Source organism: Paenibacillus sp. NPDC057967, assembly GCF_042887015.1.
Classification (GTDB): domain Bacteria; phylum Bacillota; class Bacilli; order Paenibacillales; family Paenibacillaceae; genus Pristimantibacillus.
On record NZ_JBHVQB010000002.1, the window covers coordinates 1 to 115,343 of the forward strand.

The 115,343-nt window shown below is 50.7% G+C and carries 84 protein-coding genes, 12 tRNA genes, 1 rRNA gene and 1 pseudogene (1 of these 98 running past the window's edge); 72 read left to right on the forward strand and 26 right to left on the reverse strand.

Features of this window, described 5'->3' with window-relative positions:
- The 10 genes from ACFVSO_RS04490 to ACFVSO_RS04535 all read left to right on the forward strand — a co-directional run.
- Positions 1-95, forward strand: a 23S ribosomal RNA gene (locus tag ACFVSO_RS04490); the annotation flags it as partial.
- 191 nt (positions 96-286) lie between these two features.
- Positions 287-362: transfer RNA gene (locus ACFVSO_RS04495), tRNA-Asn, on the forward strand.
- A gap of 5 nt (positions 363-367) precedes the next feature.
- Positions 368-443: transfer RNA gene (locus tag ACFVSO_RS04500), tRNA-Thr, on the forward strand.
- Positions 444-509: 66 nt separating this feature from the next.
- Positions 510-584: transfer RNA gene (locus ACFVSO_RS04505), tRNA-Glu, on the forward strand.
- 4 nt (positions 585-588) lie between these two features.
- Positions 589-664: transfer RNA gene (locus tag ACFVSO_RS04510), tRNA-Val, on the forward strand.
- Between the two features lie 11 nt (positions 665-675).
- Positions 676-750, forward strand: a tRNA-Gln gene (locus ACFVSO_RS04515).
- A 9-nt stretch (positions 751-759) separates the two neighbouring features.
- Positions 760-835 (forward strand) — tRNA-Lys (locus ACFVSO_RS04520).
- Positions 836-859: 24 nt separating this feature from the next.
- Positions 860-942: transfer RNA gene (locus ACFVSO_RS04525), tRNA-Leu, on the forward strand.
- A 313-nt stretch (positions 943-1,255) separates the two neighbouring features.
- Complete coding sequence (locus ACFVSO_RS04530) at positions 1,256-2,593, forward strand: hemolysin family protein (RefSeq protein ID WP_387470573.1); 1,338 nt, start codon at positions 1,256-1,258, stop codon at positions 2,591-2,593.
- A 132-nt stretch (positions 2,594-2,725) separates the two neighbouring features.
- Positions 2,726-2,808, forward strand: a tRNA-Leu gene (locus ACFVSO_RS04535).
- Between the two features lie 54 nt (positions 2,809-2,862).
- Here ACFVSO_RS04535 and ACFVSO_RS04540 read toward each other — a convergent pair.
- Entirely contained in the window at positions 2,863-3,258 is a 396-nt protein-coding gene (locus ACFVSO_RS04540) for a DUF2203 domain-containing protein (protein ID WP_387470575.1), read from the reverse strand.
- A 226-nt stretch (positions 3,259-3,484) separates the two neighbouring features.
- On the opposite strand from ACFVSO_RS04540, the gene ACFVSO_RS04545 reads away from it, so the two are divergent.
- The 12 genes from ACFVSO_RS04545 to glmM all read left to right on the forward strand — a co-directional run bounded on the left by ACFVSO_RS04545 (position 3,485) and on the right by glmM (position 14,805).
- Positions 3,485-4,342, forward strand: a complete 858-nt coding sequence (locus tag ACFVSO_RS04545; RefSeq protein WP_387470577.1) for an ABC transporter ATP-binding protein — start codon at positions 3,485-3,487, stop codon at positions 4,340-4,342.
- Positions 4,343-4,529: 187 nt separating this feature from the next.
- Positions 4,530-4,604: transfer RNA gene (locus tag ACFVSO_RS04550), tRNA-Gly, on the forward strand.
- Between the two features lie 8 nt (positions 4,605-4,612).
- Positions 4,613-4,689 (forward strand) — tRNA-Arg (locus tag ACFVSO_RS04555).
- 26 nt (positions 4,690-4,715) lie between these two features.
- Positions 4,716-4,792 (forward strand) — tRNA-Pro (locus ACFVSO_RS04560).
- Between the two features lie 11 nt (positions 4,793-4,803).
- Positions 4,804-4,877 (forward strand) — tRNA-Gly (locus tag ACFVSO_RS04565).
- A gap of 263 nt (positions 4,878-5,140) precedes the next feature.
- Positions 5,141-7,945, forward strand: a complete 2,805-nt coding sequence (ppc, locus tag ACFVSO_RS04570; protein WP_387470579.1) for a phosphoenolpyruvate carboxylase — start codon at positions 5,141-5,143, stop codon at positions 7,943-7,945.
- A gap of 169 nt (positions 7,946-8,114) precedes the next feature.
- Complete coding sequence (locus tag ACFVSO_RS04575; protein WP_387470581.1) at positions 8,115-9,173, forward strand: S1C family serine protease; 1,059 nt, start codon at positions 8,115-8,117, stop codon at positions 9,171-9,173.
- A 343-nt stretch (positions 9,174-9,516) separates the two neighbouring features.
- Complete coding sequence (gene sigW, locus ACFVSO_RS04580) at positions 9,517-10,083, forward strand: RNA polymerase sigma factor SigW (RefSeq protein WP_119802405.1); 567 nt, start codon at positions 9,517-9,519, stop codon at positions 10,081-10,083.
- Between the two features lie 185 nt (positions 10,084-10,268).
- Positions 10,269-10,910 (forward strand): zf-HC2 domain-containing protein, encoded by a 642-nt coding sequence (locus tag ACFVSO_RS04585; RefSeq protein ID WP_387470584.1) that lies wholly within the window; start codon positions 10,269-10,271, stop codon positions 10,908-10,910.
- Between the two features lie 173 nt (positions 10,911-11,083).
- Positions 11,084-11,917 carry a diadenylate cyclase CdaA gene (gene cdaA / locus ACFVSO_RS04590; protein WP_387470586.1) on the forward strand — a complete coding sequence of 278 codons (834 nt, stop codon included), beginning with the start codon at positions 11,084-11,086 and terminating at the stop codon, positions 11,915-11,917.
- A gap of 1 nt (position 11,918) precedes the next feature.
- On the forward strand, positions 11,919-13,400 hold the full coding sequence (locus tag ACFVSO_RS04595) for a CdaR family protein (RefSeq protein WP_387470588.1): 1,482 nt from the start codon (positions 11,919-11,921) through the stop codon (positions 13,398-13,400).
- 64 nt (positions 13,401-13,464) lie between these two features.
- Positions 13,465-14,805: a phosphoglucosamine mutase gene (gene glmM / locus ACFVSO_RS04600; protein WP_387470590.1), complete on the forward strand. Its 1,341-nt coding sequence runs from the start codon at positions 13,465-13,467 to the stop codon at positions 14,803-14,805.
- A 136-nt stretch (positions 14,806-14,941) separates the two neighbouring features.
- Here the strand turns inward: glmM and ACFVSO_RS04605 are convergent, their stop codons facing one another.
- Positions 14,942-16,114 carry an NAD(P)/FAD-dependent oxidoreductase gene (locus ACFVSO_RS04605; RefSeq protein WP_387470592.1) on the reverse strand — a complete coding sequence of 391 codons (1,173 nt, stop codon included), beginning with the start codon at positions 16,112-16,114 and terminating at the stop codon, positions 14,942-14,944.
- Between the two features lie 389 nt (positions 16,115-16,503).
- Between ACFVSO_RS04605 and ACFVSO_RS04610 the strand changes: the two genes are divergently transcribed.
- From ACFVSO_RS04610 to ACFVSO_RS04640, 7 genes are all read left to right on the forward strand, one after another.
- Positions 16,504-16,839: a hypothetical protein gene (locus ACFVSO_RS04610; RefSeq protein ID WP_387470594.1), complete on the forward strand. Its 336-nt coding sequence runs from the start codon at positions 16,504-16,506 to the stop codon at positions 16,837-16,839.
- Between the two features lie 112 nt (positions 16,840-16,951).
- Positions 16,952-18,784, forward strand: coding sequence for a glutamine--fructose-6-phosphate transaminase (isomerizing) (gene glmS / locus ACFVSO_RS04615; RefSeq protein ID WP_387470596.1), 1,833 nt, complete (start codon positions 16,952-16,954; stop codon positions 18,782-18,784).
- Positions 18,785-19,665: 881 nt separating this feature from the next.
- Entirely contained in the window at positions 19,666-20,208 is a 543-nt protein-coding gene (locus tag ACFVSO_RS04620) for a dihydrofolate reductase family protein (RefSeq protein ID WP_387470598.1), read from the forward strand.
- Positions 20,209-20,425: 217 nt separating this feature from the next.
- Positions 20,426-20,641 carry a DUF4304 domain-containing protein gene (locus ACFVSO_RS04625; protein WP_387471624.1) on the forward strand — a complete coding sequence of 72 codons (216 nt, stop codon included), beginning with the start codon at positions 20,426-20,428 and terminating at the stop codon, positions 20,639-20,641.
- Positions 20,642-20,869: 228 nt separating this feature from the next.
- On the forward strand, positions 20,870-21,784 hold the full coding sequence (locus tag ACFVSO_RS04630; RefSeq protein ID WP_387470600.1) for a tetratricopeptide repeat protein: 915 nt from the start codon (positions 20,870-20,872) through the stop codon (positions 21,782-21,784).
- 343 nt (positions 21,785-22,127) lie between these two features.
- Positions 22,128-22,715, forward strand: coding sequence for a sigma-70 family RNA polymerase sigma factor (locus ACFVSO_RS04635; RefSeq protein WP_387470602.1), 588 nt, complete (start codon positions 22,128-22,130; stop codon positions 22,713-22,715).
- Positions 22,705-24,078 carry a hypothetical protein gene (locus tag ACFVSO_RS04640; RefSeq protein WP_387470604.1) on the forward strand — a complete coding sequence of 458 codons (1,374 nt, stop codon included), beginning with the start codon at positions 22,705-22,707 and terminating at the stop codon, positions 24,076-24,078. Before ACFVSO_RS04635 ends, ACFVSO_RS04640 begins: the two co-directional genes overlap by 11 nt.
- 86 nt (positions 24,079-24,164) lie before the next feature.
- Here ACFVSO_RS04640 and ACFVSO_RS04645 read toward each other — a convergent pair whose 3' ends face one another.
- The 3 genes from ACFVSO_RS04645 to ACFVSO_RS04655 form a co-directional block, all read right to left on the reverse strand.
- The gene (locus ACFVSO_RS04645) at positions 24,165-25,211 is read right to left on the reverse strand and encodes an NAD(P)/FAD-dependent oxidoreductase (RefSeq protein WP_387470606.1); all 1,047 of its coding nucleotides are present in this window, start codon (positions 25,209-25,211) and stop codon (positions 24,165-24,167) included.
- On the reverse strand, positions 25,212-26,189 hold the full coding sequence (locus ACFVSO_RS04650; RefSeq protein WP_387470608.1) for an ABC transporter substrate-binding protein: 978 nt from the start codon (positions 26,187-26,189) through the stop codon (positions 25,212-25,214). It abuts the gene before it with no gap.
- Between the two features lie 98 nt (positions 26,190-26,287).
- Positions 26,288-27,892, reverse strand: coding sequence for an AraC family transcriptional regulator (locus tag ACFVSO_RS04655; RefSeq protein ID WP_387470610.1), 1,605 nt, complete (start codon positions 27,890-27,892; stop codon positions 26,288-26,290).
- A 382-nt stretch (positions 27,893-28,274) separates the two neighbouring features.
- On the opposite strand from ACFVSO_RS04655, the gene ACFVSO_RS04660 reads away from it, so the two are divergent.
- The 3 genes from ACFVSO_RS04660 to ACFVSO_RS04670 all read left to right on the forward strand — a co-directional run bounded on the left by ACFVSO_RS04660 (position 28,275) and on the right by ACFVSO_RS04670 (position 31,567).
- Positions 28,275-28,988 carry an ABC transporter ATP-binding protein gene (locus ACFVSO_RS04660; RefSeq protein WP_387470612.1) on the forward strand — a complete coding sequence of 238 codons (714 nt, stop codon included), beginning with the start codon at positions 28,275-28,277 and terminating at the stop codon, positions 28,986-28,988.
- Complete coding sequence (locus ACFVSO_RS04665; protein WP_387470614.1) at positions 28,985-30,346, forward strand: ABC transporter permease; 1,362 nt, start codon at positions 28,985-28,987, stop codon at positions 30,344-30,346. Before ACFVSO_RS04660 ends, ACFVSO_RS04665 begins: the two co-directional genes overlap by 4 nt.
- A gap of 138 nt (positions 30,347-30,484) precedes the next feature.
- Entirely contained in the window at positions 30,485-31,567 is a 1,083-nt protein-coding gene (locus tag ACFVSO_RS04670; protein ID WP_387470616.1) for an efflux RND transporter periplasmic adaptor subunit, read from the forward strand.
- A gap of 75 nt (positions 31,568-31,642) precedes the next feature.
- Here the strand turns inward: ACFVSO_RS04670 and ACFVSO_RS04675 are convergent, their stop codons facing one another.
- Both ACFVSO_RS04675 and ACFVSO_RS04680 read right to left on the reverse strand, forming a co-directional pair.
- The gene (locus ACFVSO_RS04675; RefSeq protein WP_387470618.1) at positions 31,643-31,957 is read right to left on the reverse strand and encodes a substrate-binding domain-containing protein; all 315 of its coding nucleotides are present in this window, start codon (positions 31,955-31,957) and stop codon (positions 31,643-31,645) included.
- Complete coding sequence (locus tag ACFVSO_RS04680; RefSeq protein ID WP_387470620.1) at positions 31,894-33,219, reverse strand: helix-turn-helix domain-containing protein; 1,326 nt, start codon at positions 33,217-33,219, stop codon at positions 31,894-31,896. Before ACFVSO_RS04680 ends, ACFVSO_RS04675 begins: the two co-directional genes overlap by 64 nt.
- Positions 33,220-33,469: 250 nt before the next feature.
- On the opposite strand from ACFVSO_RS04680, the gene ACFVSO_RS04685 reads away from it, so the two are divergent.
- The 4 genes from ACFVSO_RS04685 (at position 33,470) to ACFVSO_RS04700 (ending at position 44,239) form a co-directional block, all read left to right on the forward strand.
- Positions 33,470-34,288 (forward strand): MerR family transcriptional regulator, encoded by an 819-nt coding sequence (locus tag ACFVSO_RS04685; protein WP_387470622.1) that lies wholly within the window; start codon positions 33,470-33,472, stop codon positions 34,286-34,288.
- A gap of 21 nt (positions 34,289-34,309) precedes the next feature.
- Positions 34,310-35,485, forward strand: a complete 1,176-nt coding sequence (locus tag ACFVSO_RS04690; RefSeq protein ID WP_387470624.1) for an MFS transporter — start codon at positions 34,310-34,312, stop codon at positions 35,483-35,485.
- A 298-nt stretch (positions 35,486-35,783) separates the two neighbouring features.
- Positions 35,784-40,076 carry an S-layer homology domain-containing protein gene (locus tag ACFVSO_RS04695; protein WP_387470626.1) on the forward strand — a complete coding sequence of 1,431 codons (4,293 nt, stop codon included), beginning with the start codon at positions 35,784-35,786 and terminating at the stop codon, positions 40,074-40,076.
- A 29-nt stretch (positions 40,077-40,105) separates the two neighbouring features.
- Complete coding sequence (locus tag ACFVSO_RS04700; RefSeq protein WP_387470628.1) at positions 40,106-44,239, forward strand: DUF4855 domain-containing protein; 4,134 nt, start codon at positions 40,106-40,108, stop codon at positions 44,237-44,239.
- Between the two features lie 65 nt (positions 44,240-44,304).
- Here ACFVSO_RS04700 and pdxR read toward each other — a convergent pair whose 3' ends face one another.
- Complete coding sequence (gene pdxR, locus ACFVSO_RS04705; RefSeq protein WP_387470630.1) at positions 44,305-45,714, reverse strand: MocR-like pyridoxine biosynthesis transcription factor PdxR; 1,410 nt, start codon at positions 45,712-45,714, stop codon at positions 44,305-44,307.
- 113 nt (positions 45,715-45,827) lie between these two features.
- Here pdxR and ACFVSO_RS04710 point away from each other — a divergent pair, with 113 nt between their 5' ends.
- Positions 45,828-46,841, forward strand: coding sequence for an aldo/keto reductase (locus ACFVSO_RS04710; RefSeq protein WP_387470632.1), 1,014 nt, complete (start codon positions 45,828-45,830; stop codon positions 46,839-46,841).
- Positions 46,842-46,930: 89 nt separating this feature from the next.
- Here ACFVSO_RS04710 and ACFVSO_RS04715 read toward each other — a convergent pair whose 3' ends face one another.
- The gene (locus ACFVSO_RS04715; RefSeq protein WP_387471626.1) at positions 46,931-47,794 is read right to left on the reverse strand and encodes a stalk domain-containing protein; all 864 of its coding nucleotides are present in this window, start codon (positions 47,792-47,794) and stop codon (positions 46,931-46,933) included.
- An 885-nt stretch (positions 47,795-48,679) separates the two neighbouring features.
- A complete protein-coding gene (locus ACFVSO_RS04720; protein ID WP_387470634.1) occupies positions 48,680-49,615 on the reverse strand; it encodes a ketopantoate reductase family protein in 936 nt (311 codons plus the stop codon).
- A gap of 156 nt (positions 49,616-49,771) precedes the next feature.
- Here ACFVSO_RS04720 and ACFVSO_RS04725 point away from each other — a divergent pair, with 156 nt between their 5' ends.
- The 9 genes from ACFVSO_RS04725 (at position 49,772) to ACFVSO_RS04765 (ending at position 62,372) form a co-directional block, all read left to right on the forward strand.
- Entirely contained in the window at positions 49,772-50,341 is a 570-nt protein-coding gene (locus ACFVSO_RS04725) for a TetR/AcrR family transcriptional regulator (RefSeq protein WP_387470636.1), read from the forward strand.
- A gap of 203 nt (positions 50,342-50,544) precedes the next feature.
- Positions 50,545-51,417, forward strand: coding sequence for an AraC family transcriptional regulator (locus tag ACFVSO_RS04730; protein WP_387470638.1), 873 nt, complete (start codon positions 50,545-50,547; stop codon positions 51,415-51,417).
- Positions 51,418-51,487: 70 nt separating this feature from the next.
- Positions 51,488-53,281, forward strand: a complete 1,794-nt coding sequence (locus ACFVSO_RS04735; RefSeq protein WP_387470640.1) for a sensor histidine kinase — start codon at positions 51,488-51,490, stop codon at positions 53,279-53,281.
- Positions 53,282-53,284: 3 nt separating this feature from the next.
- Positions 53,285-54,928 (forward strand): response regulator, encoded by a 1,644-nt coding sequence (locus ACFVSO_RS04740; protein WP_387470643.1) that lies wholly within the window; start codon positions 53,285-53,287, stop codon positions 54,926-54,928.
- A gap of 124 nt (positions 54,929-55,052) precedes the next feature.
- The gene (locus ACFVSO_RS04745; RefSeq protein WP_387470645.1) at positions 55,053-56,639 is read left to right on the forward strand and encodes an extracellular solute-binding protein; all 1,587 of its coding nucleotides are present in this window, start codon (positions 55,053-55,055) and stop codon (positions 56,637-56,639) included.
- A gap of 33 nt (positions 56,640-56,672) precedes the next feature.
- Entirely contained in the window at positions 56,673-57,629 is a 957-nt protein-coding gene (locus ACFVSO_RS04750) for an ABC transporter permease (RefSeq protein ID WP_387470647.1), read from the forward strand.
- Between the two features lie 15 nt (positions 57,630-57,644).
- On the forward strand, positions 57,645-58,541 hold the full coding sequence (locus ACFVSO_RS04755) for a carbohydrate ABC transporter permease (RefSeq protein ID WP_387470650.1): 897 nt from the start codon (positions 57,645-57,647) through the stop codon (positions 58,539-58,541).
- A gap of 38 nt (positions 58,542-58,579) precedes the next feature.
- Positions 58,580-60,601 (forward strand): alpha-L-arabinofuranosidase C-terminal domain-containing protein, encoded by a 2,022-nt coding sequence (locus ACFVSO_RS04760; RefSeq protein WP_387470652.1) that lies wholly within the window; start codon positions 58,580-58,582, stop codon positions 60,599-60,601.
- Positions 60,602-60,611: 10 nt separating this feature from the next.
- Positions 60,612-62,372, forward strand: coding sequence for a glycoside hydrolase family 2 protein (locus ACFVSO_RS04765; RefSeq protein WP_387470654.1), 1,761 nt, complete (start codon positions 60,612-60,614; stop codon positions 62,370-62,372).
- Positions 62,373-62,429: 57 nt separating this feature from the next.
- Here ACFVSO_RS04765 and ACFVSO_RS04770 read toward each other — a convergent pair whose 3' ends face one another.
- Together ACFVSO_RS04770 and ACFVSO_RS04775 are read right to left on the reverse strand one after the other, a co-directional pair.
- Positions 62,430-63,275 carry a helix-turn-helix transcriptional regulator gene (locus ACFVSO_RS04770; RefSeq protein WP_387470656.1) on the reverse strand — a complete coding sequence of 282 codons (846 nt, stop codon included), beginning with the start codon at positions 63,273-63,275 and terminating at the stop codon, positions 62,430-62,432.
- A 107-nt stretch (positions 63,276-63,382) separates the two neighbouring features.
- Complete coding sequence (locus ACFVSO_RS04775; protein ID WP_387470658.1) at positions 63,383-64,918, reverse strand: sulfatase family protein; 1,536 nt, start codon at positions 64,916-64,918, stop codon at positions 63,383-63,385.
- A gap of 261 nt (positions 64,919-65,179) precedes the next feature.
- Here ACFVSO_RS04775 and ACFVSO_RS04780 point away from each other — a divergent pair, with 261 nt between their 5' ends.
- From ACFVSO_RS04780 to ilvB, 3 genes and pseudogenes are all read left to right on the forward strand, one after another.
- Entirely contained in the window at positions 65,180-65,764 is a 585-nt protein-coding gene (locus ACFVSO_RS04780; RefSeq protein WP_387470660.1) for a TetR/AcrR family transcriptional regulator, read from the forward strand.
- 179 nt (positions 65,765-65,943) lie between these two features.
- Positions 65,944-66,770 (forward strand): annotated as a pseudogene (gene speE, locus ACFVSO_RS04785) (polyamine aminopropyltransferase).
- 1,120 nt (positions 66,771-67,890) lie between these two features.
- Positions 67,891-69,615 (forward strand): biosynthetic-type acetolactate synthase large subunit, encoded by a 1,725-nt coding sequence (gene ilvB / locus ACFVSO_RS04790; RefSeq protein WP_387470662.1) that lies wholly within the window; start codon positions 67,891-67,893, stop codon positions 69,613-69,615.
- Between the two features lie 82 nt (positions 69,616-69,697).
- Here the strand turns inward: ilvB and ACFVSO_RS04795 are convergent, their stop codons facing one another.
- Both ACFVSO_RS04795 and ACFVSO_RS04800 read right to left on the reverse strand, forming a co-directional pair.
- Complete coding sequence (locus ACFVSO_RS04795; RefSeq protein ID WP_387470664.1) at positions 69,698-70,255, reverse strand: ArsR/SmtB family transcription factor; 558 nt, start codon at positions 70,253-70,255, stop codon at positions 69,698-69,700.
- A gap of 39 nt (positions 70,256-70,294) precedes the next feature.
- Entirely contained in the window at positions 70,295-71,575 is a 1,281-nt protein-coding gene (locus ACFVSO_RS04800; RefSeq protein ID WP_387470666.1) for an MFS transporter, read from the reverse strand.
- Between the two features lie 259 nt (positions 71,576-71,834).
- Here ACFVSO_RS04800 and ACFVSO_RS04805 point away from each other — a divergent pair, with 259 nt between their 5' ends.
- From ACFVSO_RS04805 to ACFVSO_RS04815, 3 genes are all read left to right on the forward strand, one after another.
- Positions 71,835-72,866 (forward strand): helix-turn-helix transcriptional regulator, encoded by a 1,032-nt coding sequence (locus tag ACFVSO_RS04805; protein ID WP_387470668.1) that lies wholly within the window; start codon positions 71,835-71,837, stop codon positions 72,864-72,866.
- A gap of 173 nt (positions 72,867-73,039) precedes the next feature.
- Complete coding sequence (locus ACFVSO_RS04810; protein ID WP_387470670.1) at positions 73,040-73,834, forward strand: SDR family NAD(P)-dependent oxidoreductase; 795 nt, start codon at positions 73,040-73,042, stop codon at positions 73,832-73,834.
- Positions 73,835-73,929: 95 nt separating this feature from the next.
- Positions 73,930-75,456, forward strand: coding sequence for a hypothetical protein (locus ACFVSO_RS04815; protein ID WP_387470672.1), 1,527 nt, complete (start codon positions 73,930-73,932; stop codon positions 75,454-75,456).
- A gap of 69 nt (positions 75,457-75,525) precedes the next feature.
- Here ACFVSO_RS04815 and ACFVSO_RS04820 read toward each other — a convergent pair whose 3' ends face one another.
- The 3 genes from ACFVSO_RS04820 to ACFVSO_RS04830 form a co-directional block, all read right to left on the reverse strand.
- Positions 75,526-75,930 carry a VOC family protein gene (locus ACFVSO_RS04820; protein WP_387470675.1) on the reverse strand — a complete coding sequence of 135 codons (405 nt, stop codon included), beginning with the start codon at positions 75,928-75,930 and terminating at the stop codon, positions 75,526-75,528.
- Between the two features lie 209 nt (positions 75,931-76,139).
- Entirely contained in the window at positions 76,140-77,057 is a 918-nt protein-coding gene (locus ACFVSO_RS04825) for an NAD(P)-dependent oxidoreductase (protein ID WP_387470677.1), read from the reverse strand.
- Between the two features lie 7 nt (positions 77,058-77,064).
- The gene (locus ACFVSO_RS04830) at positions 77,065-77,394 is read right to left on the reverse strand and encodes a hypothetical protein (protein ID WP_387470679.1); all 330 of its coding nucleotides are present in this window, start codon (positions 77,392-77,394) and stop codon (positions 77,065-77,067) included.
- 183 nt (positions 77,395-77,577) lie between these two features.
- On the opposite strand from ACFVSO_RS04830, the gene ACFVSO_RS04835 reads away from it, so the two are divergent.
- Both ACFVSO_RS04835 and ACFVSO_RS04840 read left to right on the forward strand, forming a co-directional pair.
- Entirely contained in the window at positions 77,578-77,919 is a 342-nt protein-coding gene (locus tag ACFVSO_RS04835; protein ID WP_387470681.1) for a PadR family transcriptional regulator, read from the forward strand.
- Positions 77,916-78,473: a DUF2812 domain-containing protein gene (locus tag ACFVSO_RS04840; RefSeq protein WP_387470684.1), complete on the forward strand. Its 558-nt coding sequence runs from the start codon at positions 77,916-77,918 to the stop codon at positions 78,471-78,473. Before ACFVSO_RS04835 ends, ACFVSO_RS04840 begins: the two co-directional genes overlap by 4 nt.
- Before the next feature lie 88 nt (positions 78,474-78,561).
- Here the strand turns inward: ACFVSO_RS04840 and ACFVSO_RS04845 are convergent, their stop codons facing one another.
- Positions 78,562-79,548 carry a zf-HC2 domain-containing protein gene (locus ACFVSO_RS04845; RefSeq protein ID WP_387470686.1) on the reverse strand — a complete coding sequence of 329 codons (987 nt, stop codon included), beginning with the start codon at positions 79,546-79,548 and terminating at the stop codon, positions 78,562-78,564.
- Positions 79,545-80,051: an RNA polymerase sigma factor gene (locus ACFVSO_RS04850; protein WP_387470688.1), complete on the reverse strand. Its 507-nt coding sequence runs from the start codon at positions 80,049-80,051 to the stop codon at positions 79,545-79,547. The genes ACFVSO_RS04845 and ACFVSO_RS04850 overlap by 4 nt, the downstream gene beginning before the upstream one ends.
- A gap of 422 nt (positions 80,052-80,473) precedes the next feature.
- On the opposite strand from ACFVSO_RS04850, the gene ACFVSO_RS04855 reads away from it, so the two are divergent.
- From ACFVSO_RS04855 to ACFVSO_RS04890, 8 genes are all read left to right on the forward strand, one after another.
- Positions 80,474-81,109: a TetR/AcrR family transcriptional regulator gene (locus ACFVSO_RS04855; protein ID WP_387470691.1), complete on the forward strand. Its 636-nt coding sequence runs from the start codon at positions 80,474-80,476 to the stop codon at positions 81,107-81,109.
- 8 nt (positions 81,110-81,117) lie between these two features.
- Positions 81,118-81,594 (forward strand): DUF4188 domain-containing protein, encoded by a 477-nt coding sequence (locus ACFVSO_RS04860; RefSeq protein WP_387470693.1) that lies wholly within the window; start codon positions 81,118-81,120, stop codon positions 81,592-81,594.
- Positions 81,595-81,859: 265 nt separating this feature from the next.
- A complete protein-coding gene (locus tag ACFVSO_RS04865) occupies positions 81,860-82,807 on the forward strand; it encodes an NAD-dependent epimerase/dehydratase family protein (protein ID WP_387470696.1) in 948 nt (315 codons plus the stop codon).
- Between the two features lie 20 nt (positions 82,808-82,827).
- A complete protein-coding gene (locus ACFVSO_RS04870) occupies positions 82,828-88,386 on the forward strand; it encodes a type I polyketide synthase (RefSeq protein WP_387470699.1) in 5,559 nt (1,852 codons plus the stop codon).
- Entirely contained in the window at positions 88,383-95,003 is a 6,621-nt protein-coding gene (locus ACFVSO_RS04875; RefSeq protein ID WP_387470702.1) for an amino acid adenylation domain-containing protein, read from the forward strand. Before ACFVSO_RS04870 ends, ACFVSO_RS04875 begins: the two co-directional genes overlap by 4 nt.
- 17 nt (positions 95,004-95,020) lie before the next feature.
- The gene (locus ACFVSO_RS04880; protein WP_387470705.1) at positions 95,021-95,800 is read left to right on the forward strand and encodes a thioesterase II family protein; all 780 of its coding nucleotides are present in this window, start codon (positions 95,021-95,023) and stop codon (positions 95,798-95,800) included.
- Between the two features lie 303 nt (positions 95,801-96,103).
- On the forward strand, positions 96,104-97,264 hold the full coding sequence (locus tag ACFVSO_RS04885; protein WP_387470707.1) for a copper amine oxidase N-terminal domain-containing protein: 1,161 nt from the start codon (positions 96,104-96,106) through the stop codon (positions 97,262-97,264).
- 127 nt (positions 97,265-97,391) lie between these two features.
- Complete coding sequence (locus ACFVSO_RS04890) at positions 97,392-98,228, forward strand: hypothetical protein (protein WP_387470709.1); 837 nt, start codon at positions 97,392-97,394, stop codon at positions 98,226-98,228.
- A gap of 151 nt (positions 98,229-98,379) precedes the next feature.
- Here ACFVSO_RS04890 and ACFVSO_RS04895 read toward each other — a convergent pair whose 3' ends face one another.
- Entirely contained in the window at positions 98,380-99,240 is an 861-nt protein-coding gene (locus ACFVSO_RS04895; protein WP_387470711.1) for a pentapeptide repeat-containing protein, read from the reverse strand.
- An 86-nt stretch (positions 99,241-99,326) separates the two neighbouring features.
- On the opposite strand from ACFVSO_RS04895, the gene ACFVSO_RS04900 reads away from it, so the two are divergent.
- The 5 genes from ACFVSO_RS04900 to ACFVSO_RS04920 all read left to right on the forward strand — a co-directional run bounded on the left by ACFVSO_RS04900 (position 99,327) and on the right by ACFVSO_RS04920 (position 105,568).
- On the forward strand, positions 99,327-100,196 hold the full coding sequence (locus ACFVSO_RS04900) for an aminoglycoside 6-adenylyltransferase (protein WP_387470713.1): 870 nt from the start codon (positions 99,327-99,329) through the stop codon (positions 100,194-100,196).
- A 330-nt stretch (positions 100,197-100,526) separates the two neighbouring features.
- Positions 100,527-101,522 (forward strand): cell wall hydrolase, encoded by a 996-nt coding sequence (locus ACFVSO_RS04905; RefSeq protein ID WP_387470715.1) that lies wholly within the window; start codon positions 100,527-100,529, stop codon positions 101,520-101,522.
- 193 nt (positions 101,523-101,715) lie between these two features.
- On the forward strand, positions 101,716-102,264 hold the full coding sequence (locus tag ACFVSO_RS04910) for an STM3941 family protein (protein WP_387470717.1): 549 nt from the start codon (positions 101,716-101,718) through the stop codon (positions 102,262-102,264).
- Positions 102,265-102,268: 4 nt separating this feature from the next.
- Positions 102,269-104,659, forward strand: a complete 2,391-nt coding sequence (locus ACFVSO_RS04915; protein ID WP_387470719.1) for a transglutaminase domain-containing protein — start codon at positions 102,269-102,271, stop codon at positions 104,657-104,659.
- Between the two features lie 117 nt (positions 104,660-104,776).
- Positions 104,777-105,568, forward strand: a complete 792-nt coding sequence (locus ACFVSO_RS04920; RefSeq protein ID WP_387470721.1) for a TetR/AcrR family transcriptional regulator — start codon at positions 104,777-104,779, stop codon at positions 105,566-105,568.
- Positions 105,569-105,635: 67 nt separating this feature from the next.
- On the opposite strand, the gene ACFVSO_RS04925 is transcribed toward ACFVSO_RS04920, so the two are convergent.
- A complete protein-coding gene (locus tag ACFVSO_RS04925) occupies positions 105,636-106,388 on the reverse strand; it encodes a haloacid dehalogenase-like hydrolase (protein WP_387470723.1) in 753 nt (250 codons plus the stop codon).
- A gap of 136 nt (positions 106,389-106,524) precedes the next feature.
- On the opposite strand from ACFVSO_RS04925, the gene ACFVSO_RS04930 reads away from it, so the two are divergent.
- On the forward strand, positions 106,525-106,722 hold the full coding sequence (locus ACFVSO_RS04930) for a hypothetical protein (protein ID WP_387470725.1): 198 nt from the start codon (positions 106,525-106,527) through the stop codon (positions 106,720-106,722).
- Positions 106,723-106,889: 167 nt separating this feature from the next.
- Here ACFVSO_RS04930 and ACFVSO_RS04935 read toward each other — a convergent pair whose 3' ends face one another.
- The 4 genes from ACFVSO_RS04935 to ACFVSO_RS04950 form a co-directional block, all read right to left on the reverse strand.
- Positions 106,890-107,678, reverse strand: a complete 789-nt coding sequence (locus ACFVSO_RS04935; RefSeq protein WP_387470727.1) for an ABC transporter permease — start codon at positions 107,676-107,678, stop codon at positions 106,890-106,892.
- Positions 107,675-108,571 (reverse strand): ATP-binding cassette domain-containing protein, encoded by an 897-nt coding sequence (locus tag ACFVSO_RS04940; protein WP_387470729.1) that lies wholly within the window; start codon positions 108,569-108,571, stop codon positions 107,675-107,677. Before ACFVSO_RS04940 ends, ACFVSO_RS04935 begins: the two co-directional genes overlap by 4 nt.
- Before the next feature lie 191 nt (positions 108,572-108,762).
- Positions 108,763-109,482 carry an NAD-dependent protein deacylase gene (locus ACFVSO_RS04945; protein WP_387470731.1) on the reverse strand — a complete coding sequence of 240 codons (720 nt, stop codon included), beginning with the start codon at positions 109,480-109,482 and terminating at the stop codon, positions 108,763-108,765.
- A gap of 86 nt (positions 109,483-109,568) precedes the next feature.
- Positions 109,569-110,123 carry a CGNR zinc finger domain-containing protein gene (locus ACFVSO_RS04950; RefSeq protein ID WP_387470733.1) on the reverse strand — a complete coding sequence of 185 codons (555 nt, stop codon included), beginning with the start codon at positions 110,121-110,123 and terminating at the stop codon, positions 109,569-109,571.
- 147 nt (positions 110,124-110,270) lie between these two features.
- On the opposite strand from ACFVSO_RS04950, the gene ACFVSO_RS04955 reads away from it, so the two are divergent.
- From ACFVSO_RS04955 to ACFVSO_RS04970, 4 genes are all read left to right on the forward strand, one after another.
- Positions 110,271-110,750: a DinB family protein gene (locus ACFVSO_RS04955; protein ID WP_387470735.1), complete on the forward strand. Its 480-nt coding sequence runs from the start codon at positions 110,271-110,273 to the stop codon at positions 110,748-110,750.
- Between the two features lie 245 nt (positions 110,751-110,995).
- Positions 110,996-112,690, forward strand: coding sequence for a dihydroxy-acid dehydratase (ilvD, locus tag ACFVSO_RS04960; RefSeq protein WP_387470737.1), 1,695 nt, complete (start codon positions 110,996-110,998; stop codon positions 112,688-112,690).
- Between the two features lie 116 nt (positions 112,691-112,806).
- The gene (locus ACFVSO_RS04965; RefSeq protein ID WP_387470739.1) at positions 112,807-113,772 is read left to right on the forward strand and encodes a helix-turn-helix transcriptional regulator; all 966 of its coding nucleotides are present in this window, start codon (positions 112,807-112,809) and stop codon (positions 113,770-113,772) included.
- Between the two features lie 96 nt (positions 113,773-113,868).
- The gene (locus ACFVSO_RS04970) at positions 113,869-114,492 is read left to right on the forward strand and encodes a GyrI-like domain-containing protein (protein ID WP_387470741.1); all 624 of its coding nucleotides are present in this window, start codon (positions 113,869-113,871) and stop codon (positions 114,490-114,492) included.
- 322 nt (positions 114,493-114,814) lie between these two features.
- Here ACFVSO_RS04970 and ACFVSO_RS04975 read toward each other — a convergent pair whose 3' ends face one another.
- Positions 114,815-115,343 carry the end of an alpha/beta hydrolase-fold protein gene (locus tag ACFVSO_RS04975; protein ID WP_387470743.1) on the reverse strand. 1,943 nt of this gene lie beyond the right edge of the window, so the window shows 529 of its 2,472 coding nt (coding positions 1,944-2,472); its start codon lies beyond the right edge, outside the window; the stop codon is at positions 114,815-114,817.

Genomic DNA, 115,343 nt, shown 5'->3' on the forward strand with positions numbered 1-115,343 from the left:
AAGACCCCTTGAAGACGACGAGGTTGATAGGTTCGGGGTGGAAGCACAGCAATGTGTGGAGCTGACGAATACTAATCGGTCGAGGGCTTATCCTAAACGCTTTCCGAAGGAAAGGCGGACATCGTAAGCATAGGCTTAGGGTGCGAGTCTGGAGATCGAGGAGCATGCTAAAGTACAATCAGCAATTACTTTCGTATCCAGTTTTCAAGGTGCAAAAACACTTTGAATTGTCTTGTCTTAAAGCAATTGAAGCTCTTGGACACATTTTTATGCGAATGTGCAATGTTCCCTGATAGCTCAGTTGGTAGAGCACTCGACTGTTAATCGAGTTGTCACAGGTTCGAGTCCTGTTCGGGGAGCCATACTTGCTCTCATAGCTCAGTAGGTAGAGTGCATCCATGGTAAGGATGAGGTCACCGGTTCGATCCCGGTTGAGAGCTCCAGATCTTCTTTGAGGATATCTGATATCATGCAGCGGACAAGCAATACTTAACGGTAATTATTATTTAGGCCCGTTGGTCAAGGGGTTAAGACACCTCCCTTTCACGGAGGTAACAGGGGTTCGAATCCCCTACGGGTCACCATCATGGAGGATTAGCTCAGCTGGGAGAGCATCTGCCTTACAAGCAGAGGGTCGGCGGTTCGATCCCGTCATCCTCCACCATACCGTAACGCTGGGGATTAGCCAAGCGGTAAGGCAACGGACTTTGACTCCGTCATTCTCAGGTTCGATCCCTGAATCCCCAGCCATTTTATTAAGAGCCATTAGCTCAGTTGGTAGAGCACCTGACTTTTAATCAGGGTGTCGTAGGTTCGAGTCCTACATGGCTCACCAGTTTATTTACCCGGAAAGACCCACGCGCGTATGGCGGAATTGGCAGACGCACTAGACTTAGGATCTAGCGGGCGACCGTGGGGGTTCAAGTCCCTCTACGCGCACCATCCATGAGAAAACCCTTCGAACAGAAGGGTTTTTTGCTGTTTGATACGTTTGAACGGGAAGTAGACAGGGTATAAAGCTGTATAGACGTGGAGGTGAGCGTCGTTTCGGAATGATGTAGTTCCCAGGAATTACATGAACAGGGCGATCTATAAGAGGTGGCAAGACAGCGAGAATTAACCGCTCTGAATATTAGCATAATAAAGCAGTGGAGAAGTCTGAAAATTATTGAAACGTGAAGTTCAGATCAACGTATAGCTATAGGGAAAGTATTTTAAATTACACGGAGGTGAATCCCTCAGCTGAGGGAACTAGTTGGACGTAGCCATAGTCATCAATTTGTTACTGGTATTATTATTAATTGTGTTTACTGCATTTTTTGTCGGATCGGAATTTGCCGTCGTTAAGGTCAGAATGTCACGTATTGATCAGTTGATTGCGGAAGGCAACAAGACAGCGCTCGCAGCGAAGAAGCTGGTATCGAACCTGGATTACTACTTGTCTGCCTGTCAGCTCGGTATTACCGTCACAGCACTGGGACTTGGTGCGCTAGGTGAACCGACGATTGAGAAGCTGCTACACCCGCTATTCCATGATTGGGGCGTTTCGGACGCTTGGGCAACACCGATCTCTTATGCATTAGCCTTGTCGTTAATGACATTCCTGCACGTTGTTTTTGGCGAACTTGCGCCTAAGACATTGGCAATCCAGTATGCAGAACGGATGACACTATTACTTGCCAGACCGCTCGTCTTGTTCGGTAAGATCCTGTTTCCATTGATTTGGTTGCTTAATGGATCTGCGCGTGTGTTTCTCCGCATCTTCGGCGTACAGCCTGCCGGTCACGAACAGGCCCACTCCGAGGAAGAGCTGAAGATCATTATGACGCAAAGTTTCCAAAGCGGCGAGATTAATCAGACAGAGCTTTCGTATATGCAAAACATCTTCGCTTTCGACCAACGCGTGGCGAAAGATGTAATGGTACCGCGACTTCAGGTCGTTGCCATTGACGAGAAGATGAGTAATGATGAGATATTGAGCATTATTGACGAGAATCGATATACGCGCTACCCTGTCACCCAGGATGGCGATAAGGATAAAATTATCGGATTTCTGAATGCGAAGGAATTGGTTACGAATCTGGTGTTGAATCGTCCAACGCCTCTGAAAGACTTGATTCACGATATGGAAGCGATCCATGAGACCGCGCCGCTGCAGGATGTTCTTCTGAAGATGCAGAAGCAAGGCGTTCATATCTCCCTCATCATCGATGAATACGGCGGTACAGCCGGTATTATCACGATGGAGGATATATTGGAGGAGATCGTTGGCGAGATCCGTGATGAGTTCGATGCGGATGAGAAGCCCGATATTATGAAAGTTTCCGACAATGAGTATGTGTTCAGCGGCAGGGTGCTGCTAAGTGACATTGAGGAACAATTCGGAATCAAGTTCGACAATGATTATAATGTTGACACCATTGGCGGCTGGCTACAAGTCCAGTTGATATCCTTCGATGAGGAACCGGTGCCGATCTATCACGGCAAGCACCAATGGAGTATTATCGAGATGGACAACCATCAGATTCTGCATGCTTCCCTTGTTTTGAATGCAAGATCGGAAGCAGAGGAAGAAGCGTCTAAAAGCGATTAAGCGCGATAACCAAGCCTATTCAAACTGATAATGGACTAGCCCGGCTTTCGATAGGAAGGCCGGGCTTTTTTGATCCAAACAGGTTGCAATTTGTTCGGAAATGGTGTATGATCTAATTCTAGAGTTACCCACGCGCGTATGGCGGAATTGGCAGACGCACTAGACTTAGGATCTAGCGGGCGACCGTGGGGGTTCAAGTCCCTCTACGCGCACCATACATGAGAAGACCCTTCGAGCAGAAGGGTCTTTTGTTTGTTATAGGGTTGCTTTTAAGCCTCAGGATGAGGTTTTCTTCCCATAAACCCCTCCGTCCAGCCGTGGTAATGCGTAATATGCGGCTCGCCCTCCTGCCAACAGAGCAGAATTTCCTCGCCGTCCAGAATAGCCGGGAAGTCGACCAGTCCGGGATGGATCATTTTGAGAAGCACACCCTTGCGGGAGAAGTTCTCCATATATAAGTTCAACTCTACTTGCATGAAATCCAGTCTGCTTTCCATTTCAAATAAATCATCGATCTGGCCATTCTGATCTATTGCTTTGACTTTGCGATAAGCGATGTAGTGATCCTCCAGCTCTTCTGCCATGCGTTGAAGCTGACGTAGCTCTTGCTTGATGGTAGGAAGCAGTGCGTTGGCTTCCTCGAGCGTATATCTTTTGTTCATCATGGTTCATCCACTCCCTTGCTCACAGTGTACTAAATCCGATGACCTCAGATCAAATCTATCAACCTTCCATTCCTAACGGATTCACTATATTTTCCTCCAGCGTGAAGGATGGATGAAGAATGTCATTGACATTTTGTCTGAGAACGATTATCATCAATAGTAATGATAATCGTTATCACTGAAAGATGCATGAGAGCTCAGTGATGGCGGAAGGAGCGTGCATGGCATGATTCGGTTAACGACTTCAGGACTTGATATTTCTTATGAGGAACGCAAGATCGTTCAAAATTTAAATATTTCTATTCCCCAAGGGAAGATTACAGCGCTTGTTGGCGCAAATGGCTCGGGGAAATCAACTATACTTAAGACAATGGCACGTATTATGAATCCTTCCAAGGGCAGCGTGCTATTGGACGGCAAATCTATCCATAAGCAATCGACCAAGGAAGTAGCGAAGCAGCTTGCTATTTTGCCTCAGAATCCTACAGCTCCAGACGGTCTCACGGTGTCTGAGCTGGTTGCTTACGGGCGTTTCCCGTACCAGAAGGGGTTTGGTTCGCTAAGCAAGGAAGACCGCGCAATCGTGAAGTGGGCGGTTGAAGCTACCGGCATGGCTGACTTTGCAGATCGTCCGGTTGACCAATTGTCCGGCGGTCAGCGCCAGCGTGCTTGGATTGCGATGGCTTTGGCGCAGGAGACCGATATTCTGTTCCTGGATGAGCCTACGACATTCTTGGATATGGCGCATCAGCTGGAGGTACTCCATCTGCTTCAGAAGCTTAATGAGATGAATAACCGGACCATTGTTATGGTTGTCCATGATTTGAATCATGCGGCTCGTTATGCCCATCATATGATTGCGATTAAGTCCGGGGAGGTCAAAGGCGAGGGATCTCCTGTCGAGGTTATTACACCCGAAATTATGCGCGAGGTATTCAATATTGAGGCCGATATCGTGCCGGACCCGCGCACAGGACTTCCGCTATGTCTTCCGTTCGCTCTGGCCGCACCGCCAGTGGCAGATCGTGTCATCAAGCAGGAGATCCGTGAAGAGCGGGAAGAGCTCACGGCAGCAGGCGCTTAGGCGAACCCGAATGGATTGTTTTTACATGCAATAATTGGATGATAAAGCCGTATTCCTTTGAGGAATGCGGCTTTTCTTGTACCAGCATATTTTTTTTGAAAAAGGAGTTGCAATTCATTTCGGAAGATGATATATTATTACTTGTCGCCGCGACGGTAATTGATGAAAGCGACGATACAACTAATGTGCGGAAGTGGCTCAGCGGTAGAGCATCGCCTTGCCAAGGCGAGGGTCGCGGGTTCGATTCCCGTCTTCCGCTCCATATTTTTTGCGGCCTTAGCTCAGCTGGATAGAGCGTTTGACTACGAATCAAAAGGTCAGGAGTTCGAATCTCTTAGGCCGCGCCATCTTTACTTAGAATGAATTAACATTTCGGGACGTAGCTCAGCTTGGTAGAGCACCTGGTTTGGGACCAGGGGGTCGCATGTTCAAATCGTGTCGTCCCGACCATCATTCTTTTTGCGGGTGTAGTTCAATGGTAGAACTTTAGCCTTCCAAGCTAATAGCGTGGGTTCGATTCCCATCACCCGCTCCAGTAATCACAACCGACTCCCTCTGCGATGCAGGGGGATTTTTTTATACTATTGCGCTTTTCTGTGGTAAATCATGAAAGTCGTCAGAATAAGGCGACAGATTACGCTGCGGGACTTCAACGGCGTGTCGTTTTGTAGTATGATAGTAGAAGTGATTACGCCATTAAAGTGAGAGTAACCTTCGAAGTTGAAATAGGCATGTGCGTATGGATTGAGCGGATGCTTTCAAAGTGGGTTTGCTGCACAGATTTGTAGGAGGAACGGTATGTCGGAACAATCTGTATCATCAACAGCGACTAGTCGAACACAAACGAATAATTTGCTCAGACGAGATGTACGTTTCCTGGGCAACATTCTTGGAGAGGTTCTCGTTCACCAAGGCGGACGCGAACTGCTTGAGATTGTTGAGCAAATTCGGGAACAAAGTAAAGCGCTTCGCGCGGAATTTATACCTGAACTGTTCGAGCAATTCAAGTCCACGGTATCTTCCCTAAGTCCGGAGATTCGGCATCAGGTCATTCGCGCTTTCGCGATTTACTTCCAGCTAGTTAACATTGCCGAACAGAACCACCGTATCAGAAGAAAGCGTGACTATGAAGTATCTGCGGGCGAGAGCGTGCAGCGCGGTTCCATCGAGAGCGCGATTCAGGATCTGAAGGAGCGCCAGATTGGCGTAGAGGATGTAAGCGACATTCTGAGCGGCATCTCTCTGGAGCTGGTCATGACGGCGCATCCGACGGAAGCAACACGCCGTGTGGTGCTTGATATTCACAAGCGCATTGCGGAGGACGTCATGCAATTGGACAATCCAACGCTGACCTTCCGCGAGCGCGAGAAGCTGAAGGAGAAGCTGCTTAATGAGGTTCTGACCTTGTGGCAGACGGATGAACTGCGCGACCGCAAGCCTACCGTTATCGATGAAGTGCGCAACGGCTTGTACTACTTTGACGAGACGCTATTCGAGGTGCTTCCAAGCGTGTACGAAGAGCTGGAGCGCTGCCTTAGCAAGTACTATCCGGAGAACCGCTGGCATGTGCCTGACTTCTTGCGGTTCGGCTCCTGGATCGGCGGAGACCGCGACGGGAATCCGTCCGTTACCGCCAAGGTGACATGGGAGACGCTTCAGCTGCACCGTCAGCTGGCGCTCAACAAGTATGAAGAAAAGCTGAATGATCTGACGGATCTGCTGAGCTTCAGCACGAACCTGGTGACGATTACGGACGAATTGCAGCAATCGATTCAGTCCGACCGCGAGCGTGTCGAGCTGAAGTGCGTAGACCCTTGGCGCATTGCTACAGAGCCGTACCGCATCAAGCTGGCCTACATGCTCGAGAAGCTGGCCAATACGCGCGATGAGTCGCTCAAGGGCACAGCAAACCGCTACAATCATCAGAGGGAGCTTCGTGAAGATCTGCTCGTGATTGACCGCAGCTTGCGTCATCACTATGCCGATTATGTGGCCGATACGGATCTGGCGAAGCTTGTCCGCCAGGTGGAGCTGTTCGGCTTCCATCTGATGGCGCTAGATGTTCGCCAGCATAGTCAAGAGCATGAGAACGCCATGGCTGAGATTCTGGCGAAGATGCATATCGTGGAGGATTACGCTTCCCTCTCGGAAGAGGAGAAGACGAAGCTGCTTCACCAGCTGCTGAATGATCCGCGTCCGCTGACATCAGGCTATCTGGATTATTCCGAATCCACTCGCGAGTGTCTGGATGTGTATCAGACGATCTTCCGGGCGCAACAGGAGTTCGGTGAGAACTGTATTACAAGCTATCTGATCAGTATGACGCAAGCCGCCAGCGATATGCTGGAGGTTATGGTATTCGCGAAGGAAGTTGGCTTGTTCCGTAAGGAAGCCGACGGTACGATCCGCTGCACGCTGCAATCCGTACCGCTCTTCGAGACGATCGACGATCTGCATGCCGCTCCTGGCATCATGAAGGAGCTGTTCGAGATTCCGGTCTACCGTAAAGCAGTCGAAGCAAGAGGCAACATGCATGAGATCATGCTCGGCTACTCCGACAGCAACAAGGACGGCGGCGTGGTTACAGCGAACTGGGAGCTGCGAGTAGCTCTCAAGGAAATTACGGCTGCGGGCAAAGAATACGACGTGAAGCTGAAGTTCTTCCATGGACGCGGCGGAGCGCTGGGTCGCGGCGGCATGCCGCTGAACCGCAGTATTCTGGCACAACCGCCTCATACAGTAGGCGGCGGCATTAAAATTACGGAGCAGGGTGAAGTATTGTCCTCCCGTTACTCGATGCAGGGCATCGCGTATCGAAGCCTGGAGCAGGCGACTTGGGCGCTGATTACTTCCGCGAGACTCGCGAAGTATCCGCAACAGGAGCCAGCAGCAGAAGCGGAGTGGGATGCGATTTCCCGTTCGATCTCGGAGACAGCGCTGAATAAGTATCAGGATCTGATCTTCCGTGACCCGGACTTCCTGACCTTCTTCAAGGAGTCTACACCGCTGCCTGAGGTTGGCGAGCTGAACATTGGCTCCCGTCCTTCGAAGCGCAAGAATAGTGACCGCTTTGAGGATCTGCGCGCGATTCCATGGGTATTCGCCTGGACGCAAAGCCGCTACTTGTTGCCGGCATGGTATGCAGCTGGTACGGCGCTGCAGCAATACGTCGGCGACGACGCAGAGAAGCTGACTACGCTGAAGACCATGTACGAGCAATTCCCGTTCTTCCGCTCGCTCATCGACAACTTGCAGATGGCGCTGGCGAAGGCTGATCTGGTTATCGCGAAGGAATATGCGAATATGATCAAGGAGCAAAGCATCCGCGATCGCATCTTCACGCAGATCGAAGCGGAATACGAGCTGACCTCCAACCTGATTCTGAGCATTACGGGCCAAGACGAGATTTTGGACAACGTACCGGTTATCCAAGAGTCGATCCGTCTCCGCAATCCGTATGTCGATCCGCTCAGCTACATGCAAGTGCAGCTGCTGACGGAGCTTCGCGACCTGCGCGCGAACGATGAAGACGATCAAGAGCTGCTGCGTGAAGTGCTGCTCACCATCAACGGCATTGCAGCCGGCCTTCGCAATACGGGCTAATGTCTATATAGCTAGTTCCAACCTCCTCTCCGGTTCGGTACCGGGGGGGAGGTTTTTTTGGTGCACGGATATATTTATGTAGCTTTTAGTCCCTCTTAAGATTGGTTTAAGGTGCATCCCTCATGATAGTCCTATGAAGCTCAACAGTTCATGAGAGAGGATGACGAATATGAACGAAGAGAACAATTACAACAAGCAGGCAAGCGGTTATGATGCGGATACGGATACGGGAAGACAATTGGCTGCCCCTCAATTCGAAGCTTACTATAGGGAAGTGAATCAAGGCCGGCCTAGCCGAAAAAAGAAGAAGAATGCGGCGCTTCCGCTATTTGCGGCGTTTCTGACAGGCGCACTGGTTATTGGCGGCTTTACGTACACAGCGGATAAGAACAACTTGTTTACGGGCGGCTTGCTGGGCGGGAGCGGCACAGCCGGTATGCAGGTGAGTGGAGGAAATGGACAAGATGCGGGGCTCACTACCGCGTCTATGAATACGAAAGACGATATGGCAGCCATCTATGAGCAGGCTAGTCCGGCCGTGGTGAAGATCGAGAACTACGGCAAGGGACAGCAGCAAGGCGGCATGGCGATGGACCCGTGGCTGGAGCAGTTTTTTCGCGGACAAGGCTCTCCTGATCGAAATGGCAATTCAGCAGCTCCACAGAATGAGCAAGGGTCTCTGGTGCTGAGCGGCTCCGGTACCGGCTTTTTCTTCGATAAGGAAGGGCTGATCTTAACCAATGAGCATGTTGTCTCCGGCGCATCTGAAGTGAAGGTGCAGGTACAGGGATATGACGAACCGCTCACGGCGGAAGTGCTGGGGACCAGCTATGACCTGGACTTGGCGGTGCTGAAGGTGAAGCATCCCACTGGCGAGACATTCCCGGCCCTGAAGCTGGGAGACTCCAATGAGACGCGAATCGGCGACTGGGTGCTGGCAATCGGCAATCCATACGGATTCGACCATACGCTGACAATGGGCGTGCTAAGCGCAAAGGAACGTCCGATCACGATACAGGACGAGCAGGGAGAGCATACGTATGAGCATCTGCTTCAGACGGACGCATCGATTAACCCCGGCAACTCTGGCGGCCCGCTGCTGAATGCGAAGGGCGAGGTAATCGGCATGAACACAGCGGTGAACGCTGAGGCGCAAGGCATCGGCTTTGCGATTCCAACAACGACGATTCTGGATGTGCTGGAGAAGCTGAAGACGAATACCTTGTAAGGCAATGAGAGAGGGCGCTGCAGCGGCGAGCTGATTAGTGCCCTCTTTTTCTTATGATCGACTTCCTGTATAGTTAGATATTACCACCCTGAAAAGAAGAGGGTGACCGTGTTCCCTTGTCAAACTCGATAATCCGGTCTAATCGGACTATTCGCTTACGTATTGGTCTTGCATTTTGGGTTCATGTCGATTACCATTTTTCTAGAAGGATTCTTATTGCATGTCCCTTGTAAGTGGTTACCGATTGAAATAGATGATACATGGGTGGTAGAGGTATCGTTTCAGGCGTCCGCTCTTATGGCGGTCGGAATGGACGATCGTAACGTTTGGAGGAAATGACAAGGTGAACGTGTTGGAGAATAGGCTTGCGAGGCTCGCGCTGAAGGGCGACCAGCAAGCGTTCGCTGAGCTTGTGGACCTATATCAGGACAAGCTCTATCATATGGCTTACCGTATGCTGAACAACAGGCAAGAAGCCGAGGATGTCGTTCAGGATACCTTTTTGCGCGTTTATAAAAACCTGGAGAGGTTTGATGAGACGCTGAAGTTTTCAACCTGGATTTATCGGATCGCTACGAATTTATGCATTGACCGTCTTCGCAAGCGGAAGCCTACTTACTCGCTGGATGCTGAATCGCAGGAGTATGACGGCCTCGATGGTTATTCCATGATTCCAAGCGATAACCGGACGCCGGAGTCGGAGCTGATCCTGTCCGATACGCAGCGGATTATCCATCAGGCGATGGAATCGCTGCCGCCGAAGTACAAATCCGTTATGATGCTGAGATATATACAGGATCTATCGCTGCAGGAAGTGGGCGATATTCTCGATATGCCGGTTACAACGATCAAAACCCGCGTTCATAGAGGCCGAGAATTTCTTCGCAAAAAGCTGGAGCATCGATTATAAGCTGAAGCATTTTTATTTTTTTGAAACATCCCTCTCTCTGATACGTATCCTATAACGAGATCATGCTTAGCCTCAGGGAAACTGGGGGGAGCAGTATCATTAGGGCGTAAGCAGGTAATTAAACTTCCCGACCGAAGCGGGATGACATTCGCATAATCGAGCAATTGAAGAAAGGAATGGCTGCTATGGAATGCAAAGTCGCCATCGTCAAAATCCACGACTATTTGGACGGCGAGCTGCCACGTGATGAAATAACTGAATTAAAAACGCATTTGAAGTCGTGTTCCGCTTGCAGCGAGCGGCTCGAACAGCTGGAGAAGGCCGATGCAGCGGCATTCGCTGCCTGGGAATCGGTCAAGCCGGCTTCGCAGCTCGACAGTTCCGCATCAGCTGATCTGAAGAATCGCATTATGGCGCAGTTGCCGAAGCCGAAGAGCAACGAGCGCAATCGCTTCATGCGCATCCTGTACCGTTATCCGGGACTGACCGCTGCGGCTGTATTTTTGCTGGTCATGCTGGGCAGCTTCTTCTCCTCCTGGGATCAGGACGCCAAGATGGTCGTATCTGGCGAAGACTTGCAGCATGTCGTCATTAACGGCAATACGGTGATTGTACCGGAGGGTGTGAAGGTGACGGGCAATCTGACTGTTGAGAATGGCAGGGTGGAAGTGCAGGGCTCTGTTGACGGCAATGTGACCGTGATCGACGGCTCCATGGTACTCGCTTCGACCGGACATATCGCGGGACAAAGCCGCACAATTGACCAGGCGTTAGACTGGTTTTGGTATAAGGTTACGTCCGCTTTCGGCGGTGTAATTCCTCATTGACAAGCATAGCGGCTTCCCTTTTGTACAAGGGAAGCTTTTTTTCTACAACGTTTTTGAAAAGATTTCTGAAAATAATTTTAAAATAAAGGATTTCCAATCCCCGATATAGAAAACAATAAAGTTGAAACGCGATTATAGACATACTGATGTGGTCTGCAGTTGGGGGTTGGCGTATGAGCTACTTGACAGATTCGACATGGCAGGATTGGCTGAAGGATATTATCGATGTCGGCATCGTTAGCTATATTATTTATAAATTGATATTGCTCGTTCGCGGTACGCGGGCGGTGCAGCTTCTGAAGGGCATATTCGTCCTTGTTGCGACATGGGCGATCAGTACGTGGTTCAATCTGTACACGCTGAAGTGGCTGATGAACCAGATGTTCACATGGGGGATTATTACCGTCGTTATCATCTTCCAGCCGGAGCTGAGGCGGGCGCTGGAGCAGCTTGGACGGGGTAATCTGTTCTCCCGGACCTCTTCGCTGGAGCGAAATGCGCTTAGCGAGCAATTGGAAGAGGTTATCCGGGCTGTGCAGCATATGTCGAAGCGGAAGATCGGCGCGCTGATCGTCTTCGAACGGAAGACGGGGGTGACGGAGCTGATCGAGTCGGGCATCCCGATGGAATCACGCATTACGTCGGAGCTCCTCATGAATATCTTTACACCGAATTCTCCGCTGCATGACGGAGCCGTCATCATTCGGGGCAATCAGATTATGGCGGCGGGCTGTTATTTGCCGCTGTCGGAGAATCCTTTTATCAGCAAAGAGCTTGGCACGAGGCATCGCGCCGCCATCGGAGTCAGCGAGGTGAGCGATGCGCTGTCCGTTACCGTATCAGAGGAAACGGGACAAGTCTCACTTTCGATTAACGGTATGATCGTCCGGGATATCAACGAAGAATCGCTTATCTCCAAGCTGTTCGAAGAATTGACGACGAATACGAACGGCAAGGACAAGGAGAAGCGCGGCTTCGCCGCGTTATGGAAGCGGAAGGGAGAATGACATGGATAAATGGCTAAGTCATCCTACTGCGCTGAAAATCATCTCTGTATTGTTAGGGATACTGTTGTTCGCAGTTGTACATATAGACCCGGAGACATCGCCTCAGTCGATAACCTCCAGCATCGATACGAAGATTATCGAAGCGGCTACGATCGTTCCCATTGGTCTGGATGAGGAGAAGTACGTGCTCACGGCTATGGAACCGACTGTAGCCAGACTCGTAGTAGAGGGGAAGATATCGAACCTGCGCGCAGCGACGAACGCGGATTATGTCGTCAATATTGACTTGTCCGGCGTGACGAAGCCGGGACTTCAGGAGCTGCCGCTGACGATCAAGCTGCCACGGGGGATCAAGGAAGTGGAGCTGTCGCCTAGACGGGTCATGGTGCAGATTGAGGAGATCGTGACCAAAACCTTTGATGCTCAGGTGATGATAGAAGGGGATCACGCAGCAGGGTTTGTGCTGGGCGAACCGGAGATCATGTCGGAGGGCGGTCGCGCCGTCCAGGTGACGCTGCCAAGGGATGATATGGATAAGGTAGGCCTTGTGGCGGCATCGCTGGATGTGTCTGGCTCGGATAAAACCGTCGTGAACAAAAAAGCGAAGCTTGTCGTCTATGACAAGGAAGGCCAAGAAATCCCGAACGCTATCGTACAGCCTTCTACCCTTCATGTGGAGGTAAAGGTGACGCTGCCATTCAAGCAGGTTCCGTTGCAGCTGCGGTATTCAGGAGAGCTGACAGAAGGGATGAGTCTGGTATCGGTGAAGCCGAGTGTGGATTTCGTAACGGTCTATGCGCCTCAAGAGGAGCTGGATGCGATCTCGATCTATGACGGTGCAGTGCTGGATCTGACGAAAGTGAAGCAATCGGGAACGATTAAGGTGAAGGCGCCGCCAGTCGATCATATTCAGGCGGTCAATCCGGGAGAGATTGATCTGGATATCGTCGTCGAAGTAGCCACGACCCGGAAGCTGTCCAATGTGCCGATTACGATAACAGGAACGGAACCGGGCCTGACAACCCAGATCATAACGCCTGCGAGCGGTACGCTGGATCTGGAGATTAGCGGGGCGGAAGCCGTGCTTGCGGATGTTGCTTTGGATGATGTCGCTATAGTCGCGAAGGTCGCCGGTCTGGAACCGGGGACGCATACGGTCGCACTGGAGCTTGAGCTTCCTCCATATGTACAGCCTGTTCTGGCGGACGGGCAATCGCTTAGCGCTACGATCGAGATAATCGATACGACGGCGTCGAATGGCGGCGAGGAACCGGAGGATATCGAGGTTGGCGGTACGCCGACCAATCCGCCAGAAGAGGGCCAGGAAGGCGGTAGTCCGGGCAATAACGGAAGTGGGGCTGGCAATGCCAATGCTCGTTCAGGAGGCGCGGACACAGACATTCAGTACGCGCTGGTGGACGCAAAGCGTCGATCTCCGTCGAATACTTTGATATTATGGGAAAAAGAGGGCGCAACCATATAGCTGGTTCATACGTTATTCGTAAGAAGGTTCGCAACAATATTGGGGATAGAGGGGAAACATTCAAATGGGGAAATATTTCGGAACGGACGGCGTGCGTGGCGTTGCCAACGTAGAGCTTACGCCTGAGCTGGCTTATAAGATCGGACGCTGCGGTGGCTACGTCCTGACAAGAGACGCGAATCAGCCGAAAGTTGTCATCGGTCTGGATACCCGCATCTCGGGTCCAATGCTGGAAGCGGCGCTTATCGCCGGACTGCTGTCGATTGGTGCTAGTGTCGTGCGGCTGGGCGTTGTATCTACGCCTGCTGTTGCTTATTTGACAAAGGAACTGGGTGCGGATGCCGGCGTCATGATTTCCGCTTCGCATAACCCTGTAGAAGATAACGGCATTAAATTTATCGCGGGCGACGGCTTCAAGCTATCCGATGAGACAGAGCTGGAGATTGAGGCATTGCTCGACGCGGAGAAGGACGAGCTTCCTCGACCTGTCGGCGGAGACATCGGCACGGTGACTATCGATGAGGATGCAAAGCAGCGTTATCTGGAATTCCTGAAGACGACCGTGAAGGGCGACTTCTCTGGTCTCAAAATCGTGCTGGACTGTGCGAACGGATCTGCTTATGAGCTTGCTCCGGCAATCTTCCGCGAGCTTGGCGCAGACGTGACGACGGTAGGCGCAGAGCCGGACGGCCGCAATATTAATGCAGGCGTCGGTTCGACGCATCCGGAATATTTGCGCGAGAAGGTATTGGAGCACGGGGCTGATCTCGGACTTAGCTTCGACGGCGATGCCGATCGCCTCATCGCCATTGACGGGAAGGGCGAGGAAGTCGACGGCGACTACATCCTCTGTATCGTTGGCGACCGCTTGAAGCGGGAAGGCAAGCTGGCTCAGGATACGATCGTTACGACCGTTATGGCGAACATCGGCTTCTTCAAAGGTACAGAGAGTATTGGTCTGAAGACAGCGAAGACGGCTGTCGGCGACCGTTATGTCATGGAAGAGATGCGCCGCGGCGGCTACAACCTGGGCGGCGAGCAATCTGGACATGTTATCTTCCTGGACTACATTACGACAGGCGATGGCATTCTGACGGCTCTGCAGCTGGTAGAGACGGTTGCTGCCTCCGGCAAGAAGCTTGGCGAGCTTAAGGGCCTGATGCGCAAGTTCCCGCAGCAGCTGGTGAACGTGCGTGTAGCCGACAAGAGCTTGTACAACGGCAACACCGCGATTGAAGAAGCGGTGAAGCAAGTGGAAGCAGAGCTGGGCGACAATGGCCGCGTGCTTGTGCGTCCATCCGGTACAGAATCGCTGATTCGTGTCATGGCTGAAGGACCGGACAAGGATCAGGTCGAAGCCTATGTGGATCAGATCGCTAATGTGGTGAAACGTGAACTAGGTTAAGGATATAGTCATACGAAAAGGACAGCAGAGTGAAGCGTAAGGCTTCGCTCTGCTGTCCTTTGTTGCGTTTCTTTTGGAATAGAGAGAGGGGGAGCTGTAGGAAGGTATTATCCTGCTGCTGCATGACGAACGATGCTTAATGCAAATAAGCCTGTAGACCGCGGATATGGGTCAAGTACTTGGCTTTGCTGGCTTCCTTCATCAGGGAAGCGGGAAGGCCTTTGAGCGGCCTGTCGTTTTTACCTAGAGCGGCCACAGCGTCCTTCCGGCCCAGACTGGCCAGCTTGCCGTAGATGACTGGCTTGAAGGGCTGAAGCGGCATGCCGTTCATGATGGCGTACAGGTTATAACCGACCGCCTCTCCCATCTGCCAGGCGAGCTGGGCGGATGGCGGCAGCGGTAACCCGTTATCCTGGTAGCAGATGGCGCTGTCACCCGCAACGAAGACATCCTTGTGCGATTCGGATTGCAAGCAGGCATTGACGATGGCGCGACCGCGCAGCGTCTCTAGATTGGAGGCCGCTACAATGGGATTGCCCTGCACGCCGCCGGTCCAGATCAAGGTATGAGTCGGAATGGACTGACCATCCTTCAGCAGGACGACAGGATAGTCATAAGCCGCAATAGGCACGCCGACGATGAACTGGACACCGCGCCGCTCTAAGCTGGACTTGGCTCTGGACGCCAATTCGGCAGGGAAGCCCGGCAGAATGGAAGGGGAGGCTTCGATGCCATACAACTCAACCTCCTCACGCTGTAACTGATAGTCCGCGCACCACTTGGGCAGCATGTCGGCAAGCTCGCCGATCATCTCAATGCCGCTCAGACCGCCCCCTCCTACGACGATGGTTGCATCAGCCTGATGGCGGGACTTCTTGAAGCGCATCAAGGATTCTCTAACATGTGCGTTAATCCGGTTAGCCTCATGAATCGACTTCAGCGGCAGGCTGTGCTTCTCAAGCCCCGGGATGTCGTAATATGCCGTCTGGCTTCCCATCGCGATCACGAGATAATCATAGCTGTAGTCTCCGCCGCTCGTTCGAACTTCGCGTTGCTCGTTGTCGATGCCGGTGACTTCTTCGGTCACAAGCTGAACCCGCTTGCCCTTCAGGAGCTTGGTAAGCGACAGAGCAACCGCTTGCTCCGGCAGATTGCCCGCTGCGAGCCGATGAAGCTCCGTAATAAGTTGATGGGTAGACGTGCGGTTGATCAGTGTGACGACAGCTTCATTGTCGTAGACAAACTTTCGTACCGTGAGCGCACACAGCAATCCTGCGTATCCTCCGCCTAAAATGACAATTTGCTTCAAGCGATCATCTCCTTCATCGAATGGGGAATCGAGGCTTTTATGGTTGTTTTGAGAAAAAAATCACAAACTCTAAGTTGTGAAAGAAAACAAATGGATTGCAGGTTGTACTCGGATAATAATGGTTAATCGGATTAATTGAGAAAATATTCACAAAGTAGATGGCGTGTTAGCTTCAGAGTAAGAATGCGTGACTTTATATAATGTGATTATTTTCACAACCTATTTTAATCAAATAGTAGCACAGAAAAGACGGAATTGACAATACCTGTTATTAAAAATGGATACTGCGTCGATGGAACGATGTTTTCAGAAAATGGTTGCGCGAGTTCCGTAAAATGAATATGATAGGTAGTATGATTCAAGAAGGAAAGCGAGGATAGTGGTTGTACGTGATTCACAAGCGCCAGAGCTTTGGTGATGGATGGGGATGCGGCCCTGAGATGGAGCTGCGGAGTACCATTCATACGGAAGCTGACGAGGTGAGGGTGTTCGAAGTATTCGGCGGGGACCTTCCGGTATATAGCAAGCCAACCGTAAGCCGTAACGCAAAGCGATCGGGCGACCGATCGTACAAACGTGCGGCAGGCTGCTGCAAATTTTGCTCCCATATGTCTGCGATGCCGCCTGTGGGGCTGGCTCGGGCAGGAGAGTTACACGTTTTTTCGATAGACTATATTGGACGTTCAGGGAAGACAGGCGCTTTAGTGATGGTGGCCTCTCTTTGAGCACGGACTTATAAGAATGAATATGTGACAACTTCATAGATGCCTTTGGCTGCACATAGGCAGGCAATCGTTGGACGGGGGAAATATACCGATAACGGAGGTCTATTAAATTATGTGTGGTATCGTAGGATATATTGGTAAACGCGGCTCTCAGGATATTTTGCTGGAAGGTTTGAAGAAGCTGGAGTATCGGGGGTACGACTCTGCCGGGATTGCCGTCTTCACGTCGAATGGGCTCGAGATCAAGAAGTCGAAGGGGCGTCTGGCTGTACTTGAAGATAAGCTGAAGGGTGAGCCGCTGGAAGGCTCTGTCGGCATCGGGCATACGCGCTGGGCGACACATGGCAAGCCATCGGACGTCAATTCCCATCCGCATACGGATAATTCCGCCAAGTTTTCGGTCGTGCATAACGGCATTGTCGAAAACTATCTGGACCTGAAGGATGAGCTGATCGCGAAAGGCCACGTATTCGTGTCGGAGACGGATACGGAGGTCATCTCGCACCTTGTCGCTGATGAATACGACGGCAATATTGTCGAAGCGGTACAGCGCGCGGTAGCACGGATGCGCGGCGCTTTCGCACTTGGCGTATTGACGGAATATGAGCCGGAGAGGCTTGTTGCGGTACGCTTCGCAAGCCCGCTCGTCATTGGTGTTGGCGAAGGCGAGAACTTTATCGGCTCGGATATTCCCGCAATATTGGAGCATACGCGGAATGTGTATATATTGAACGACGGCGAAATGGCCGTACTGACACGGAGTGGTGTCGAACTGATGACGACCGGCGGCGAAACTATTTCCAAGGAAATATTTCATGTCGACTGGGATATTGTTACAGCGGAGAAAGCCGGATTCGATCATTTCATGTTGAAGGAAATCCACGAACAACCGAAAGCATACCGCGACACGATGCGCGGCAGAATCTCGGATGATGGAAAGTCTGTCCAGTTAAAAGAGCTAACAATGTCGGAAGACTACATTCGCTCGATTCGCAAGGTGCATATTGTCGCTTGCGGCACAGCGTATCATGCCGGACTTGTCGGCAAGTCGGTTATCGAGTCGCTCGTGCGCATTCCGGTGGAGACGGATGTCGCTTCTGAATACCGCTATCGCTCGCCAATCATTACGCCAGATACGCTTGTCATTGTCGTCAGCCAATCGGGTGAGACAGCAGATACGCTTGCTGCGCTGCGTGAAGCCAGAAGTAATGGCGCCAGAGTGCTGGCGATTACGAACGTTGTCGGCAGCTCCGTCGCCCGCGAGGCGGATGATGTCATCATCACCTGGGCTGGCCCAGAGATTGCGGTCGCCTCGACTAAAGCGTATACGTCGCAATTGATCGCATTCTACCTGTTCGGCCTGCATCTGGCAGGAGTATTGGGCTCGCAGGAGCGGGCAACGGTGGAAGAGCTAATCGCTGGGCTTCATGCGCTGCCAGAGCAAGTGGAGCAGATCCTGGAGCAGACACCGGTGCTGAAGCAGGTAGCGGAGTCAATCTCCCATCACAGAAGCCTGTTCTTCATCGGCCGCGGGGTCGACTACGCAGTCGCACAGGAGGGTTCGCTGAAGCTGAAGGAGATCTCGTATATTCACTCTGAGGCGTACGCAGCCGGCGAGCTGAAGCATGGCACGCTTGCTCTTGTCGAAGAAGGCGTACCGGTCATCGCGCTTGTCACGCAAGAAGCGCTATACGAGAAAACGCTTAGCAACATTAAGGAAGTGAAGGCGCGCGGCGCGCATGTGCTGGCCGTGGCAAATAGCGGCTCCGAGCACGAGATCGCGAAGTCCGTCGACGAGACCTTCGTCATCCCGCGGACGCTTCCTCTGCTTACGCCAGCGCTTGCTGTCGTACCTCTGCAATTGCTGTCCTATTACGCCTCCCTGGCGCTAGGCCATGACGTAGATAAGCCAAGGAATTTGGCGAAGAGCGTGACGGTGGAGTAGGGGAAAGAGTAACATCTGCCGTTTTGTTTGGTGAAATAAAAGTGTGGAGCCAGTAAAGAAAGTCTGGAACCAGTTAAAAAGCACTGGAACCAGTAAAAAATGTAGGGAACCAGTAAGTTCAAGGTTGTTCTAGAGCTGAGGCTCAGAGCAACCTTGTTTTTTTATTTAGGATATCTTCCCTCTTAACTTTAACCACAAAAACAGGCAAGCTATCTGGTGCTGATTACAGTGAGATACCTTTCTGATGCGATAAACATAGAAACTAAGGTCGGACCATAGTATTAGTTTAATGAATGCTTCGAGGCTTATAAAGGGCGTCAAATCGATATATCACCCTAAAGTAGACTCCGCTGATTCTTTAAGCTAACAGGAAGAGGAGTTCCAATATGTATTAAAATAGTTGCTGTAATGTCAATAAATTCACATGGGCTAACCTCAGGTGATTTTAGTGAATCTAACCCACAATTTTTTTCTTATTTATAGCGATTTTGATTTGAATGATAGATATGAATTATTTGATGAAGCGTCTGACACAATAAGGTTTAGAGGGAAAACAGTTTGGAAAGAAGAGAAGGATGGAGAAAGTTACTGGGAGCAACAGAGAATTTGGATGAAGCATGAAACACTGAGAAATGAGTTGGGAAGATTGATTAACTTAGTTGTAAAAGCAAAGACAATAACCAGATACTTATTCACTTCGGAATCTAAATACAACCGATTGCGAATTTGTTAGATGAAAATATAGTATTAGACTGAAAAATAAAGTGTTAGACTAGGAAAATAAATTATTAGACTGGCTCCGTTGGTTCAGTGTCAGAAAAAAAATTAAAGTGCTATATAAGATGACTGTCCAGATACTAAGAGATAAAGGAGATATAATAATGGCAAAAGTTATTATTCACGCAACAACAACACTAGATGGATACATGGCCGACAAAGACGGTGGTATCGATTGGATGTTCGGTTTTGAAGCTACGGACCAAGATTATGCAGTTGTCAATAAAGTCATGGAGGAAATAGGCGCCGTAGTTGGTGGCGCCAACAAAACGAACACGATTGAAGAAGGGGAGATACCGTACGGTGGTATGTTGAAAATTCCAATATACCTCATGACCCACGAAGCCCATGAACTGGTTGAAAAAGATGGTATTACCTATAGTTTCGTCGTTAACGATATTAGGCAAGCCGTTGAGGCTGCCAAAGCAAGCGCTGGCGATAAAAGTGTCGCACTTTTGGGTGGCAGCATCTCCCGGCAATGCCTCAAACTTGGACTAGTGGATGAAATCGTATTAGATGTAGTACCCCTGCTGCTGGGTGACGGTATTTCATTATTTGGCGGGCTCGGAGAGCGTATTAAGTTGGAGCGGATAGAAACATCGGCCTTTGCGAGTGAGACCCACCTACGGTACCGGGTTGTAAAGTAACGTATCATTGCTAGGTTTTATCTTCATAAACATCAAGATGTTAGAAGAAAATAAAGTGTGTGGCAATCTAATACTTTATTTTCTTTGAACAGAATTAACCTTACGGGGAACGATAGTTTTATAAGAAGTTCAGAAGACTACTGGTATAATCGGAGATCCCAGTATACTAACCCAGTTTTTGTTGGAGATGGTTTCGTTGTTCGAGGAAAGAGATAGAATGCTAAGCGCCCTGAAAAGTATTGTTATTCCCAGCTTACGCGAGCGTGGCTTCAAAGGAACATTTCCACATTTTCGAAGAGTAAACGAAAAGAAAATTGACCTTTTAACATTTCAATTCGATAAGTATGGTGGAGGTTTTATTATCGAAATAGCCGTTTGTTCACCAGCGGGTCATACACATCATTGGGGGAACAAGTTCCTCCGAACAAAGTGACCGCACATGATATACATCCCGATAATAGACTAAGGATTGGGGATAAGAATGAGTGGTTTAGATACGATAAGCGAATATTATATGGCAATATTTATGATGAGGTAGCAAACAAGGTGTTAAAGAATCTAGGTGAAGCAGATCATTATTGGTCCGTCACCAACTATCGCTAAGTTAACGGGGAACGTTAGTTGAATAAGAATCTGAATTTGGAGAAACAGGAGGAACCAATTGAATATAAACCAGAAAGCTATTGAACTTCTCGAACGTAATGAATATGATCAAGCTTTGGCTCTTTTCAAAGAAGCTGTGAACGAATCGAGAAATGTTCAGTCTTTAACGAATCTTGCTTGGATTTATTATCACGAAGAAAGTGACACAGAAACTGCGATAGAATTAGCTAAAGAAGCAATTAGTCTTAATCCAGCTTCGTATTTCCCCTACAACCTTTTAGGTGAAATATATGTTGTATTGGAAAGATGGAAAGGTGCCTCGAAAGTATTATTGAACTCTATCGCGATCGAGCCTTCCAAAGAAGCAATTACTAATTTAGCCATAGCTAAATACCATCTTGGGGAATTGGAAGAAGCATCAGATTTATTCCTAAAAAGTGCAAGGCCTTCTGATTACACAATGTATTGTCACATAAAATGTTTGATTGAAATCGGTAATATGACCGAAGCAAAAAGTAAGTTGGATGCATTTTTGGAAAGTGATGATGAATTCGTCGGAGAAGTTGAAGTTGCTGAACTGTACTTTGAGCTGCAATGTTTTTCTGAGTCAGTCCGTTGGTTTGAAAAATCATGGGACACATACTATAAGACTCCTGATTGGGTTTGCAGGTATATATATTCATTAATAAAAACAAATGCATTGAATCGTGCGGTTGAAATAGCGAACGAATGTATTCAATTAAAAATAAACGATATACAGGAAGAATATGCCGTTCAATGCAATGAGGATTGGACAGAGGGCGAGAAGGCCGCATACATTAAGCAATTAGAAGATGATAAACAGGAGTATGAAAGTATTATAGGTATGATTTCTAAAGGTTTTGTTCCACCTTTGAAATTTTCTACATCTTTGAGTTCAAGTTGTTATTTATTCGGATGTGCAAGACATAACCATCTTGAATATAATGGTTGAATCTTTTTAACGAAAGCAACGGAAGGCAAAATCAAATGCTACATTAACGATACCACACTTTTTATCACCTGACAGTTTGATATGAAACGCAATAAAAAGTCGTTTCGTGCACATTAAACCCGTATTGAGCAATGAATAGTCGTATTAAAGTCGAGCGATTGCAGGATGTTTTCCTGACTTTTGCTCGGCTTTTCTTTTTGGGATAGGGGAAAGGAATTAGAGCTAAGCAAGTTCTATATGTCGATGGCTATTTCAGCAATTTCAAAAAAATATCTGCGCCCCGTGAGTGATCGACATCAATCACACCGTAGTAATCAGTAGAACAACGTCGGAGGTTCCTATCATGTTTAAAAAAGAGACCCATATGTGGGCTAAAAGATTTAAAAGCCGCGACAAGCATGCCTTAGAGGAAGCAATCGATGCTTTTGGTCCGAGCATACAGGCGCTCGTGACACGCGTGTTATCCGGGGCTGGTCGCGAGGAGGACGTGGAAGAATGCGTGAGCGATGTTTTTTTGGCGGCATGGCACAACATCGAAAGCTACGATGAAGATCGCGCCTCATTTCGGACATGGCTGCTCGTGCTAGCCAAGTACAAGGCACTCGACCTGCGACGTAAACTGCTGCGTCCTGGTAGCGAACGAATGATGCTTCGGGACGTAGAAGCGATACAAAGTCAACTTTCCACCGAGCAACATGCACTTTCTCGCGAATCGACTCAAGAGGTAATTGATTTTGTTCGAAGGATGAGCGAGCCGGACCGCAGTTTGTTTTGGCGAAGGTATTTCTATTATGAAAGCTTAGATGAACTGGCGGCGATGTTCGGCCTTACTAAGAAAGCGATTGAAAGCCGACTCTATCGGTGCCGTACAGCGCTCAAGAAGCAGTTAGGGCTGACGGATGCTGAGAAAGGGGATAATCATGAAGGATGAGGAAAAGATCATTTTTGAGTTGATCGACCAGCTCGACGCGGAAAGAGCAGATTTGGAACGGATAGAATCGTTGGAGGGCAAATTCCGACCTCTAACCGAAGGGGATGCCGCCTCTATTAAGCGCATTAAGGCTCGCACGATCTCTAAGCTGCATGTAGAAGAGGCCTATACGTCTCTTGCGCCTACTGTCCGCTCGCCTCGACGCCGACGCATTGCCGTAGCGGCAGCCGTAGTCATTGCTCTGCTTGTTGCGGTACAGGTAGGCTCCACACCTTCCGTGCAGGCCGAACTGAAAAGGTTGCTTCAATTCCTCCCCGGCTTTGGCATCGTTCAGGAAGGAGATCCTGCACAACGGACCTATGTGTTGGAGAAGCCTTACGTGCAGGAGATTGGCGTCGGAAAGCTGACTGTCGATGGCATCGTCTTGCAGCCGAATACCGCGACGATTTCGCTGCAGGGCTTGCAGACACCAGAGGTAAAGGAATTTAAAGCAGAAATTAACGGCCGCACATACACATTCACGTCTTCTATGCGAGCCTCTTCTGGAGACTGGTACGGCCATTATATCCCTGTAAAAGGGATAAATGTACCGGTGGCCAACACGATCACATTGTACATCAACGGTACGACGATTGGTCCAATAATGCTAGTACCGCCGAAAACGGCCGACGATCTTGAACATCTCGGTTCGAGCGCCGTGCAACAGGAGGTAAAGATTACAGCATTCCCGACTAAACTCGATGAGGGGATCGTCCGCGTTCAACTTATCTCTTCGCTTCCACAACAAAGCCTTACCGTGCACTCCTACGGGGTATCCCCGCTTGTGAAGGATACTGGCTTGTACGTCGAGGACACGAATGGCATAAGAACAGATATAGTCGAGTCCGACACGCTTACAAATCCGTCTGATTTTCAATTTAGAGAAACGCCAGAAGGCGGGGTACAGCCCTATACGGTTGTCATACCTTTCATCGAGGTGTCCGATCGGGAAGCTATCTCCAAAGAAGTTTCGCTACCGCTCCCGGATATTGGCATTGAACGAATCATCGACGTTCCGGCTGAGGTCGGTGGCTTCCCTGTCCGCTTCACCGGCATTAAGCGTACTAGCGACACGACCGTCGATCTAGACGTCGACGTACAGTTCGATCTCTCGAAGCCGAGAATGCTGCAATACTTTTTGATTCGATATCCAGGCTCGAAATTCAATGATTCGTTCAGTTGGGAGAACGTCGATAAGACCTTCGCTGTGATGAAGACGCTCAAGCTGGAAACGAAGCCTGGTCAATCGACGCTTCGATTCTCAATGGTGGAGCCGCATTACTTGATCAAAGGGCCGTGGAAACTGCCTCTAAACTTTGAATAAATGCCGTCGAGGAAAATCAGATTCCCCTGATTTCCCTCGGTTTTTCTTTCATTCTTTTCCCCAGTTACAGGGAAGACATTAGCCTATCACCTATGTGCAGTTAGACCTTTATTCTTTTGCTGTAACGCGTCATTTTTTTCAGCGAAGCGGTCATTGTGCGAAGAAACGCCCGCCATTTTTGATGCAGTAGGATCAAGGTATAATTTGGCGCTATTTACAGCGAGGACAGCATCGTTATAGGCGCCTGCAATCAGTCTTATTTTCCCCTCATTCGTTACACAATCTCCTGCGCCAAAGATGCCTGGCATGTTTGTGCCCATTTTGGGTGTAACGGAAATGCCCCATTCCTCAGAGGCTAAGCCCCAATCCATAATGGCGCCGCCAAAGTGTCGGTCAAACCCGTGATTGACCAGCACTTCGTCTACTTCCATTTTGGTCGTATCCTTTGAATCAACATGCTGTAAGGTGACATGTTCGATTTTATTGCCATTGCCATGTAAACGCGAAATCGTATAAGGAACAAAAGTGGTTGCGATAGACTTCATGCGCGTGACAGACGATTCAAAGGCACTAAAGTCATCCCGTCTATGAACGACGTACACTTCTTTGGCGATAGGAGCCATCTCAATAGCCCAATCTACAGCTGAGTCGCCCCCGCCAGAAATAAGTACACGTTTATCTTTAAACCTATTAATGTTCGTTACCGTATAGTGAAGGTTGTTGAGTTCATAACGGTCAGCGCCTTCAACCGTTAGTTTCTGAATGCGTGTAATGCCGCGTCCTGTAGCTATAATAATCGTTTTCGTATAATGTTTTTCGCCTGTTCTAGCGGTTAAGACGAAAATGCCGTCATCGCGTTTTTCCATGCCAACAACTTCTTGACCAAATACGATGGTTGGATTGAATGTCATTGCTTGCTTGATTGAGGAGTGAATAATATCTTCACAGCGAACAGGCTCAATGCCGCCGACATCCCATACTAATTTCTCAGGATAGGTGCGCATAAACCCGCCTAATTCATGTTTGACTTCGATTATTTTTGTTTTCATTTCACGCATACCGCTGTAAAAGGCAGCATACATGCCAGCTGGGCCGCCACCGATAATAGTGACATCAAAAATTTCTTGTTCCATTTAGGGCACCAACTTTTCAACTAAATAATCAAGGAATAGCGGAGAGCCAACTAAACCTTCACCTACAACGTAATCTGCTGTTTTTAATGGGTAAACATTGCCTGCTTTCACAGCATCCATGGCTTGCCACATCGGACTATTCTCTAAATCTTTCATGGATTGTTCACTGCTATAATTTTGCATTTGACGTTGTTCGACAAAAATATGGTCGGCGTCAAGCTCAGGTAAAACTTCTAAAGAAATGGGCGTAAACCAATCATTATGATCTTTCAATTTAGTTGGAATATTTAATCCAAGTTGTGTGTATAGCATGTCACTGCCAGGGCTGCCCTTTTCGGTGCCTAGCACACGATATTGCTTTTGTTCTACACGTAAGACGAGAATTTTTTCGTCACCTATAGCATTGTGCAGTTTCTCTTTGGTGTCTTCTATTTTTTCTCTAAACTTCTCGAGAGCAAGTTCAGCTTCTTTCTCTTTATCGAACAGTTTACCAAGCACTGGAACGAAATCCTGTATGGCAACGCCGGCATCAACAGCAACAGTAGGGGCAATTTTACTTAAACCCTCGTAGGCTACTGCATCGATAGCTGGGCCTTCAGCAATAATGAGATCTGGCGCTGCTTCAAGAATAACTTCAAAATTCTCCTCATATTGCTTTGTAGGAATGATCTTAACATGGTTGTCATTAAATAATTTGAAGCGATACTCAGGTTCAATTTCTTCAATGATTGTCACCATTTGAGGAATTACGCCGATTTTAATTAAGTTTTCAGCATAGTTAGAACGAAGGACTAGCATATTTTTAGGTTCGGCAGGGATCGTGACCTCACCATAGACATCTTTTACAACACGAGTTGCAAGTTCGCTTTTTTCTTCTTTTTCCTTTGCCTCGTTTCCGCTTTCTTTGTTAGTGCTTGAGCAAGCAACTAATGTTAAAGCCACGAACATAATCAGTATATATTGCATTGTTTTTTGCATGAATGACAGCTCCTTATTATTTGATAATGATTATCACTATCAGATAATAACAGGTAATACGGGTGCCTGCTATAGCGTAAAGTGCCTTAAAAATTGGATTATTGTGCTTTGGGGACAACACGATCTAAAATCGACTGTTCAATCTGTTGCATCATTTTCCTTTTGCCAAACACACTGCAATTGTTAATCCATAAACCCGTATCCACATAAAAAACACGCTTATTTTTCACAGCATCTAAATTTGCCCACTGCTCACTTTTTTGTAAAACAGCTAAGCTAAGGTCGGCAGAATAATAATCCATTATGCGTTTTTCAATAAACAAATAAGCAGGATTGGCTTCCGCTAATTGTTGCAGGGAACATATGTTGAAACTATTTTCATTTCCGCGCAATATTTCAGGCATTTGCAAGCCGAGTTCCTGATATAACAGGATAGCCGAGTCGCTAGAAGATTCCCCAATATAACGGTAACCGAGCTCCTCCACACGTAAGTAAAGTACAGTAGCATCCTGTGCAATATGATGCTGTATTTTATTTTTTAGAACATGTGCAAGAGTCTTAAGTTCGTGAATGATCAGTGCAGCTTCATTCTCTTTATTAAACAATTGACCAAAATAACGAATGAGTGAATTTAAATCATAAGTCAGCCCAGTGATAACAGGTGCGATCGTTTGGAAGTGTTGTTTTGTCTCTTCCGTTAAGTCGACGCCGATAATTAAATCGGGCTGTTGTTGTACAATGATGTCTTGTTGAATCACATATTGAGGCATTTCTAAAAGGATTGTGCCAACTTCATGAAAAAGAATCTTCTGATACTTGGGAGTCAGGGAACTAGTCACCGTAACACAATGAGGTACAACACCTAATGCAATCGCTATTTCTGCGTGTGCAGGTGAGAGAAAGCAAATACGATATCCACCAACGGCCTTTTTGAATTGCTTAGGCGGGCGGCCAACAATGTGTTTGAACTGCCGACTAAAGTATTGCACATCATCAAAACCAACTTTTTTGGCGATATTTTGTGATAAATCATCTGTTGTTAATAGCATTTCTTGTGCGCGGAAAATACGATAATGAATTAAATAAGCTATCGGCGTTTTATCATATAACTCAATGAACTTTCTCGAATAGTACCATGGGCTATATCCAGCGATTGCTGCCAGTTCATCTCTTGTCATCATTTGATTATATTTCTGTTGCATATAAATAACAGTTTGTTCAATTCTTTGTTCAAGTGTGTATTCATCTGTTGGTCGCTCTTGCTGTAATTCTTTCAACAAGCTGTATAAAATAAACTGTTTAATGGTGATGTGGGGATGGTCTGTGTTTGTAGCGAGCGATAGGCGAATATTTGCGATGAACGTTTCAGGCACTCGTTGAATGTAGTAACCATTCGTTGTACCGATAGACCAATCACAGGTTGATTTCATTTCTGTATCATACAGCTCAAAGCTAATTAAATAGCCTGAACAATCAAGACGGTTTGTATGTGTAAGCTGGATAACCGCACCGCTTTCAAGGGCAATTAAATGCCCAAATACAATATGCTCATTGTGCCCATTAATGGATAGAGTGGTCTGGCCATCCGTAATCAATAAGAGAGCCGCACGATCAAGATGAATCGTTAACTTTTGAAATAATGATTTGGCTAAATCTTTTATTTCTGTGCAATGCGCCAGCCAATTAGGATTAGAATCAAGCATTTATTACTCCTTTAGTTTGTTGTGATAAAAGTATACTACGGAAAGTCACAGCAAACGGCATAAATCGACAAGTTCAAAATGAATAACAAAAGGAAATAAAGCCTCCCTGTTAACCGATGAAACTATAGGGGGGCTTTTTGTCGGTTCGTGGAATGCTTTTCTGGTAAAATAGACGACGGAGCAACTGGACTGGCATATTGCGGAAATTTTTTCGTATAAACGCAGGGGCTGACACCGGATGCATCGTCTATTAATTGAAATATAAGCCTTGTATAAGCTTCACCCTTATACAAGGCTTATATTTCTACGCGAAACGTAGTTGCCGTTCAAAGGCGGCGTTAGCCGATTACGCTAGAGAGATTCATATAAAGGAGTGGAGAACTTGCTTCGTGTAGAGGGCTTGTCCCATGCTTTCAAGAATGGCAGCGAGACCACGCTTGTTCTGCAGAACATCAGTTTTCACGTCCGCAAGGGCGAGATGATTGCGCTGCTGGGCAGCTCGGGCTCAGGAAAGTCGACCCTGCTCAATCTGATGGCGGGGCTGATGAAGCCGACCGAAGGCGAAATTTATATCGCCGATCATAACATTGTCAAGATGAATGAAAACAAGCTGGCCGAGTTCCGCCGCGGGCATATCGGCTTTATATTTCAAGCTTATGAGCTGCTGCCGAACTTGACGGTGCGTGAAAATATCGAGATGCCGCTTGTTTTTCATTCTACCCGCCCCTCCGTCCGCAAGCAAAAGGCGCTGCAGTTGCTCGAGCAGGTCGGTATCCCGGACAAGGCCGAAATGTTCCCGTCTCAGCTGTCGGGCGGACAGCAGCAGCGGGTCAGCATCGCCCGGTCGCTGATTACAGAGCCTTCGGTTATCTTCGCCGACGAGCCGACCGGGAACCTGGATACGAAAACCGAGGAAGAAATTTTGACGATCCTCAAGCGGCTTAACCAGACGATGAACACCACCTTCATTATTGTCACGCATGAGCGCGAGGTGGCGCAGCAAACGCAGAAGATCATAACGCTGCGGGACGGACAGCTCGAGACGTCAATGCCGGCTGGCGAGCCGCAAGCGGAAGCAGAGGAGGTACAAGCTTGAGAATCAGCGATCTGACAAGGCTGTCTTGGGATCAGGTGCGGCGGCGCAAGGTCGTGACCATGCTGTGCGCAGCTGGCTTGTCCATCGGCTGTGCCGCCATTATATTGGCGATGAGCATCGGCGAATCGACGCAGCAGATTGTCGAATCCGAGCTGAACAGCTTCCTGAAAATGGATGAGATCACGGTCATGCCCAATTCCGGCGCCTTGCCGGGCCAGAGCGACCCCGATCAGGTCAGCGATGAGGCGAAAAACCGCGGGCTGCTGACGGATCAGAAGCTCGAGGTTATGCGCAATATGAAGCATGTGACGGCTGTTGCGCCCTATCAGACATTTGATTATTTGGAAATGACGACAGCGGACGGCAAGAAGGGCTACGCCGAGGTGGTCGCTACTGATCTGACCCGGCTGGAGAACTTCGGCGAGACCTTCACGCAGGGCAAGGCCGACGGCGTCGATACAAATTCAGTAGTGCTCAGTTATGGGGCCACGATGGGCTTGATGGACGAGGAGACCAGAGGCAAGCTGTATGAAGCGATGGAACGATCAGCCAATGATCGAAGCGCACAGGAGCAATACCGCAATATGATGGTCATACCGACGGCCGTGTACCAGACTCAGATTCAGCTGTTGAAGTATGATGAAAATGGAAAGCTGCTTACGAGCGCTCCCTTACAGGTAGTAGGCGTGCTGAAGAAGCCCAAGAGCCAAAATGATATGTCCATCGCCCAGGACCGCAAAATTTACATCTCGATTGAAACGGCCGAGCAGCTGCGCAAGGAGCTGATACCTGCCTCGGTCCAGAACAGCACAACTACATATAACTCGGTTAAGGTGAAGGTGGACGCAGAGCAAAACGTAAAGAAGGTCGAGGAGCAGCTTCAGCGGCTTACCGTGTCGACGCAGTCGAATCTGCTGCAGAAGGAGCAGCTGGAGGAGCAATTCGCCGTGTTCAAGGCGATTGCGATCGGTGCGGGCGTCTTTATTTTGATCATCGCCTCGATCTCTATTATTGTCGCGATGACGATGTCAACTTACCAGCGCCGCCGGCAGATCGGCATTATGAAGGTGCTGGGAGCCAATCTGTCCCAGATCCGCAATATGTTCATTGTGGAAGCAGCCCTGCTAGGTTTGCTGGGAGGGCTGCTAGGCATTATGTTTTCCTACTGGATTGTATGGGGAATCAACGCGCTCATTCTGTCATTGAACAACGGGGAGACGGACATCTCGATTTTTATTCCCTATACCGCCATTCCGGTCGGACTGGCCTTTGCGATCATGACAGGCATTATATCGGGCATCTATCCGGCGATCAGCGCATCGCGGACCGATGCTTTAACCGCCATTAAGCGAGATTAGAGGCTCGATATCCGTTCGGCACGGCATAAGATGCCCTGCCGGGACGGTGGATACAGAGGGGATACGGGCTGCGCTCATAGGCTTACCGGCCTCGCAGCTGCCAATTCTAAGCGGGATGAGAGAAGGAGAGCAGGGAAAGTGAAGAAAAAAATAAAATGGATCATTATCGCCATCATTCTTGCCGGAATCAGCTTCATGTTGTATTTCATGTCGAAGCCTGCCCAGATCGTCGATCCGGGAATGGAGTCCGAGGCCATCACATTTCAGGTAACGAAAGAGACGCTTGCCCACACCATACGGGTCAAGGGGAAATCGCTGTATGAGCAGGAGACGCCGGTCTATGCTCCGTTCAGCTCCAAGGTAACGGAATGGAAGATCGAGGACGGCCAGCAGTTGGACAAAGGTGATGTGCTGTTCAGACTGGACCAAACCGAGCTTCAGAACCAGATTACACGTGAAGAGGCGGAGCTTCGCAAATCCGAGCTGGAAGCTCAGCTGCAGTCTTATATAGCGGAGCTCGATACCGAGGCGGCTGGAGTTGAAGTGACGATCGAGGACCGCAAGAAATTACTCGCCAATCGGGAGATTGTGCGGCTGACGAAGGAATTGGAGGGCGTGCGCAGCTCGATACAGCGTCAGGAGCTACAGCAGAAAAAGCTGAAGCTGAAGGATTCCGAATTCCGCGCTTCGGCTGCGGGCATCTTCTTGTTCGATTCGGCAGCGAACAAGCCGCAAGCGCTTAGCGACAATCAATATATTGGCAAGATTGTCGATCTGAACAAGCTGCAATTTACCGCCCTCGTCGGAGAGCAGGATGTATTCCGGATCAAGCCGGACATGAATGTGAAAGTGACAATGAGCGCGATGAAGGATGTGCCGCTGACCGGGACCGTGAAGCATGTCTCCAAATTTGCCAAGACGGGAACCGATCAGGACAGCCTGAATAAAGCAGCGCAGTTTGAGGTTATCATTTCCCTTGAGCCAAGCGAGTATCTGATTGCCGGGCTTTCGCTCACTGGCGATATTGAGACCAGCCGCAAGGAAAATGTATTGGCGCTGCCGTCGATAGCCATCATGCGCGATCAGTCCTCTGCCTATGTCATGCTGGATAACGGATCGGGCCAATACGAGCGCAGAGATATCAAGACAGGCCTGGAGACGACGGATAAAACCGAGGTGATTGAAGGCTTGAAGGATGGCGATACGGTCTCCCTGCAATAAGTGCCGATTATCCCATTGATTTCAGAAGAACCTGACAGATAGCTGTCAGGTTCTTCCCTGTATACCGTCAACCGGTCATTCTGCCGAGATGGCTTGCACGATGTCGGCCAATCCCAGCTCGTTGCAGATTAAGCCGGAATATTGCCAGATACCGGATTCGACCTCGTACGTTCGACCTTCCCGGACAGCAGGGAGGCTCGTCCACAGCGAGCTTCTTTCGAGCTCCGAGGTCTGATAGCGTTCCGTCTTTATGATGAAAATGTAGTCGGCATTCAGCTCGTGCAGCTTCTCTAGCGACAAGGTATTCCACTCTTCTTGCGAAGGCGTCAGACGATGAGGCTGAACGCCAACCTCGTCGAACAACAGCCTGCCGCCCTGTACATGTCCCATCGTATAAATTCTTTCTCCGATAGCACGACAATCGCCGCCGTCTTGTTCTCGACCTTCTGCCGGATTTTCTCCTTCGCCTGTTCCACTTGTTGATCGTAGGCCTCGAGCTTCTTCGTCGCAGTCTGCTTTTTATCGAGCAGATCGGCTAGATCAAGCAACGTTTCCCGCCAGTCCATGCTCCCGATCGGAATAGGCAGCGTAGGGGAGATCTCGCGAAGCAACTCCAACTGCTCCGCATCATACTGCTTATCGTGGCACAAGATGACGTCTGGGCGCGGTTCTTCTTTCAAACGGCGAATGTCACATGTATCCCAGTAAATCGGCTTGAACGTCCCGGGACGAAGCACAGTGCCATAGCGCTGACTGATCCAGGGAGTCAAGCTTCCAATCGGAGGGATATATCCGACGACAAGCAGCCCGGCCGTGTAGTTGCACGCGAGCGAGAAAATGCTTTTTGGTTTCCTCAGATATATCGTAGGCGCGGTTCCGACTTTCTGCTTGAATTTGCGGCTGAAATAAAATTCATCCTTATATCCGACTTTCCGCGCGATCTCCATCAAGCTTTCTTTCGTAGCCAGCAGCCGTTCTTTCGCCCTGGAAATACGAATATCTGCGACAAATTCGACATAACTTCTGCCCGTTGTTTTTCGGAACAATCTGGAGAAATGATCGGGATGGACTCCGGCCATGGAAGCAAGCTTGTTCCGCGGCAGATCGTCGGCATAATGCGCGCGCACATAGGCAACAACATCTTCCATCCTCGCATTCGGGATGCCTTCGTCTGAATGACAGCTAGCGATCATGTCCAACAATTCGTAAAACAAGGACTGCACCTTGAAAGAACTTCCCTTTGCCTCTGAAGCTCCATTGCAGATGAGGCTATGCATACCGTGAGCGATCCGGAATGATTTGCCGGGATCGGAGAGCGTCAATTCGCGTTTTTCCCACGAGAAAACAGGGTTGTCGCCTTGTTCGGCTATTCCTGCCTTGCCCATGGGCAATCGGATAATATCAAATAAAAAGCTATACAGACATACGGATTGCCGCGATGCCGGCTGGATTGTGATTTCTTCACCGGGGCTGCACCAGTAAAGCTTCCGCGGACCGAAGGCTGCGGTATCGTGACCAATCGTGATTTGTCCCTTGCCGCTTAATATCAGAATCAGCGAATACCGCTCGGAGCAGAATGGAATAGGCAGTTCGTGTTCATTCGCCAGTCGGTCTATTCCCGTCAAATGATAACAATACGAGTTTATTTGCATAATAGGGCTCCTGATGATTTTTTCTTCTTCATATTATTAATAATGATAATCATTATTAATATGAGTGTCCACCAGTTCCTGTTTGTGTCTTCAGCTCTGATTATCCTTTTTGGCCGCTAAAAGACAGCTTGGCCATAGCTAGTGCTACAATCGGCATGAGAGAACTTTTTTGAATAAATCGCACATCCTTGACTTTCCCCTGCAGGGGAAACTATATACTGGCCTTATGTTATAGATTGGAGTTGATATTTTGTTTAAAATCAGTGAGTTTTCCAGGCTAAGCAGGATTTCTTTAAAAACACTGCGCTATTATGACCAAATTGGCATATTAAAACCGAGAAAGGTGGATTACGATACTGGCTACCGTTACTATTCGGCAGATCAGCTTCTGGAGCTCAACCGAATCTTAATGTATAAGGAATTGGGCTTCACATTGCCGCAAATTACACAGCTGCTCCAGGAAGAAATCACTTTGGAGAATATTCAAGGGATGTTTAAGCTGAAAAGAAGCGAAATCCAGCAAACCATCGATACGGAACAAGCCAAGCTCGCCAGGATTGAGGAGCGTATGCAGCTTATAGAGAAAGAAGGGCAAGTCGAAACAGGGCAGGAAGTCAGATTCAAATCAGAAGGCGCCAAGCCCTTTCTTTTTCAGAAGGCATGCGGGAGAGAAGAGGACATTCCAAATTTGTTCTATAAGTTTAACCAGTTACTAACAAAGGAGCTTCGCCAATTGACTGAAGGTCCGCAGGTTGTTTTGTGGAAAGAAATAGACGGAAAAGAAGATGAGTTTGAGTTTGAAGTCGGATATTTTTTAACCTGTGAGCCGCTATTATTACCTGACTTTTATCAACTGCGGACGCTTCCTCCAGAGCCGATGATGGCTACATTGGCTTTTCATTCAAACTCTCACTTTGCTGGTACGGCCTGTGTTTATTTAGCTACATGGATAGAAAAAAACAACTATCAGATCAAGGAAAACGAATATAGCAGGGAAATCTATTTGCCATTATCTCCAGAGCAAGATGCGCAATTCATGGAAATACAAATTCCAATTATAAATAGATAACCGGAGAAGGAGTCGGGGGAATTGAAAAATAAATGGATCATCTATGTTCTGGCGCTGGCTGTTTTTCTGATCGGAACCATTGAATACATTATTACGGGAGTCATTGAAATGATCGCTTTGGACCTAGGAGTTTCGACTTCCGAAGCGGGGTTAATGGTGACGGTATTCGCTCTCTCAGCGGCTATTATCGCTCCAATATTAATCGCATTAACGATTAATGCAGATCGCAAGAAGCTGCTGATGACCACCCTTAGTGTGTTTATTGCGAGCAACGGACTTATGCTTGCAGATCTTGCTTATGAAACCGTACTATGGGTACGGATTATTCAAGGGGCTAGCGGAGGAATGACTACCGTAGTAGCCATGGCAGTAGCGACACGACTTGTTGAAAAAGAAAAAAGGGGCAATGCCATCGGTATGATATTGATGGGGCTTAGCAGCTCGCTAGTGCTTGGTGTTCCCATTGGCACGTTTTTTAGTGAGCTGTTTGGATGGAGAGTCCTATTTATTTTAATTGGTATATTAAGCGTTCTTCCTTTACTTATCATCTATAAAAAGGTTCCGGCAATCAAAGAAGAAGAAAAGGTTACCCTTAGAATGCAACTCTCTATGTTAAGGAATTCAACCATTCTGATCGCCTTGGCCATTACTTTATTTTATGTCGGCGGCTATTCTACACTGTTCACTTATATTACGCCTTACTTGCAAGCGACCTCCTCTCTTTCGATAACCGAAATTAGCGGTGTTCTATTCCTGGCGGGAATTTGCAGCTTTGTCGGATCAAGAGTCGGCGGACAATTGGCAGATGCAAAGGGATCGAAATTCACCATTTGTCTCGGGCTCCTGTTGCAAGGGGCGACTCTTCTTTTATTCGCTCTAGCGGGTGTGAATCTCTTTGTATTAATCTTGGTTATCATGATTTTTATGTTAGCAACGTGGAGCATTTCCCCTGCCCAGCAACTCTATCTGGTTACTCTGGCGCCTCGGAATCCGGACATTGCCCTTAGCGTAAATACCTCATTCATCCAATTTGGATTTGCACTGGGATCTGGATTAGGCGGGCTTGTCATCACTCGTTCGTCTGTCCTGTATTTGAATTGGCTGGGTTTTGCTGCTGTAAGCATAGCTTTACTTCTTGCCATCTTGCTGTTTAAAAAAAGCAGCAGCAGGGCCGGAGCTCTTATTGTCACTAAATAAATTCACAACCAGTCCCGATGAACGATTCGTTCATTGGGATTTTCATTTTTAAGAAACCATCGGCTCCAGCAATAGATTGCGGCTTTGCCCAGTTACATTTTAAGGATGGCCTTCCGATTTCAAGATGCGAAAGCGGAGTGAAGAAGACAAATGTCCACATTTGTATATCGAATGTAAACATAAGTATATCGATGCTGGAATACTCCCCTACTTATAATGAAGTTGCTGCAGCTAATAAGCATGGAGGTATACGATCATTTTGATTAATTCGTGGAAGTACAACGGGGGAGGTAGTACATTGCGTATACGGCATGGAATTATTTTTTTAGCCCTTTTTGTTACCGCTTTCATATTGGTTTCCGCCACTTCGGAGAGGTCCAATGCGGCAACAGGAAATTTGGCTATAGGGAAGATGACTTATTCGTCGTCGAACGAAGTGGATTTTTTCGGGCCTGAGAAAGCAGTGGACGGAGGCGTCCAGAATGCAAGCCGCTGGTCATCGGAAAGAACGGACGACCAGTGGTTCTACGTTGATCTGGGCGAGCCTGTAGAAATCGGAAGAGTAATCATCAACTGGCAGACTCCGGCGGAACAATATCAAGTTCTCGTGTCTGACGATGCGGTAACCTGGAGGAACGTATTCGCGGACAACCGCGTGCTCGTCGCCCGCGGACCAGCCCTTGATACGATCGATTTCGAGCCGACACTGGCGCAATACGTCAAGTTTCAAGGAGTAACGCGACGTCCTATTGAGGGTATCTATTACGGATACTCCTTCTGGGAATTCGAGGTATACAAAGGCAGACCGCAGCTATCACCCATGATGGAAGAGGTCAAAAAGAGCGTTGTTGTCTCTGAAGGCGAGGCCCAACTGAACCTGCCTCCGGTACCGGCCGGTTTTACATTGTCGCTAGTGAACACGGATAGCTTACCGGTGATCGACGCGCAGGGCAATATTCATGCGCCGCTTGTCGATACTCAGGTTCAGCTGCTGCTTCAAATCCAGAGTGACAGCGATCCGGCATATCTCCTAACGGATAATGCGCTTGTCACTGTGCCAGGTCTCTATAAGCAGACGAGCGACCGGAATCCGGAGCCGCGCGTCATTCCATCTTTGCGAGAGTGGCTGGGCGCCACCGGCGAGTTCCGCTTGACGGACAAATCCCAAATCATCATTCGCGCGGAGGATGAGGCGGTTCTGCGGGGGACGGCTGATATTTTGCAGCAGGATTTGTTAGATTTAACAAAGCTGCCGCTAACAGTAACAGTTGGCTCTCCCGGGGCAGGAGATATCTACTTGGCGCTGGATGACGCGCAAGCGGGACTCGGGACTGAGGGGTATGAGCTGAATATCGGCGAGTATGCTACTGTCGCTGCTTCCGATCAGACAGGAGTCATGTTCGGCACGAGAACGATCTTGCAGCTGCTTGGCCACGCTGCCGATCATAAATCGATGCCCAAGGGACAATCGCGCGACTATCCGAAATACCCGGACCGAGGCTTCATGCTCGATGTAGCTCGCAAGTTCTATACGATCGAGTTCCTGCAGGACTATGTCAAGCTGATGTCCTACTATAAGATGAACCGGTTTCAGATTCACTTAAACGATGATGTCGGCGATGTCGGCTACTTCCGTCTGGAGAGCGAGAAATTCCCTGGCATTACGAGCAAGGACGGCTTCTACACGAAGCAGCAATTCAGAGAGCTGCAGCTGCTTGGGATGGAATACGGCGTAAACGTCGTACCGGAGATCGATACGCCGGGCCATTCCGGCGCGTTCATTGCCTACGATTCCCGGCTGGGCAGCAACAATCAGCTGGATATCAATCGTCCAGAGACGATCGACTTCATCAGGGAGCTCTTTGACGAATATTTGGATGGCAGCAATCCGACCTTCGTCGGCCCGGACGTACACGTAGGCACGGATGAATATTTCGGTGATGACAAGGAGGCGTTCCGCAGGTACGCGGACATGCTCCTTAACCACATTAACAGCAAAGGCAAACGCGCCCGTCTGTGGGGCAGCCTGTCTGCATACGACGGTACGACGCCGGTCAGCAGCAATGCGACAATGGACATCTGGTATGAGCCTTACGGAAGCGCTCAGCAGGCCGTTGAGCTCGGCTACGACATTATCAACACTAACACGAATTTGCTCTATATCGTTCCGCAGCTGTACCGCAACTATCTAAATTACGATTTCATCTACAACGAATGGGAGCCTAACGATTGGCTGGAGACAAAGCTTCCATATGCGCACCCGCAGGTGAAAGGCGGCATGTTCGCGCTCTGGAACGATGTGTCCGTAGAGAAAGGCGTCTCCATGGCGGACTCGCATCAGCGCATCTTGCCTTCCATGCAAGCGTTGGCGGAGAAGCTGTGGAGAGGCAATCGAATTGACCGAAACTTCGAAAGCTTCCAGGCGGATGCCGCCGGATACGCGGACCCGCCGGGTGTTCATCTGTCGCACAAGCTTCAAGTCGGCAATGATCGCCATATTGTGCTGGATTATACCTTCGACGAAGGCTTCGCAGATCGTTCGGGCAACGGCTTTGACGGCAACGCGGTGAATGCAAGCACGGAGAAGGGAATCTTCGGGCAAGCAGTGAGGCTGAAAGGCGGGGCCAGCTATGTGGAAACGCCGCTTCGCACGCTCGGGTTCGGATGGACGATGTCCATGTGGATCAAGCCAGACGCCGATAACTCGCAGGGAGCCGTGCTGCTGGAATCCCCGGATGGAGAGCTGAAATACAACATCGGGGGCAGCGGCAAAATAGCCATCACAAAAGAAAATTACGTCAGTGAATTTAATTACAAGCTGCCGACCGACCGCTGGACGCATGTGATTATGACCGGCGACGACACGGGGACGTCCATCTTCATTAACGGCAGCGAGTATACGGCTACGCTAAAAGACGGCTCCAAGCTGGAAACGTTCGTTTTTCCGGTCGCCAAAATCGGCAGTTCAACGAACGCCTTCAAAGGCTTGATTGACGAATTTGTCGTAAGAAACACCTACATCGACTTGCATGGGAATCTGGCCTTGCATAAGCAAGCCGAATCCTCGCAGCCAGAATCCTCTTCCTACACGGCGGACAAAGCGGTGGACGGCAGAGGGGATACCAGATGGTCCAGCGATTGGGTGGACGATACCTGGTTCATGGTGGATCTGGGTGAGGTGAAGAGCATCGATGCCGTATCGCTTTTGTGGCAAACGGCTTACGGTTCGAAATACCGCATTCTTGTGTCCGAGGACAAAGAGAGATGGACGAACGTTGTGAAGGACAACAACGGCGAGATTAACGGTAAGCCGGGACGCGTCGTGACCACCTTCCAGAGTACGCCGGCTAGATACGTGAAGTTCGAAGGCGTGTCCAGGGCCACCATATTCGGCTACTCCTTTGAGGAATTTGAAGTGTACGGCGAGGGATATAAGCTCGGCAATATACGGCCGATTATCGACCTGTTGACGGCTATCGAGGGCGATAAGCTCGTAGAGGGCAATTACTCACCAGAGGGCTGGGCACAGCTTCAGCAAGCGATGGGCCAAGCGATTGCGGCTATTCAGACCACACAGCTATCGCGTCCTGAAGCCGAGAAGGCATATGCCGGGCTGAGCGTTGCACGCGATCGTCTAACGATCGAAGACGTGATGGGCCTGATTGAGCTTAATGTGAACGGAAGCGTAGCCTCCAATCTCTATCTTCCGCAGAAAGGACAGCTGGGCACACGCATCGTCTGGAGCAGCTCGAAGCCCGATTATCTGAATGCCAACGGACAATTGTTGAAACGTCCGTCGAGCAGCGATATGGAGGTCGTGCTGACTGCGACGATTAGCAAGGGAGAAGCTTCGGCGGAGAAAACGTTCAAGATCAAAATCAAAGCACTGCCTAGCTCTGGCGGCGGAGGATGGGTTCCGACTCCAGTAACTCCAGATCCGGAAGAAGGCCAAAACGGCGGATCGAATCCGGGAGGCGGGGATTCAGGGAACGGAAACGGCAATGGCGGGGAGTCCGGCGGATCGACGGCGGTCCAGCTAAACGATATTGACAGCCACTGGGCAGAAGCGTCCATCAAACGGGCGGTCGAGCTCGGATTCGTAGCGGGCTATACCGACGAGACGTTCAAGCCGAATAAGACGGTCAGCAGGGACGAATTCGTCGTCATGCTGGTCAAAGCGTTGAAGCTGCAAGGTGCGAACAGTTCGCTTGACTTTGCTGACGCAGGCTCGATTCAAGCCTGGTCTCAGCCTTATATTGCGCAAGCCTTGGAATCTGGCCTGATCAGCGGCTATGCGGATGGGACCTTCCGTCCGAAGGCTTCAATCAGCCGAGCAGAACTGGCAGCGATGATTGTTCGCGGCTTGGGCCTCACGCCTGCGGAAGGTTCTGAGCTTTCATACGCAGACGCCAATCAAATTCCGGCTTGGGCGAAGCCGTATGTGGCAGCAGCCCAGGAGGCGGGAGTAATGAACGGCCGCGGGGACAACCGGTTTGCCCCGGCAGCCTCGGCGACGCGTGCTGAAGCTGTGGTCGTCATTCTGAAGATGCTCGATGTGCTTGCAGAAATGCAAGCGCAGGAGCAAAACTAATTCTGCATAGAAAGGGAGCGTGAGCTAAGGTGAAAACAAGACGAGTATTGACTGCTTTGCTGCTTGTCCACGTCATGCTGTTATCGTTGATCTCATCCGTGTATGCGGAGGAGCCGGGCGGAGAAGGCACCGAGTTCTATAATCTGGCTCAAGGGAAAACGTACACATGGTCGGATCAGCCGGAGGACGCTTTCCCGGATGACGGGACGAAGCTGACGGACGGCAATGCTGCTGACCCGTCGCGTAACAGCGGCAACTGGGTGGGCCACCGATACAAGAAATCCCGTTCGGTTGTGTTTGATCTAGGCGAGCAAAAGACGATCCAGGAAGTGAACGCGCGTTTCCTGCAGGATTGGCCGAACAACGAAACGCTCGTGCCGCTCACGGTTTCTTTCTACGTGTCGGACGATGGGGTGGACTGGGGTGTATTGTCTCATAATGCGACTCAGATGCTATGGGGCGATCAGACCGACATTGAGACGTATACATGGGATGGCAGCGCGGAGACCGGAGTTGTGAAGCGCGGCGATTATACCGAAGGCCTTGTGTACGCCCGGTATGTGAAAGTGGTATTTTCCATGCATTCGAGGGCATGGAGCATGATCGACGAGGTGACGATTACCGGCGCGGACGGCTTGGTTGCCGGAGCTCAGACGGTACAGCCCGAGCCTTACGGCCTCTTGCAGCCTGGGGATGCTACCGGTGGGATTGAGAACCTGGGCTTGCTGTACAACGGGCATTATGCGGATGGCACAGGAACTTGGACAAAGGAGCGGGTTGTCCCTAATATCAGCTATGTGAACAAGCAGGGGGAGCCTGTCGATTGGCTGTTCGATGGTGTGCTGTATCTGGGTTTGACTTCGGAGAACGGCAGAGGCTTTGGAGCGACGGACGCAGCCGGCAAAGCCAGGAAAGAGGAATGGGAATGGTATTTGAACAAAACGTTTAACGCCGGCGGCGATATGAGCGCGCTGAACGAGGCGACGGTCGAGGTAGGCGCGAAGCTTGGCGAGCCCGACCGTAAGACGAAGGTTGTTATGATGATTCCCGATCCGGGCGAATATCAGTCCGATTTTGGCAGCATTAACGGCGAAAATCTGAACTTCGATGTTAGCGCGGTCGGTAATGCCGCATCACTGGATAACCGGGCCAAAGCGATTCAGTGGTGGATGGATGAAGTAGAGGCCAGATGGACGGCTGCGGGCTACTCGAACCTGGAGCTCGTCGGCATGTATTGGCTGGAGGAACAAATCAGCACGCATGCGACTGGACCAGAGATAGTTAAGCGAGCGAGCGACATTGTTCATAACGCTGACCTGAAGATGTTCTGGATTCCTCATTTTTTGGCCTATAAGGCATTTATGTGGAAGGATGTCGGCATTGATGCTATATCTCTGCAGCCGAACTATTTCTTTGAGAAACTGGACCCTTCGCGTCTGGAAGATACAGCAGATATGGCCAAACGGTACGGCATGTCGCTGGAGCTGGAGTTCGATGACCGGATGATTAACGACGCTGTCTTCCGCGAGCGGTTCATCGAGTACTTGAACAGCGGCGTGGATACAGGGCTGATGCAGCAAGGGTATAAAGCATACTATCAAGGCAACAACGCCGTATACAACGCGGCGAAAAGCGAGGACCCCGCTACCCGCGTCCTCTACGATTGGCTATATCAATTCGTGAAAGGCACTTATGAGAAGCAAGACGCTGCTCCGCCTGATGTTGTAGCGCTCATGAACGGGCAGCCGATCTCGGAGCATACGATCGTGCCCGATACGACCCAAGCGGCCTTCACCTGGACCATTCCGGGAGATGACGACAGCGGGATCGTCAAAGTAACGGCCAAGTATGACGGTAAACCCTATATCGAAGGAACTGTGATGGATCTGACGGGCAAGCCGGGCAAGCATGTGCTGGAGTTGACGGTGGCGGCTGCCACATCCAAGACAGTTAAATATGTAATAGAGGCTCGCTTGGGCGCAGACGGCCTGTTAGCCCTTGTTGACAAGTACGCGGAAAACAATCAGCTGAGTGATGCCGACACGAACCGCGCTATGCGCAACGCCTTGATCATGATGGAGCGTACGCAAGAGAGCGATCCTGAGCAAGCCAAGCGCTATTTGCAGGCATTCAATGCGAAGCTGGAAGAGGCCAAAAGCCTTGAATTTGTGTCGGAAGGCGCTTATACGGCGCTGAAGGAAGGCGTGTATTACGAGATTGGAAGCATCGCACAAGATAAACAAGCAGAGGCGTCCTCGACGGAAGCGGCTGGTCTGGAGCCTGCGAAGGCGCTGGATGGCGCACCGGCCACGCGTTGGGCGAGTGAAGTGCGCGATACGTCTTGGTTCCAGGTCGATCTGGAGGGCCAGCAAACCTTTGATACGATCCGCATCGATTGGGAATATGCGCGTGCGGACCAATACCGTATGAGCGTCTCAGATGATAATCAGACGTGGCGTCCCTTGAACGTCGGCGACAATGGCGTGGTTAAAGCTTCCGACGGCAAGAACACGCTGGTATTCCCGGCAACGACGGCAAGATATATCAAGTTTGAGGGACTGAATCGGGCAACGTTCTACGGTTATTCCTTCTACGAATTCGGCGTGTACGATCTTGCCCTGCAGCAAGAGATCAAGACGTTGGACGGTATTCGAGCTGCCGTAGATGCCACTTCGAAAAATGTCACAATCGACGGCCTAGTCATGAACGGCAAGAAGGAGCATGTGTATGTCAAAGTGCTCGACCCGAGCGGCAAGATCCAATATACCGGCCAGACGGACACCGAGGATGACGGAAGCTTCCAGATCGCCTTCAAGCTGACCGGAGAAGCGCAAGGAATGTATAAGGTTGAGCTCGAAACGGATGATATGACGACTCCTGAGCTGGCCACTTTCGAATATCGTAAGCCACCTTCCAATGGCGGAGGCACGGGAGGTAGCGGTGAAGGCGATCCAATGCCGATTTCGTTTACCTTGCAAGCGGACGGTTCAGTCAAAGCCGTGCTCGTCCCGATGCTTAACGGCAAAAAGGCCAAGGCTACGGTCGGAGCGTCGGATCTGAGTGCCGCCATTCAGAGGGCAGCGGCAGACAGCAACGGCGACAAGCATGTTCATCTTGAATTGAAGTCGTCGAATGCGGCTGGCAGCTATGCGCTGGAGCTTCCTGCGGCTAATCTGACGGACCAGCCTAATCTGATTCTGCATATCGCCACACCGTACGCCCAGTTTGTTTTGACCGGAGATATGCTAGCTGGAGTCAAGGCGAATGCCGGGAAGTTGCTCGTTACAATAAGCGATCATGCGGGCGAGTATCGCGGCAACGAAGCGGAGGGACGGATTGGAAATAGGCCGATTGTGCAAGTTGCTCTGCAACTGGACGGGGAGGCTCTCTCTTGGAGCAATTCGGAGGCGCCAATCCCGATTGCGATTCCGTATTCGCTCAAGGCGGGAGAGCAAGCGTCTGAGCTGCAAGTTTACGAGTTGACGGACGACCGCGCGACTGCAATCAAAGGCGTGTCGTATGATAAAGACAAAGGTGTGGTGCGGTTCTCCATCGATCATGTCGGCGTCTATGCCATCGGCGGCGCGAAGCCAGTTGCGTTCACTGATCTTGGCAAGCATGAATGGGCGCGTGAGGCGATTGAGAAGCTGGCCGAGAGAGGAATCGTCCAAGGCACCTCGATCGAAAATGGCACCTTCAGCCCCGCAAGCCCGGTAACACGAGCAGACTTTATTCTCATGCTGGTGAACATGCTCGGCCTGCGCGCCGAGATTGACTCGACATTCGCTGATGTGCAGCCGAAGGATTATTACTACGATGCGGTTTCCATCGCCAAGCAGCTGGGCATCGTTACGGGAGTGAACGGGGCCAATTTCGCCCCTCGCGAACCGATCAGCCGCCAGGACGCTATGGTTATGCTGACCCGAGCGCTGCAAAAGACTGGGGCAATCCAAGCATCCGCATCCGGCGCAACGCTTGAGGGCTACCGTGATGCGAGCCAAATCGCGCCATATGCTGTGGACAGCGTGGCAACGATGCTCGAGCATGGGCTCGTTACGGGCTCCAACGCCTATATGAAGCCGAAGAGCATGACTACCAGAGCGGAAGCGGCAACGTTCCTGTACCGCGCTCTTCAGTTGATTGAGGGGCAGCAGGAGGGATAGACGCAGGAGCATTTATTTTAAATAGCTATTCATAGCAGAGAGCAGGCTGCCAACGCAGCCTGCTCTTAATTTTCACCCACAAACTTCTGTATCCGACGCATGCCTTCCTCGATCTTCTGGGCGCTCAGATTGCCGTAGCCAAGCACAATTCCCGTTTCATCTGGTCGGTCAGACCAACAATAATCAACGGAGCACTCAATCAGAAATCCATAAGGGGCTGTATCTCCCCAAGGAAGAAGCGAAAGTCGCTTGGAATGAAATTGAACCATAACATGCATGCCGGCCTCGTCGCCCAGAATCGATATTTCATCCCCTAAAACATCATGGAGACGGTCCTTCAACAACGCTCTCCGTTTTCGGTATACCTTCTTCATTGCATGAATATGGCGGTCCAATTGGCCGTCTTGAATGAACTGGCCCAATGCTTTTTGAATGAGAAGCGGGGTGAACATATTGAGTTTGGCTTTCCTATCGGCAAACCTGTCCATCAGGGCGGGAGGTACAATTAGAAAGCCGATGCGCAGACTTGGCGACAAGGTCTTGCTGAACGTACCGACATAGATGACACGGGATGGAGACAACGTCTGCAGAGGCGGAACAGGAATGCCTCTTAGCCGGAATTCGCTGTCATAATCGTCTTCGATCAGATAGGAATCGGCATCTTCCGCCAGCCGGATCGCCCTCTGCCTGCGCTGAATCGATAACAAGCTTCCGGTAGGAAACTGATGCGAGGGCGTTAGCAGAGCCAAGTGACCGGGCGCAAACCGATTGAGAGATTCCATCTTCATGCCGTTCCCATCTACCTCTACAGGGACAAGCTTGTAGCGGGACTGCTCGAAGATATCCCTTGTAAATTCAATGGTCGGATTCTCCATATAGATAGAATGAAAGTCTGAAGATAGAGTTAAGGCTGTCAGTATAAGCCCCTCCGAGGCGTCCGAGCAAATAAATATCTGCTCAGGCAAGCACTGTATGCCCTTGGCCCGGAATACATAGTCTCGGATCGCACAACGTAAATTCCAGTCTCCCCGAATATCCCCGTAGCCTGGCTCTGCATCCGCAATCGATTCGGCTGCGTGTCTCACATATTTCGCCCATGCCGTTCTCGGAAACAATTCCAAATCCGGAATACCGGTCGCAAAATCGATGATATCCGAGCGTCCAGCGTGTGCCGTGCTCGAGACTGGGACTTCAGAAGTCACGATACTTGCCCTATCTCTAGGAGCCAGCATGATTCCTTCAGCTACATAAGTGCCCGAACCGACGCGGCATTCCAAATGACCTTCAGCTGTCAGCTGTTCGTATACTTCAATGACGACATTGCGGGCAATTCCCCATTCTTTCGCCAGCGTACGGGTGGGCAACAAGCGCGTGCCCTCTGTCAGCTGACCAGTTTCAATCAAGGCCCGTAATTGCATGCATAGCTGTCTTGTTGCGGATAACGCGGAGCTTTTGTCGATCATTATGCCATACATACACCGATTCTCCCATCATTGGTTCCTCAAATTCCGATTCAATTGGACCTCATCGAGAGCCATTTCCCTCATTATAATGAAGTCAAGCCAATCCGAATAGGGAGGAAATGACAATGAACAAAACATTAGGGAAAACAAATATTGAGGTAAGTCCGCTTGGTCTGGGTTGCTGGGCGATTGGAGGTCAATTTACGTTAGATGGAATCCCCGATGGCTGGGGAGAGGTGAATGATAAGGAATCGATTGAGGCGATCCAGGCCGCCATAGCGATGGGTATCAACTTTTTCGATACGGCTGACGCATACGGGGTGGGACATAGCGAGCAGGTACTTGGCCAAGCGGTGAAAGAGAGACGGAACGAGGTTGTCATTGCGACGAAATTCGGTTATACGAATAACGAGGCAACGAAGGAAGTATTTGGACGCCACGATGTGTCGCCCGCTTATATCAGACAGGCTTGCGAGCGGTCGCTGCGGCGTCTCGAAACGGATTATATCGATCTCTATCAAATTCATGTCGGCGGATTAAGCCAAGAGGAGATGAATTCTGCGATTGAGACGCTGAACCGGCTGCGCGAGGAGGGAATGATCCGTTCCTACGGCTGGAGTACGTGGGATGCGGCGAGAGCGGAACAATTCGCTTTGCAATCGGAGGGGGCGGCTATCCAGCATCCATTAAACGTCCTACGCGGCGATGCCGAGATGGTCTCAGTCTGCGAGCGTTACGGCTTAACGAGCATTAACAATTCGCCGCTGGCTATGGGGCTTCTAAGCGGCAAGTTCAATCCGGATTCAAAGCTGCCGGATACCGATGTAAGGGGCAGCCGCCATGAATGGGTCACTTATTTCAAAGAAGGAAAGCCGGTACCTGCGTTTTTGAACAAGCTTGAGGCTGTTAGAGAAATTCTGACCAGCGATAATCGTACGCTGGTACAAGGCGCGCTCGCATGGCTATGGGGAAGAAGCAGCGCTGCTATTCCGATTCCAGGCTTCAAGACAAGAAAACAAGTGGAGGAATTAGCGGGTGCCGTTGCCCGCGGACCGTTGTCCCAAGAGCAAATGGTGGAAATAGAGGAGATACTGAAGCCGGATATTGTGTTGGAACATGATAGATCGAGACCCCAATAGAATTCGAGTATGAGCTATAGAAACGTTGGTTTGCTGAGTTATAAGAAAAAAAGGAACTGCGGCGAGCAGTTCCTTTTGATTTGATTCAATTAACTAATGCGGACGCTCTCCAGGAGGAATACATCGCTATCGTATTTTTCTGCTGCGAAGTTGAAGTAAACATAGACGCTGCTGAACGAATCCCAACCTTCTGGATAATACTTGAATGAGAATTCCTGGGAGAATTCACTCTTTTTAGAAATGAAACTTGTCTCAATTTCCGAAAGCTTTACATTCTCAATGGTATTTGCAAATTTAAGAAGTGTGTCGGAATCATTCGCTTTGATAGTCCCAGACAACTTCTTTTCAAAATCTTTTTTATAGTACGATCTTCCCATAGAAATTGGAGACATGTCGCGTTTTTCGGCTGTATAATTGTCAATGTAAGAATCGAATTCTTTGGTGCTTCCCGATTTAAGAGCTTTCGCGTAGATTTGAATAATCTTTTGAGCTTCTGCACGCATCTTCTCTTCTGTTGCGCTTTGTGTGGTTAACTTCATAATCCCGCTGGAGCTGGATGTGTTACCCGAATTTTCGTTGCCTGTGTTGCCTGTGTTCGAGGAACCGCCAGTGCTTGGCAGATCGCTTCCAAAGTCTCCATCGCTATTTCCGGTACCGCCAGATGTATTAATCGTAATTGTGCTAGTTTGACCATTCCACAAGATCTCCGCCCCTGTTGCTTCAGCCAGAGCGCGAGCAGGAAGGTATGTAGAACCTTGATATGAGATTGGCGGGAGCTTCTTGCCGGCAGTATCCTTTGGAACCCAGGTCTTACCGTCTAATATAAAGGAGATGCCGTGATTCAAATTTGCCGTAATCTTCTGCAGATTAGTGCCGGCCGTGACTCCCACTGCGCTAAACACTAGCGAGCATGCTAGAATCACAAGTATAAATGTTGACTTGCTAATGACCACTTTCTTCAAAAGTAATCCCTCCAAAGATGATGTATATTCCAGAACAACCATAAGTAGGCGTTCGAAGAATCATGCCTTTTTTCTGAATATTTGTTATAGGTTTGTACGCGTGCCTACTTTCATACAATTATGGCAATATCAATGAGACATAACTCCTATATATTAACAAACTAATATTATATTGTCGAGCGAAAATATGTCGAAAATAGGATTATACGCCTAAATAGTGAAAGGGGTTCTGTAGGATGAATACAGCGAGTATAGAATCTAAATAGGTCTTTCGTCCTTTTGAGAGGAGGTTTATAGTTCATGTAGTCACATTCAAACAAGATACTGCTTAGGTCGATGAATAGAATAGAGGCGTAGCCGCCCGAGCTGCATGATCTGGATATACAAAAAGCAGAACTGAAAAAGTGGGAGCTGCCTAAAGCCATTATTGTGTATTTGGAATTGTCTCCTTTAACCGTTGCGACTGAGAGATCCGAATGTACGGAATATATCGATTTCAACTCTATTACGGAAATGAAATCAACAGCTTTACCTATAAAGAGGATGTTATTATTGACCGAAGAGAAGTTTGAGGAAGATTAAAGCTTGAGGTTTTAACTGTGAACGATTAATTCAATGCATTCTCGCCAATGTCGCGGCCAATCCGAACCAAAATTTGCGCGACGAAATTATTGGATCTAGCTTCATAAGAGGCTAGAACGGCTGAAATGGCTGCAATGCACCGCGCGTCCCTGACGGCGTGCGGTGCATTTCTTCTACCCCTGTATGGATGCACATGGGTATACTCTCCCATCAGTTGCTTTGTCGATTGGAGCGATGCTTCTAGTTGTTTTGTTCATCTTTGTTCAGTTTTGTGTTGACAATCCATTAACTCTATTAATGACCAACAAACTTGGACATCGTTCGCTTCTCCATTGCGTCCCAATGGGGAGTAGCGATATTGGTTTGGTTTTTCAGCTTTCGGAATGAATCGAACAAAGCGGCGATTTCGCTGAAAGAACCATCTACCAACTTCATAAACGGCAATTTGTGAATGATCATTAGACCATAGTAGAAGAAACGTCTATGCTTTCGAACAAGGTCAACTTGGCTGGCGGGTGTAATCGTATAATTCAACTTTTCCAACAATCGGAACCCGTCGTCGATCACATCTATGGCTTGTTTTAAAAGTTTTTTGTCCTTTGATGCTTGATTTAAATCGCCGTCGTAAAGAAAACTAATCGAGTTTAAAGCGACGATCATCACGAAATGGCTTTTAAGCCAGGCATCGATATCCTCATGATAAGCTAATTTATATTTAACTCTTCTAAACGCGTCCTCAAGGATAGGCTTAATGGAGATTTCGCCGTCCAGGCTGCCTAATACCATTTGACCTCCTCCACGGATACAGATGATGCGTCCGCTCTCCTCTCGAAGACCAGCGCTAATCTGAAAGCCGAAGATGACATTTTTCTTCACTTTACTCTTTTCCTTAATGACATTCTGCATCCCCAAGGCATCTGCATTATTACCCACCAGAACGATATTGGAAGAATGATTGTCAGCGAGAATAGACAGAACAGATGGGAAATCGTTGTATTTCATCACGACAAAAATAAGGTCATAGAGATCATCGGATGCAAGCTCGCGAATAACGTTTACTTTATCGATGGTGTTGCGACGCTGAAAGTAGTGGCGAATGACAAGTCCGTCAGTCTCTAGTTGCTCTGCTCTCTTGCCTCTCGCCAGCACAGTAACCTCATTGCCACCGCGCACCAGTACATGAGCAAGATAACTGCCTAGAACACCCGCGCCGTAAACCAATATTCTCATCGTCAATCTCCTTTTTCAACATATGTTGTTTTTTGATCATTCATTGAATAAAATAAGAATAGCAGTCCCCTTAGGCAAGCAGCAATCGCTAGATACACCAGTTTTGTTGGTTTTTCAACAGACTGAAATGGATTGTTTAATAAAGGAGAGCACTCTGTGGACAGAAGAGTTAAAAAGAACCAAACCGCCATCATGAATGCCTTCATGCATTTGATAACCGAGAAAGAATTCGGGAAAATAACGATTAACGAAATTGCGGAGCGTGCTGATGTCAATCGAGGCACTGTGTATTCGCATTATTCGGACAAATATGATCTATTGGACAAATGCATAGAGAATCAACTGATTCATTTGATGGAAAGCTGCTATTCTCCGGATGCGACTGGACCGTTCCCATCGAAGATGCCTTTGCTCCGTACGATTAAAGAAATCGAAAAAAATGCTCGGGTGTATAAGACTTTGTTAAGCATTAAAGACGTTCCTTCCTTCCGGGTTCATCTGAGCAGAATGATTAACCAACAGATCATGGAACATATGAACGAAAATCATTTGAACTTGGATGAACTGGACAAATCAATATTCGTACAATTCATGAGTTCGGCGATCGTTGGAGTGATCGAATGGTGGTTCAGCCAATCGATGCCTTGTTCTGCGGAAGAATTGACAGAACGGTTATGGTCTCTTCTAGAGATGAATCGGAGTATCCTCGTGGATGCGAAATCATGATATGGATTATTCATAAATACGACCTGCTGGCAAGCCAGCAGGTCGTATTTATTTTTAGGCCAAAATATTAGCATTATGTTAGGTTCACTAGACAGGACACACTTGATCGATTTATGATAAAACTTATAAGAAAGCGCTTTATATTGGATGAATAGAGGATTCATAATTATCATTTTGTTAGCATTAGCGGGAGGGAACAAGAGATGGGAGTGGGCTCTATGATGCAGGAATATGATTACGAGTTTGCTAATTTCATTTACTATACGCCAGGGGATCTGGATAAGGAAGGACGGATATGGCCGGTACGGGCGGGCTGCAGCATGGCCAAGCCGAACTACAAAGTGGGACCCAAAAGGATCGAGTGCTACAGTCTTCACTTCGTGCAGGAGGGGAGGGTTCGGCTGGAGTACGAAGGCAATCAGGTTGAATTGCAGAAGGATGACCTATTTTGTTTGTTCCCGGGACGAACCTATAGTTACGACATGCTCCCTTCAGGAAAGCCGCTTCAAATGAGCTGGTTGGCGGTGGATGGCGAGAGAGCACTGACGCTGCTGGAGCTCGCGGGGTTAACGCATGAGAAGCCTTTTCGGAAAAAAGCGGTCAATTCAGGCATCCGAATATCGGCGGATCGAGTCATCCATACGCTGGCAAGTGCTAAGCGGTGGTCTCCGGCAGGGGCATTGGAGCTGCAAAGCCTTGTTTACGCACTATTCGCTGAGTTGATAACGGAGACGGCACCTGCACCTGAGGCTGAGCTTGCCGGTTGGATTCATGAATGCATGAACTATATGGAGCTGCACGCCTCGGAGGGAATATCCGTCCAGCAGGTAGCGGATTTCGCCGGTGTGCACCGTTCCTACTTTACCCATGTGTTCACGAGCCAGGCGGGCATGCCCCCGATGAAGTACATACAGAAGATCCGTATGGAGAAGGCAAGGCAACTGCTGATCGACACGAACGCGACGGTTACAGAAATCGCCTTGTCACTTGGCTATCCGAACCTGTACACGTTCACCAGAGCCTTCAAGATGTATTTTAAGGATTCCCCTCTAACTCTGCGGAAGATGATCAATTAAGCGAGAATGGCACTGTATAGTTAAGTCGATTGCAAGCCAGCATGTATGAACATAAAGGAGACTTCTCGATATGAAGCTGTCCACTCTTAGGCGATGGATTTCGCCCAGACTTAGCATCCAGGGAAAAATATTCATCGCATTCAGTTTGGTCGCCCTGCTGTCCATTTTCTCCACGATTGGCATTGTCTACGTGAACATGCGCGAGACCATAAAGGATAACGCGGTTACCTCGGTGTCGGATAGTATTCGCCAAGCGGATGAATCCCTCAATATGATGCTGGAAGAGATCGACCGGCTGAACACCGTAGTGGTGACCAACAAAAATACGGTGATTGACACAATTCTCAGCCCGTCGGAAGAGATCAGTTATGAATGGTTTTTGGAACAGAAGCGGATCGATGAATTTCTATCGGTGCTCATTGATTATAAGCCCTATATTTCGCGGATTGCCGTTGTTGGTCTGAACGGAAAGGTGTTTTTCACCGGAGGTCCTTGGCTGGACCGGACGATCATCGGGACGCCGATGATGGATTTTATGCTGGAGAACGGATCGCGCCATGCCTATTTGAAGCAGACGGGCGTATCGGATGCCATTACGGTAGGTCGTGAGATCCGTTATAACCGGGAAACTATAGGCGTTGTCATGGTGGATTTGAACTATGATTTTATCAAAAAAACCTACGGTGTGAAGCCTACCGCCGACAGCATGCTGTATGTGCTCGATAAGGAAGGCGGTTTTGTCTATCAATCCGAATCAGCGCCGTCTTTCGCTCCTTCTATCGAGAAGATTGTAAGCATTAAACAGGAGTTCTCGGGGAACGGCGATGCAGCGGAGATGAGTATTGACGGAAAATCCTATACTGTCGTTAGCCGTTCGTCTGAGTATACGGGCTGGACGACGCTGGCACTTATACCGATGGATTCGCTGCTTAGCGAATCCGCGAAGCTCCGCAAGCTGATGGCAGAAGTGTCAGTCATTGTACTGATCGTCGTGTTAATTGGCTCACTGAAAGTGTCATCACGCATCACTATTAATATCCGTCGTCTGAAGTCTATGATGATGCTGGTCAAGGATGGTAATTTGACTTTCCCCATGAAGGAGATCAAAACGAAGGACGAGATAGGACAACTGTACCAAGTCTTTATCAGCATGGTGGAGGAACTGAATCGACTGATGAAGGGGATCCGAATCAGTGAGAAGGAGAAGCGGGAGGCTGAGTTGACCGCACTTCAGGCACAGATACGTCCGCATTTTCTATACAACTCCCTTAATACCATCAAGTACTTGGCCAAGATGAACGGGGTGCCTAATATCGAGGAGGTATCCGGCTCGTTAATCGAGCTGATGCGTGGTGTTCTAGGCCATTCCAACGAATATGTTACGGTTCGTGAGGAGCTAGACTATGTGCGCAGCTATATCTCCATCGTGAAATATAAATACATGCAGCCGATTCCAGTGCATGAGGAGATTGAGGAAGACCTGCTGGAATGCCAGGTGCCTAAGCTTATGCTGCAGCCTATTGTGGAGAATGCCATCATTCATGGAATCGGCCCTCTGGAGGAAGGGGGGCTGGTCATGATTCGCGTCTATACAGAGAATCACGATCTTAAGATCGAAGTGACGGATAACGGCAAAGGCATGACTCGGGAGCAAATGGACTTGCTGCTGGGCGGCCCCTTCAAAGGAGAGACGCCTTCACGCTTCAGCGGCATGGGAGTGCGCAATGTACATGAACGAATCGTCCGTCAGTATGGAGAGCCGTACGGGGTGAGCCTGTACAGTGAGCTGACGTTGTATACAAAGGTCGTTATTACTTTTCCCGATCTGCGGGAGGAGGGAAAATTTGCTCAAGAGGTGATATAAGTCATGTATCAAGTGCTATTGGTAGACGATGAGCCGTTGGCCCGCAGCGATGTATGGACGTTAGTGGATTTCCGAAAGCACGGCTTTGAAATATGCGGCGAAGCCCATAACGGACTTATGGCTCTGGCGATGATCGAGCAGTCTCCGCCGCATATCGCCATTATTGATGTGAATATGCCCGAGATGAACGGTGTGGAGCTTAATCGGACGATTAAGGAACGATATCCAGCCATCAAGACAATCATGCTTAGCAGCTTCGACGACTATGATTATGTGCGCGATTGCCTGAATAACGGCTCCATCGATTATTTGTTGAAGCATCGGCTTGACGGCGCAACGCTTATTGGCCTGTTGAACAAAGCGGCATTGGAGCTACGCCAGGATGATCAAATCCTTGAGGATTTGAGCGCCCAGAAGGCTATAGCAGAACGAATGAATCCCGTGCTCATCCGTGGGTATATAGCCGATCTGGTGAAAGGGAGGCCAGGATCTGTTCAGGAGCTCGAAGCTTACGCAAGCAAGAATGGCTTATATCCTGGGGCGATCCGCTATGCGGCAGCGTCTCTTCAGATTGTCCCTTTCCTGCTGTTGACGCAATCTTACAGCGACATGCAGACGAATCGGCTCGTCCAGCAGGCCATCGAGATCATCCAGCAGAGCTTAGGCGATATGCAAGAACGCACCGTCGCTTACCTGGAGAATGGACGTTTGGTTGTTGTATTTGCATTCAAGGAACGCAGCGAGCATGTTGCTGTAAGTGAGGCTGGCCGCATGATGAGCAAGCTCAGCCATGCGCTGGAGCTGTTTCTGAATTTGAAGTGCGTCTATGCCGTTGGGCATATATGCCACAGCCTGTCTCAGCTTGAAGCGAGCTACGTCTCCGCTGAGCGGAAGCTGGACTCTTATCCTGCTGCTGAGTCGACGGGACAAGCAACAGAATGGGGGAGCAGCGCACATGCTCAGCGCGTTTCCTTAACGATCGAGGAGCAGAAGCAGCTGCTGCTCTCTATCGAGATACTTGATCAGGAAGGCATGCATCGGCTGATTGCAGCTGTATTCGATTCCATTCGAGAGCAACCGGTTCATTCCCATGCGGTGCAGATGATCATTAGCGAGCTGCTGCATATCGGCGATAAAGCTTGGAAGAAAGGGATGTCCCAGGCTGACTCTGCTGCGATGGATAGTCTGCCTGCTCGCAATGAGCTGGGCAGGTTAGGCAGCGTCGCAGAGATGGAGCAGTGGCTGCAAGACTATTATGCCGGGCTGCTGAAGCTGCTTAAGGAGAAGCATGCGGCCGGATCGTACTCCAGGCATGTGTCGCAAGCGATCGTATTTATTTTGGAAAGGTATTCGGGCCTCGTTACGCTGGAGCTGGCGGCAGGAGCAATCGGTCTGAATCCATCGTACTTAAGCAGGATATTCAAAGAAGAGACGCAGTCGACATTCTCAGAATATGTGAATCGGGTTCGAATCGATGCGGCTCGCAAGCTGCTGGGCAGCGGTCAATACACGATTAAGCAAATTAGCAATCTGGCGGGCTTTGCTACCTATAACTATTTCTTCAAAGTGTTCAAGGAAATAACCGGCTTGACGCCTCAGGCCTACTTGAACGGATTGGGAGGCGGGAGAGCGTCAGCGAAGTCGTAAAATATGTGGAGTAAATAGTCATATATTTATAACTTTGCTGCGAAACGCGTGAACTATAATGAGTGGACACCGGAAGTAAACGTTTTCAGATCACGGTGAATCGTACATTGGAGGTCACAGATATATGCGTAGACATTGGGGAAGAAGCGCGCTAACCACGCTGATCATTTCCGGTCTGATACTGGCCGGCTGCAGCAACGGCGGAGACTCAAAGAAAGAGACCAATAATCCGTCGTCTTCAACTGAAAGCGCTGTTAAAGCGGAAGGTTTCCCGATCGTAGATCAACCGATCAAGCTTAAGATGTTCACAAGAATTGCGCCTGCTAACGGACCGTTCAAAGATATGCCAGTGTTCCAAGACTATGAGAAATTAAGCAATATTCAAGTTGAATTCACCGAAGCACCTACAGACGGCTTCGCGGAGAAAAAGAATCTATTGTTCGCGTCCAATGAGCTTCCGGATGCTTTGTTCCGTTCGGAACTTAATCCGCTTGAGACGATTCGCTACGGGACAGCCGGCCAGCTGATTCCTCTGGAGGATTTGATTGAGGAGTATGCGCCTAATTTGAAAGCTTTGATGGAGCAATATCCAGAGATCCGCTCGGCCATTACGACTCCGGAAGGACACATTTACTCGATCCCCGGCATCGTAACGACAGGCTCGGCACGTACGGACAAACGCTGGATCAACAAAGCGTGGCTGGAGAAGCTGAACCTGGAAGAGCCCAAAACGACAGAAGAGCTCTATAATGTGCTCGTCGCTTTCCGGGATGGGGATCCGAACGGCAACGGCAAAGCGGACGAAATTCCGATGACCGCACGTAATGCTGCTGCTGGGATCATTATCGTCAATATGATGGCCGGATCGTTTGGCCTGGATTTGCAGCTCGGCTATAACATCAACATCGAAGATGACAAGGTTAATATTTGGAGTGGCGACGAGAAGCATAAAGAGCTGTTGATGTACTTGAACAGGCTGTATAAGGAAAAGCTGCTGGACCCGGAAATTTTCTCGCATACGGAAGCTCAATATTTGGCGAAGCAAGGATCGGGCAATACGGGTCTATTCTTCGACCAGACGAACAACAATTTCCTGCCAATCATGGATCAATATGTGGGCATCGCTCCTCAAGCCGGCCCGAATGGCGACCAGATGCAAAGCGCGGTAGCACCGGTGCCACGCGACTTCGGAGCCTTCGCCATTACATCCGTGAACAAACATCCGGAAGCGACGATGCGCTGGATCGACTATTTCTACAGTGACGAGGGCTCTACGCTGCTGCGTTTCGGCAGAGAGGGCGAGCATTACGAGATGAAGGACGGCGTTCCGTATTACTTTGATGATTTTGTGGCCATTACAGGCGCACAAGGCAAGATGACCCCGTATGCTGGAGGCGGCGCGCCTCACTTGATCAGCGACCAGGTAGCGTCTTTCATCAATCCGCCGCAAGTTCAAGAGGCGTTCAAGAAGCTGGAGCCGTACATGCCGGAGATCCGCTACGCGAATCCGATGTTCGATGAAGAGACCGCTCAGAAGGTTAACATTCTGCGCAACGACATCGACAAGTATGTCAACGAGCAAAGCACGAAGTTTATCGTCGGCGCACTCGGCTTCGATAAGTGGGAGGAATTCCAGTCTACTTTGAACAAAATGAGGCTCGATGAACTGGAAGGGATCTATCAAACAGCTTATGACAAGATGGCGAAATAATATCGACACCGCATTAGTAAGGAGTGAGTGCCCATGAAGAGCGTACAAGATGATGCAGCCGCTCTATCCCCTATCCAGCCGAGGCGGGGATCCGGCCTATTCCGAAATATAGCCAAACGGTATGACCTGTACCTCATGCTGCTTCTGCCGATAGCCTGGTACTTAATCTTTCACTACGGTCCACTGTACGGGCTGCAAATCGCATTCAAAAATTTCAATCCGGCCAAGGGCATCATGGGAAGCCCTTGGGAAGGGTTCGGGCATTTCGTACGGTTCTTCGATTCGTATTATTTCTGGAGGCTGTTATGGAACACGGTGTCCATCAACTTGTTCTCGCTGCTTATCGCATTCCCCATTCCGATTATGCTGGCTCTGCTTGTTAACGAAATCAGAAGCAAAACCTATAGCAAGTGGCTGCAAAATATTACGTATATTCCGCATTTCATTTCGGTTGTCGTAATCGTAGGCATATTGAACGTGTTCCTGTCGCCGACAGGACCGATCAATATGCTGATCGAGGCATTCGGCGGTTCATCCGTCCGATTCCTGGAGTCAGCCGGCTGGTTCAAGACGATCTTCATCGGCTCGAACATATGGCAAAACATGGGGTGGCAATCGATTATCTACATTGCAGCGCTCAGCGGGGTGAATCCGCAGCTATACGAAGCGGCCAAGATGGACGGAGCGTCGAGGCTGAGACGCATATGGCATGTCTCGCTTCCGGGCATAGCTCCGGTCATCGTCATCCTGCTCATTCTGGATATCGGCCATTTCATGAATGTCGGCTTTGAGAAAATTTTGCTCATGCAAAATAACTTGAACCTGGAATCAAGTGACGTCATCTCCACGTTTGTCTATACGACAGGCATCTTGAAGGGTGAATACAGTTACACCGCAGCTATTGGACTGTTCAACTCGGTCATTAATCTCATCTTGCTGCTGATGGTGAACCGGTTCGCGCGCAAGACGTCGGAGACGAGCTTATGGTAAAGGAGGATTACAGTCATGTCGAAGCAACAGGCCATAAGCAAACCGTCGGATGAGAGGGTATTCGACTTCATCGTGTATGTGATTGCTGCAGTCATCATGATTATTGTGCTGTATCCGTTGATCTTTATTGTCAGCGCTTCGTTCAGCGATCCGGCCAAGGTGCTGAGCGGAGAGGTATGGCTTCTGCCAAAGGGAGTGACTTTGGAAGCGTATAAGAGCATTTTGCACAACGATAAAATTTGGACGGGATACCGTAATACGATCATTTACACCGTGGTTGGCACGGTCATCAACATCATCATGACCATACTGGCGGCCTATCCGTTGTCCAGGCCAGATCTTCCCGGTCGTAATGCCATTATGATTCTGATTACGCTCACGATGTTTCTAGGCGGCGGATTGATTCCAACCTATTTGCTGGTTAAGGACCTGGGAATGGTGAATACCATGTGGGCGTTGATCGTTCCCGGGGCAATCGCCACGTACAATCTGATCGTCATGCGGACGTACTTCCAGTCAAGCATTCCATGGGAGCTGCAGGAGGCGGCTCACATGGACGGTTGCTCCAACTGGAGACTTCTGTTTAGCATTATATTGCCTCTATCCAAACCGATATTGGCGGTTATGGTTCTGTTTTATGCGGTTGGCCATTGGAATTCATTCTTCCCTGCGCTGATCTATCTCCGCGACGAGGCTCTGCATCCGCTTCAGCTTGTGCTGCGTGAAATTCTCTTGATCAGCAACTCGTCAGCCGTTGAGGGTGGCAGTGTCGGACTGGAGAAGCAGATTCTGCTTGCCGAGAGTATTAAGTTCGCGGTCATTATCGTGTCTACTTTGCCGGTATTGATCATGTATCCATTCGTGCAGCGGCATTTCGTCAAGGGCGTTATGATCGGATCGATTAAAGGTTAAATCCGCAACCATTACGACAAATCAGCTGGAGGTTTATTTTGAATACAAACGCAAAGATCAGGATCGACTGCAGTCAGGCAAGCGAGCATACGGTTAACCCTTACTTGTTCGGACATTTTGTAGAGGACATTCGGGATCATATGGAAGCGATGCTTGCGTTCCCGCTTAAGGATATGGATTTCGAAAGCGAAGCCGAGACGAAGAGGGAGATATCCGGAAGCTGGTATGCCTATACGAACGGACGGAATACGAAGTACGCACTGGAGGCTGCTGCCCCGAGGCATTCGGGGCGCGCCCAGCGCATCCGTCTTCTGAGCGATGACGAGGCCTATGCCGGCATCGCTCAGAAGGCAGCGCTCAAGGGACCTGCGGATTACGCGGTCAAGCTTGTTGCACGTGCCTCCATCGAGCTGAAGACGATCCTCGTTGAAGCGGTGGACAGGCGCTCAGAGGAGCTTCTGGGAAGAGTCCAGTTCGAGCTGGGGGGCCACAATTGGCGCGAGTATGAAGCGCGGCTATCAATTGCCCGCGAATGCGTCGACGCCGAAATCCGCGTCTACGTTCCGGCTGATCAGCCGAGGTGGGCCGATCATGTGTCGACCGGCATGCTGTGGCTCGACCATGTGTCTCTATTGCCAACAGACAGCGTTGCTATGGTGAAGCGCGAAGTCATCGACATGACGAGGGGTCTGAACGCAGGGATGATGAGGCTTGCTGGTAACTATATTAGCGCCTATCACTGGGAGCATGGCGTAGGTCCAGTACTTGAGAGACCGGTCATGTACAACGAAGCCTGGGGCGGCTGGACGAACAAATACTTCGGTACGGACGAATTTATTCAGTTTTGCCGCGAGCTTCAAGTGGAGCCCCTTATCTGTGTTAATGACGGATCGGGAACACCCGAGGAAGCTGCCGATTGGATCGAATACTGCAACGGCGGCATCGATACTCCTATGGGAGCGCTGCGTGCGGCGAACGGGAATCCTGAGCCGTACAATGTCCGCTATTGGGAGATTGGCAACGAGGTGTGGGGACAGTGGCAGGTAGGCACTTGCACCGCGGATCAATTCGCTAGGCGCGCGGTTTCCTTCGCTGAAGCCATGAAGGCGGCCGATCCCTCTATCGTGCTCTTGGCCTGCGGCCATTTCGAGCAGGAGTGGAATAAGACCGTCCTCGATATAGCCGGTGAGCATTTCGATTATCTTACCTTGCACTTGTATCACGGTTATGGCCTCTTCGGCATGAACCGAAATACGCCGGAAGAGGATCGTTATAAGGCGATTGCTTCTTTTCCCGAATTTACCCGTCATCATATCCAGCAGACGGCCGAGCATATTTTGGCGGACGCGAAGCATAGCCATGTGAAGCTGGCCATTACCGAATACAACACGATGTATTATCCGAATACGACCCGGAAAGGGCTGCCGAACGAACACTCACTGGGCGCTGCTGTCGCTAATGCTGCCAACTTGAACGAGATGATACGCAGCAGCGATCTGGTTCACATCGGCAGCTTCTCCGATCTGGTGAATGGCTGGCTTGGCGGATGCATCCGCGTAGGTGATTATTATGCCGACCAATATTGCGGCAAGGAGCCCGGCTGGAGCGGGTTGCCGCTTACCGTATACGGAACGCCAACGTATGAAGTCATGAAGCTTTACGCGAATCGGGATGTTCGGCATATTCTGCCCGTCGCAGCTGAGTGCGGTAAGTTTGCCGTCCCGTCGCTCAAGGAGACGCCTATGAAGCTGGACGCGCTGCCTGATCTTGATATTGTGGCTGGCACGAACGACGACCGAAGCTCCGTCACCGTATTTATCGTGAACCGCAGCTTGAACGAGGTGAAGGCGGCGCTTGATCTGGAAGCGTTCGAAGCTTCGGAAGAGACGATTCTATATGAAATTACGGGAGAATCCTACGACGATATTAATTCCGTGTTCGAGCCAGAACGGGTTTTATGTGAGGAAAAAGTCGTCCCTGCTAAGCAATGGAAGCTCGGCTACCCACTGCGTCCTGCTTCCGTGTATGTACTGGAAATAAAGGCAAAGCATCATAAATAGGAGGTACAGCATGACAACTAAGGCATATATCAAAGACTATCCGAGACCTCAATTCGTACGCGATCATTGGCTCTCCTTGAACGGCGAATGGAGCTTCCGCTTCGATGACCAACGCGTAGGAGAGAAAGAAAAGTGGCAGGAGAAATTCGAAGAGACACATAAAATCAACGTGCCCTTTACGTATGAGACCAAAGCAAGCGGAATCGGAATTGAAGAGTTCCACTCGCAAGTCTGGTACAACAAAGCCGTTCATATCCCGAAGGAAGTTGAAGGGAAGCGGGTGATCCTTCATTTTCAAGCGGTGGATTATGATGCCAAGGTATGGGTGAACGGAGCATTGGCAGGCGGGCACCAAGGCGGCTATGCGGCCTTCTCCATTGATATCACCCCGTATCTCGTAGTCGGGGCGGAGAATCAAATCACGGTAAAGGTCAAAGACAGCAATAGCTGTTATCAGCCGCGCGGCAAGCAGCGCTGGACCGAGAACAATTTCGAATGCTTCTATATCCAGACGACTGGAATCTGGCAGACGGTATGGATGGAATATGTAGAGGAACAACGGCTGGATGCGGTCAAGATCACACCGGATTTCGACCGTTCCATCGTCCGATTCGATTACGAGGTGAATGGGTTAGAGGCAGCCGGTGACTTAAGGCTGGAAGCGATCGTTACGTTCAAAGATAAGCCCGTAAAGCGAGTTAGCCTGGCGATTGACCGCCCTTGTCTGACCGTTGAGGTTGATCTGCTGCATGAGGCGAACGGGCCGTGGAAGAGAAGCTTCTGGTCTCCCAATCAACCGAACCTCTATGACGTGGAATTTGTGCTGTATGCGAATGACCAAGTCGTGGACCGGGTGTTCTCTTACTTCGGCATGCGGAAGATTTCCATCAAGAATGGAGAAGTGCTGCTGAACAATGTGCCGATCTACCAGCGATTGATTCTGGATCAAGGTTATTGGACGGACAGTCACCTGACTCCGCCAAGCGAGGAAGCTCTGATCGAAGATATCGATCATATTCTGGCGATGGGGTACAACGGTGTGCGCAAGCATATGAAAATCGAAGACGCACGTTTTCTCTATTGGTGCGATGTGAAAGGTCTGCTCGTATGGTCTGAGATGGCGGCTACCTTCGAGTTTCATGACAGGGCGGTTGAGGCGTTCACGAAGGAATGGCTGGAGATCGTGAAGCAGCAATATAATCATCCAAGCATTATTACTTGGGTTCCCTTTAACGAATCATGGGGCGTTCCTCTCATTCTGCAAGATGTGCGGCAGCAGAAGCTGACCGAGGGCATCTATCATTTGACCAAATCGATCGATCCTTACCGTCCGGTTATCACGAACGACGGCTGGGAGCATACGGTGTCCGACATTCTAACGCTGCATGACTATGTCGCGTTGGGAGATGATTTTCTAAAGCGTTATGCGAGCAAGGAAGCGATTGTAACTAATGAAACGACTTGCAATCAATGGAAGTATGCGTTTGCCGAAGGATACGAATACCGGGGACAGCCGATCATCATCAGTGAATTCGGCGGAATCGCGTTCAAGTCGGACAAGGGCTGGGGCTATGGTGACCAGGTTGCATCAGAAGAGGATTTCATTAATCGATTCCACGGTATTACCCAAGCGATTAAGGACGTTGCCTATATTAGCGGGTATTGCTATACGCAGCTTGCCGACGTCCAGCAGGAAATCAACGGGCTTCTGACGGAAGATCGCAAGCCGAAAATTCCGTTAGATACGATTAAGGCCATTAATTTAGCCTAAATATAACGTAAGAAACGGACTGTGCGAGATGCACAGTCCGTTTCTTATGCAGTTAACTTATGACTTTCGATAAAAGCTTGGCGGCTGTCCATAATAGCTTTTAAAGGCATGAGTGAAGGAGTACACGTCTGAATATCCGAGAGAAAGGGCGATATGAGAAATCGGAATTGCTGTTGTATTCAATATTTTCATAGCATCCTCCATGATCAGATTCGTCAGATACCGATGCGGGCGCATGCCGACCTTCTGGTGAAAGACGTTGGAGAAATGCGAGCGGTGGATCCCGACATGATCGGCCATATCGGTTACGGTTATGCCTTCCTTATAATACAGATGAATGTAGTCTATGCTTGTCGCTACCCAATCATCGGCTCCCGAAGCTGTCTTTATCGGCTTAGACAATTGGACGATCTGATTCAGCAAAGCGTAAAACCGTTGCGTTAAGGAGAAATCATCCTGCTTCACAAGATGCTTCCACTCTAAGGCAAACTGAAAAAACGACTGCTCCAGCTCCTCATCGAAAAAGTTTTTGATGTAGGGGTTTTTGAGCGTAAGTCCAAGTCGGCTGGTGATTAGCGGCATTTGCTTGCCCTCGGCAGCTACCCAGAACATTTTCAGAACAGGTTCTTCACGAGGTGAAATGTAATATTCATGGATGCTATTCGGAAATAGCACGAACAGATCGCCTCGCGTAAGGATAATCTCTTCTTGGTTCACACGCAATGTAACCTGGCCTGCATGAACGAAGTGCATGCTGTAATAGGCGATAAAGCGCGGTCCGATATGATAATTCGGCTTGGCCTCATTATAGCCTATACGTATGGGGATCACGCCGTTATGCTTCTCGAGTGCATTAGGCGTGTGATATAAATGCTCCGCATATTCATGGGTAAACTCTATCATGCACACGACCTCTTCCAATGTTAAAGGTTGATGGATGTCCCTATCAGTTTAACATCAGGACGGATGAATAGAATAGCAACGGGCTTTTCTACTCCAGATCGGACGGCTTAAGCGTGACAAATTCTAGGCATCGGCATCGATTCTTTCCCAAGCTCAGCCCATACGTATTTGAGTAGAAGCTCTGATTTTAAAGCGGCGAAATCAGGGTTATCCCACAAGTTATGCAGCTCGCTCGGGTCCTCTTGCAGGTCAAAAATCTCACCGTACGTTTGGTTGTAATAAACCGTAATTTTATAGCGTGCATCCACGTACGTCTTCTGATGGATGGTGGTTGCTTCATGCCGGAATTCACAGATCGCATGGTCCCTTGCTTGATCCGATGTCCCGAGCCAAACCTCCTTCTGATCTACTCCTGTCATAGCATGAGGGATAGGCAGATTGGAGAAGGACAGGAAGGTAGGGGCAAGATCGACAAGCGACTGGAAGGCCTCGGAGGTCTTGCCGGCCGTTACATGACCCGGGTATCTCACAATGAATGGAAGCTTGATCAAATCCTCATAGTGGAAGCCACCCTTGGCTTGCAAGCCGTGCTGTCCGAAGAAATGGCCATGGTCGGTCGTGAAGACGATCAAGGTATTGTCGGCCATACCAAGCTCGTCCAGTTTATCGAGAATGGTCCCGATATACTTATCCATCATGCTAACCATGCCGTAATACACGGCGACTAAATTCTTCTTGTCTTCCTCCGTCAGCTTGAACTTGCTGCCGTATTCGTAGTAGTGATGGGAGCGGTAACCATGGATATCGAATCCGCTCTCCCGTAAGCCCGAGAAGTCAGGGGCTTCCTCCTGAGTCATGCGGAAATGCGGCGGATTAAGATCGTGCTCGCCCGGAACCAGAGAGGGAATAGTGAGCTGATCGGGATCATACATCGTATCCCATGGCTCAGGCACCAGGTATTCGGGATGGGGGTCAAAAAAGCTGGACCATAAGAAAAAGCTGTCGTCATTCTCTTTATATTGCTCTAATAAAGCATTGGTTCGTTCGGCGATCCATGTATTATAGTGATACTTCTCAGGGATTGGCCATTTGTAAGTCTGAGTGGGGTCCATGGTGCCTGTCGGCGGCAAGAAATAATCCCTCCAATTGGTACAGCCTTTGTCCTCCAGCCATAATGCATAGTGCTGCCCGACATGCGCTTCATTGGTATGATTTCGTGCTAGCTCCACATGAGAGAAGCCGTAAAAAGAGTCCTGGTTCGTTCTCCAGTAATCCAGGTCCTGAAGGATAGGGTACGATTCGAGCGATGAATATTGTTCGGTTGAACGCAGGGGCTGAAAATGGGCCTTGCCGATCAACGCCGTTTGATAACCGGCTTGCTGGAAGTCTTCACCGATGGTGTGGCGATCCTCAAGCAGCTTCGTTCCAAGCGTCCAGGCTCCATGCTGGCTTGGATGCATGCCAGTAATAATGGATGCGCGGCTCGGCGTGCAGGTAGGATTAGGGCAGTAAGCCCGGTTGAAGGTTGTCCCTTCACGAACCAGCCGGTCCAGATTGGGCGTATGGATTTCATGGTTGAATGCACCTATCGTATTCCAGTGCTGCTGGTCGCTCGTAATGAGTAGAATATTTGGTTTTTTCATGGGCTCATCTCCTTCTTGCTTATCATTATAGTCAATTAGCGTAAGAAGAAGGATAGCATAATGTGTGGTTTTCATTTGTCATTTTGTAAGGCTATTTTCGGTAAATATTTTGTAAACGAGCGGCCTATCGAATCGAAAGCATCATGTAGGAAGGCCATTACCCTTGAACATTGCGGGGTGTGTTTAGTAACATGGTGAATGAGCTAGACAACAGAATGCTAGATTAAAACATTAATCTGGTTTGTAAGTGGAGGTGAAAACATGACGGCCAATAAAATTATGGAAGTCGCACTTCGTCACTTTGCGCGAAATGGATATGACGGTGCTTCTCTTGCGGATATTTCCGCTGAAGTAGGCATTAAGAAACCTTCCATTTATAATCACTTTAATGGTAAAGACGATATGTTCCTCACGGTATTTAAGGCGGCGGGTGATAGGGAGACGATCTTTATTCAGGACTATTTGGAGAAAAGTAGTTCTCATTCGCTGGAAAATAAGCTTTATAGCTTCTTAAGCGCATATAGAAATCGATATGAGCAAGAGGATGATACGAAATTCTTTTTGCGTATAGCGTTTTTTCCGCCTGCTCATTTGGAGAAGGAGGTTGTGGATTATAGCAATCTTCATCTCGATCGAACGAATGCGGTGCTCGAAACCGTATTTAAAGCTGCGGCAGAAAGCGGCCAGTTGCATCCCGAAGTTTCGATTGACCGGGCTTCTACCGCTTTTACAGCGGTATTGGACGGGTTATTTGTCGAGATGATCTATGGTGATTTGGAGCGATTCCAGAAGCGGCTGGATGCATCCTGGTTTATTTTTTGGCGAGGGATACAAAACCATACATAATGGACTGCTGGGAACGGGGCCAGGGGAGACTAAGGTTTTCCCTGGTTTTTTGTTGTGCCGCGACGTGCGTTTCCTGTGAAAAATCAATTGAGTTCCGTTTCTTTCTACGATAAACTAACGATCGTTAGTTAGTTAGTGATGGAAGCTGCTTAGTATTTAGGCATATGGGAGGTAGTTATATGGAGCTTTGGTTTACCGAGCATCAGACGAAATCGTTTGGAATTACAGCTAAAGTCAAGCAATCCCTTCACACCGAGAAAACACCTTTTCAACAGCTCGATATTGTAGAAACCGAAGAGTTCGGCAATATGCTTGTGCTCGACAATATGGTGATGACGACGGAAAAGGATGAATTTGTGTATCATGAGATGATTGTTCATGTCCCTCTGTTCACACATCCAAATCCGCAGAAGGTGCTGGTCGTTGGCGGCGGGGACGGCGGTACGATACGTGAAGTGTTGAAGCATCCGGGCGTGGTTCAAGTGGTGCAGGTAGAGATTGATGGTAAGGTCGTGGAGTATTCGAAGAAGCACCTGCCTAGTATTTCCTCCGCTTACGGGAACCCGAGAACGGAGCTGATTATCGGTGACGGCTTCATGCATATTTTGAATAGTACGGATGAGTATGATGTAATATTGGTAGACTCGACCGAGCCAGTCGGCCCTGCTTCTAATCTATTTACGAAAGGCTTTTACGCAGGCATTGCCAAGGCTTTGAAGGAAGATGGCATCTTCGTGGCGCAGACTGACAATCCTTGGTTTAAAGCGGAGCTGATTCGCAAGGCAATTCAGGATACAAGGGAGATATTCCCTGTCACTCGTCTGTATACATGCAACATCCCAACCTACCCTAGCGGAATGTGGACCTTCACCATGGGGTCGAAGACATATGATCCATTACAGTAGAAGCCGAGCGTTTCTTCAATATAGATACCAAATACTACACGCCTGAATTGCATAGAGCCTCTTTTGTTCTGCCTAAGTTTGTGGGGGATTTGTGTAAGTAGGGTATTGATATCGTTAAGGGAGTTAACCTCATTAAGCAGCGGTAGTCTGGGATTTTCGTTTCCTGGGGTGCTGCTGTTTTTATTTGTGAGTAAAATTTGAAAATCTGAATATTCTGTGCTACCATGAAAAACAATAAATGTTGCGATGAAGAGAAGAAAGTGCGAAGGCGCTTATGTCCAGAGAGCAGAGGGAACGGTGGAACCTTTGCCATATTCCTTTGTATGATGTCGTCTCGGAGCATTTTGACAGAAAGTCGAATCTGATATGGATTCGGTGAGTAGACTCAAACGGAATGGCACACGTTATCGTGCCGCAGGCAAGGGAAGCCTTGCCTCATGAGGCCAGAGACCGCAAGGTTTCCGGTGAATCAGGGTGGTACCGCGAAATGTTCCCCTTTCGTCCCTTTGAGCATGCAGCTTATGGCTGTCTGCTGAGGATGAGAGGGGTTTCTTTATTTTATAAGGATAAGCGATGAAGAGAAAAAAGCATAAGGGATCTTATGTCCAGAGAGCAGAGGAAGCGGTGGAACCTTTGCCATAAACCCTTTATGCGATGTCACCCTCTGAGCTTTTTGGCAGAAAATCGGACTGACTGGTTCGATGAGTAGATCCAGACGGAATGGCACACGTTATCGTGCTGCAGGCAAGGGAAGCCTTGCCTCATGAGGCCGAAGACCGCGAGGTTTCCGGCAAACCAGGGTGGTACCGCGAAAATGTTCCCCTTTCGTCCCTTCAAGCATGCAGCTAACGGCTGTCTGCCTAGGATGAGAGGGGTTTCTTAATGGATACGGATAAAGCGATGAAGAGAAAAAAGCATGAGGGCACTTATGTCCAGAGAGCAGAGGAAGCGGTGGAACCTTTGCCATAACCCTTTATGCGATGTCGTCTCCGAGCTTTTGGCGGAAAATCGGGCTGACCAGGCTCGATGAGTAGACCCAAACGGAATAGCACACGTTATCGTGCTGTAGGCAAGGGAAGCCTTGCCTCATGAGGCCAGAGACCGCGAGGTTTCCGGCAGATCAGGGTGGTACCGCGAAAATGTTCCCCTTTCGCCCCTTTCAGCATGGCAACTTATGACTGCCGGTTGAGAGGGGTTATTTTGATTGAAGGAGGAGCTTTAATGGAAAAAGAAATAATGGTGAGAATGGAACAGCAGCAGGAGGAGTGGATTACTGGATCGGAGGTTCTATTGCGTTGCTTGCTGCAAGCAGGAACCGACTGTGTATTCGGTTACCCGGGGGGCAATGTTCTGTACATCTATGACGCGATGGTGGATCGTCCGGATTTCAAGCATATTTTGACAAGGCATGAGCAAGGGGCCATTCATGCGGCGGACGGGTACGCCCGCTCGACAGGGAAGGTTGGCGTATGCATCGCGACCTCCGGGCCAGGCGCAACCAATCTGATAACCGGCATTGCGACAGCGTATATGGATTCGGTGCCGCTGGTCATTATTACAGGCAATGTCTCTACGGCTGTCGTTGGTACGGATGCCTTCCAGGAAGCGGACATTATCAGCATGACGATGCCGATCACGAAGCATAATTATTTTGTTCGCGACGTTAACGATTTACCGCGCATTGTTCATGAGGCCTTCCACATTGCCAGCACGGGGAGGAAGGGGCCGGTATTAATCGACATTCCGAAGGACGTGTCTAATCACAAGATGCTTTACAGTCCAGCCGATGAGTTGAGCTTGCGGGGATACGGAGGGGCTCCAAGCCCGAACCGGGAGGCGATCAATCAGCTGATTCAGGCCATTGCCGAGTCGGAAAAGCCAGTTATTATCGCCGGGGGCGGCGTGGTCTACTCCGATGCGTCGAGTGAGCTGTTGGCATTTGTGAATAAAACCCGTATTCCTGTAGCCACCACATTGCTTGGATTAGGCGGGTTCCCGAGCGGGCATGACCTGTGTCTGGGCATGATGGGTCATCACGGCACCTATGCGGCGAATATGTCGGTTCAGAACGCTGATTTGATTATTTCCATCGGCTCGCGCTTTGATGATCGGGTTACGATGAAGGTAGATGGGTTTGCTCCTCATGCCAAGAGGATTGCCCATATCGATATTGATCCGGCGGAGATCGGCAAAAACGTAAATACGGATATTGCCTGTGTCGGCGATATAAAGGCGGTACTGGAATACGCGAATGCAAAAGTGAGGTCTGCGCAATCCTCGCGCTGGATAGAAGAAGTGCAGCAGATGAGGTCGGAATATCCGCTGAGGTATAAGGATTCCGAGACCGAGCTTAAGCCGCAATATGTGCTGGAGATGATTCATCAGACGACAGAAGGCAATGCGATTATTACGACAGACGTAGGCCAGCATCAAATGTGGACCGCTCAATTTTACAAGTTCAATCATCCTCGTTCGCTCGTCACTTCTGGGGGATTAGGAACCATGGGCTTCGGCTTTCCGGCTGCTATCGGCGCACAGATCGGCAATCCGGATCGGCTGGTCATCTCGATCAACGGTGACGGCGGCATGCAGATGTGCGCACAGGAGCTGGCGATTTGCGCCATTCAGAACATTCCCGTGAAGATAGTTGTTCTTAACAATGAAGTGCTGGGGATGGTAAGACAGCAACAAGAGCTCATGTACGAGAGGCGATACAGCCAGATCGAGCTGGCGGGCAGTCCGGACTTTGTGAAGCTTGCGGAAGCTTACGGGGTTAAGGGATTGAGAGCGACGAACAAGACAGAGGCGCGTCGCGCTTGGCAGGAGGCGTTGGATACAGCCGGGCCGGTGTTGGTGGAGTTTGTGATTCCAAGGGAAGAGAATGTATATCCGATGGTTCTTGGCGGGACGACATTGGATCAGCTCATTATGGGGGAGTTTGAATGAACATCAAGGCAGCCTGGAACTAGATGTCCATGGCTGCCGCTTTTATTCACCGACGGTATGCTTCACCGTCTTTCGCGTCCACTTAATCGGGGTCGCCCGACATCGATGTAAAGAGATGGTAGGAGGCTTGCTCCGGTTTTGTTTTTTTGCCGTATTTGCTTGTGAGTTGTTCCAGGTAAGCCTTCAGATCCTTAGCCTCATCCGGCGTCAGGAAGAGATCGGTATTCATTAAGAGTGCGACACCTGCCGGATTGGAGGCTTTGTTACTCAGATATCTTTCCTTGCTGTCGTCGAACGTCCGGGCGATCAGCTTCTGAGCTTCGGAGGCATATATTTCTTTGATAGAGTCGTCTACGTGATCTTGATTTATCTCGATCGTGCCTTCAAAAGCTGTATAATATTTGGCCGTAATGCCATTAATCATTTTAGTCTCCGCGATTACGAGAAGTCCGATTCTTTCCAGCTTACGCGCATGGTAGTAGACCTTGGCTGGAACCTCTCCAAGCTTATCGGCGATTTCCTTGATCGTAACCGGACGCGAAGCCTTATGGAACTGGTTCATAATCTTCATCCGGTACGGGTCGGAGAAAATCCGGATTTCTTCGATTGTCTTCAGCACTTTTTTCTCGATAGCGGCCACTCCTGTCTCCTGGAGAACGATAGTTTCGTATTCAGTATACTATATTTTCATAAACTTTTTTTGCGTCAGGAGAAAGAAGGGCGGAATCAATACCAGTATGCCTGCTCCTAGAAAAAGCCATTCCACACCGACCAAGCTGCCTGCGGCGCCGACGATAAGGGAGCCGAGCGGGATAAAGGAAAAGCCAATCATGCTCGATACGGAGCTCACGCGGCCAAGCATCGCTTGGGGAGCAGCTTCCATCATATACGTAGCCGATGTCGTGCTGATGAAGGGAAGCGCGAGTCCGCTGGCGAAAGCCGCGCATCCTGCAAGGAGAAGGGGCTGCCAAGAAGTCAGCGACGGAATAAACAAGCAGACCTGCCCTATTCCAAGCAGGAAGCAGCCGGTGATGATAAGTCTGCTTTTGCGAAACCGCCCTCCCCAAGCTCCCATTCCAAGCCCGCTTAAAATCATGCCGAGGGTGATCGAGCCGCCGAGCACGCTTTGCGTGGCCGGACCGGACTGGAGAATATCCTGCACATAGACCGGCTGCATGACATTGAGCGGCGTCAAGCCTACATTAATAACGGCGCTTGTGCTTAAGGTGTAGAGCATGATTCGTTGAGAGCGTATAAAGCTCAGCCCTTCTTTGAGCTGCTGCCAGAATTGTGGCGGCTTCGCTTCTGTTGCTTTCCCAGCCCGTTCGTCCTCAGCAGCCGGAATGCGAATAAACAACAGGATCAGAGCTGACAGCAGAAAGGCCCCAGAATCGACCCAGATGGCTCCAGCAATCCCGATCCAGGCAATAAGCGGACCAGTCAAGGCAAGCCCGGCAAGCTCTGCGATCCGGGAGGAGGATGAAATGAAGGCATTGCCGCTGAGCAGCAGATGCTTTGGCAGCAGCCTTGGGATTAGCGAGGTCTCAGCCGGATTAGAGAAGCATTCAAAGGTAGAGTTCATCAAAGTAAATAAAAATAAATGCCACGGCTGAAGCTGACCGATAGCAAATAGCAGTGCGGTTAAGGCGACAACCGCGAATCTAGAGGCGTAAGACAGCACAAGGAGCGGTTTCTTGGGCAAGCGGTCGACAAGGACGCCTGCGAACAGGCTGAACAAAATGCCCGGCACAAAATTGAGCGCAAACAAGCTGCCCATGAGCAGCTTGGAGCCGGTGAGCTGATACACCATCCAGCTATAGGCAATGGAATCAATGGAATCCCCGAATCGTGTCACCATCTTGGCGAAGAGCAGCACAAGGAAGGGCTTGTGATACCTTAATGCGCGCATAGAAGATGAAGCAGTAGTTTGGGTATAGGTCTGGGCTGCAGGGACACTCATCTAAATCCTCCATTCAACGATGGTCTTGTACATGCAAGACTAACGTTTCATTTATATTAACGTTAAAAATAATTTAACGTTAATATAAGTTTAATGTAAGCCCTTTTTTTATTTTTCCAGATCATGGAGGGATCCGGATCAATTGATTTTTTATTTATGAGCTTAATGAGGTACCATAGTCATACATGCATGCATAAGGGCGGAGATCGAATCATTATTCACGTCTTAAAATAAAGCTGTAAAAGGAGGGAGCGACCGCATGAAATCTCATTTGTCCGACCGTATAAAGTTCCCGCCGGGATTCTGGGAAGGCGTGCGTCTCGCAGGGATTGCAGCGCATGATATTGCCCGCAAAGCGGGGCTTCCTCTAACCATTATCCATGAGCCTGTAGTGACGACCGCTCAATATTTTGCGATTTGGCAGGCTTATTCCGATCTGATTGGCGATCCTGCAGAGGGCATCATTAAGCTGGCTACCTCTTTTGAAACGGCGAAATACCCGCCTACCGTCCTGGCGACTTATCATGCTCGCGATTACAGAGATGCGCTGCACCGCATGGCTCGCTATAAGCAATTATGTCCGCCAGAAAGCTTGCGAATTGCCGAGCAGAGCGAGCAATGCACCATTGAGTTGGCATGGCTATATAAGGAGCAGCCCGGCCCGGCAATGTTAATTGGCATTACACTGGCTTATCTGCTGGAGCTTGGGCGCCGGGGGACCGGTCAATATTTGACGGCGCAGCTCGTGGAGTTTTCGCAGCCGATGGGGAATGTACAGGCTCTTGAAGCTTATTTCGGCTGTCGTGTTCGAATGGGGGCGGCATGCAATCGCCTCACGCTGCATCGCAGGGATCTGGACCGGCCCTTTGTCTCCTATAATGAAGAGTTGCTTGCCATTCTGACTCCTGTACTGGACCAATCACTTCATGAAGAGCTCGACAGCGGCTCCATGACCGAGAAGGTCAAATGGATCATTAAGCGCAACCTCGCTGGGGGAAGTCCTGATATGGGGAAGGTGGCGAAGGAACTGGGTTTGAGTGACCGTACCTTGCAGCGGCGGCTTTCCGATGAGCAGACAAGCTTCAAACATCTGCTAGGGCAGGCCAGACATGAGCAGGCGCGCGAGTATCTGTCCGACACTTCGCTGGATATCAAGGAAGTAGCTTACCTGCTGGGCTATGAAGACCAGAATTCGTTCTACCGTGCCTTTCGTGATTGGGAAGGGGATACGCCTTCGCATTGGCGGGCAGAACGTACAGGTGCAGACGCGCTGCCAGATGAATGGGCGTGAAATTTTTTATTGGGAAACCCTCCCTACTGTCGTAGATGGCAGCGACGTTGGCGTGTGCGGCAAGAACTTTGGCGCAAGGCGCTAGTTACTGGACCACTTGCAGAAGGTAATATAGTTCCTATCCGAAGCTCAGGACTTCGTCGTGAGTGATGAACAAGGAAGGGGATTATAAGATGGATATGGGATTATCGAATAAAACGGCTCTTATTACCGGATCAACGAAAGGCATCGGCAAAGCGATTGCTTTTGAACTGGCAAGAGAAGGCGTGAATGTGCTCATTAATGGCCGTAAGGATGAAGAGGTCGAGCGTACTGTACAGGAGATAAAGTCGGTCTTTCCAGAGACTTCTCCACTTAAGGCCACAGCCGATCTGGTGGATGCGGAGCAAAGAGAGGCTTTATTCCGGCAGCACCCCGCGATAGATATTCTGGTGAACAATATGGGCATTTATGAAATCATGTCGTATGAGGATATTGACGATGAAGTGTGGGAGAGATATATTCGCACCAATGTTCTGGCAGCTAATGCGCTGACCAAATTGTATTTGCCAGGTATGCTGAATCGCAATGATGGCCGGGTAATCTTCATCGCGAGTGAAGAAGCTGTCATGCCATCCGGTCAAATGCCGCAGTATGCCGTAACGAAATCGATGTTGCTATCGCTATCCAAAAGCTTGTCGAAATTAACGGCAGGCACTGAAGTTACCGTCAATACGATTATGCCGGGGCCGACACACTCGGAGAATGTACATCAAATTATCGACAGCATCTATTCGGATAAAGGGATGGCTTTTTCGGAAAAAGAAAAGCAATTTATGAAGAGCAACCTGCCCCAGTCCGAGCTTCAGCGATTCATCCGACCAGCGGAGATCGGCAGACTGGCAGCCTTTGTATGCAGTCCTTATTCATCTGCGTTTAGAGGGTCGCCAATTCGGATGGATGGGGGAATGGTGCCTACGATTTTTTGATGCAATTTGGACCTATCGGGCTATGTGCGGCTTCCAGGCGGTTTGGTATACTCTTTGGTATATTTTGGACCCGTCAACTAGAAAGGATGATCCGCATGATACCGGAAGCTGGAGATATTTATTGCGTCTATGTCGAAAGGCTACAGCGCTACGCTGCAGCCCAGATTACTCATATCAAACCGCCCGAATCTCCTAAAGAAAAGCCGCTGGCTGCTTTGCTTGAGCTTGATTGGCTTGGCGAGAAGCTGCCGGATGAACGCGAATTGCGGGAGATGAAGCCGCTCATTTGCAATTATTTTTTCTGGGATGACCAGTTGGATCATTCTTATGTGGAATATAGCGTGCCGATCGGGTACACGAAAGTAGGCAACCTGCCCCCGCTTGTAACGGAGGAGGTTCGAAGCTATGGTACCTGGCATGTCGGAGGCAGCGTCGGTAACCAGAGGCAATGGGATGAGATACCGCAGGAGCGTCGTCAGCGCTTCAAGGCAGCGGCGCAGGATCGGACAAAGGTAGAGGTGGGCGGACGCCAGCTATCCCTATCGACCAGTACGGTTCATGAGGATTTACTGCTGGAGCTGTCTGATGTGTCAGAGCTTGAGAAGCTTCCGTGCCTGACGCGTATTCATACTGACACATTAAGCGATGCGTTGCTGGCGTTTATTGCAGGCAATCCGATTATGACCGAGCTTCGAGTCCATCGTACGGACCAACCTGAATTAGATTTCGGCGGCTGCCGTTTGACCAATTTGTCGATTCAGACGGATGGCCTTAAGCGGCTTAAGCTAAACCGGGAGATGAAGCAGCTTATCCTTACGGGATCTTCGTCTTCGGAGCTTCATATTTCGGCGTATGATGATGGGCGTTGGCTTACTGTTCATGACAAGGCGAAGCTGCCGGGATTTGCGGGACTTGATCAGCTGGGCGGTATGAATTTGACAGAGATTACGGAGCTTGACGTGCCATCCATTACCCGGCGATTCCCGGCGATGCAGTCGCTGCGCTTATGGGGCAGACCGGGCTTATTGACCGGATTGGAACGCTTGTCGGAGCTATCCGAGCTGCGGAGTTTTAGTACAAACGATTTATTCGGTTTCACCGGCGAGCAGTTCCCTGACCCGGATCAGCTGCCGCATCTAGAGTGGCTGTGGCTTTCCAGCCTGCCTGCCGAAGCTGCACTGTCGATTCGAAAACGCTACAAGAAGCGGGCTGCGGAGGGTCTGGATTTAAGCATTACGAAAGCCCGCAAGCCAGAATGGCTGGCCGAAAATCTCAACAATCCGTTCCGGGATTGGGATGGACGCGAGCATATCTCCGCTGCGAATGCCCGGAAGGCTGCCGAGGTGTACAAGAAGACGTTATCGGCATTAACGAATCTGGCGAAGCGAAAGGAAACAGGTGACTTTTCTTCTGCAGTGATTCAAGCTAAGGTGGAGGAACTGGTCCGCGTCTATACGGTTGCTTTCAACAAAATGGATCGCCGATCAGGCTTTATTGAAACGGTGGAGCGGGAAGAGATTTATGTTGTGCTTGTCGAGCTGCTGCAAAGCTTCAACGACTCTGGCGGCGAAGCAGATATGGATGCGATGTTAGCGTTGTTTGATAGCCTGAGGGAATATTGAAATCGAAAAGACGAGCTGTATCTGAAGAGGATACGAGCTCGTCTTTTTGCTGGGAATGCAATTGCGGGCTTACTCTGCCTTGCTCTGAGCGGTAATCATCCACCATACTCCGTATGGGTCCATAACCTCTCCCAAAAACATACCGAACGGCTGAAACTCGAAGGGATATTTCACCTGTCCGCCAGCCGAGAGCTTATCGAACGCTTCGCGGGCTTGAGATTCCGAATCCAGTTCCAGAGATAGATACAGGCCTGAACCGTGGTTGAATGGTTCCATACCATCTGCCAAGAAGATGTAGTTCTCTCCTGCAACCTCAATGCACATATGCATAACCTTGTCTTTATCAGCGTGCTGCGCTCCCATTGCTTGTTCGTGGGTCATGATTGACATGATTTTTCCGCCAAGCGAGTCTATGTAGAATTGTCCCTGCGTTCTGGCATCCTCCGAAATGATATATGGCTTTAACTTTCCCATTGGTTAGCATCCTCTCTTGGTAAGGGCATATGCTTACTATAACCGAATTACTATTGCTTCATTTCTCTCCGATTGCTATTTTAGCGAGTGTATTTGGTTTATCAATTGCTTGGTTTAATGACTTAATCGTTTATGTGGTTGATATTTTTGTTAATCAAAAAGCCGAGAACATCCACTCAAACGTTCCCGGCACTCGTCGTCATTACGATTTATTTGCCCTCTTTCCCTTCCCCAATCGTCTCCCCGATCCACGCTTCATACGTCTTCACAACAGAACTGAGGTCTTCCTGACCGAGACCGTTGTTGCAAGTGATTTGGAACAACTGCTGCACGGTGGCCTGAATAGGGGAAGGCACCTGTAGAGACTGGGCGAGACGTCCTGCGAGCTTCACATCCTTGAACATGAGCTTGGCCATGAATTGCGGCGAGAAGTCGCGGTTCAGAATACGTGGGCCCTTCACCTCAGCCGCAGCGCTGCGGGCGCCTCCGCCGGCCAAAATGTCAAGGAACAGCTCCGGGTTGCCGCCGGATTTCTGAACAATGGACATACCCTCTGCCAACGCGGAAATATTGGCTGCGACAATCAAGTTGTTCGCGAGCTTCGCATTGGCTCCAGTTCCGTTAGGCCCCATATATAAAGCCTTCCTGCCCATTAATTCGAATAGCGGCCGGCAAGTTTCATACGCTTCCTTCTTGCCCCCGACAATGAAGGTCAAAATGCCTTCGATCGCATGGGGTTCGCTGCCCGACACCGGTGCATCCAGCATGTCGACGCCAACGTCAGCGAGGCGCTCCGCTAGCATCTTAGTCGTATCCGGGTAGATAGTGCTGCAATCCACGACGATCTTCGGCGTACCGAATGCCTCATCCGTACAAGCCGATAAGATGCCGTCCTCTCCCAAATAAATCGCTTCAACCACCGCATCATCCGTCAGCATCGTGAACACGATATCTGCTTGTCCCGCAGCTTCCTTCGGTGTCGATACGATCGTGACCGAGTCCAACTGCTCGAAGTCCCGAGCTCTGTCGCGGTTGCGATTATAAACAGCCAGCGTATATCCAGCGTGCTGAAGATGCATAGCCATCGGTTTGCCCATGGTGCCTAGTCCTATAAATGCGATTCTCATTTGTCGTTCAACCTCCAATTTTATTTGTAGGATCTACATACTTATTTATATAGTTGTGAAACGAAAGATCGTATTCGGCAATCGCTTGATACACATCTTCTAGGCGGTTTTGCAGCTGGTGAAGATTAAGGTTAGCTGAAGGGAGAGCTCCATTATCGTCATTCGGCTCAACTAGATAGGGGCAAAAGCCCATACCCTGATCTTCACAGTACATGACATATCGATATCCCTGAAATTCAAAAGAAATCAGCATGAGATCATTATAGAAAAAATGAAGCTGCACATCTCGTACGAAGAGCGGCTCATCAATTTCTGTTGCGTAAGGCAAAGTAATCATTAGCCATGTCCTTTCCTATAACAACAAAGGTTATACAACGCCCATATCTTCATCATATCATAGTTGCCGAGTCAATTTTACGCAGTCGATTCCCACTCTGCATCTGCCCATTGACACGTATATCGTTAAACGATATACTACATTCAATGATATATCGTTAAATGATATAAAGGAGGTGCCGAATTGCCGAGAAATGATTCTTTGGAGATGGGCGAGCTGACGGATACGGCGTTCTACATCTTGCTGTCCGTTGTGGAGCCCAAGCACGGATATTTGATTATGCAGTCGATCGAGACGATGACGAATCAGCGATTGACGGTCGGACCGGCATCGATGTACACCACCATTAAGAAGCTATTGGCTGCCGAACTTATTGAGCTATTTGATGACGACGATGACAAACGCAAAACCTATGCGGCTACCTCCAAAGGGATGGAGCTGCTGAAGAAGAACGTCGAGTGGCGCAAGGATATGGTGCGCCATGCGGAAGCCATATTTGAACAAAGGGGAGTGAAGGGAGTATGAAGACAACCAAGTATGTTGCTAGCGGCGGGTTGGCATTTACCGAAGCATCGGATATGAAGAAGCTAGGCAAGCACGCACGGAAAGGATGGTTGCTAGAGAGCTTTGCTCCATTCGGATATACCTTGAGAAAGGGAGAGCCTCAGAATCTTATCTACAGCGTAGATTATCAGGAGGATGCGGATGCCGATTACTTCGCCTTATTCGAAGAAGCGGGCTGGAAGAAGGTGTGTTCTGCGGGCGGGGATAGTGCCTTCCATATCTTCAGCGCTTCTCCAGGCACCAGACCGATCTATACGGATCAAGACTCTCTTATTGAACGATACGAGCGTGAGCGGAAAATGTCCGGCAAGGCAGCCTTGCCGCTGCTCATCGTGACGATAGCGCTTCTGCTCGTGCGCATGATGAGTATGAACGACTGGCTGCCCAAGCTGCTGGGACAGATTGGACTCGTTGCAGGTTTGGCTTCACTCATTCTGCTTATTTTCCCAGGCATGCCGTACATCTGGTATACTTTTAAGCTCAATCGTTACCGCAGCGGAAAGAGGGCCGTATAGCGCACAGTGATGCAAATTGAAGGCGACCGTTCCAGAGAACGGCCGCCTTTATTAATGGGATGAAAGGTTTATAGACTTAATGGCCCAACTACTTCAGATCAGAAATCGACAAGCTCTCTAGCAGCTTCGGTGTAAGTGGATCATTTTCCGCAATGTAAGAGCCGCCTGTGAGGCAGAACACTCCTTTGTCATTGCCGGACAGACTGATCTTGCCTGACTTCACAACCTGCTTGCCGTCTGTCAAATGAAGATAGAAGCTATAACTTGTCACGCCGTCGTATTCGATTACATAAGAGGAACTGAGTCGATGGCCGGTTAGCGTATGCCCTAGCCGCTCCCACTCCTTCATATTGGCGATGAAATTGGCTTTGCTTCTCTCATAGAATTGCTCATAGCTCATGTCTCCGTATTTGTCGATAAAGTCCTGGGCGTTCTTCTTGTCCGTCTCTCTTGACTCCGGGAATTCCTCGTACTGCTGCATAATCGCCTTGACTTGCTCCTCCGTATAGATAATTTCTCCGTTTGTATAAAATAGGCGACCGTTCTCGTCAGTTTCCGGCCGTATGCTCTCTTCCTTGAAGGCCAGTATATCCGCCGAATGCTTTAGTCCTTCTTGAATGTCATCATAATAATAAAAGTCCATATTCAGATAAGAAAATGCCCGCTCGTAATCCCGCTTCTCCAGCGCGGTGAGAAATTGGCTTGCGGCATAATGATCATACAGATTGGTGAATGACATGCCTTCGCCGCGATATTGATTGATGCCCAGGAACAGCAGGGGGATGATCAGCAGCAAAGGAATAAGCGATAATAGCCATCTCCTCTTGATGCGTCTTAGCACTCTTTTGGCAGCATGATCACGTTGTTGTTCCCCCACTCCTTCATTCTGCCCCGCGTCTTCTTGACTTCCCAGCAGTACATCAACCGCCATGGGCTGTGCCATCGCTTCATATTTCTTCCGGCATGCCGGACAGCCTGCCAGATGTTCTTCGACATAAGCCTTACTCTCTGCGGAGCATGCGCCGTCGACATAAAGCGGCAGCAAGTCATACACGATATTGCAAGATGTGCTCATTCGCGCGCCTCCATTTCCATTACGATTCGCTCTTTTGCGCGGTAATAGGTCATTTTTGCCCAGGATTCGGTTTTGCCGAACAAGCTCGCAATTTCTCTGAATTTGAGCTCGCCGAATACTTTCAACGTGAACACTTCCTTATAGGGCTCCGGTAACGCGTGCAGGATACGATGAACCATAATGGCCTGTTCCTTCTGGAGCATCCGGATGGTAAAGTCGTCCCCGGCCTCGGTATCATCCCATGCAGGCTCATCCGCACGCCGCTTGCTCTTCTTGTATTCATTGAAGTACAAATTCTTCGCAATCTGGCACAGCCAGCCATACAGGGAGGCTTGACCCTTGAAGCGGTCGATATGAAGGAAGGCCCGATAGAGGGTCTCTTGCGTTAACTCTTCCGCCATCGCCTCATCACGGGTGAGGGATAAGAGGAACCGATGCACGGGAGCCGAATATTGTTCATAGACCTCAGAGAATTGCCGCAATTCATCACCTCTCTCCAGCATCTCCGTCAGCCTCGTCCTTCTATTAGACAATCGAAAATCGAAATAGACACATAATTGAAGAAAAAAATGTAGATGGATAGTCCAATTCGCCACAGTGAGGAATCGACGGATAGCGACCCTCCAGCCTCTTGAGTGTACGCATGAAAACCCTATAAATCTACATATTGTTCGTTCGACAAAACCCGACAAGGTTAAGCGATAGGAATGAGACGAGACGACGTATCGGATTGACTTGCGCAAATGGTATGATGGAGAAATCAGCAGCGGATCTTGTAAAGACAATTGAGCGATTGCGCCGTTGGTCGTCTGCCAAGCGTTTGAATGACGGTAATCTTGTTAAAGTTTGGAATAAATGTTGACAATAATATTTATCGTAAGTAAAGTTATTGACATGAGTTAACGAAAAAATGAGGATGATGCTCGTGGTTATAGCGGATATTTCATTAAGGGAGATCAAGAAGGCTAGAGCCAAGATTGCTTTATATGAAGCTAGTCTGTCCTTAATGGAAGACAAAATGTTCCATGAAGTGATGCTGGAAGACATTTGTCGACAGGCCGAAGTGTCGCGTGTTACGTTTTTTAAGTTTTTTCCGAAGAAGGAAGATGTGCTCGTCTACTTCATGCGGGTATGGCTGACGGAGCGGATTATTGAGATTGAGCAAGAGAAGAAGAAGGGCTTCGATGCCATCCGGCACTTACTGTACAAGGTAGCGGAGCAGACAAAGGTGACGCCTGGCATTCTGCCCAGCCTGATCTCGTTCCTGGCGGAGATGAGAATGCATCCTCATCTGCAGGAATTGAGCGAAGCCGAGGTGCGGCTTCTCTTTCCTGATCATGAAGAGGTAGGGAGCTCCACGCCCGACCTCTATAAGATCTTCCAAACCAGCATGGAGCATGCCGAGAAGACAGGAACACTGAAGGATGGGATATCGCTTGACCGCGCGGTCAAGGTGCTGTTCACGATCTTCTATGGCTCGTTCCTGACCGCTCAGCAGTATGCTTCTACCGATATCATCGGGTTCTACGAGATTCATTTGCAGCTTCTCGAGAAAGGGTAGGAAGTCAGATGGCCGTCATATTCCCCGGAAGGTATACCGCTGGGATAGAGGGATCGTTCGTCGTGTTTCATATCGGCGTACGGATTAACCGGATTTGGGCGGTGCACCGGTGGCTGCCGGTGACGCTTGCGATGAGCCCCATGCTGCAAGAATTGTATACGAACAAGGAACTTGGTTTCCTCCATGCGAGCTTTCATTTTTCTTGGCGCGGTATTACAGTCATTCAGTACTGGCGATCGTTCGAGCAATTGGAGCATTATGCGAGACATGGGCAGAGGCATCTGAAGGCCTGGCGAAACTTCCATCGGAAGGTCGGGGCTAGCGGCAGCGTCGGCATCTATCATGAGACGTATGAGGTACGCAATGGCTGCTATGAAGCCATGTACAACAACATGCCCGTCTACGGATTGGCCAGGGCGGGAAGCCATCAGCCGATTACGGCAAGTAAGGATACGGCAAGGCAACGGCTTGGAAGAAAGTCGTAGTCCGGCTCCGTATGAACACATTCTAGGAGGGGTTTGTGATGCAGACACCTCCGAACAAGCATAGCCGAAGCAAGCCGGAAGCGGACCAAACCCGCTGCTGGCTTGCTTTTTTTGCTGCTTCGGGCACTTTTGAGTATGTGCGTAAATAACTGAACACAATTAATAAAATTTACTTGACTAAAGATATTTACTGCGATTCTCAAAATGGGTATAATTAGCATCGTAGGTTGTAGACTCCATATTAGGAAGGGGAATGTGTGAGGAGATGAATGAACTTCAAGTAGTCATTGGTACCGGGCCGCTCGGCATGGCGGTTATGGAGGAGTTGCTGTTTCAGGGCAAAAAGGTGCGCATGGTCAATCGCAGCGGACGTGCCAATGTACCTAATTCGGTACAGGTCGTGAAGGGGGATGCGACGATTTCAGCTGAATTTGCAGCGGCCTGCGGGGGAGCGTCCGTCATCTACCATTGTGCTAAGGCGCCCTATACGGCTTGGCCTGAGATGTTCCCGCCCATTATGGACGGTATTATTGAAGCGGCAGAGAATGAGAAAGCCATTATCGTCTATGCAGACAATTTATACATGTACGGCAGCGCGAGACGGGATCTGACGGAAGACCTTCCGAACAGGGCTGACGGGCGCAAAGGCATTACTCGGGCCCAAATGGCCAACAGGCTCTTGACTGCGCATCGCAGCGGCAAGGTACGCGCCGCAATCGGCCGGGCTCCGGACTTCTTCGGTCCGGGCGTGCTGGACTCCGCTTTGGGAGAGCGGGTCTTCCGGGCGGCGCTTGAAGGCAAGCCGGCTGAGGTCCTTGGCAACATTGATGCTCCTCACACTTATATATACATTCGTGATTTTGCCAAGGGGCTGGTGAAGCTGGGTCAATCTCAGGCATCGCTTGGGCATATCTGGCATGTCCCGGCCGCTGAGACGCTTACCACGCGTCAGATCGTATCGATGATCTACAGCATGGCAGGAAGGGAACCGAAATTCCGTGTCGCGCCGAAAGCATTCGTGGCACTGCTCTCTCTTTTTAATGCGAATATGAGAGAGATTAAGGAAATGCTGTATTTGTTCGAGGAGCCTTTTGTCGTCAACACGAGCAAATATGAGAAGATGTTCGGCAAGGACACGACGCCTCACGAGCAAGCCGTTGCCGAGACGATGGCCTGGTTCCAGAGCCTATCGGATCATAAAAAAATTTCATAGGAAACAAGAGGTGAGATCGGGTGAACAGACAGGAACAAGCCATGGGCATCAACGAATTGCAGCATGCGAAAGAACCGATTGCAATCATTGGCATGGGTTGCCGCTTTCCCGGAGGAGCGAGCAATCCTGAAGCCTTCTGGAACATCTTGCAGAGGGGCGTTGACGGCATTACAGATGTTCCTCAGGATCGTTGGAGCAAAGCAGCCTATTACGATCCAGACCGATCAAAACCAGGCAAGACGAATACGCAATGGGGAGGTTTTCTGGAGCAGGTAGATCGTTTTGACGCGTCTTTCTTCGGGATATCGCCACGCGAGGCGTCCCTTATGGATCCGCAGCAGCGCTTGCTGCTGGAGGTTTGCTGGGAGGCGCTGGAGAATGGAGGACAAGTAGCCGAACGGCTGAAGGGCTCCGATACCGGCGTCTTTATGGGCGGCTTTACGCTGGATTACAAGCTTCTGCAATTTTCAGAGAGCAACAGGCATTTGGTAGATTCGCATACGGCGACGGGCGCGATGATGACATTGCTGGCGAATCGAATCTCTTATCTCTTTGACTTCCGCGGCCCTAGCATTTCGCTGGATACGGCTTGCTCTTCCTCCCTGGTAGCGGTCCATCTGGCTTGCCAAAGCTTATGGAACGGGGAAAGCTCGCTGGCGCTCGCCGGAGGGGTCAATGTCATGCTGAAGCCGGATTATTTCATCGCCGAGTCAAAGGCGGGCATGCTGTCTCCAGATGGCCGCTCCAAAGCATTCGATTCCAGGGCGAACGGCTATGTGCGCGGTGAGGGAGCCGGCATGGTTGTGCTGAAGACGCTGTCGAAGGCAATTCAGGACGGCGATCCGATTCATGCGGTCATTAGGGGAACAGGCGTGAACCAGGACGGACACAGCTCCGGTATTACCGTTCCTCGCGGGGAAGCTCAGCGTGCGCTTATGGAGGAAGTGTACCGGAGGGCCGGTGTCCATCCGGCACAAGTTCAGTATGTTGAAGCCCATGGCACAGGCACGCCGGTCGGCGATCCGATCGAGGCGAACGCGCTGGGCTCGTTCCTGTCCGAGGGCAGGGAGGACGGCAAGCCTTGCTACATCGGCTCGGTGAAGACGAATATCGGCCATACCGAAGCGGCTGCCGGTATTGCGGGCTTGATCAAGGCAGTGCTCTGCCTCAAGCATCGTCAGATTCCTCCACACCTGCATCTGATTGAGGCGAATGAGAATATTCGGTTCGATGAGCTGAAGCTGCAAATTCCGCAGCAATTGACTGACTGGCCGTATGCGGACGGACCACGTCTGGCGGGCGTCAACTCATTTGGCTTCGGCGGCACGAACGCTCATGTCATCGTGCAGGAGGCACCGGAGCTGGTCAGAGGCATCCAGCAGCAGAGCGGCAGCGATGAGGAGCGGGATATGCTGCTGCCTTTGTCTGCTCGAAGCGAGGAAGCGCTGCGGACATTCGCCATGACCATGCGAGCGAAGTCGGAGCGGTCCGCAGAGGCGGCGTCCCTGCAGGATACCGGCTATATGCTGTCAAGGCGCCGCGATCATCATGGCGTCCGTATCGCCGCAGTCGCGGGGTCGAAGAAGGAGTGGGCTGAGCTGCTCGAGGGGATTGCCCAGCGGGATGTTCTGCCGGAGTCGACAGGACTGAATCGCGACGGTACGGCTGCGGCGCTGCCGCCGCTGGCCTTCGTCTTCACCGGCATGGGCCCGCAGTGGTGGGCAATGGGCCGCCAGTTGATCGGCGAGGAGCCCATCTTCCGGGCGGCAATCGAGAAGTGCGACCGGCTGTTCACGGCGCATGCGGGCTGGTCGCTGCTGGATGCGATGATGGCGAAGGAGCCGGAATCGCGCATGGGCGAGACCGAGGTGGCTCAGCCGGCTAACTTTGCCATTCAAGTCGCGCTGGCTGAATTGTGGCAATCATGGGGCATCGTGCCAGAGGCGATTGTGGGCCATAGCGCGGGTGAAGTGGCAGCAGCCCATATTGCGGGCGCATTGTCGCTGGAGGAGGCTGTCCGGGTCATTTATCACCGCAGCCGTCTGCAGCAGCAGACGACTGGACAAGGCAAGATGGCAGCTATCGGACTTTCACTAGAGGAAGCAGAGCGGAGACTGGCTCGCTCGGAGGGCGCCGCGGTATCCATTGCCGCTATTAACAGTCCAAGCGCGGTGACGCTGGTCGGTGAGCCGGAGGCGCTGGGGACACTGACAGACAAGCTGGAGGCGGAAGGGATCTTCTGCAAATACTTGCATGTCAGCGTTCCGTACCACAGCCATTACATGGAGCCACTACGGGCAGAACTGACGGACGAGCTTCACGATCTGGAGCTGTCTCATACGGCTATTCCGCTCTACAGCACAGCGACAGGCCACCGGATTGAAGGCATGGATCTCCATGCGGAATATTGGTGGAAGAACGTACGGGAGCCGGTCTACTTCGCTTCGGCTGTGCAGGATATGATTAGGGACGGATACGGCACTTTCGTAGAAATCGGCCCGCACCCTGTATTGTCGAGCTCGATCTCGGAGTCGTTGATGAAGCTCGGAAGGACAGGCCATACCATTCCATCCTTGAAGCGCGGCGCACCTGAGCGGAGAACGGTGCTGGAGTCGCTGGGCTTGCTGTACCAATTCGGTTATGAGATCCAATGGAATGCGCTCTACCCGGGCAAGAAGCCATTTATCCCTTATCCATCTTATCCTTGGCAGCGTCAGCGCTATTGGCATGAATCCGCGTTATCTGAGCAGGACCGGATTGGAAGTGCTTCTCACCCGCTGCTCGGCCGCCGCCTGCCATCGCCATACCCGACATGGGAGGTGGAGCTGGATGCCCGCCGCCTGCCGTTCCTGGACGATCACCGCATTCAGAATGCGGTTGTTTTCCCGGGTGCGGGCTATGTGGAGATGGGTCTTGCTGCGACGCGGGAGCTGTACGGCGAAGAGGCAGCCGTTCTGCATACCGAAGCTATTGCGTTCAAGAAAGCTCTCTTTATCGGGGAGGGAGAGACCGTCAAGCTGCGTATTGCCCTTGATCCGACTGCTTCACGGTTCAGCATTTTCAGCAGCCAAGGCGATACGAACTGGACTCTTCACGCGGAAGGCTGCGTCAGTCCGCATCATGGTCAGGCCAGGCGAATAGAGCTGGACGAATTGCAAGTGCGCTGCGGGACCGAGATTGCCCGTGATATCTGCTACAGCCACTTCAAAACAATGGGGCTTCAGTATGGACCGACATTCCAGGGAATCCGGCAACTATGGCAAGGCCGCAACGAGGCGCTGGCCAGAGTGGACGTTCCAGTGGGTCTGGTACCGGAGCTGTCCGCCTACCGCATTCATCCGGCTGTGCTTGATGTTTGCTTCCAGGTCATGGCCGCTGCACTGCCAATCGACCCGAATGCTTCTTCGGTTTATATGCCGGTTGGGGTTACTCAGGGGCATGTCTACCGCCAGCTGTCGGATGCGATGTGGATTCACGCCACAATCTCGGAGCAGGATGCTTCCGGCCTGCTTGGCGATATCCGACTAATGGATACGGAGGGCAATCTCATTCTGGATATTCAAGGCTGCCGCGCCGTCTCGCTGCGGGATGAATCGGCTGCTCTGAATAAGCCGCAGCAGCTGTATGAGATGAACTGGTTGCAGCAGGAACGGCTTCCTGCCGCAGCCATGGAGGATCAACATGCATCAGGCCGCTGGTTGCTCTTCATGGACCGGCATGGCGCGGGAGATAAGCTGGCTGGCGAGCTGGCTGGTCAAGGCGCGGCCTGCATTCAAATATACTCAGAGCGCGTATACCGTGCAGATGAGGCTCATAGACAATACGGAGTTAACCCTGCATCGCCTGACGACTTTGTTCGTCTTCTGGAAGCCGTATGCTCAGGAGACGACGCGGATATTCGCGGCGTCATCCATCTATGGAGCCTGAATGCAGCGCATACGGAAGGAGCAGATCGGGCGGAACTGGAGGATGCGGAGCAGGAGGGCGTCATTGCGGTCATGCATTTGGTGCAGGCCATTGCCGGGCGCAGCTGGAGAAGAAAGCCGAAGCTTTGGCTAGTGACGAGCGACAGCCAGCCTGTCCAGCCTGGTTTCCGCGGACTTGCGCTCCATCAGTCGATGCTGTGGGGACTTGCGAGAACGCTCGGGCATCAAGAGCACAAGGATATATGGGGCGGTATCATGGATACGGAAAACTGCAGCATGGACGGCTTGTTGGAGGAGATTTTGCGGTCAGACGGCGAGGATCAGGTGGCCTTCCGAGGTGGCATACGGTATGTCGCCCGTCTGGAGGAATGCGCGCCGATGGCGAGAATTCCGGCGAAGCTGCGATCTGACGGCAGCTATCTCATTACGGGCGGCTTCGGCGGACTCGGTCAACTCGTTGCGAGGTGGATGGTGGAGCACGGGGCGCGCAGACTCATTCTGGCCGGTCGCGAGAAGCTGCCTCCGCGCGCGTTCTGGAAGGATGCGGAACGCGACAATCCGTCTGCGGCTAAGCGCATTGCAGCCGTACGCGCATTGGAAGCGATGGGGGCTTCGGTGCATGTAGCGGGTCTTGATGTTGCGGATGCCGACCAGCTTGCCGAGTTCATGCGCACGTATGAGCAGGAGGGCTGGCCTGCCGTCCGGGGCATTATTCATGCGGCTGGTGTGGCGAAGCCTCAGTTGCTCGTCCAGATGACGCAAGCCCAGTTCAGCGACGTGCTTCAGCCGAAGGTAGCGGGAGCATGGAACCTGCATAGCCAATTCGCGGACGCGCCGCTCGATTTCTTCGTTCTGTTCTCGTCGCTCGCTTCAGTGGTCGTGTCGCCAGGACAAGCAAATTATTCGGCAGGCAATGCCTTCCTTGACGCACTTGCGCACCATCGCCGGTCGCTCGGATTACCGGGACTCAGCATTAATTGGGGACCATGGGGCGAGATCGGCATGGCTACACAGCTCGATCTGGTCGAGTTCTTCGGCAATCGCGGCTTCTACCCGATGAGCAATGCGCAAGGGCTGGAAGCGATGGAGCATTTGCTTGGTCAACGGCTTGCCCAGGCGACGGTACTTGCCGCAGACTGGCCGGTCGTTGCGGAGAAGAATTTCCCGATGGGCATCGCCCCTATTATGCTGGAGCGTCTATCGGCACAGACCGACGAAGACAGAAAGGCATCCATGCAAGGGGATGGACAAGCTGGCATACGGAGCCAACTGGAGGGAGCCGCTGACGCCGAAGCGCGGTATCGCTTGCTTGAGTACTATTTGATGGACGTCGTATCAGGCATTCTCCGCATTAACCGCTCGCAGCTGCTGCCGGAGCAGCCGCTTAGCGTTTGGGGACTTGATTCGATGATGGCGATCGAGATGAAGAATCGGATTGAGACGAATCTGGGTATGAGCGTAGCCGTCGTGGAATTGCTGAAGGGCTCAAGCGTATCGCAGCTGACGGGCACGCTATTGTCACAACTGGCGGTCGAAAGCAAGGAGTTGGATGCAGACTTGAAGGAGCTGCTATCGGAAGCAGATTCCCTCTCATTGGAAGAGGTCGAAGCCCTGCTTCAAGAAGTAGCAGCCGGCGGGGGGCTTAAGGAATGAGTGAGAAGTTGACGGACAAGCTGGCAGCATTGTCGCCGGAGAAACGGCTTCAGCTGCTGGAGGCCATTAAGAAAAAGAAAGCCGGGGAGGCTGTGTTGGAGCCGTCTCCGGCCAAGCCACGGACAGGAGAGCCTATTCCGCTCTCCTTCACGCAGCAGCGCCTGTGGTTCCTGCAGGAATTAGATCCGCATAGCCCATTCTATAATATTCCGTCAGCCTTCCGGCTATTCGGTGAATGGGATCAGGAACTGATGTCGGAGAGCCTGCATGAGATGGTCCGCAGGCATGAAGTGCTTCGTACAACCTTTCGTATGGGCGATGAAGGCAGACCCGTGCAGATCGTGGCTGCTTCTCCCAAGGTGACGCTGCGCTCTATTGACCTTCGAGCATGGCCGGAGGATGTGCGGTTCGCGGAAGCGGAGCGGATCGTGAATGATGATGTGCAGCGGCCCTGCGATCTGCGGATCGGGCCGCTCTGGTGGGCGACGCTCATTCGGTTGGAGGATCAGGAGTATCAGCTTATTCTCACGATGCATCACATCGTATTCGACGGTTGGTCGCTTGGCGTGTTCATCCGGGAGTTGTCCTCGATCTATGAAACGTTGTCATCAGGAGGGGATCTATCGGTACTTCCTCAGCCGTTGACTCAATACGCAGATTATGTCTTCGCCCAGCGAGAGCGGGCTAGCCAAGAGCTGCAGAACCGCCAGCTCACGTATTGGAGAGGCCATCTGGCGGGCGAGCTTCCCGTTCTGGAGCTGCCGGCGGACCGGCCTCGCCCGCCGGTGCAGACCTTCCGCGGGGCGATGCACACACTGGTGCTGCCGCGAGAGCTGTACGATACGCTGAAGATCTACAGCCGGAAGCATGAGGCTACGTTATTCATGACCTTGCTATCGCTATTCAAGGTGCTGCTCTATCGCTATACAGGTGTATCGGATATTATCGTCGGTTTCCCCATCTCCGGGCGCCATCTGCCTGGCACCGAGCACGCAATTGGCGTATTCGTCAATACGCTGCCGTTGCGTACGGGAGTGTCCGGTCTTCAGACATTTGCCGAGCTGCTGGGCGAGGTGCGTAAGACAGCCTTGAACGCTTACGAGAATCAGGATGTTCCCTTCGACCGTCTGGTGGAGACCATTAAGCCGGAGAGGAATTTGAGCCATAATCCGTTGTTCCAAGTGCTGTTCACTTATCAGAACGCGCTTCCTCCTATCCGGACAGGAGATCGTTCCATTACATATGAAGCCATTGATGGCGGTACGTCCAAATTTGATTTGTCCCTTGATATCTTCGAAGGTCCGGACGGCCCCACTTGTATATTCGAGTATAATACGGACCTGTATGACCGCGATCGTATAGTTCGCATGGCCGAGCACTTCCAGGTGCTTGCGGAGGCGGTCACGGGAGATGAATCCTGCCGAATCGCTGAATTGCCGCTGCTTGGGACGGCAGAGCGGGAGCGGATGCTTGTGGAATGGAATCGCACATCCAAGCCGTACGAGCGTGTGGCGGCGATTCATCAATTGTTCGAGCGGCAAGCCGCAAGGATTCCTAACGGAACAGCTGTAGTAATGGGGGGAGAGTCGCTTACCTATCGGGAACTGGACGAGCGGGCGAACCATATTGCGCTCAGGCTACAGGGAATGGGGGTCGTCTCGGGAACGCGCGTCGGCATATGTGTAGAGCGATCACTGGACATGGTTGCAGGTGTGCTTGCGATTCTAAAGGCTGGAGGGGCTTACGTGCCGGTCGATCCGGACTATCCGGCGGAACGAATCGAGTATATGGTGGAGGATGCAAGGTTGTCGGTCATGCTGACACAGCAAGCTCTGGCGGACAGATTCATAGGGGGCAATCTTGCCACGCTCCTGCTTGATGCCGGAGAAGCGGGGATCACGGGTGCGGAGAAGCTGTCCCAGCCTGAGATAGCGGAAGATGACTTAGCCTATCTCGTATACACATCAGGAACGACAGGCCAGCCGAAGGGAACGATGGTGAGTCATGCGAGTCTCGTTAATGCTTATTTCGGTTGGGAGGACATATACCGCTTGCGGGCGGATGTGAAAGCTCACTTGCAGCTGGCGAGCTTCTCCTTCGACGTCTTCACAGGAGACTGGGTCAGAGCGCTGTGCTCCGGCGCCAAGCTTGTACTGCTGAAGAAGGATACGATGCTGGATGCGCCCCGTCTGTATGAGTTGATGAAGAAGGAGAGGGTCGATGCCGCTGAATTTGTCCCTGCGGTATTCCGGAATTTGATCCGTTACCTGGAGGCGACGGGGCAAACGCTCGACTTTATGCGCGTGCTGTGCATCGGCTCGGACCGCTGGTACGTTCATGAATATAAGCATTTCAGACGATTCTGCGGGCCTGATACGCGCCTGATCAATTCGTACGGGCTCACTGAAGCAACAATCGATAGTACATACTTCGAGGGCGATATTGCGGGCATGTCGCCGAATCAGCTCATTCCGATTGGAAAGCCATTTCCGAACCAGCAGGCTTATGTACTGGATGCTAATCAGCAGCCCGTCCCCGTCGGCGTGCCGGGAGAGCTTTATATTGGAGGTCGCGGGCTTGCGCTCGGTTACTGGAGGCGTCCGGCTCTGACGGCTGGACGCTTCATCCCGCATCCGATTCGCAGGCATGAGGGAACGCTAGTCTACCGGACGGGAGATCAGGCCAAGTATCTGGCGGACGGCAATATCGAGCTGCTGGACCGCATGGACAATCAGGTGAAGCTGCGCGGCTACCGAATTGAGCTTGGGGAGATCGAGACGGCGCTGAACCGCGATTCATCCGTAAGGGAATGTGTTGTGCGGGTATGGGAGGATCGGCTGCTGGCGGCATGGATCGTGCCCGAAGCGGGGATGTCGGTCAATACGGACAGACTTCGCAGCGCCGTTAAGCTAAGCTTGCCCGACTATATGGTCCCGGCCTCCTTCGTCGTGATGGAGGAACTTCCGCTGACGGCCAACGGCAAGGTCGATCGCAGCGCTTTGCCTGCTCCGACCTTGCAGTCGGAAGATGATGGTTCCTACGCTGCGCCCCGCACGTTAATTGAAGAGAAGCTGGCTGGCGTATGGGCGGAGCTGTTCCAGGTCAGACGAATGGGTATTCACTCCGATTTCTTCGTCAATGGAGGCCATTCACTCCTGGCCATTCAGTTGATTGCTTCAATCCGGGAGTCGTTCCAGGTGGACCTGACGCTACAGGTTCTGTTCCAGGCGCCGACCATAGCGGAGCTGGCTGTTGTGATCGCGGAGAAGAGTGGGCAGCAGCAGCGCCATGAGGAAGCGGTGCAGGCTTTGCCGGAGCTTCGGAAGGATTCTGTCGGAAGATATGAACGGTTCCCGCTGACAGAGGTGCAGCAGGCCTACTGGATCGGACGCAACGAAGCATTCGAGATGGGAAATGTATCCACACACAGCTATGACGAGCTGGAGGTGGAGCATATCGATCCCGCCCGTTTCCAGCTTGCCTGGAATCTTCTGGTGCAGCGACATGATATGCTCCGCGCTATCGTGACGGAAGACGGCATGCAGCAGGTGCTGGAGCATGTGCCGGAATACGAGATTGCCGTTTTTGACTTGCGCGGCCATCCTGCCGAGGACACCGAATCTGCACTAGCGGCGCTGAGAGAGAGCATGTCTCATCAAATGCTGGAGACGGACAGATGGCCCGTCTTTGACTTGCGACTAACCCTGCTTGACCAAGGGCGGGCTCGCATCCATCTCAGCTCGGATGCGCTTGTGTTCGATGCCTGGAGTTATGTCATTTTACTTAAGGAGCTGTCCAAGCTTCATCAAGATTCGGATGCCGAGCTGCCCGAGCTGGAGCTGACCTTCCGTGACTATGTACATGCGGAAGCCCGAATGAAGGAGACGGACGCCTACAAGCGGTCGCTTGCGTATTGGAAGGAACGCATACCTTCCTTGCCGCCGGCTCCCGAGCTCCCGATGGCAAAGAGTCCGGGCTCGCTTAAGAACCCGTACTTCTCCCGGCTGCATAATCGGCTGGACGCCGACATCTGGAGCCGTCTGAAATCCAAGGCTACGCGCATGGGACTGACCGCCTCCGGAGTGCTGCTGTCTGCTTACGCTGAAGTGCTGGCTGCCTGGAGCAAGAATCGAAGCTTCTGCTTGAACCTGACCTTCCTGAACCGGCTGCAGATTCATCCGCAGGTCCATGATATTGTTGGCGAATTCACTTCCTTGACGCTGCTGGAGATCAATCACAGGGATGGCATCAGCTTTGTCGACCGGGCAGGAAGGACGCAGCAGAAGCTGTGGCATGATCTGGAGCATCATCATGTAAGCGGCGTACATGTGCTGCGTGAGCTAAGCCGCGCGCAGGGCGGACTGACCCGTGCGCTGATGCCGGTCGTCTTCACGAGCGCGCTGACACTGCCTATACCGGATCGCCAGAGCAGCGGATTCGATCTGAAGCCGTTCTACAGCATCACCCAGACTTCCCAGGTATGGCTCGATTGCGGCGTGTGGGAAGATGAGAAGGTGCTGTATTGCAATTGGGATGTCGTCCGAGAGCTATTCCCTGAAGGGATGCTGGAGGACATGTTCGCTGCTTACTTCGGCTTGCTGAACCGTCTGGCGAACGAGGATGATATTTGGCATCAGGGCTGGGTCATTCGAGCTCAAGGTCGAAATTCCGCAAGCGCGGCTCAAGAGAGTGGAGCGGCAATCTCTGCTATTGCTCAAGCTCCTGGGGACGCAGTGGAGACTGTCCATTCTTCTAAAGGGCCGGGAAGTTTGTCCGCTCACGAAGCAATCTTGAATCCGACTATCGATGCTTCAGGCGACACTGCCCCCGCATTGCTGCATGAGTTGTTCTGCGAGCAAGCCAGGTCTGATCCTAAGCAAGCAGCGATTGCGACTTCCCAATTCGAGATTACGTATGGTGAGCTGAACCGGGTGACCAACCGGTACGCACGGCAGTTGCGCAAGGAAGGGGCAGGTCCCAACCGGCTCATAGCCGTAGTGATGGAGAAGGGCTGGGAGCAGGTGGCGGCTGTGCTCGCCGTGCTGAAGTCGGGGGCGGCCTACTTGCCGATTGACCCTGATATGCCGCAGGAGCGTATACAATATTTGCTTCAGCAGGGGCAGGTACATATCGTACTGACCCAGCCTTGGCTGGAGGCGAAGCTGTATTGGCTTGGTGAGGGAATGACCGTTATGGCCGTGGAATACGACGGACTGGCTCGGCTTCGTGATGGCCCTCTGGATTCGGTGCAGCAACCTGAGGATCTGGCTTACGTCATTTATACATCTGGCTCAACCGGCCAGCCGAAAGGCGTCATGATCGACCACCTTGGCGCACTGAATACCGTGCTGGATATGAACGAGCGGTTCAGCGTATCCAGCTCTGATAAGGTGTTCGCCCTCTCAGCACTCAGCTTCGATCTCTCCGTCTACGATCTGTTCGGGACGCTGGCAGCGGGAGGGACAATCGTCATTCCGGATTCCGATCACCGCAAGGACCCGGCACACTGGCTCTTTATGATGCGCAAGGAACGGGTGACGATCTGGAATTCAGTTCCGGCCTTGATGAATATGCTGGTCGAATTCGCTTCCGGACAGCGTGAAAGGCTGAACAAGTCGCTGCGTCTCGTACTGATGAGCGGGGATTGGATTCCGCTATCCTTGCCAGATGCGATTCGCGCCCTATGTGAGGATGTGGAATTGATTAGCCTGGGCGGAGCGACGGAGGCTTCGATCTGGTCGATCCTGTATCCGATCGGCTCTGTAGATCCTGCCTGGTCCAGCATTCCGTACGGTAAGGCGATGCGCAATCAGGGGATGCATGTGTTCAATGATGTAATGGAGCCTTGTCCGACTTGGGTGCCTGGCCAGTTATATATAAGCGGAACCGGCTTGGCCCGAGGCTATTACCGGGACGAGGAGAAGACAGCGGCCAGCTTCGTCGTGCATCCGCGAACCGGAGAGCGGCTCTACCGGACTGGTGATCTCGGCAGATGGCTGCCGGACGGCAACATTGAATTTATGGGCAGGGAAGACTTCCAGGTCAAAATTCAGGGATACCGTATTGAGCTCGGCGAGATTGAGACGGCGCTTGCGCAGCATCCGCATATTCGCGAGGCGATCGCGGCAGTGGCGGGAGCGGGCGGTCAGCAGAAACTGGTAGCTTATCTAGTGCTTCAACAGGAAGGGGTGACGGATCAAGAGGTGATTCGCGGCTATCTGGCGAATAAATTACCTGATTATATGATTCCGTCCTACTTTATGGTGCTGGATGCGCTCCCTCTTACGGCGAACGGCAAGGTGAACCGCAAGGAGCTGCCAAGCGTGGAGTTCGCAGAGATCGCTTGTTCGGTTGAAGCTGTTCCTCCACGTACGGAGACGGAGGAACGGATTGCCTCGATCTGGCTGGAGCTGCTGAACCTGGAGTCCGTGAGCGTCTTCGACAACTTCTTTGAGCTGGGCGGAGACTCCTTGCTGGCTGTCAGGCTGATGGTCAGGCTCCAAGCCGATACGGGCTGTCCGCAGCCGCTTCGGGTATTGTTCGAGCAGCCTACCATCGCCGGGCTTGCAGCGCGCATGAGGACATGGGACGAACAGCCTGTTGCATCCCTTTCATGATTGGAGAGAACCTGTTTATGAATCCACAAAGAACCGACAGTCCGTGGCTGCATATTCCGAAGCCGAATCCGAGCGCGCGCCTGCGCCTGGTCTGCTTCCCCTACGCGGGAGGCAGCGCAACGATCTACCGTGAATGGCCGGCAGCATTATCGCCGGAGATTGAGGTTGTTGCGATTCAATTGCCAGGGCGAGGCAATCGATTTATGGATAAGCCGAATGGCGACCTGGACGCGATTATCGAACCTATGCTGGGTGTGTTGATCCCTTACTTGGAGGACAAGCCATTCGTCTTGTTCGGCCATAGCATGGGGGCGATGCTCGCATACGAATCGGCTAAGCGGCTGGAGTCGGGACTGCCGGGCAGTCTCAAGCATGTATTCGTTTCCGCATTTCGGTCCGTGCAGCTGCCGAGAACGGATGAAGGACGTTATCTGCTGTCCGATACAGGGTTGAAAGAAGAGCTGAGGCGGCTGAATGGTACGCCGGAGGCATTGCTGCAAAATGACGAGCTGATGGAGCTCTACCTGCCAACGATACGCGCGGATATGCAGCTCTGCGATACGTATACGTATGAGGCAAGTCCGCCGCTTGCTTGCGGCTTGACCGCATTCGGCGGAGTGGCCGACAGCGGCATTCCGCAGGAGGACCTGCAAGCGTGGGAGTCGCAGACAGCAGAGGACTTCGAGCTTCATATGCTGCCCGGCGGGCACTTCTTCATCCATAGCGACAGCCCGCAGCTTCTGCAGCTGCTCTCAGGCAAGCTGGAGCGTATTCTTCATTCGCATACGATAGCTTAATACGATGAACCCGGTATCTGTTGGATACCGGGTTTTTGTTCATTTGCAGGTGTACACTTATGTGATGACGAAACGGAGTTCATTGGTTCCGCGAGCCTTTATCGACGGAGGAATAACCGAGGGGCCTTGAATCGCATTGAGCAACATGCATCGGATCGAATTTCGATCGTTAGATCAAAGCGGGCCATTTTCCCAATTGGAGCACAATGAGGGGACCATGAAAAAACACCTCAAAAAAGGAAACCTTTTACTGAAATTGGGCGTCTTACTTAGAGGAATTATTTTTGACCATTGGAGGAGTAAATGATGAAGTCAAGCAAATGGGTAATTGCGTTTATACTGTCAGTAGCTTTATTGGCAACAGGCGCTTATACATGGCCAGAAGCGGCAAGCGCTGCTGCCAAGCCAATCAAGGTCACCCAAAATAACTGGGAGCCGATCGAATTCCAGAATCCGCCCATCCTACAGAATGGAACGACTCAATTGCCGTTAAGGGAAGTCGGTACTTTGCTGAATAGCAAGACGACCTGGATTCCGGAGGGTAAGCGCATTGTCATTACGAATCCGCAGACGCGCATCGAGCTGACGCTAGGCAGCAAGCAAGCAAAGATTAACGGCAAAAACGTTGCCATGAGGACCGTTCCATACAACAAAAACGGCGTCGTCTACGTCCCGGTTCGATTCATCAGCGAAGCGTTCGGCGCAAAGGTCACCTGGCATGACAAGGAGCGTCGTGTGAATATTGATGTGGAAGCCAAGTATCTATATGTAACCCAAGGGGCAACCAGCTACTGGGTGGAAAAGACAAACGGCAAGCTCTATAGCGCGAGCAATGCCGATGCTATCAAGTTCATTGCGGATACAAAGGCTGAGGTGCTCGGCTATTCGGAATTCACAGTTGACCCGTTATCGGATAACGTTCATGTGTTGCAGGTTTATGACAATTACGGCGAACCAGGCATACATAACAACTTTTTTAAAATGGTACTTGTAAATCAAAGGCTCGTTTTGGAGTCAAAGGCATACACGGCTGGGCATCCCAACCGTAATATAGCTAGGTCGGCAGGCAATCATGCGCTTCTGATGAATGGAGCGATCCTCTATGAGGTTAGTCTGGAGGGCAAATTGGTAGGCGAGCACGACCTAAAGGCTATTACAGGGTACCAAGAGGACAACTTCCAAGTAGAGTGGTTCGACGATAATTATATGGTCGTTCGTCCAGAGAGGACGGGATGGTTGACGCTCGTCAACCGGAAGACGGAGGAGACGACGCTGCTGGCTGAAGCGGTACTGGACGAGGAAACTTGGAAAATCTATCAGTCCCTCGATCAGTTTAGTACAGAGTTCAATCAATGGGACGGGTTGAAAGTGATAGAGATTAAAGATAACAAGTTGATCTTGGAGCATTATCTGTTCATTGGCAGCAAAACAACGAAATACGAATTTAATTTGGCTAACAAATAAGAGAGTGGAGCCGTCCTGGACAGGGCGGCTTCCTGTCTTCGTCAGGCTATTACCGCACAAAAAAACGGTGACCTTACCGCCACATTTACCCTATTGAGATTAAATGAGAGAAGGATGGATACTGAAAGTGAAAAATAGAAATTTTGGTTCTTACAACCCACCGCCAACCTTGCAGGAGCTCATTCGTTTAAAGGAAGAGTTAGGTGGCCATGACCCGTTTTACGCAGGACTTAATTTTTACCTGGAGCTGGGCTCGTTCAGGTACTTTAATACGCCGTGTGATGTCGTGGTGTTCGGGAGTAATGGAGTAGACGGTATTCATTATGGTTTTCTGACAGACTTCGGAACTGTGGATCAGTTGGAGCATGCTCCCATCGTATGCGTGAGCCCAATGGATTTTGATCGGCCTGCGAAGATTATAGCTAACGACATAAAGGAGTTTCTGAGCTTATTGTTGACGGACGAGGAGCTGTTTTACAATGTGTTCGCAGCAGAAGAGGACTACCGTGCTGCGAAGCAGCGCTGGAAGGAGGAAGCGGCAGCCTCGCCTTATGGGCCAACCAAGGAGCAGAAGCAGAAGCGAGCGGATATGATAAGGGTGTTGAGAGAGCGTGTTTCTTTGCCGCAAGTCGAGAATCCGTACCGGCATCTAGAGCTCTTGGCACAGCAACGTCAAGAGAGAATTGCGGCTCTGACACAAGATTTGCTTGGCGTTGTCGGCAGCTTGGCGGAAGGTGAAGTCCATATTCCGTATTACGTACATAAGGATGAAGGTCTTGATATTCAAGAACTGAGGGAGTATATGCTGTCAGCGCCTGCTCTATCTAAAAAAGCGTTAATTCGGGATATCCAAATGAACTTCGTATTGCGGGACGAGGGAGAGCTTCGCAATATCGTCATACAAGCTTTGACTTCATTAGATTTAATTGATGAAGGGAAACGAATTATGGCCGAGGGCGAATAATATTAGAATGTGTAGTCAATTGTATATTCTTCGATTCTACCGAACGGAAACGCGGAGCAGGATGTGGATTACGAGACGGGGATGTTCATGCAGTTAAATAAAAGCTGCAAGAATGCGACAGGCAGCGGAATGATTCCGCTGCCTGCTAATGCTAGCTCCAATGCGCCGGACGCGTTAACGTTGGCGGGATACGAGTGGAAGCGTCGCCCTTCGCCGAGTTCATCTGGGATTGAGACAAGTAGAGACTGCCGGACAGATCGGCGCCGCGCAGATCGGCGTCCCGGAAGTCTACGCCAATGAGGTCGGCCGCCCGCAGATCGGCATTTCTTAGGTTAGCCGCAATCAGATAAGCACCGCGCAGATTGGCTGCCCGCAGATCGACGCCCTTCAAGTTGGCGCCAATAAGGTCGGCTCCGCGACCGTATGTCTTCCGGTGGCTGGATGATCCCTTCATCCGGCGCAGCTCATTCTGACGGACAAGCTCGCTGGAGCGAAGCAGAAGCTGGTTCACTTCCGCCCGCCAGCCCGGCACGTCCACCTTCAGCAGCGACTCCGCGTCGAGCAAGACAAGCCGTTCTGTATCGTCAAGTGCCCTCTGCAGCTCGGGGTGAATCTCGGCTGCTTCCGGTCGGGTCAATGCTTCGTTCAAATACCAGAGCAGCTCATGCAGCTGCCACATAGCGGGGAATACCTCGAATATGAGTTTCGCCGACTCCGGATGCTCGCGCCAATCGCGGCCCTCGAAGGTGACCTGCGATACATGCTGGCCTGCGCCGAAGCAATCGTACACCGTACAGCCTTTGAAGCCTAGCTTTCGCAGATCGCGGTGAACGCCGCAGCGGTGATCCGTTTGCAGGTTCGGGCAAGGCTGCCCCGCGTGCTTGTCGATGGCGAAGTCCGCCGATGCAGCGAACGGCAGCGCCGTGCAGCATAAGCCAAAGCAGCGCTCACAGTCTGCATGCAGCCTGGTGGAGTAGCTTCCCTCAGAGCTTGTATAGGGATGAGACATCATGCGCCTCCTTCGTTGTCTAGTATTCTTTATGGTAGCATAGAAATAGGGTCAATTGGGAGAACAATAGTAGAAGGAGTGGCAAAGAGATGAGAAGCGAGAGGGAAATGATGAGCCTGGTGCTAGGGATGGCTGAGAAGGATGAGCGGGTGCGGGCTGTCACGCTGGAAGGCTCCAGGACGAATCCTAACGTGCCTAAGGATTTATTTCGCGATTATGATATCAGCTTTCATGTGACCAATATGCAGTCGTACATCGATCAGCACGCTTGGGTCGATGCGTTCGGCGAGAGAATCATCATGCAGATGCCGGAGGCGATGGCAATGTTTCCCCCGGATCTGGGCAACCGCTTCTCCTACTTAATGTTGTTCAAGGACGGCAACCGCATCGATATGACGCTTATACCAGTTGAAGAGAAGGACGATTACGTGAAGGAAGACAAGCTGATGCAGGTTCTGCTCGATAAGGATGGACTCTTCCCCAATGTGCCCCCTTCGACGGACGTTGATTATTGGGTGACACGGCCTTCTGCCGACTTTTACGCGGATTGCTTCAATGAGTTCTGGTGGGTGGCAACGTATGTGGCCAAAGGATTATGGCGGAAGGAAATGCTGTATGCACAGGATCATCTGAACAATCTGATGCGGCCCATGCTGCTGAAAATGCTGGAGTGGCAAGCGGGCATTCGGACGGACTTCACGTTAAGCGTCGGCAAGAATGGCAAGTTCCTGGACCGTTACATTCCGGAGGAAAGCTGGAAAAAGCTAATGGCTACCTATCCGGCAGGCACGTACGAGAGTGTATGGGAAGCCCTGTTCCTGATGGGTGAGCTATTCCGTGAGACGGCCCAGTACGTGGCAAGCGAGCTTGACTTCCTCTATCCGCTGGAAGAGGATGCGGCGGTGACGGATTATTTGGAGAGGGTCAGACAGTTGGACCCAGACGCGAAGAGCATGTAGCGATCGTATATGAACGGTGAAGAGAGAGCCGCCAAGCGGCTCTTTTCTGCGTGATCCGGGGATGTCGGCAAGACGGGGGGATGCTGTTTTGCTGATGAAGAACTATTTTAGTGGAAAAAGTTAATGCTATAAAAGAAGGTTTAATTCGCGTTGACGAGCACTATTTCTCATGAAATGGGACAAGAAGTCGTCTATTTTTTCGAAAAATGGACGCAAAAACGGCCAATTCTGTGAAAACGTTAATCCTGTAAGCGCTTAGAGCTGTGATATAATCTGCGAAGAGCATGGATAACAGGTTCCGCACGGTTCCAATTGAAACGGGAGGTTACTATGATCAGAAGAAGCATGCCGATGGGCAGGCGCACGCTTATGGTATTCATTGCGATGCTGCTGCTTTGCGTCGGACCGCTTTCGGTCGCGGCGGCGGATCTACCGCAGGTTGCGAAGGGCATTACAATCAAACTTGATGGCGAAGCAGTGGACATAAAAGAACCGGTACGCAAGCAAGAGGGACGGATTTACTTGCCCGTTGCGCGAGTGGCAGAGATGTTCGGCGCGAAAGTGAAATGGGATAAGAAGAACGAAGAAGCAACAATACATACTTTATTAGGCGATACGATTGTACTCGGCAACGAAGTGCCAACAGTGTACTTCAATGAAGGACGCTACAAGCTGGAGGAGACGCCATTCCTGGCTGACGGCAAATTGTACATTCCACTGCGCTATGTAGCAGAGCTGCTTCACGCCACAGTGAAGTGGGATGCAGAGGCGGATACAGCAGAGCTGACGACTGTTGAGCCTGCTATTGTCGCCGCGGACTACGGGGTGGCTGAGATCGCCAAGGAAACCGGACACAGCAAGGCGAAGCTGCTGGAGCGCAATGGTCTGGATGCGAAGGATGAGATCAAGGCCGGTACGAAGCTGCGCGTGGTGATGCCCTCTGTACTGAAGCACAAGGCAAAGGCGTTCACCGAAGAGGACTTGACGCTGCTGGCGAAGATTACTCAGGTCGAGGCTGGCAATGAGTCGTACGAAGGACAACTGGCTGTCGCCAATGTCATCCTCAATCGGGTGAAGGATGCGCGCTTTCCGAATACGGTGAAGGGCGTAATCTACTCCGGCAAGCAATTCCCTCCGGCGCATAACGGAATGCTCGATAAGAGCAAGCCGAATGCAAGCGTGCTTCGTGCCGCCAAGGATGCCTTGAATGGCAAGAACAACGTGGAGGATGCCGTCTACTTCTTCAATCCGAAGGTGTCCAAAGGCGAATTTTGGTCCAGTCTGGACGTTATTGTGACGATCGGGCATCATAGCTTTGCGAAGTAGAATGAATGGTTAAGAAGCTCTGGGAGATTAGTTAAACTAATCCCCCAGAGCTTTTTTGTGCGTCCTTTGTTCTATCATTCGAGGGTGAATCCCCCTTAATTCCCGAAAATTGTCGAAAAAACCTTTGAATTCATAGGAAATATATGCTAGTCTCGTTCATGGGTATATGGTCATAGATAAAGGAGAGTTGAGCATGGGTGAGGTTAGTTTTTACAGAAAACGCGGTCGACTGATCGGGATGTCCATTTTCGGTATTGCTGGGACAGCAGTCGGAATATTTTTGGTTAGTTTGGCTTTCGGCAATAGCAATATGGTTCTGGGATTGGTAGGCGGGCTTATGGCCATTGCCTTGGCAGGTGTTGCGATACATAACTTGAGGATTTTGTTGGCTGCGTCTCCGGTACTTACTCTGTCTGAGAAGGGGATTCTTGATCATTCCACGTACATGTCCGGGGGACTGATCAAGTGGGAGGAGATTGAGCATATCGGCATTGCTCAGCTGCAGGGCTGGGTATTCCTCGTCATTCATACGTATGATCGGAACCTCATTATTAATCGCTACGGCGGGTTCAAAAAGTTCCTGATTCTCTTTAACAAGGGATTGAGTGACGGGCAAGTACATATTCCATTCCGATTGCTCGCTTGCGAGCCGGAAGAATTGTTAGAGAATGTAGCGAAATTCTATGAGCTCAAGGGTCAAGACGATACATCGCTGAATGTCTATCAACCAACAGGAGGTTAACCGATTGAGGAAATTATTCTATTTATTATTGGCATTAAGTATTTTATTAACGGCATGCAAAGCCAGCGAGAACGGCGAGTCGGCGATGGCGCCGGAGAGTACGAAAGCTGCTGAGGTGCAGGTTGCTTCCGACGCTACCGTGCTGGACTTAAAGAAGAAATACGGCTCGGAACAAGACAAGGCAATTATGCCTATTTATAATGTGGAGCAGGATAAGGAATTCATTTTTGATTTTAATTTTGAACTTTCTGATGCAGGTCTTTCCATGAAAGAATTGGTCTCCGTACATACGGACCAGAAGGCTCTTCCGGAGAGCGAGATCATGGCTTCGGTCTGGGATAATGTGAAGGAACAAATGACGATTGAGGAATTGTCGGATGGCGTAACGAGTGTATCCGTCAAACCTTTCTCGGCCATCTTGCCGACAGATACGATGAAACAGAGCGGCACTTCGGTATGGGGCGGAGCTCCTATCTACTATATTCGTATCAACTATGATATGGATGCGACAACAGCGACGAAGCTGGAGAAGCCAATCATTATTCCATTTACGGTAAAATCGGATTTGCCTGTCCCGACTCTTCAATATGACATTGATTCAACAGGCCGCCTCATGCTGTCCTGGAATGAGGTGGAGGGTGCAGAGAGCTACCGTGTCTATCAGCGCTCGAAGCCGGTGCTGTTGGCCCAAGCCAATCTGCCGCAGAGCAGCGCAGAGGAAGGTTATGTAGGGTTTAGTCCAAGAGTGGTTGCTGAGGTGACTGAGACACAGTTCAACGACTTTATGCAAGATGGCGACGGCGGGTTGCTGATGACCGAGGCGCTGGACGAAATCAACTTTTTTATTACGGCTCAGAACCGGATGGTCGAAGGAGAATATTATGTTACCGCAGTTGCGGGCGACAAGGAGTCGGGTTTCAGCAAGCCGGTAAATACCATTCCATTATCCAAACGTCTGCCGACAAAGATGACTGAAAGTATCGTCTATCAAAGCTATGCGACGGTCAAGGACTTGCCGGAGACGGTTGATGTGATGTATATCGACGGATCGATCGCGCCGCGGCGAATGAATTATTGGACAGAGGATGCCGTCATTAAAAGCGATGGATCGGCAGTTATCAAACATACGATCGACGGTACGGCCTTCGTCGGATTCATCATTGTGAATTCGATTACGAAGGAAGAATTAGGCGCCTTGTCCGAGAGAACGGAGAAGGAAGCGAACGGCTATGTGCCTCCGAGCAATACGACCGATCACGTGCCGGATCCGACGGTTCCGACAATTATTACAGACACGCCTTCTGCGGATGACGAGGCTTCGGTTGTTACGGCCCAGAAGGAAAATACGGACAAGACCGTCGAGGAAGGGAATGCCCAGGCGGTCACAGTGCCTGCCGTAGTGGCGGATGTTCCGGTTAATGCCGATTCGGCTCTGGAAGAATACTTGGCTCTTGGTTTGATTGACGGACAGGACAAGCTGTCGCTGAAGGCGTTCCCGGAGGCGCAAAACTTTGATACCTTAACCGATGTGCTCGAAAAGGTCATCTATCAGAATCCGATGATTCTGGGCGTTAAGCAATATGCCTACGACTATAAGTCGCTTACACTGTTTATTGGTTATGAGGATGAGCGTGAGACGATTGCCCGCAAGCAGCAGGAGATCGTTGCAGAAGCAGCCCAGCTTGTCACGGCGATCTTCAAGGAGGGCATGTCGGAGGAAGAGAAGCATTTGGCTTTATACGAATATTTGAATGACACTACCGTCTATGACGATGCCGCGCTAGAGGATGCGGAGAAAAATGGATTCAAGACGGTTGATCCGAAGTTCAACGATTCATTTACAACCTATGGCATTATGGTGAAAAAAGTAGGCGTATGCGCCTCCTATGCCTCTACGTACAAGATGCTGAGCGATCTGGCCGGCTTGGAGTCTGTTGTCGTCACCGGCGATATGAACGGCGTGCCGCATGCCTGGAATAAGGCGAAGATCGGCGGCTTATGGGTTCATGTGGATGCGACCAACAACGCGACGAATTCAGGTATTCCGTATTTGCTCTATGGCTCCAGCGACGACACGGCCTTGGCTTTGAATTTCTATCTGGACGAAGGATACTGGCTGGACCATGAGCTGGATCAATTCGAATCAAGGGATAATTCAATGGATTATTACGTGGTGAACGGTCTGGAGGTTGATTCCCCGAATAAATTTACGAGCAAAGTAGCTGAACTGTTAAAGAGCGGAGACGATGACCTCATCGTAGTTCGTATGACGGAAACGTTGTCGGATAATGAATTGAAGGATTCCTTGATCACGGCTTTCGATCAGGCTGCTATTACCGATCTATCCAATGTTCGGATTGGTTCGCTCGGCACGTACTATATGATTCAGCGTTAGATTGCCGCCGATTCCTTCTGGCGTGCGGCCTATGGTATACTGTTTGCGACATACACGATTAGCGGCAAGCGGTTGTGAATAGGGCGTACGGTCTGATTTGGATGGAGGAGCAATGCTATGTCTGACGGCAATTCAATAGATCCTAATGATGAAGTGTTCAAAAACTTGCCGGGCGGCGTGACCCTGAGTTGGGGCATTGTGAAGAAACCGAGCAGGGGGCCGAAGGGTGAGCTTAGCATTCCCCAGATTGTCCGGGCTGCGATCGAGATTGCGGATCGCGAAGGCCTCACGGCCTTATCCATGGGTAAGATTGCAAAGTCGCTTGGGTTTACGACGATGTCCTTATACCGATACGTCACCAGCAAAAACGACCTTCTGCTTCTTATGCAGGACGCCGTATGCGATATTCCTGTGCCGGAAGAGAGCGCCGATCGGGATTGGCGCGAAGAGATGCGTGAGTATGTCAGAGCTTGTGTGGGCATATTCCGGGAACATCCCTGGTATAGCGATATTACGATTCGCAATGTGCCGTTGACGCCTAACACGCTGAAGCTGATCGACTGGACGCTGCGCATGATGCGAGACTTCCCGCTCAGTGATTATGAGAAAATGTCCTTTGTGCTCCTGCTGAACAGCTACGCCAGGGCATGCGGCCTCATCGAGCGGGATAAGGATGTTGTGATTAAGGAAGGCTACAGTCTGGACGCGTTCAGCGGATCGATCTACACAGCTGGTCTGAAGGCGCTCGTCAAGGAGGAGGACTATCCTCATCTGTATCCGGTTGTGATGGCGGGCGCCTATACAGAAGAAGCTGATAATCCGGTCGGCGACGATCTTGCATTCGGACTGGAGCGTATACTTGACGGCATCGAGCAGTATATTGAGATAAAGAAGACACTGAGTGAATAGAAGCAAAAAGCAGCGATTCGTGCAGGGGCGAATCGCTGTTTTTTTAATATGGAAGGAGTAAGTGGTTTTAGGATGGAACATTTTTGGCATGCGTGCGGTTGTCTGCATGGTCTTGCTCGTGATGAACCAGGGTGCCGGGTACACGGATGTATGTGCCTCTGATTTTTTTCATCCAGGAGAGTGGGCGATTTTCTATGACAATAGAGTATGCCGCATGCTGAAGCACAGGCAGATCATGCTTGGAGTCTGCGACGGCAAGCAGGGATTCGGAGGGGTAACGTTCGGCGTGATTCTTTTTGAAATCGCGGAGTTCATCCAGTCCTACCTGTGCGGCTGTCCCGTTCTGCAAGAGAGGCAGACATAGGTATTCCACCCCATAACGCTGCGCCATTCGTTTCACAACGGGTTCGATATTGGTGGACAGAAGAAGGACAGTAATGTTGTTTTTCTGCAAATAAGGAATGAGCTGATGTGTGTAGGAAATAAGCCGCGTGCGGCATTTCTCTTGGACAAGCTGTTCCGAAGCTTGGTCGATCTGCTCCGGGGAGAAAACACGGAACCGCCGGTAAAATGCCCGCTGGAACCATTCCCGGTTCATCGCATCCAGAAGCAGGTAGATGGGCGCCCAGAATGCGGCGAAGCCTGTCAGCCATAGCCGCCACGACCAAGATCGTTTGAAGCTGTTCTTGCGCATGCGCAGGTATAGCTCGGCGATGTTGGCTTTCACAAGTGTATTATCGACATCAATTAGAGCGTGCTTCACGCCATTTTGAATCCATGGATCAAGCTCGGGTGTATAGATATTCAAGTCTTTATTCACGTTTGCATTCTCCCTCTATTCGCATCTCTCTTGATATGGTAAATTTTATATATACTAGTTTGGTTGAGAGCGGGTTGTCTGTCAATCGGATACGGTTGATTTCTGATTATAAATAGCTAGGGAAGGCGGGAAAACGATGATTGCTGGACGAGTCATAAACATCATGATCGGAGTTTGTCTGATGCTCAGTGCATTAACTCAAATCATTTCAAAATATCCGGATATTACACCGATATATATTTTTAATGTCGTTATATTTATGGTTGCACTCGTGATCGTAGGGTTTCATTTCGTCAAGCTGCGCAAGGAAAAACGGCTCGAAGTGAAAGGCTGAAGGAGTAAGGCGGGTTTGGCAGTAAAAGCTGACAAGAGGGATATCTCGTTAGAGTCAATTGAATAAAAATACATACGCAAAAAAGGGCCGCACGCCGCACCAATTCAATCATGAACCGGTAGTGGCAGACGGCTCTTTATAATGGACTGGCAAGATCGGAATTGTGCTTAGCGGCGGCCTGATCTCATGCGGAAGGCGATGGCGCACCAGATGAGGGAAAGGAGCAGGATGCCTGCACACCAGAGCAACGCGAGCCACCCGTTATTCCCGATGGGTCCGCCAATGAGCAACGCTCGAAGCGCCTCAATGACCGGCGTAATGGGCTGGTGGTTCGCAAAGCCCTGCAGCCAAGATGGCATCGTATCGGTCGGGACAAATGCGCTTGACAGGTAAGGAAGGAACAGGAGTACAAAGCCGTATCCGCTGGCGGCTGCGGGGCTTCCCGTGACGAGGCCAATCGCTGCGAACAGCCACGTATAGGTCAAGATGAACAAGGTGATCAGCCCAAGCGCGATCAGCCAGTCGCTTAAGCCCGCCACAGGCTGGAAGCCGAGCAGGAGGGCGACACCGACCACGATGCATGTCGCCAGCATATTGCGGACGACGCTCGCGAAGACATGCCCGGTCACGACACTGACAGCCCGAATCGGCATCGTCCGGAAGCGGTCGATGATGCCGTTCGTCATATCTGTCGCTACATCGACGGCGGTGCTGGATGATCCGTATCCGGCGCATAACAGGATAATGCCGGGAACGACATAGGTGACATAGTGCCCCGTCGTATCAATCGCTCCTCCGAATACATAGGTGAACAGCAGCATAAGAAACACAGGGAGTATAATCGCCATCAGTAGAGACTCCACGTTGCGCAGGCTATGGCGAAGGCTTCTCCCGATAAAGACAAGATTGGTTGTGATGATCGTTGGTGATTTTTGCACAGATTGGGCCGTATTCATGAGATAGAGACCTCCTTCGTTTCGGTTTTGGTTGCGGTCAAGGCAAGGAAGACATCATCCATGCTTGGCTTCCGAATCGAGATTTTGGTATCGGGATTGAAAGCCTGTGCGGCGCTGTTCAGCGCCTGTTTGACATCGGCAAGCCCTCCGGTAGTCGGATAGGAGCCGATTAGCTCATCTTGGCCATTGCGCAATTCGATGACCTCTCCGCCTACCCGCGACTTCAGTTCATCTGCTGTTCCGGATGCCACGATACGTCCTCCGTGAATGACCGCGATTTCGTCAGCCAGTTCATCGGCTTCCTCTAAGTACTGCGTCGTCAGAAATACGGTGACGCCCTGCTGTTTGAGGCCGAGAATCATCTCCCAGAGCGTGCGTCGGCTAATGGTATCCAGACCGGTCGTAGGTTCATCAAGGAAAATCACCGGACGATGTGTAACGAGGCTGATCGCCAGATCAATCCGCCGGCGCATACCGCCGGAATAGGCTTTCGCTCGCTTGGAAGCGGCGTCTTCCAGATCGAATTGCTTCAGAAGCTCATTGGTTCTGGCATTGGCTTCAGAGGTCGATAAGCCGGATAGCCTGCACATCATGCGCAGGTTTTCCGCGCCAGTCAGCAACTCATCTACAGCAGCGAATTGTCCCGTTAAGCTGATGGAGCGCTTGACCTCCTTTTGCTCGAACTCGACATCGTACCCCGCCACTTTTACGCTGCCTTCGTCCAGCTTGGTCAAGGTGGATAGAATATGAATGAGCGTTGTTTTGCCTGCACCGTTAGGTCCGAGCAAGGCGAAGATGGTGCCAGCGGGCACGGTGAGATTAACGCCTTTCAGAATCACCGTCTTGCCGAATGATTTAACTAAACCTTTTACATCAATCGCATTTTTGATCAAGTGTGTTCACCTCTTTTGGAATTGTATATGATATAAACAGTATATGAGGCACACGATATATTCACCTCGTTCTTGAGACTGAACTTTAACGGGCCGTTCGGATGAGATTGCATAAGCAAAGCCCCTGCGGCGGCCAATGTGATTGGCTGCTGCAAGGGCTTCATTGTGCGGCTTGAAAGTCGATATTTGCATTACCAAGATGCCTGAACAGCGCGGAACGTCTCCACGATGTCCCCATGGACAACGATATCGAACAAGCCGTCCAGCTCAGTCGCTTCACGGTTCAGAAGGGCTCGGCGGCCCTTGCTGTAGCGAGGCAATTCCTTAACGGGATAAACCTTTAACGACGTTCCGATCGCAAGGAACAGATCGGCTTTGGAGGCTTCTTCGAAGGCTTCCTCCAGATGCTTTACCATTCCCTCGAACAACACGACATCCGGTTTTAAAATAAAACCGTCCTTGCCGCAGCGCGGAATCTCCTCGCTGACCAGATGCTCCAGACCGTAGACTGTGCGGCATTTCGGACAATGAGCGGTATGGATGGAGCCGTGCACATCGAGGATGCGGCGGCTGCCTGCTTTGCTGTGCAGGCCGTCGACGTTTTGAGTGATGATGGTCACTTCTTTGCCCGCTTGCTCCAGTTCGCGCAGAAACAGATGGCCGAGATTAGGCTCATACTGCTTAATCGCATGGAAGTGGAAGATTGTTTTAAAGTGTGTCCAAAAGGATTTGGGATGCCGATGATAGTAGGTCTCCGACAGAATCGCCTCGACATCCAGCTCTTGGTCATATAGTCCGCCGCGGGATCGGAAGTCTGGTATGCCGCTTGCTGTGCTGATGCCGGCGCCGGTCAGGACGGCAATACGCTCCGCTTGCTTAAGCGCTTCTGCTAATTGCTCGGTAGGATGCATGAGTATTCACCTCATTTAATAGCATGATGGATTTTGATTTAGTCTATGAGTGAGCGTCTATTTACGCTTGATGCCAATATACAGCATTACTTAGACTCTGACTTTTTCCGTTCCCGGAATCGCCTCACCTTCATGAGATTGCCGCACATCTTGTCATCACAAAATCGCTTGGAGCGGTTGCGCGTGTCGTCCAGAAACACCCAATTGCAGTTGCTGTTCTCGCATATCCGGATTCGATTGCCTTGTCCGTCAGCCAACGTCTGCGCGAAGCTGGCAGCCACTTCGGACAGTAAGCTCTTCCATGTATGCTCTTGCGGCAGCCAGACCATTCGAATGGTCTCATCGTCTTGTCTCATTTCGCGGGTAGCTGCGCTTTGCTTCAGTTTTTCATTCACCGCACTGATCATCTCATGAGTCACGGTCGTGTCCCTGGATAATTGGATGGCGAATTGCCGTAATCGATCTCTGAATCGCTGAATCGTCACCATATCCTCTGCCGGAATGGGCACTGGAGCGTGAAGCTCCCAGCTTTCCAGGAGGGCCGTTTGCCATTCCGGCTTCAGCAGCCGGTCCTCCGAATGACCGTCGCCCCTCCAGTCATGCCATAAACTATTGGCGAAATCGGTCCATAATTCGTCCATACTTGATGACCTCCAACTTATTCAAAAGATGTAACCATCTAAATCGAATTAGATAGTTGCATTCGTAATTCACATATGATACCTTCTCATTGTAACGTTCGAATTCGCGATTAGCTAGTTACAATTTTGAGAGGAGCTGACAAGCAGATGGGGTTGAGCAAAGTCGAGTTATTGCTGCTGCAGAGAGAGCAAGCGTGGAACAAAGAGGAATGGATTGTACCGCTGGCTGTTGCACTGGAAGGACTGACGGCGAAGGTTGCGGCTTGGGAACCTGAGGGAGGCGGTAATTCCATATGGCAGACGCTGCTCCATATTAATTATTACAACGAGGATCTATTATATCGGCTCAGAGACGAACCTTTGGGCCCTCGGGTTACCAATAAAGCTACATTTGGCTCTACAGGCCAGCCAGATGACGAGGCGGGCTGGCAGGCTGTGGTAGCCAGAACACACGAGCTTGCGGAAGGGTTGCGGGAGACGATCGCAGCGCTGACCGATGAGGATCTGGAGAAGCCATTCGCTTCCACGACAATGGGCCAGGAGTTGTCCATATGGCTGCTGCATGACGCATATCATAGCGGTCAGATCGTATTAATTCGAAGACAGCTGGGAGCGTGGCGCCAGTAGATTTAACCGGATATTTGTTATATGAGGCAAGACGGCTCTCCGATAATCGGAGAGCCGTCTTGTTATGATCATTTTCCGGGATATTCCCACTCCACGTTTATCGATTCCATCGATTAGCACTATTTTTCTTTGTCAAAACTACACATCAGAGCACCCCATAGAAATTAACATTGAATTCTGCATCCATATGCGATATATTGCATATTACAAGAATGCTGGCGATTAAATACGGAGGAGTGATGGATATGACAGGCAAAAAGGATCTGAGAATTCGGAGCAAGGTTATTAGCGAAGGCGTCAATCGGATGCCGAACAGAGCGATGCTGCGTGCTGTCGGGTTTAAGGATGAGGATTTCAAGAAGCCCATGATCGGCGTAGCGAGTACATGGAGCGAGGTTACCCCTTGCAATATGCATATTAACGAGTTAGCTGTTCGGGCAAAGGCTGGGCTTGCCCGGCATGGAGGCGCACCGCTAATCTTCAATACGATTACCGTATCGGACGGCATTTCGATGGGGCATGAAGGCATGACCTATTCGCTTCCGAGCCGCGAGGCGATTGCCGATTCCATCGAAATTGTCACTGGTGCCGAACGGTTCGACGGACTAGTGGCAATTGGCGGCTGCGACAAGAATACACCGGCTTGTCTCATGGCGATTGGGCGACTGAACGTGCCATCGGTCTATGTCTACGGCGGGACGATACAGCCGGGCAAGCTGGATGGGAAACCGGTCGATATCGTAAGCGCCTTTGAAGCGGTCGGACAATACCATGACGGCAAAATGACAGAGAAGGAGCTTCACAAAGTGGAATGCAGCGTTTGTCCTGGGCCGGGCGCATGCGGCGGCATGTATACCGCCAACACAATGGCTGCTGCAGCCGAAGCGATGGGCATGAGCCTTCCCGGCTCTGCCTCGACGCCAGCCATCGCGGCACGCAAAGCGGAGGAATGCGAGGAAGCGGGAGCAGCAGTCATCTCTCTGCTGGAGCAGGGCATCTATCCGCGAGACATTATGACCAAAAAAGCATTCGAAAACGCGATTACCGTCGTCATGGCGCTTGGGGGTTCTACGAATGCGTTCCTTCATCTGATCGCCATCGCCCATTCTGCGGGCGTGGAGCTGACGTATGACGATTTTGAGCGCATTCGGGTGAAGGTTCCGCATCTGGCGGACTTGAAGCCAAGCGGTCAATATGTCATGCAGGATTTGAACGATGCAGGCGGCGTGACGGGTGTGATGAAGCTGCTGCTGGAGCAGGGACTGCTGCATGGCGACTGCATGACGGTAACAGGCCGGTCATTAGCGGAAAATCTGGCGGCTAGCGAGCCGCTCCATGAGGGCCAGAACATCATCCGTCCGTTCCATGACCCGCTCAAACCAAACGGGCCGTTGGTTGTTCTTCGCGGCAACCTTGCGCCAGATGGAGCGATTGCGAAGATGTCGGGGATGAAGAAGCTGCGCTTCACCGGACCTGCCAAAGTGTATGACAGCGAGGAAGCCGCTACAGAAGCGATTGTACGAGATGAAATTCAGCGCGGCGATGTGCTGGTCATCCGCTATTGCGGACCGAAGGGCGGACCGGGCATGCCGGAGATGCTGTCGGTAACGGCGTTGATTGTCGGCAAAGGCTTGAGCGGCGAGGTGGCCCTCTTGACCGACGGCCGATTCTCCGGCGGCTCCCATGGATTTGTCATCGGGCATGTCGCGCCGGAAGCGCAGGTTGGCGGGCCGATTGCGCTATTGCGCACCGGGGACAGGATTACAATAGACAGCGAGACACAGCGGATTGACTTCGACGTAACGGATGAAGAGCTGAATCGGCGCAGGAAAACATGGGTGCAGCCGCCGCTGAAACGCACGTCCGGCGCGCTGGCGAAGTATGCGCGGCTTGTATCTTCGGCGAGCAAAGGCGCAGTCACCGACTTGGCGGAGTTGTAACACGGCATCGCTTAAGCTAAGCCGAGCGGCATGCTATACTTTCCTTATTCCCGGGTAAAGGACGGATGTTATGACTCGATCCATTCTGACAATTTCACGAGAAAGCCCCTTCTATTATGGTTAAGCTGGATTATTTGCTATCCGTCTTATGGCTCCTTAGCTCCAGGAGTCGGCTTACAGCGGAGCAGATCGCTGAGGAATTGGAAGTAAGCGTTCGAACCGTATACCGGTATATTGACGCGCTCAGCATGAGCGGTGTCCCTGTTGTTGCTGAAGCAGGGCATGGCGGGGGCTATAGTCTGCCAAGCAGCTTTGCCAGCATGCCGCTATTCTTTGATACCAACGAACTGAAGGCGATGGCGCATGGTGTCTTGCTGGCGCAGCAGGCTCACTATCCTTATTCGGATTCACTCATGCGATCACTCGATAAAATTAGACATCGCCTGAATGATTCGCAGCTGGAGGAGCTGGAGCGGAGCACTGCCGGTATTGAAGTGGATGAGCCAGACAAGGCAGACGGCTTACAGCGTGTGCTGGATGAGCTGGATCAAGCTATTATTGATGGCAAAACGCTGTCGATTGGTTATGCAAAAGCAGATGGATTGCCGCCGAGCCCACGGCAAATCGACCCTTATGGCCTGTTGTATCGGCATGGCCGATGGTACGTCATTGCTTATTGCCATAGCCGGGAGTCGATCCGGGTGTTCAGAGGGGATCGCATCAGTGGGGTGTCACCTGCCGGGAGCGGCTTTATGCGCCCGGCATCCTTTTCAGCGAAGGCATATTTGGCGAACTATCTGGCTGTATCCGAACAACATGCTGGCGAGAAGGTCCAGGTTATCGTAAAGGCGAACAATGAAATGTTGAGCGCGATTTGCAATCAGTGGTATTTGAAGCATAGCGCTGAGATTGAACGGGGAGAAGGAGTGGCAAGCCTGCTGATGGCGGAGGAAGCGATGCTGGGTTATATGCCCCATATGCTTCTCTCGTTCGGCAAGGGGGTAGAGGTTGTACAGCCTCTTTCTTTGAAGAACGCACTAATCAAACTTGCCAAAGAGTTGGTTCAGCATCATGAATCGTAAATGGATCTGCCAGCCCGACAGCTTCCCTGACAGCCATCTTGTCAGGGAAGCTGTTGTATAGTAGCTACATCTGATACAGAGGGGTGATGGATCGACATGATGAATGGAGAGAAGCTGGATTTGGCCAAAAGAGACAAGCTCTATTACACGGCATCGCTTGAGCCGAGGCTTGTCCATTTTCCGGAGCTGAATTATGTGGCATTAGAAGGGCAGGGAGATCCCAATGGCGAACGATTCCGGGAGTCGACCGAAGCGCTCTACACGGTTGCTTATGGCGTCAAAGGCCTTTGCAAGAGCGAGCAAGCCGATTTTACGGTAGCCAAGCTGGAGGGGCTGTGGTGGGTCGATTCGGATGCCCATGATCCGCTGACTGTCCCGCGCGAGGAATGGCGCTGGCGGATTATGATTCGCATGCCAGACTTTGTTACAGCCGAGAAGGTAACAAGCGCGAGACTTGCAGCCGCCAAGAAGAAGCCTGTGTTGGCTGGGCTGATTCAGTCTGTGGCCTACCTTCCTATTCATGAAGGAGATTGCGTGCAAATCATGCATATCGGGCCTTACAGCGAGGAACCGGCAACGCTGAAGCGCATGGATACCTATATGAGCGAGCATGGACTGACCGGTAACGGGCTGCATCATGAAATCTATTTGTCCGATCCGCGGAGGAGCGCTCCTTCAACGAGGAAAACCATATTGCGGCTGCCTGTTAGAAAAATCTGATGAAAGCTGGCCAGACGTGAGTGCCATACACAACCTTTTCCTTCCATTGTTGCGTCTGTTAGGCAAGAGGTGATAGAGGATGGAGAGGAAACTGGTGCTGGCGTTAATGCTTGTCTGTTCACTCCTATGACAATATGCCGTGATTCCTCTAGGCATGGTTGGCTTCGCCGCCTACGGCGTAATTCGTATTCGTGCGGTGAGAAGAAGAGATTAGCAGATCGCATAATGGTTATTCCAAAAAGAAAGCCCGCTCGTATGACGTCGCGCAATTGGGACGGAAACGAGGGGCTTTCTTTTTTTGGTGCGGATTATGGCAAAGGGATTACTTTACCATCCCAAGCAGACGGTTCAGAATAACGGCGGCATGCGCTCTTGTCGCTTGAATGCCGGGACCGAAAGCTCCGTCCGGGTAGCCTTGAAGCAGCCCAAGCTCCGTCGTTTGCTTAACGGCGGCCAGCGCCCAGGCGCTAATTTGCGCCTCATCCTGGAAGCTAGCAGCTGAGCCGGACTCAGGTGTAGAGCCGATTGCTTCAAGCGCACGCATGGTGAATACGGCCATCTCTTCGCGGGTAATTGATTTATCCGGCCAGAACTTGCCGTCGCCGTTGCCCTGCGCGATTCCTGCCTTCATAGGTGTAGCGATCGCTTGCGCATACCAGGCATCCTTAGGTACATCGAAGAACGAGTCGGCATTCGCCGCATCCGTGGTTAGATTAAGTGCCCGGACGAGCAGTGCCGCAAATTCAGCACGCGTGACGTTAGCTTCCGGTGCGAAGCGGCCCTCTCCGCGGCCATTCACAATCGCTTTGGCTGCAAGTGCTTCAATATCGGCTTTGGCCCAATGCTTCTCA

What these genes read in the sequence shown, in the direction of transcription:
- ACFVSO_RS04775 (WP_387470658.1), bottom strand. Translation starts at nt 64,918, where the DNA reads ATGAAAAAACCAAATATTCTACTCATTACGAGCGACCAGCAGCACTGG.
- ACFVSO_RS04620 (WP_387470598.1), top strand. Translation starts at nt 19,666, where the DNA reads ATGGCAAAAGTTATTATTCACGCAACAACAACACTAGATGGATACATG.
- ACFVSO_RS04765 (WP_387470654.1), top strand. Translation starts at nt 60,612, where the DNA reads ATGACAACTAAGGCATATATCAAAGACTATCCGAGACCTCAATTCGTA.
- ACFVSO_RS04805 (WP_387470668.1), top strand. Translation starts at nt 71,835, where the DNA reads ATGAAATCTCATTTGTCCGACCGTATAAAGTTCCCGCCGGGATTCTGG.
- ACFVSO_RS04875 (WP_387470702.1), top strand. Translation starts at nt 88,383, where the DNA reads ATGAGTGAGAAGTTGACGGACAAGCTGGCAGCATTGTCGCCGGAGAAA.
- ACFVSO_RS04710 (WP_387470632.1), top strand. Translation starts at nt 45,828, where the DNA reads ATGAACAAAACATTAGGGAAAACAAATATTGAGGTAAGTCCGCTTGGT.
- ACFVSO_RS04650 (WP_387470608.1), bottom strand. Translation starts at nt 26,189, where the DNA reads ATGCAAAAAACAATGCAATATATACTGATTATGTTCGTGGCTTTAACA.
- ilvB (WP_387470662.1), top strand. Translation starts at nt 67,891, where the DNA reads ATGGAAAAAGAAATAATGGTGAGAATGGAACAGCAGCAGGAGGAGTGG.
- ACFVSO_RS04935 (WP_387470727.1), bottom strand. Translation starts at nt 107,678, where the DNA reads ATGAATACGGCCCAATCTGTGCAAAAATCACCAACGATCATCACAACC.
- glmM (WP_387470590.1), top strand. Translation starts at nt 13,465, where the DNA reads ATGGGGAAATATTTCGGAACGGACGGCGTGCGTGGCGTTGCCAACGTA.
- ACFVSO_RS04930 (WP_387470725.1), top strand. Translation starts at nt 106,525, where the DNA reads ATGATTGCTGGACGAGTCATAAACATCATGATCGGAGTTTGTCTGATG.
- ACFVSO_RS04845 (WP_387470686.1), bottom strand. Translation starts at nt 79,548, where the DNA reads ATGAGCACATCTTGCAATATCGTGTATGACTTGCTGCCGCTTTATGTC.
- ppc (WP_387470579.1), top strand. Translation starts at nt 5,141, where the DNA reads ATGTCGGAACAATCTGTATCATCAACAGCGACTAGTCGAACACAAACG.
- ACFVSO_RS04955 (WP_387470735.1), top strand. Translation starts at nt 110,271, where the DNA reads ATGGGGTTGAGCAAAGTCGAGTTATTGCTGCTGCAGAGAGAGCAAGCG.
- ilvD (WP_387470737.1), top strand. Translation starts at nt 110,996, where the DNA reads ATGACAGGCAAAAAGGATCTGAGAATTCGGAGCAAGGTTATTAGCGAA.
- ACFVSO_RS04655 (WP_387470610.1), bottom strand. Translation starts at nt 27,892, where the DNA reads ATGCTTGATTCTAATCCTAATTGGCTGGCGCATTGCACAGAAATAAAA.
- ACFVSO_RS04950 (WP_387470733.1), bottom strand. Translation starts at nt 110,123, where the DNA reads ATGGACGAATTATGGACCGATTTCGCCAATAGTTTATGGCATGACTGG.
- ACFVSO_RS04810 (WP_387470670.1), top strand. Translation starts at nt 73,040, where the DNA reads ATGGATATGGGATTATCGAATAAAACGGCTCTTATTACCGGATCAACG.
- ACFVSO_RS04840 (WP_387470684.1), top strand. Translation starts at nt 77,916, where the DNA reads ATGAAGACAACCAAGTATGTTGCTAGCGGCGGGTTGGCATTTACCGAA.
- ACFVSO_RS04965 (WP_387470739.1), top strand. Translation starts at nt 112,807, where the DNA reads ATGGTTAAGCTGGATTATTTGCTATCCGTCTTATGGCTCCTTAGCTCC.
- ACFVSO_RS04880 (WP_387470705.1), top strand. Translation starts at nt 95,021, where the DNA reads ATGAATCCACAAAGAACCGACAGTCCGTGGCTGCATATTCCGAAGCCG.
- glmS (WP_387470596.1), top strand. Translation starts at nt 16,952, where the DNA reads ATGTGTGGTATCGTAGGATATATTGGTAAACGCGGCTCTCAGGATATT.
- ACFVSO_RS04920 (WP_387470721.1), top strand. Translation starts at nt 104,777, where the DNA reads ATGTCTGACGGCAATTCAATAGATCCTAATGATGAAGTGTTCAAAAAC.
- pdxR (WP_387470630.1), bottom strand. Translation starts at nt 45,714, where the DNA reads ATGTATGGCATAATGATCGACAAAAGCTCCGCGTTATCCGCAACAAGA.
- ACFVSO_RS04675 (WP_387470618.1), bottom strand. Translation starts at nt 31,957, where the DNA reads ATGGGACATGTACAGGGCGGCAGGCTGTTGTTCGACGAGGTTGGCGTT.
- ACFVSO_RS04750 (WP_387470647.1), top strand. Translation starts at nt 56,673, where the DNA reads ATGAAGAGCGTACAAGATGATGCAGCCGCTCTATCCCCTATCCAGCCG.
- ACFVSO_RS04745 (WP_387470645.1), top strand. Translation starts at nt 55,053, where the DNA reads ATGCGTAGACATTGGGGAAGAAGCGCGCTAACCACGCTGATCATTTCC.
- ACFVSO_RS04645 (WP_387470606.1), bottom strand. Translation starts at nt 25,211, where the DNA reads ATGGAACAAGAAATTTTTGATGTCACTATTATCGGTGGCGGCCCAGCT.
- ACFVSO_RS04910 (WP_387470717.1), top strand. Translation starts at nt 101,716, where the DNA reads ATGGGTGAGGTTAGTTTTTACAGAAAACGCGGTCGACTGATCGGGATG.
- ACFVSO_RS04755 (WP_387470650.1), top strand. Translation starts at nt 57,645, where the DNA reads ATGTCGAAGCAACAGGCCATAAGCAAACCGTCGGATGAGAGGGTATTC.
- ACFVSO_RS04780 (WP_387470660.1), top strand. Translation starts at nt 65,180, where the DNA reads ATGACGGCCAATAAAATTATGGAAGTCGCACTTCGTCACTTTGCGCGA.
- ACFVSO_RS04545 (WP_387470577.1), top strand. Translation starts at nt 3,485, where the DNA reads ATGATTCGGTTAACGACTTCAGGACTTGATATTTCTTATGAGGAACGC.
- ACFVSO_RS04895 (WP_387470711.1), bottom strand. Translation starts at nt 99,240, where the DNA reads ATGATGTCTCATCCCTATACAAGCTCTGAGGGAAGCTACTCCACCAGG.
- ACFVSO_RS04680 (WP_387470620.1), bottom strand. Translation starts at nt 33,219, where the DNA reads ATGCAAATAAACTCGTATTGTTATCATTTGACGGGAATAGACCGACTG.
- ACFVSO_RS04970 (WP_387470741.1), top strand. Translation starts at nt 113,869, where the DNA reads ATGATGAATGGAGAGAAGCTGGATTTGGCCAAAAGAGACAAGCTCTAT.
- ACFVSO_RS04540 (WP_387470575.1), bottom strand. Translation starts at nt 3,258, where the DNA reads ATGATGAACAAAAGATATACGCTCGAGGAAGCCAACGCACTGCTTCCT.
- ACFVSO_RS04770 (WP_387470656.1), bottom strand. Translation starts at nt 63,275, where the DNA reads ATGATAGAGTTTACCCATGAATATGCGGAGCATTTATATCACACGCCT.
- ACFVSO_RS04885 (WP_387470707.1), top strand. Translation starts at nt 96,104, where the DNA reads ATGATGAAGTCAAGCAAATGGGTAATTGCGTTTATACTGTCAGTAGCT.
- ACFVSO_RS04905 (WP_387470715.1), top strand. Translation starts at nt 100,527, where the DNA reads ATGATCAGAAGAAGCATGCCGATGGGCAGGCGCACGCTTATGGTATTC.
- ACFVSO_RS04720 (WP_387470634.1), bottom strand. Translation starts at nt 49,615, where the DNA reads ATGAGAATATTGGTTTACGGCGCGGGTGTTCTAGGCAGTTATCTTGCT.
- ACFVSO_RS04900 (WP_387470713.1), top strand. Translation starts at nt 99,327, where the DNA reads ATGAGAAGCGAGAGGGAAATGATGAGCCTGGTGCTAGGGATGGCTGAG.
- cdaA (WP_387470586.1), top strand. Translation starts at nt 11,084, where the DNA reads ATGAGCTACTTGACAGATTCGACATGGCAGGATTGGCTGAAGGATATT.
- ACFVSO_RS04625 (WP_387471624.1), top strand. Translation starts at nt 20,426, where the DNA reads ATGCTAAGCGCCCTGAAAAGTATTGTTATTCCCAGCTTACGCGAGCGT.
- ACFVSO_RS04825 (WP_387470677.1), bottom strand. Translation starts at nt 77,057, where the DNA reads ATGAGAATCGCATTTATAGGACTAGGCACCATGGGCAAACCGATGGCT.
- ACFVSO_RS04800 (WP_387470666.1), bottom strand. Translation starts at nt 71,575, where the DNA reads ATGAGTGTCCCTGCAGCCCAGACCTATACCCAAACTACTGCTTCATCT.
- ACFVSO_RS04635 (WP_387470602.1), top strand. Translation starts at nt 22,128, where the DNA reads ATGTTTAAAAAAGAGACCCATATGTGGGCTAAAAGATTTAAAAGCCGC.
- ACFVSO_RS04735 (WP_387470640.1), top strand. Translation starts at nt 51,488, where the DNA reads ATGAAGCTGTCCACTCTTAGGCGATGGATTTCGCCCAGACTTAGCATC.
- ACFVSO_RS04595 (WP_387470588.1), top strand. Translation starts at nt 11,919, where the DNA reads ATGGATAAATGGCTAAGTCATCCTACTGCGCTGAAAATCATCTCTGTA.
- ACFVSO_RS04820 (WP_387470675.1), bottom strand. Translation starts at nt 75,930, where the DNA reads ATGGGAAAGTTAAAGCCATATATCATTTCGGAGGATGCCAGAACGCAG.
- ACFVSO_RS04585 (WP_387470584.1), top strand. Translation starts at nt 10,269, where the DNA reads ATGGAATGCAAAGTCGCCATCGTCAAAATCCACGACTATTTGGACGGC.
- ACFVSO_RS04815 (WP_387470672.1), top strand. Translation starts at nt 73,930, where the DNA reads ATGATACCGGAAGCTGGAGATATTTATTGCGTCTATGTCGAAAGGCTA.
- ACFVSO_RS04575 (WP_387470581.1), top strand. Translation starts at nt 8,115, where the DNA reads ATGAACGAAGAGAACAATTACAACAAGCAGGCAAGCGGTTATGATGCG.
- ACFVSO_RS04860 (WP_387470693.1), top strand. Translation starts at nt 81,118, where the DNA reads ATGGCCGTCATATTCCCCGGAAGGTATACCGCTGGGATAGAGGGATCG.
- ACFVSO_RS04640 (WP_387470604.1), top strand. Translation starts at nt 22,705, where the DNA reads ATGAAGGATGAGGAAAAGATCATTTTTGAGTTGATCGACCAGCTCGAC.
- ACFVSO_RS04850 (WP_387470688.1), bottom strand. Translation starts at nt 80,051, where the DNA reads ATGCTGGAGAGAGGTGATGAATTGCGGCAATTCTCTGAGGTCTATGAA.
- ACFVSO_RS04730 (WP_387470638.1), top strand. Translation starts at nt 50,545, where the DNA reads ATGGGAGTGGGCTCTATGATGCAGGAATATGATTACGAGTTTGCTAAT.
- ACFVSO_RS04865 (WP_387470696.1), top strand. Translation starts at nt 81,860, where the DNA reads ATGAATGAACTTCAAGTAGTCATTGGTACCGGGCCGCTCGGCATGGCG.
- ACFVSO_RS04740 (WP_387470643.1), top strand. Translation starts at nt 53,285, where the DNA reads ATGTATCAAGTGCTATTGGTAGACGATGAGCCGTTGGCCCGCAGCGAT.
- ACFVSO_RS04945 (WP_387470731.1), bottom strand. Translation starts at nt 109,482, where the DNA reads ATGCATCCTACCGAGCAATTAGCAGAAGCGCTTAAGCAAGCGGAGCGT.
- ACFVSO_RS04830 (WP_387470679.1), bottom strand. Translation starts at nt 77,394, where the DNA reads ATGATTACTTTGCCTTACGCAACAGAAATTGATGAGCCGCTCTTCGTA.